This is a genomic window from Streptomyces sp. NPDC048057, assembly GCF_040653095.1.
Lineage (GTDB): Bacteria > Actinomycetota > Actinomycetes > Streptomycetales > Streptomycetaceae > Streptomyces.
This window is the reverse complement of the sequence record NZ_JBEZNF010000001.1, coordinates 55,370-169,390: the sequence shown is the minus strand read 5'-3', so window position 1 is coordinate 169,390 and position 114,021 is coordinate 55,370. Positions and strand designations below refer to the sequence as shown.

The following is a 114,021-nucleotide window of genomic DNA, read 5'->3' as shown; positions in this document are numbered from 1 at the left end:
CAGGATGTAGCCCGCCTGCGCGACGGACGACCAGGCCAGGAGGCGGACGGCGCTCCACGCGCGCGTGGCGGACTGGCGCAGGGCGGCGACGTTGCCGGCGGTCATGGTGACGGCGGCGAGGACGGCGAGGGCCGGGCCCCAGACGTTGGCGTACCCCGGGAAGCCGATGACGGTGATGACCACGAGGCCGGAGAAGCCCACCGCCTTGCCGACGACGGAGAGGTAGCCGGCGACGGGCAGCGGCGCCCCGACGTAGGTCTCGGGCACCCAGAAGTGGAAGGGGACGGCCGCCGTCTTGAAGGCGAAGCCGATGAGGGTGAGGGCGACCCCGGCCTTGGCGAGGGTGGCCAGTTGGCCCGGGACGTCCGCGACGGCGATCTGGGTGAGGTGGAGGCTGCCGGTGGACGCGTACACGAAGCTGACACCGAGCAGCGTCACGGCCGTCGCGGTGACCGAGGACAGGAAGAACTTCAGGGCCGCCTCGCTGGAGAGGCGGTCGCCGCGGCGCAGTCCGACGAGGGCGAACGCGGGCAGGGAGGCGACTTCGAGAGCGACGACCAGGGTGGCGAGGTCCCGGGAGGCGGGCAGCAGGGCGGCGCCCGCGGCAGACGCCAGCAGCAGGAACCAGAACTCCCCCGCGGGCAGCCTCCGGCGGGTCTCCTGGAGCGAGAGCAGCGCGGTCAGCAGGGCGCCGCCGAGGACCAGGAGTTGGATCGCGAGGGTGAAGCGGTCGGCGGTGTAGCTGCAGGTGGCGGTATCAGTGGTGAGGCAGAACGTGCTGCGGTCGCCGGCGCGCAGCGGTACGAGGGAGACGAGGGCGAGGCCCAGGCCGGTGACGGCGCCGACGCCGAGGAGGCCCTTGCGCCGCTCGGGGACGAAGAGGTCGGCGACGAGCAGGAGCAGCGCGACGGCCGCCGTGATCGTCGGCGGTGCGATCGTGACCCAGTCGACGTTCTGGACGAGGCTGGCGACCCCGCCGGTGCCGCCGTCGGACGCCGCCAGGTGGGCCGCCGCGGGGGCCGTGCCGGTAGCGATGGTCACGAGGTGCCTCCCGAGAGGAGCTTCTGCACGGCCGGGTCGGTGAGGCCGAGGAGGACCGCGGGCCACAGCCCGGCGATGACGGTGAGGGCGACGAGCGGGGTCCACGCGGCGAACTCGTACGCCTGCACGTCGGGGATGGGCTTGGCCTCGGTGTCCCCTTCGGCCGGCACGGGCACGCCCATGCACACGCGGCGGACGACGATCAGGAGGTACGCGGCGGTGAGCAGGGTGCCGAATCCGCCGATCGCCATGAAGGTGAGGAAGGCGGGGCGGCTGAGGCCGGGGGCGGGGTCGAAGGCGCCGAAGAGCGCCAGCATCTCGCCCCAGAAGCCGGCGAGGCCGGGCAGGCCGAGGGAGGCGACGGCGGCGAAGGCGAGGAGTGCGCCGAGGCGGGGTGCGCGGCCGTAGAGCGCGGCGCCGGTGGCGCCGGCGAGGGTGTCGAGGTCGGCCGTGCCGTAGCGGTCCTTGACGGCGCCGACGAGGAAGAACAGCAGGCCGGTGATGAGTCCGTGGGCGATGTTGGCGAACAGCGCGCCGTTGACGCCGGTGGGGGTCATGGTGGCGATGCCGAGGAGCACGAAGCCCATGTGGCCGACGGACGAGTACGCGATCAGGCGCTTCAGGTCGCCGGAGGCGCCGTTCCTGACGAGGGCGAGGCAGGCGAGCGACCCGTAGATGATGCCGACGACGGCGAAGGCGGCGAGGTAGGGCGCGAAGGTCTGCATGCCGTCGGGCGCCACCGGCAGGAGGATCCGGACGAATCCGTACGTGCCCATCTTCAGCAGGACGCCGGCGAGCAGGACCGAGCCGACGGTCGGCGCGGCGGTGTGGGCGTCGGGCAGCCAGCTGTGCAGCGGCCACATCGGGGTCTTGACCGCGAGTCCGAGCCCGATCGCCAAAACGGCGATGACCTGCGTGGACGTGGTCAGGCCACGGCCGTTGTCAGTGGCGAGTGCCACCATGTCGAACGTGCCCGACTTCAGGCCGATCAGCAGGAAGCCGAGCAGCATGACGACCGAACCGAGCAGCGTGTAGAGGATGAACTTCCAGGCGGCGGCCCGCCGGCCCTCGCCGCCCCAGCGGGCGATGAGGAAGTACATCGGGATGAGCACCATCTCGAAGGCCAGGAAGAACAGCAGCAGGTCGAGGACCGCGAAGGTCGCGAGGGTCCCCGATGCGAGGACGAGCAGCAGCGCGACGAACGCCTTCGGGGAGGGCCCCGTCGGCATCTTGAAGTAGCTGTACAGCGCGCACAGGAAGGCCAGCAGCGCGGTCAGGACCAGGAGGGGGAGGGAAATGCCGTCGATGCCGAGGTGGATGCGCACGTCGAGTGCGGGGATCCAGCTGATGTCCGTGCTGGCCTGCATCTTCGACGGCTGGTCGTGGTCGAAGCCGATGACGAGCAGGATCGCGGCGGCCAGCACCGCGCCGGTCACGGTCACGCCGTGGCGCAGCACCGCCTGGTCCGGGTCCTTGCCCCGCAGGCCGGGCGGGGCGGGCAGCAGGGCGGCCACGGCCCCGATGAGCGGCCCCACGACGACGAACGCGAGGAGGAACTGCATCACGGACTCGCTGATATCGATCACGGCTCACGACCCCGCGTTGACGTTGGACAGGACGACCGCGGCGATGACCAGGACGACGGTGCCCGCGAGCAGTGCGCTGACGTAGGTCTGCACGTTGCCGGTCTGGGCGCGGCGGACGAGCCAGCCGAGCCCGTTGGTGCCGGTGGCCGCGGCGCGCACGTAGGTGTCGATCACCTCGCGGTCGAGGAAGCGGACCAGGCGCGCGCCGGCGAGTACGGGGCGGACGAAGAGCGCGTGGTACACGGCGTCGAGGTGGAAGCCGCTGGCCGCGTGGCGGTGGAGCGGGCCGAGCAGCATGCGGCCCGGGTCCGCGGGGTCGGGGGCCGAGGCGGGCGATCCGTAGGCCGGGGTGTGGGCCGCGATGGCCTCCGCTTCGACGGCGTAGGGCGCGGCGTCCGGGTGGGCGACGACGGCCCCTTCGGGGGTACGGGTCTGGAGCGCGGCGGCGCGGGGCCGCAGGGAGTGCCAGGCCGCGTAGGTCACCGCGGCGCCGACGACGGCGGTGCCGGTGCCGAGGACGGCGGTGGTCACGGTGGGTGCGAGGCTCTGCCCGTCGAACCAGCCGTCGAAGTAGCCGAAGGCCACGCCGAATCCGAGGGAGGGGATCGCGAGCAGCCACAGGACGGCGGTGATGGCGAGGGGCTCGCGGCCGTGGTCGGGCGCTTCGGCGCCCCGGCCGCGGAAGGCCAGCAGCCACAGCCGGGTCGCGTACGCGGCGGTGAGCAGCGCGGCGACCAGACCGGCGATCAGTACGGTCCAGCCCGCCGCGCCGGGTGCGGTGTTGGACTCGCCGAGCGCGGTGTGTTCGGCGGCGACGAGGACGGCTTCCTTGGTGAAGAAGCCGGCGAAGGGGGGTACGGCGGCGAGCGCGAGGAGGGCGATCGTCATCGTCCAGAAGGCGTCGGGGGTGCGGCGGGCCAGTCCGCTGGTCCTGGACATGACGGCCAGGGAGTTGGTGCCGGCGGCGTGGATGACCGCGCCGGCGGCGAGGAACAGCAGCGCCTTGAAGGCGCCGTGGGAGAGGAGGTGGAAGACGGCGGCACCCCGGTCGCCGACGGCGAGCGCACCCGCCATGTAGCCGAGCTGGCCGATGGTCGAGTAGGCGAGGACCCGTTTGATGTCGTCCTGGGCGAGGGCGGCGAGACCTGAGCCGACCATGGTGACGGCGGCCATCACGGCGAGGACGGTGAGTGCGGCGGCGGAGGCGGCGAAGACGGGCAGCAGCCGGGCGACGAAGTAGATGCCGGCGGCGACCATCGTCGCGGCGTGGATCAGCGCGGAGACGGGCGTGGGGCCCGCCATCGCGTCGGGCAGCCAGGTGTGCAGCGGGAACTGCGCCGACTTGCCCGCCACGCCGGCGAGCAGCAGCAGCGCCACCAGGGTGGGGTGGTCGAGCCCGCCGTCGGCGACGGTGTCGAGGATCCCGGTGATCCGGAAGGTGCCGGCGTCGGTCGCGAGGGCGAACAGCCCGATCAGGAAGGGGACGTCGCCGAGCTTGGTGACGAGGAACGCCTTCAGGGAGGCGGCGCGCGCCTCCGGCGTCTCCCAGTAGTGCCCCACCAGGAAGTACGAGCAGATGCCCATGATCTCCCAGCCGACCAGGAGCACCATCAGGTCGCCGGAGTAGACGACGAGCAGCATCGCGGAGGTGAAGAGGGAGACGAGGGCCGCGTAGGAGGGGTAGCGGGGGTCGTCGCGCAGATAGGCGGTCGAGTAGATCTGCACGCACGAGGCGACGACGCCGACGAGGACCGCGACGAGGACGGCGAAGCCGTCGAGGTAGAGGGCGAGGTCGATGGGGACGGACCCGGTCGGGGTGAGCCGGGTGGCGGCCGAGATCGGCCCTTCGCCGCCCTGCCGGACGGCGACGACGGCCGCGAGGACCGCGGAGGCCAGGATCGGCAGGACGGCCAGGGGGCGGACGAAGCCCGGGGCGGTGCGGCCGAGCAGCAGCCCGGCGACGGCGCCGAGGAAGGGGAGGAGGGGGACGAGGACGGCGAGGGTGGTGGTGGTCACGCGGTGGCCTCGGCCTTCTGCGTCGCCGGGGCGGCGGAGTCCGGGGTGGTCGGGGCGGCGGGGGCGCCGGGCTCGTCGGGGCCGTCGCCGGGGCCCTCCGCGGTGTCGCGGAGCCGGTCGACGTCCGAGGAGCCGCGGTTGCGGTAGACCATCAGCACGATCGCCAGCCCGATGCCGATCTCGGCGGCGGCGATGGCGATGGTGAAGAGGGTGAGGGCCTGGCCGGAGTGCAGGGCGTCCCGGAGCCAGACGTCGAAGGCGACGAGGTTGAGGTTGACGGCGTTGAGCATCAGCTCGACGGACATCAGGACGAGGATCGCGTTGCGGCGGGCGAGCACGCCGTAGACGCCGATGCAGAAGAGGAGGACGGAGAGCACGGCGGGGTAGGCGAGGTGCATCAGTCGTCCTCCTCGGTGTCGGAGGCGGCGGCGCTCGGGGCGGTGGCGGGGCCCGCGGGACCGGCGGGGTCCTCGGGACCGGCGGGGCCCGCGGGACCGGCGGGGTCCTCGGCGTCGGTTGCCGCGGCGCGCTTGCGGGACAGCACGATGGCGCCCACGAGGGCCGCGAGCAGCAGTACGGACAGCGCCTCGAACGGCAGCACCCAGTGCCGGAAGAGGATCTCACCGGCCGTCTTGGTGGACCCCTGAGCCGGCCCGTCGAGGTCGATCCAGGTGGTGCGGAAGGCGTCCACGACCACCCAGACCAGGGCGACGGCGGCGGTGGCCGCGACCGCGAGGGCGACCGGGCGGTTGCCGGAGTCGGCGTCCGGGGAGCGGCCGATGGGCGCCCTGGTGAGCATCAACCCGAAGAGGAGGAGGACGACCACGGAACCGACGTAGATCAGGACCTGCACCCAGGCGATGAACTCCGCCGTGAGCAGCAGGTACTCGACGGCGAGGCCGCCGAGGGCGACCACCAGCCACAGGGCGGCGTGCACGAGTTGGCGGGTGGTGACGGTCATGACGGCCGCGCCGAGGGTGACGAGGCCGACGAGGAGGAAGGCGATCTCCACGCCCGTGGGCGAGAGGAAGCCCTGGGGTGCGGTGGCGGCGAGGAGGTTCACGCGGCGCCTCCCCCACCGGGCGCGCGCCCGTCCGACGTCCCGTCGCTCCGAGCGCCCTCGGCCGGGGCTTCCGCCTCCTGGGCACGGGCGGCGGCAAGCTTGTCGGCGGCCTTGCGGGCGGCGGCGACCTCCTTGGGCTCCTCCGCCGCCGCGTCGAGCGCGGGCGGCGCGGGCACCGTCCACATCCACTCGCGGAGCTTGTCGCGCTCGTGCGTGAGGTCGCGGATGTCCGTCTCCGCGTACTCGAACTCCGGCGACCAGAACAGCGCGTCGAAGGGGCAGACCTCGATGCAGATGCCGCAGTACATGCAGAGGGCGAAGTCGATGGCGAAGCGGTCGAGGACGTTGCGGCTGCGCTCGCGCCCACCGGGGGTGGCCGCCGGGATCGTCTCCTTGTGGGAGTCGATGTAGATGCACCAGTCGGGGCACTCGCGGGCGCACAGCATGCAGACCGTGCAGTTCTCCTCGAAGAGCCCGATCACTCCGCGGGTGCGGGGTGGCAGTTCGGGCTGCACGTCCGGGTACTGCGCGGTGACGGACCTCCTCGTCATCGTGCGCAGGGTGACGGCGAGCCCCTTGGCCAGGCCGGAGCCGGGGATCGGGGACATGGTCAGATCACCACCTTCACGATGCCCGTGAGGGCGATCTGGGCGAGAGCGAGCGGGACGAGGGTGGTCCAGGCGAGGCGCTGGAGCTGGTCCTCGCGCATCCGCGGGTACGACACCCGGAGCCAGATCACGACGAACGCGAGCACGGCGGTCTTGAGCAGCGTCCAGACCCAGCCGAGCCCGTCGGCGCCGAACGGGCCGTGCCAGCCGCCGAGGAAGAGGACGGTGGTCAGCCCGCACAGGACGACGATGCCGGCGTACTCGGCGAGCAGGAACAGCGCGAACCGCAGCCCGGTGTACTCGGTGTACGCACCGAAGATGATCTCCGAGTCGGCGACCGGCATGTCGAAGGGCGGGCGCTGGAGTTCGGCGAGGCCGGCGACGAAGAAGACGACGGCGCCCACGATCTGCCAGGGCAGCCACCACCACTCGAAGGCGTCGAGGATCCCCGGCAGCGAGACCGTGCCCGCGGCCATCGCGACCGAGGCCGCGGCGAGCAGCATCGGCAGCTCGTACGCCAGGAGCTGGGCGGCCGTGCGCAACCCGCCGAGCAGGGAGAACTTGTTGGCCGACGCCCAACCGGCCATCAGCGAGCCGAGCACGCTGACGCCCATGACCGCGAGGACGAAGAAGATGCCGGCGTCGACGACCTCACCGACCGCGCCCTCGCCGGGGCCGATCGGGATCACCAGGAGCACGAGGAGGTACGGCAGCAGGGCGACGGCGGGCGCGAGTTGGAAGACGCGCCGGTCGGCGCCGGCCGGGACGACGTCCTCCTTCTGCGCGAACTTCACGCCGTCCGCGACGAGCTGGGCCCAGCCGTGGAAGCCGCCGGCGTACATCGGGCCGAGCCGGCCCTGCATGTGGGCCATGACCTTGTGCTCGGTCTGGCCGATGAGCAGGGGGAAGACCAGGAAGACGGCGAAGACGACGAGGAGCCGGACGAGGACGTCGAGAGCGTCGTTCACGTGGGGTCGCCTCCGGCGGTGTCGTCCGTGCCGCGGTCCGGGGCCCTTCCGGTGTCGGGGTCCTTGCTCGGGCCCTCGCCCTCGGCCTTCTCCTCGGCCTCGTCGGCGGTGGCGGCGGCTTCGTCGTCGCTGCCGGTGTCCGGGCCCTTCGGGCCGGCCTGGGCGTCGTCGAAGGCGGGGCGCGCGTGGTGCCAGGGCGCGTCCGAGCTGTGGGTGCGCGGCGACGACGCCCCGGGCTGGGCTTCGGGTCCGGATTCGGGTACGGGTTCGGGTTCGGCCTCCGGCGTACGCGGTGCCGCGGCGCGCTGGCTCGCGGACCCCTCGCCCGCGCTGCGGCTGCGCCGTGGCCCCGCACCGCCGGGCGTCTGGCTCGCCGAGCCGTCCGCGGCGCTGCGGTTGCGGCGCGGACCTGCGCCGCCGGCCGCCGCACCGGACTCCTGGCTCGCCGAGCCGTCCGCCGCGCTGCGCATGCGGCGGGGGGCCTTCGGAGCCTCGCCCGTACCGCCTGAACCGCCCGTACCGGCAGATTCCACCGGAGCCGTCGGTTCCGTCGGGGCCGTCGCGGACTGGCTCGCCGAGCCCTCCCCCGCGGTACGGGTACGACGGACGGGACGCTCCGCGGCGCCCGCGCCGGCGCCCGCTGCGCGGGCCGCCCTCGCCGGGCGCGCCGGCGCGGGCGGGAGCTGACCCTTGAGCGGGCCCCATTCGTTCGGGTCGGGCACGCCGGGCGGCAGCATCTGGCGGCGCTTGGGGCCGTGCGCCCCCGCCGCGGACTCGCCCGGCTCCTTCGCCCCCGGCCACGCCTTCGCGACCCGCGCCGCCAGGACGAAGTCCTTGCGCAGCGGATGCCCCTCGAAGCCCTCGGGCAGGAGCAGCGGCGCCGGGTGCGGGTGCCCGGTGAAGGTCACGCCGAACATCTCGTGCGTCTCGCGTTCGTGCCACTCCGCGCCCGCGTACACGTGCACGGCGGTGGGGAGGGCGGGGGCGTCGTGCGGGACGGTGGTCCGCAGCAGCAGCCGGCGGACCCGGCCCGTACCGCCCGCAGAACCAGAACCAGAACCGGGGCCGGAACCGGAACCAGGAACGGCGGCGACGTGCGCGCAGACGCGGAAGCCGGTGCCCGGTTCGTCGACCGCGCTCAGCCAGTCGAAGTAGGTGCAGCCCAGCTCGTCGCGCGCGGTTTCGAGGGCCGCGATCCAGGACCCGGCCGGCACGTCCACGGTGAGCAGGTCGTACGCGGACTCCGCCGTGGCGTCCGGCCCGAAGACCTCGGTGACGGCGTCGGGCAGCCGGTCGTACGCGGTCATGCGTCGCCTCCCGCACCCGGCGCGGGCGGCGGGGTGACCAGGCCGCTGCGGAGTTCGGTGACGGAGGAGCGCGCTCCGCCCGATCCGTACCGCTCGCCGAGCGATTCGCGGGCGATCTTCTCCTGGAGCTTGAGGATGCCCTGGAGCAGCGCCTCCGGCCGCGGCGGGCAGCCCGGCACGTACACGTCCACGGGGATGATCTGGTCGACGCCCTTGGTCACGGAGTACGAGTCCCAGTACGGCCCGCCGCAGTTGGAGCAGGCGCCGAAGGAGATCACGTACTTGGGCTCGGGCATCTGCTCGTACAGCCGCTTGATCGCGGGGGCCATCTTGTCCGTCACCGTGCCGGAGACGACCATCAGGTCCGCCTGGCGCGGGCCGGGCGCGAACGGGATCACCCCGAGCCGGATGAAGTCGTGGCGGGACATCGAGGCGGCGATGAACTCGATGGCGCAGCAGGCGAGCCCGAAGTTGAAGACCCAGAGGCTGTAGCGCCGGCCCCAGTTCAGGACCACCTTCATCGGCTCCGGCGCCAGCCGGGAGAGGACCCCCAGTCGCTTCGGCTCGGGCAGCAGCTCCGGCGCGTCGGGCGGGGGCGGGGTCACGTCCATGTGAGGACGCCCTTCTTCCATGCGTACAGCAGTCCCACGGCCAGGAAGCCGAGGAAGATGAACATCTCGACGAGCGTCGTCGCTCCGTATCCCGCCGCCGCGAAGACCGTGGCCCAGGGGAAGAGGAAGATCGAGTCGACGGCGAAGATCACGTACAGGAAGGCGTAGACGTAGTAGCGGACCTGGGTGTGGGCCCAGCCCTCGCCGACCGGGTCGACGCCGCACTCGTAGGTGAGCAGCTTCTCCGGGGTCGGCACCACGGGCCGCAGCAGTCGTCCCGCGCCGAAGGCGACGGCGACGAAGACCACCCCGATCAGCGCGAGCAGTCCGACGACGGAGTAGCTGGCGAAGTAGTCGGACTGCTCCGCCGCGCGCACGGTCACGGTCACGGTCGGTTCCGGCACCTCAGCCCCTCGCTCCCTGACTCGTCAACCTCGTCGACCTCGTCGACCTCATCGCCGCTGTCAGCGCTGTCAGCGCTGTCAGTCTTGCCAACTTCGTGGACCTTGGAAAGAACTCGTGGACCCGTGGCCGCACGCGTGCGGAATCTGGGAAGGCTCTCAGAATCCCTGGTCCCGTGCGTGCGCGGGCCCTGGTCCCGTACGCACGGGAGTCTAGGCCCTGCTAAAGGGAACGTAAGCAGTCGCACTGGTGCGGGGTGGGGTTAACCCCACCCCGGGGCACCCCCCATCCCCATGGCGCCGCGCGGTCCGGGCAGGCACGCTGGCCGGTATGACCGCCAGTGACTTCGCTTCCGATCCCGCGCCGGGCACGGCGCCGGGCGCCGTGCCGACCGCCGCTCCCTCCGGATCCCGGGGCACGTCCGGCGCCGGAGCACCGCCGCCGGTGGGCTTCGCCTACAGCGGCCACACCTGGCGCGAGATCGCGCACCTCCTGGCGAACTTCCCGCTGGCGCTGTTCGGCTTTCTTTACGTGGTGTTCATGATCGTCGTGGGGGCGGCGCTCTCGCTGACGGTCGTCGGGCTGCCGATGCTGGCGCTGGGGCTGGCCGGGGCCCGGACGCTGGCGGGGGCGGAGCGCACCCGGGCCCGGGCGCTGCTGGGCGTACGGGTGGAGGAGCCGAGTCCGCTGCGGGGCGCCCAGCCGGACGCGGGGTTCTTCGCGTGGTTGTGGACGAGCTTGAAGGACCCGGTGGGTTGGCGCTCGGTGCTGTACTTCGCGATCCGGCTGCCGTGGGGCGTCGTGACGTTCGCCGTGATGCTGCTCTCGCTGGTGGCCCTGTGGCCGGTGGTCGGGTTCCTGGCGCGGGGGCTGTCGAACGCGGACCGGGTGATGGTGCGCGGTCTGCTGTCGCCGTCCGACGAGCTGGAGCGCCGGATCGCCGAGTTGGAGTCGGACCGGGGGGTCGTGGTGGACACCGCGGCGGCCGATCTGCGGCGCATCGAACGGGACCTGCACGACGGCGCACAGGCCCGACTGGTGGCCCTCGCCATGGGACTCGGGCTCGCGAAGGAGAAGCTGCTGGAGGATCCCGACGCCGCGGCGGCCATGGTCGACGAAGCCCACGGCGAAGTGAAACTCGCCCTGCAAGAGCTGCGCGACCTGGCCCGCGGCATCCACCCCGCCGTCCTCACCGACCGCGGGCTCGACGCCGCCCTGTCCTCCGTCGCGAGCAGGTGCACGGCTCCGGTGACGGTCTCGGTCGACCTGACGGAGCGGCCGGCGGAGGCGATCGAGGGGATCGCGTACTTCACGGTCTCCGAGCTGCTCCAGAACATCAGCAAGCACGCCCGGGCCCGTCAGGCGTCCGTCGAGGTGTGGCGCAGCGAGAACCGGCTGATGATCCAGGTCACGGACGACGGGAAGGGCGGCGCGCGGCTGGACGGCGGGACGGGCATGGCGGGGCTCGCCGAGCGGCTGGGGGCGGTCGACGGGCTGTTCGTGCTGGAGTCACCGGCGGGCGGGGGGACGACGGTGACGGTGGAGGTGCCGTGGCGCGACCGGTCGCCGGGGCGGGCGGACGGTCCGGCGCGGGCCGGGAGCCCTCCGAGGTAGGGAAAACCCCCCGGTGAAGACGGCACCGGCCCTCATGGTGCGGACCGGTCCGGACCGCGCATCCTGATTGTCATGACAGCAGCAGCCCGCCCTGGAGAACGGACGACGCAGATGGCCACGAACGACCGAGCGGATCGGTACGACCTGCGCGCCGAGCGCCGTCACGTGGTGCCCGCCGTGCTGCGTGCGCCCTTCGAGGGGCGGACGTGGCGCGAGTTCTGGTACTTGATGCTGAACCTGCCGATCAGCATCAGCCTCTTCGTCTTCGCGGTCGTGGGGCTGGCGACGGGCACGGGGCTGCTGATCACCTTCATCGGCGTCCCGATCCTGGCGGCGACGCTCGCGGGGTGCCGGGCCTTCGGCGCGCTGGAGCGGAGCCGGGCGCGCTTCCTGCTGCGGCTGGACGTGGAGGAGCCGGAGCCGCTGCGGCCGAAGGCGCGGGGGCTGATGTCATGGCTGGGCGCGATCTTGAAGAGCGGGACGTCCTGGCGGCACGTGCTGTACGCGGTGCTGCACTTCCCCTGGGCGGTGACGGCGTTCACGGCCGTGCTCACCGCGTGGACGGTGGGGTGGTCCCTGCTGCTGTACCCGCTGTGGCAGTGGGTCTTCCCCCGGTACGCGGACGTGCCGGGGATCCAGCTCTACGGGGACGGGAAGGGGAACGACTTCTACCTGGACACCCTGTTCGAGATCGCCGCGACGTCCGGCGGCGGGCTCGTCCTGGTGCTGGTGACGGCGTGGACGATCCGGGGGTTCGCGTACGTGGACCGGGTGATGGTCGCCGGACTCCTGGGGCCCTCGCGGCTGGCCGCGCGGGTGGTGGAGCTGGAGTCGGACCGGGGGGTCGTGGTGGACACCGCGGCGGCCGATCTGCGGCGCATCGAGCGGGACCTGCACGACGGCGCACAGGCCCGGCTCGTGGCCCTCGCCATGGATCTGGGGCTCGCGAAGGAGAAGCTGCTGGAGGACCCCGACACCGCGGCGGCCATGGTCGACGAAGCCCACGGCGAAGTGAAACTCGCCCTGCAAGAGCTCCGTGACCTGGCCCGCGGCATCCACCCCGCCGTCCTCACCGACCGCGGACTCGACGCCGCCCTGTCCTCCGTCGCCACCCGGTGCAGCGTGCCGGTGACGGTGGAGGTGGACCTTCCGTACCGGCCGGCCCCGGCCATCGAGGGGATCGCGTACTTCACCGTCTCCGAGCTGCTCCAGAACATCAGCAAGCACGCCCGGGCCCGCAAGGCGTCCGTCGAGGTGTGGCGCAGCGAGAACCGGCTGATGATCCAGGTCACGGACGACGGGAAGGGCGGCGCCGACGTCACCGCGGGCAGCGGTCTCGCGGGGCTGGCGGAGCGGCTGGACGCGGTCGACGGCGTCCTCGCCCTCGACTCGCCGGTGGGCGGCCCGACGACGGTGACGGCCGAGCTGCCCTGGCGCGGCTGAGGCCCGGTCTGTCGGGGTCCGGTCCTGCCGGGCCCCGCCCGAGTTATCCACAGGCTTGCCCGGCGCGATCCGAATCCTGGGATGCTGTTGGTCACGAGGCCAGCAGGCCCGTACGGATCGACAGGGGGAACGGGGCTGTGGTGGACGAGCGGGTGCGGGTGGTCATCGCCGAGGATTCAGTGCTCTTGCGGGAGGGCCTGACCCGGCTGCTGACCGACCGTGGACATGAGGTGGTCGCCGGGGTCGGCGACGGGGATGCGCTGGTCAAGACGGTCGGCGAATTGGCCGCCGCGCAGCTGCTGCCCGATGTGGTCGTGGCCGACGTGCGGATGCCCCCGACGCACACGGACGAAGGCGTGCGCGCCGCGGTGCAGCTGCGCAAGGAGCACCCGGGGATAGGCGTCCTGGTCCTCTCCCAGTACGTGGAGGAGCGGTACGCGACGGAGCTGTTGGCGGGCAGCAGCCGGGGCGTGGGGTATCTGCTGAAGGACCGCGTGGCCGAGGTGCGGGAGTTCGTGGACGCGGTGGTGCGGGTGGCCAAGGGCGGCACCGCGCTGGACCCCGAGGTGGTGGCCCAGTTGCTGGGGCGCAGCCGCAAGCAGGACGTCCTGGCGAAGCTGACGCCGCGCGAGCGCGAGGTGCTGGGGTTGATGGCGGAGGGGCGGACGAATTCCGCGATCGCGAAGCAGCTGGTGGTGAGCGACGGAGCGGTCGAGAAGCACGTGAGCAACATCTTCCAGAAGCTCGGGCTGTCCCCGAGTGACGGGGATCACCGCCGCGTCCTGGCCGTGCTCACGTATCTCAATTCCTGACCGGCCGACTGTCTGTCAGAAATCCTTCAGGCCCACCGAGCCGATAAAGCGGGACCAGTCCTACGTCTAAAGGATGAGCGGAAAGAGGCCGGATCACACTCTTCGAATAACGGGGCGAATGGTGATGAATCGGTACACCGTAGTGTCTCATTTCCCGGTCCAGCATATGAGCGATCCAGGGAAGGCCACCCTAACCAACGTAGGGTGGCACGTGGAACGGCCGGTGGGACGGCCGGTCCGAGCAGCCGCCTCAAGGGAGGTCCAGTTCAGTGACCAGCCAGGTCAGTAGCCCAGCCGAGCACGCCGACGAGGCCGACGGCGTCAGTGCGACCGGCGACGCCCACGAGGCGCTCGTCGGTGGACAGCGTCACTCAGGTACCGACGAGCCCGGCACCGCAGCGGCTGCCGTGGCCAAGGAAGTCCGCAAGGTCGACCGGGTCATCATCCGGTTCGCCGGCGACTCCGGCGACGGCATGCAGCTCACCGGCGACCGCTTCACGTCGGAGACGGCGTCATTCGGAAACGATCTGTCCACGCTGCCGAACTTCCCCGCTGAGATCCGCGCCCCCGCCGGCACCCTGCCCGGCGTCTCCAGTTTCCAGCTGCACTTCGCGGACCACGACATCCTCACCCCGGGCGACGCCCCGAACGTGCTGGTGGCGATGAACCCGGCCGCCCTCAAGGCGAACATCGGCGACGTGCCGCGCGGCGGCGAGATCATCGTCAACACCGACGAGTTCGCCAAGCGGGCCATGGCCAAGGTCGGCTACGACGCCTCTCCGTTGGAAGACGGCTCCCTGGACGCCTACCAGGTCCACCCGGTGCCGCTGACGACGCTCACCATCGAGGCGCTGAAGGACTTCGGCCTGTCCCGCAAGGAGGCCGAGCGTTCGAAGAACATGTTCGCGCTCGGCCTGCTGAGCTGGATGTACCACCGGCCCACCGAGGGCACCGAGGCGTTCCTGCGCTCCAAGTTCGCCAAGAAGCCGCAGATCGCCGAGGCGAACATCGCCGCCTTCCGCGCCGGGTGGAACTTCGGCGAGACGACGGAGGACTTCGCCGTCTCCTACGAGGTCGCGCCGGCCAGTTCGGCCTTCCCCACCGGCACCTACCGCAACATCTCCGGGAACCTCGCCCTGTCCTACGGCCTGGTCGCCGCCGGGCAGCAGGCGGACCTCCCGCTGTACCTGGGCTCGTACCCGATCACCCCGGCCTCGGACATCCTGCACGAGCTGTCCAAGCACAAGAACTTCAACGTGCGGACCTTCCAGGCCGAGGACGAGATCGCCGGCATCGGCGCGGCGCTCGGCGCCGCCTTCGGCGGGGCGCTCGCGGTGACGACGACCTCCGGCCCGGGCGTGGCCCTGAAGTCGGAGACCATCGGACTCGCCGTCTCGCTGGAGCTGCCGCTGCTGATCGTGGACATCCAGCGCGGCGGCCCGTCCACGGGACTGCCGACCAAGACGGAGCAGGCCGACCTCCTCCAGGCGATGTACGGGCGCAACGGCGAGGCGCCGGTGCCGGTGGTCGCCCCGCGCACCCCGGCGGACTGCTTCGACGCCGCCCTGGACGCCGCCCGGATCGCCCTGGAGTACCGCACCCCGGTGTTCCTGCTCTCCGACGGCTACCTGGCCAACGGCTCCGAGCCGTGGCGGGTGCCGGAGGTCGACGAACTCCCCGACCTGCGCGTCCAGTTCGCGACCGGGCCGAACCACCAGCTGGCCGACGGCACCGAGGTGTTCTGGCCCTACAAGCGCGACCCGCAGACGCTGGCGCGCCCCTGGGCCGTGCCCGGCACCCCCGGCCTCGAACACCGCATCGGCGGCATCGAGAAGCAGGACGGCACGGGGAACATCTCCTACGACCCGGCGAACCACGACTTCATGGTCCGCACCCGCCAGGCCAAGGTGGACGGCATCGTCGTCCCGGACCTGGAGGTCGACGACCCGGACGGCGCCACGACGCTGGTGCTGGGGTGGGGCTCCACCTACGGGCCGATCACGGCCGCGGTGCGCCGGCTGCGCGCCGAGGGCGTGCCGATCGCCCAGGCGCACCTGCGCCACCTCAACCCCTTCCCGGCGAACCTCGGGGACGTCCTCGGTCGGTACGCCAAGGTCGTGGTCCCGGAGATGAACCTCGGCCAGCTCGCCACCCTGATCCGGGCGAAGTACCTGGTCGACGCCATCAGCTACAACCAGGTCAACGGCATGCCGTTCAAGGCCGAGCAGCTGGCCACGGCCCTCAAGGAGGCCATCGATGACTGAGACCGTGCACAGTGCGCCCAGCCTGCTCTCCCTGGTGCCCAAGGCCGAGGCGAAGCAGTCCATGAAGGACTTCAAGTCCGACCAGGAAGTGCGCTGGTGCCCGGGCTGCGGTGACTACGCGATCCTCGCCGCCGTCCAGGGCTTCATGCCGGAGCTGGGCCTGGCGAAGGAGAACATCGTCTTCGTCTCGGGCATCGGTTGCTCGTCCCGCTTCCCGTACTACATGAACACCTACGGGATGCACTCCATCCACGGCCGCGCCCCGGCCATCGCCACCGGGCTGGCGTCCTCGCGGCGCGATCTGAGCGTGTGGGTGGTCACCGGTGACGGCGACGCGCTCTCCATCGGCGGCAACCACCTCATCCACGCCCTGCGGCGCAATGTGAACTTGAAGATCCTGCTGTTCAACAACCGGATCTACGGTCTGACGAAGGGCCAGTACAGCCCCACCTCCGAGGTCGGCAAGATCACCAAGTCGACGCCGATGGGCTCCCTGGACGCCCCGTTCAACCCGGTGTCGCTGGCGCTGGGCGCCGAGGCGTCCTTCGTGGCCCGTACGGTCGACTCGGACCGCAAGCACCTCACCTCGGTGCTGCGCGCCGCCGCCGACCACGAGGGCACCGCCCTGGTGGAGATCTACCAGAACTGCAACATCTTCAACGACGGCGCCTTCGAGGCCCTCAAGGACAAGGAGCAGGCGCAGGAGGCCGTGATCCGGTTGGAGCACGGCGAGCCGATCCGCTTCGGCACCGACGGCGCCAAGGGAGTCGTCCGCGACCCGGCGACCGGCGACCTCCAAGTCGTCACGGTCACCCCGGAGAACGAGTCGCGGATCCTGGTCCACGACGCGCACAGCGCCTCGCCGACCACCGCGTTCGCGCTCTCCCGGCTCGCCGACCCGGACACCCTGCACCACACGCCGATCGGTGTCCTGCGCTCCGTCGAGCGCCCCGTGTACGACACGTTGATGGCCGACCAGCTCGACCAGGCCGTCGAGCGCAACGGGAAGGGTGACCTCGGCGCGCTGCTCGCGGGCAACGACACCTGGACCGTCGTCGGCTGATCCCGAGACCCGTCGGCACCGGTCGCGACACCGGCTCCGTTTCCGATTCCGCCCCTCGCTCCGCTCGGAGCGAGGGGCGGAATCGTCTCCCTGGCGGGGGGGACAGCATCAGCAGGCACCGCAGCGGGGGGGGCTCACATCCCCTTCGTCACCTTCTTGTACGGGCCGAGAAAGCGGAGCCGACCGCGGTCGATGCGGTAGGTGAAGAAGCCGTCGGCCGGTTCCACCTTGTTCCCCCCCGAGGGGAACGCGATGGTCTTGGCCACGCCCTCGTACCGCACGCCGGCGAGCCGTCGGGCCAGCGCGCCCCGGTCCGCTCCGCCGGCGCCCAGCCGGCGCAGGCCCTCGGCGACGAAGTGGAGCGCGTCGTACGCCTCGACGGCGTGCGGCCCGGCGTCCCGCACGCGCCAGCGCTCCCGGAAGGCCGTGCGGAACTCCTTCGCGCGGGGGCCCGGCATCTGGGCCGTGTCGACGTAGCCGGTGCCGATGACCCATCCGTCGGCGGCGGCGCCGGCCGCGGTGCGGAAGGCGGGGCCGGCGACGGGTTCGATGGCGCCCCGCAGCCCGGTGTACCCGGCGGCGCGCAGCGCGAGGGCGCAACGGGCGGCGCGGGCCGGGGAGTCGCCCGCGTACACGACCCCGTCGGGCCCGGAGGCCACGGCGGCGCGCACGGCGGCGGTGAAGTCGTCGCTGTCGGCGTCGACCGGGAAGGCGGTGACCCGGGCCTTGTTCGGCGGGGCGTCGGTCAGCTTCTTGCGGATGTTCCAGGCGACGTCGCCCGCCTTCCGGTCCTCGACGACGGCGACCCGCCGCACGCCGTGGACCTCCAGGTACCGCTTGGCCGGGAAGATCAGTTGGCTGTTGTCGGGCCGCAGTTCGAAGTAGGTCCGGCCGACGTCCACGTCGAACAACTTGGAGCCGAAGGCGACGGTCAGCAGGGGCAGCGCGGCGGAGCCGTACGCCTGACCGACGGCGCTGACGATCTCGACCGTCGTGGGGCCGAGCACGGCGACCACGGCCGGGTCCTCGATGAGCCGGGTGGCCACGGCACGCGCCGTGGCGGCCTCCCCCCGGTCGTCCAGGACGGTCAGCTCCAGGTCGAAGGGGCGTTCGCGGCGGGAGTTGAACGTTTCGACGGCGAGCCGGGCGCCGCGTTCCTGGGCGCGGCCGTGGGCCTGCCCCGGGCCGCTGAGGTCGGTGGCGACACCGATGCGGTGCCGGGGCAGGGGGCGCGCGGGGCCGTCGTCGGCGCGGTCGTCCGGGCGGTTCGCGAGCCAGGCGACGGTGCCGGCGGTGGCCACCGCCGCCGCGGACCCGAGGGCCAGCAGGCGCCGTCGTGACGGGCCGCGCGGCGGCCGGGGTGCGCGGCCCGGTGCGATCCCGGTGTCGAGCACGGCGAGTGCGGCGGCGTCGGGCGCCGGGGTGCTGACCGCCGTCGGCGTGGGGACGGGCAGGTCCAGCACCCGGGCGGAGCGCTGCGCGATCAGCGCCGGCAGCCCGTCGGGGAGCCAGTCGGCCGGCCCGTCGGGCGCGCGTCCGGCGGACGGATCCAGTGCCGTGCGCACCTCGTGGGCCGTCGGCCGGGCGGACGGGTCCTTGGCGAGGCAGGAGCGCACCAGTTCCAGCAGCCCGTCCGGTACGCCGTCGAGGTCCGCCTCCTCGTGGACGGTGCGATAGACGACCGCGGCGACGGCGCCCGTGCCGAAGGGGCGCCGACCGGTGGCCGCGTACGCCAGGACGCAGCCGAGCGCGAAGACGTCGCTCGGCGGGCCGACCTCGCCGGCCCCCGCCAACCTCGCCTGTTCGGGGGCGAGGTAGCCGGGCGAGCCGACCATGACGCCGCTCGCGGTCAGCTCGGTGGCGCCGACGGACCGGGCGATGCCGAAGTCGATGAGGCGGGGGCCGTCGAGGGCCAGCAGGACGTTGCCCGGTTTGACGTCCCGGTGCACCAGGCCGCCTCGGTGGGCGGCGGCGAGCACCGCGGCGAGGCGGGCGCCGAGGACCCGTACCGTGCGCTCGGGCAGCGGGCCGCACGCGGCGACGGCCTCGCCCAGTGCGGGCCCGGGCACGAACTCGGTGGCCAGCCAGGGCTCGTCGGCCGCCGGGTCGGCGTCCACGAGGCGTACGACCCAGGGGCCGTCGACCCGGCGGGCCACCGCGACCTCGCGGCGGAAGCGGGCCCGGAAGCCGGGGTCGGCGGCGTGCTCGGCCCGGATCACCTTCAGCGCGACGAGTCCCCCGGTGCCGGAGCGGGCGAGGTACACGACGCCCATGCCGCCGGCCCCGAGCCGGCCGAGCAGCCGGTACCCGGCGAGGGACGACGGGTCGGCGGGCTTCAACGGGTCCACGGCGACCACCTGCGTACGCCGTACGTCACGGTCACGGTCACGGTCGCGGTCGCGCGAACCGGCCGGCACCGGGCCGTGCCGACGACCGCGGGCGCGGTACGTACACCTGCGAGCCCGCCGGCCGCGGCGCCGGGCCGCAGCGAGGTCACCGCCGCCGCCCGCACCCCGTACGCCACGGCCCCGGCGCCGGGAGCCCGGCGTGCGGCCTCCCTCCGGCCCGTACCCGCCCCGCCCCGTCCGCTCGTCACGGCGTCGGCGTCGATGCCGGCGGGACGCGGCTGGGCGCGGGGCCCAGATAGCGGCGCCGGCCGTTCTTGATCTGGAAGAGATGCGTGCCGAGGAGGGCGAAGTCCCCCGTCTTCGCCTCGAACGCGTAGGCGCCCATGACGCCGACGTGCTCCGCCTTGCGCAGCGCCACGGCCAGGTCGGCCCGGCGCGGGGCGCGGCTGCCGCCGGTGCGCACCGCGTCCTCCAACGTCTTGATCATCAGGTTGACGCAGTCGAAGGACTCCCCCGCGTACGGGCCGGGCGGGCGGCCGTACCTCTTGGCGTACGCCGTGCGGAAGGGCGCCGCCTTCGGCCGGGCGGCCGGGTCGGACGCGGGGGCGCCGATCACCCACCCCTCGGCGTCGGCGCCGGCCAGCCGTAGGAACTCCGAGTCCAGCGCCGTCGACGTGGCGATCTTCGCTCCCACGAAGCCGGCGGCCCGGAGCGCACGGGCCGCGCGCGCCGCTCCGACGGCCGAGCCGCAGTGGGCGTACGCGTCGACGCCGGCCGCCATCATCTGCTCGACGACCGGGCGGTAGTCCTCGACGGACATGGGGACCACCCGCGGCACGACGCGCCCGCCCATCTTGGGCATCCACCGGCGCAGGGTCGTGACGTACTCCCAGGAGTACTCGTCGTCGAAACGGTCCTGCACCGCGCCCAGGACCTCGGCGCCCGCCTTCTGCCCGGCGTACAGGGCCAGTTGGACGCCCATGGTGCCGTGGGCGGGGGCGGCCCGCAGGAAGACGCGGTTCTCCTCGTCGGTCGGGGAGACGGCGCCGACGGAGTTCGCCACCAGGGTGAGCGACGCCTCGTCGTACACGGGCAGGGACGCCACCGTCGTGTAGTCGCCGGTGGAGCCGAGGACGGCGAACACCGACGGCTCGTCGGCCAGCCGTCGGGCCGCCGCCGCGGCCCTGGCCGGGTCCCCGGCGTCGTCCGCGGTCCTGACGGCGAGGGCGAAGGGCTTGTCCTCGCGGGCGTCGAACTGCTCCACCGCCAGCCGGGCCCCGCGCTCCTGCTCGACGCCGATCTCCTTCCGCGGCCCCGACAGGTCGGCCTGCACGCCGATCGTCCAGCTCGCGCCGCGGGAGCCGGCGCCCGCTCCGGCCGGCCGCCGCGCTCCGTCGTCCCGCAGCGCCGCCCACAGCCCGACGCCCCCGGCCGCCACGGCGAGCGCCCCTCCCACGCCCGCGTACAGGAACGTCCGCCTGCGCCCCGCCGAAACGGCCGGACCGTCCCGCGGACCGTCCGCCTGCGTCGGGTCGATGCCCGGCAGCGCGAGCAGCGCGGCCGAACGCTCCGCGATGGTGCGCACGACGTCGGGCGGCAGCCAGTCCGCGTCAATGGAAAGGTCGACGGACGGAGCTACGGGCGGGGCTGTAGACGGGTGCGCGGACCGGATGACGGACGGGGCCTCGAGGCCGGTCGTCAGCCGCTCGGCGACCTCCGCCGCGCCCGGCCGCCGCCCCGGCTCCTTCTCCAGGCACGCCGTGAGCAGCCCCACCAACCCGGCACCGTCGCCACGGTCGCCGATGCCACCGAGGTCCGGTTCGTCGTGCACGGTCCGATAGAGCAGCGCGTCCACCGCGCCGTGTCCGAACGGCGGCCGTCCGGTGAGCGCGTACGCCAACAGGCAGCCCAGCCCGAAGACGTCGCTCGCCGGACCGATCCCGGCGCCGCGCGCCTCCGCCTGCTCGGGCGCGAGGAACCCCGGCGTGCCGACCACCACGGACGTGCTGGTGATCGCCGTGCCGTCCTCCGCCCCGTCCGCGGCCCGCGCGATCCCGAAGTCGATCAGGCGCGGCCCGTCCACCGCCAGCAGCACGTTCGCCGGCTTGACGTCCCGGTGCACCAGGCCGGCCGCGTGGACCTCGGCCAGCGCCCGCGCGACCGCCGCGCCCAGGATCCGTGCGCTCCGCTCCGGCAGCGGACCGTGCCGCGCCACCGCGTCGGCGAGCGGGGGACCCGGCACGAAGGCGGTGGCCAGCCACGGCAGCGGCGCGTCCGGATCCGCGTGGGTGACGGCCGCCGCCCAGGGGCTGGCCACCCGGCGCGCCGCGGCCACCTCGCGTCGGAAGCGGGCCCGGAAGTCGGGCCGGTCGGCGAGGTCCGCGAGCGTCACCTTGACCGCGGCCAGCTCGCCCGCGTCCGTACGCCCCAGGTAGACGACGCCCATGCCGCCCGCGCCCAGCCGGCCCAGCAGGCGGTATCCGCCGACGGTCGACGGATCCGACGGCAGCAGCCGGCCGACGGCCCCTGCCGGGAGCCCGTCCCCCGGGCTCATCGATCGACCTCCGCACCCAGCTGGGTCTCGACCCGTCCGAGCATCGCGATGAACGCCTCCAAGCGCGCCTTGTCGATGTCGTCGTCCTTGTGGCCCTTGGCGCCCTTGGACGTGACGGTGATGGTGACCGGGCCGTAGCGGGCCTGGTACCAGTTGTAGGTGTAGGCGCGGTCGAACTGGGCGTTCTCGTAGTCGCCGGTCTCGAAGACGGAGTCGTCCGCGAGGTCGTTGCCCCGGCCGTACCACCGGCCCTGCGACCACAGGTTCTTGACGCGCTCGCCCTCGCGCAGGGTCTGGTCCGGGCAGCGCAGGGTCTCCTCCAGGGTCTCGGCCATGTCCCAGTCGGCGCCCTTCGCGTCGCGGTGGACGTTCACCGTGGCGGCGACGCGGACCGGCCCCCTGCCCGGGCCCGCGGGCAGCTCGCTGTGGGCGGTGAGGCTGTGGAGGACGCCGGCCGGGCGGGGCGCTCGCTGCCAGACGCACCCCTCGTCCAGGACGAGCCAGTGGCCGGGCGGGGTCAGATACGGGGTGCGCTGCACATAGCCCGGGCCCCAGGTGTCCGGGCCGGCGACGACCTTCTCCGCCAGGGCGCGGGCCTGCGCTTCGGTACGCGGCACCCGGGCCGGATCGGGGGTGATGGCCCGGTCGCCCGGGCGCTTCGACGGCTGCCCGACCGGACGGGACGACGCGTTCGCCGAGGACCCCGAGGATTCCGATGGTTCCGAGGATCCCGAAGAGGACGGCCCCGAACGCTCGCCCTCCCCGTCGGCATCGGCGCCGGAGCACCCCACCAGCAGCAGCGCCCCGACCACGGCGCCGCAGCCGGCCCGCGCCATCACCCTTCCGTACGCCATGCAGTCCTGCCCCCTGCGTCGGCACGGTCCTCGACCCGGCGGTCCCGCGCCGCCCCCGCACGCCCCCGCGCCGCCGATGGTACGACTCGCCATCGACAACACGCCCGGTCCACTTCGGAGTTGGACGCGCGAACCGGTTCATCCGGTTCCGGTGGCCGTACGCCCCCGCGCCCCTCGCACCCCGCACGGTCGTCATGACCGTATTGCGGAACGGGCATGACAGCGCGGTTCCGGGGCGCGTACCTTCGTCGGGGTGAGACACACGGCACGGGAGGTCCAGTGACATCGAACGGCAACCAGCGGGCCGGACTCCTGTACGCGATCGGGGCCTACGGGATGTGGGGCCTGGTCCCCCTCTTCTGGCCGCTGCTGAAGCCGGCCGGGGCGACCGAGATCCTGGCGCACCGGATGACCTGGTCCCTGGTGGTCGTCGCCCTCGCGCTGCTGGTGCTGAAGCGCTGGGCGTGGCTGCGCGAACTGCTGCGCGACCCGCGCAAGCTGGGGCTCGTCGCCCTCGCGGCCGTGGTGATATCCGTCAACTGGGGCGTGTACATCTGGTCCGTGAACACGGGCCGCGTGATCGAGGCGTCCCTCGGCTACTTCATCAATCCGCTGGTCACCATCGCCATCGGCGTCCTGCTGCTGAAGGAGCGGCTGCGCCCCGCGCAGTGGGCGGCGGTCGGCGTCGGTCTCTCGGCGGTGCTGGTGCTGGCGATCGGCCACGGGCAGCCGCCGTGGATCTCGCTGGTCCTGGCGTTCTCGTTCGCCACGTACGGACTGGCGAAGAAGAAGGCGAACATCGACGGCCTGGAGTCCCTGGCCGCGGAGACCGCGATCCTCTTCCCGCCCGCGTTGGGCTATCTGGTGTGGCTGACGGTGCAGGGGGACGCCGCCTTCGGGACCGAGGGCGTCGGGCACATGGCGCTGCTCGCGGCGAGCGGCCTGGTCACCGCGGTCCCGCTGGTCTGCTTCGGCGCGGCGGCGATACGCGTGCCGCTGTCGACGCTGGGCCTGTTGCAGTACTTGGGGCCGATCCTCCAGTTCCTCCTGGGCGTCCTGTACTTCCGCGAGGACATGCCGGCCGAGCGGTGGGCCGGGTTCGGGCTGGTGTGGCTGGCGCTGATGGTGCTGACGTGGGACGCGTTGCGCACGGCACGGCGTACGAGCAAGGCGGCGGAGGCACTGCGGGCGGCGGCGGCAACTTCGGCGCCGACTCCGGCTACGGCTACGACTCCGGCTACGGCTTCAGCGCTGGTCGAGGTGGAGCCCGTGACGCAGGCGCGGTCCGAGACCCCCGCCCAGGCCGAGCCCACGACCTGAGCCATCCCCCCAAGCAGGCCGGAGGAACGTCGTACGGGCGGCGTACGACGACGGGCCCGCAGCCCACCGGGGCGGCGCAATCCACCACTCGATCGGCCCCCGCCCGCATCCCGGCGCAGGCCCCGTGCCCCCACCGGTGTTACGACCGAAGTCCGGGTCCCGGGACCACCGGGGCCGTCAGCGGACGGAGTGAGTGCGCCATGCCCCTGCCCCAGCACCTGGACCCCCTGGACCAGCCCCGGTCCGACCCCCTGGCCCTCTCCGTCGACTTCGGCGCGGGCTTCTCGCAGGCGTGGAACTCGGTGGCCCAGTTCATACCGAAGCTCATCGGCTTCCTCGTCGTCCTGCTCATAGGTTGGTTCATCGCCAAGCTGATAGCCAAGGTGGTCGACAAGCTGCTGCGCAAGGTGGGCTCGGAGAAGCTGGCCGAGCGCAGCGGGGCCGCCCACGCCCTGCGGAACTCCTCGTACGACGCCACCGGCATCATCACCAAGGTCATCTACTACGGCCTGCTGCTGATCGTGCTGCAACTGGCCTTCGGGGTCTTCGGCCCCAACCCCATCAGCGTGATGATCCAGGCCGTGGTCGCCTGGCTGCCGAAGGCGATCGTCGCCCTGGTGATCGTCGTGGTGGCGATGGCCATCGCGCGCGCCGTCCGCGAGATCATCGAGGACTCCCTGAGCGGCACCTCGTACGGGAAGGTCCTGGCCACCGTGGCCTGGGCGTTCATCGTGGCGCTCGGTGCGATCGCCGCGCTGGGGCAGGCGGGCATCGCGACGGCCGTCACCGGCCCGCTGCTCCTCGCCGTCCTCGGCACGGTCGCGGGCGTCCTGATCGTCGGCGTCGGCGGCGGGCTCATCGGGCCGATGCGCTCGCGGTGGGAGCGCTGGCTGTCGAAGGCGGAGGAGGAGTCGTCGGGGGCGCGGGACAAGATCAGCGCGTACCAGCGCGGCCGGGCGGACGCGGCGGCCGGCCAGCCGGCACCCGGCACGCGCACGACGGCCAGCGGTCGAGGCGACAGGGGTGGTGCGGGAGGTACGGGAGGTGGCCGCACCGGCCGCCCGAACGACGAGGGCCCCTACGACCCCATGTAGCCCGCGGCCCGTCCTTCCCGTACGGCCGCGGCGTGGCTCACCGCGACAACAGGTCGTGCTCGCGCACCAGCCAGCAGACCGCGGTGAGCCTCAGCGTGGCGAAGTCGTGCCCCACCGGCTCGGTCCACTCCGTCTCCGCGAGCCAGTCCGTGAAGCCGAGGACGTAGTCCGCCAGGTCCTCACGGCGTACGGAACCGGCGTCCGACCAGCCCCGGCCCCGGCCCGCGCTCCGGCGCGGCCGGGGCACCAGCGCGTCGCGGAGGCTCGCGGCGTGCTGGTCGACCGCGGCGACGAGCCCCGGGTCGAAGGCGAACTCCGAGAGCCGGGGCAGGTACGCGGCGACGACGCCCACCAGGGGGCAGTCGGCGACCGGGCCGTCGCCGTCGCCGTGTCCACGGCCGTGTTCGGAGGGATCGTGCATCGTCCCACCCTCGTCCGCGAGTCCAGTCCCGGACAAGTGCCCACAGCCGTGACATTCATCGCAGAACCGCCTACGCCGGTCTGGGCAAGATCGGCAAAGCAGGCCCCTGAGCCATGGGACGTAGCCGCCGCAGCCCAGGGGGCGCGTTGGTCCCTACCGGCCGGTGCGGGTTGTTCGCGCAGTTCCCCGCGCCCCGCAACACCTCCGCCTCCAGCTCTCAGATGACCGACGGGTCGAGCGAATCAGGGGCGCCCGCGGAAGCGTTGCGGGCGCGGTGGGCCCGCACCTTGTGGCGGTTTCCGCAGCGCTCCATGGAGCACCAGCGCCGGCGCCCGGGGCGCGAGGTGTCGACGAAGAGCAGATAGCAGTTGTCGGTGGCGCATTCGCGGATCCGGTGGGCGTACGGCCCGGTGAACAGCTCCACCGCGTCCCGGGCCACCGCCGACAGCAGTTGCGCCCCGGTCGCCCCGGGCACCCAACCCCGCGCGCCGTCCGCGCCGAAGCGCGGCACGGGCGGCGGTTCGGCCGCGGCGCGGTTGACCACGGCGAGGTCGCCCGCGGGCAGTTCCCGACCGTGCGCCCGCGCGGCCGTCACGCCGTGCAGCGCGTCCCGCAGCACCCGCGCCGACCGCACCTCGTCCGGGGTGACCACCGGCGCCAGCCCGTCCGGCAACCGGCTCCACTCTGCCCAACGCACCAGGTCGGCGGGCTCGTACAACATCTCCCAGCGGGCCAGCCGGCCCGGGCCGCCGGTGATGAGCAGATCGAGGCTGAGGGCGCCGGTGTCGAAGTGGAACGGGCGCCCCTTCGGTGGATGGAGGACGAATCCCCTTGCGAGCTCGCTCATGTAACCACTATAAACGGTTTCATGGCACTGCACTGGAAAGTCACCATCGACGCCAACGACCCGCACGCCCAGGCCGACTTCTGGGCCGCCGCCCTCGGGTACGAGGTCGAGGACCACAGCACCCTGATCGGCTGGCTGCGCGGGGCCGGCCATCTGCCGGAGGACTCGACGCTCCACCGGGCCGACCGCGACGTCTGGCGGGATTTCGCCGCAGTCCGGCATCCGGACGACCCGTACGACGAACAGAAGGGCGTCGGGCTCGGCCGTCGGCTGCTGTTCCAGCGCGTCCCCGAGGCCAAGTCCGGCAAGAACCGCCTCCACCTGGACGTCCACGTGGGCACGGAGCGGGTCGAGGAGGAGGTCTCCCGACTCCGGGGACTCGGCGCGGCGGTGCTGTACCGGCGGGAGCAGCACGGCGGATCGTGGACGACCATGGCGGACCCGGAGGGGAACGAGTTCTGCGTGGAGTGACCGCCGCACCGCGACGACGACTCCGCACGGTCCGCAACGCCGCGCAATCCGTTCGGAGTTGTCCGTTACGGGGACGCAAAGTGTCCGCTGGGCGAACACGACTGACCGGTTTCCGCCCTTGACGGTCCTGCCAACTCTCGCTGAACTCTGAGCACGTACCACGCGCCACTCCGTGCCACCCGCCCCACCCCGGTCCGTCACCGGGTGCACCACGGCTCACGCACCACCAGCTCCAGCGCCCTGGACCCCGCCGTTCCAGGGCGTCTCGCACGTTCCGTCCTGTCCCCGTACGGAATCCACGGAGCCCCCACATGAAGCTCTCTGTCCCCCTGCCGCGCGATCCGCGGCGTCCCCACCGCCCCAGACGCGTGCTCTCGACCGCGGCGACGGCCCTGGCCGGGCTGCTCGCGGCGGCTTTCCCCGCGGCCACGGCGGCAGCGGCGCCGACCGCCCCTGCGTCGGCGACCTCGGCAACCACGGCCGCCGCACCGGACATACCGCTCGCCAACGTCAAGGCGCACCTGAGTCAGTTCCAGTCGATAGCCCAGGCCAACGGCGGCAACCGCGCCCACGGCCGGCCCGGTTACCGCGCCTCGCTGGACTACGTGAAGGGGAAGCTGGACGCCGCCGGGTACACCACCTCCATCCAGCAGTTCACCTCGGGCGGCACCACCGGCTACAACCTGATAGCCGACTGGCCGGGCGGCGACCCGAACCAGGTCCTGATGGCCGGCGCCCACCTGGACTCCGTCTCCTCCGGCGCCGGCATCAACGACAACGGCTCCGGCTCGGCCGCCGTCCTGGAGACCGCCCTCGCCGTCTCCCGCGCCCAGCTCAACCCCACCAAGCACCTGCGCTTCGGCTGGTGGGGCGCGGAGGAACTGGGCCTGATCGGCTCGCGGTACTACGTCAACAACCTCCCGTCGGCGGAGCGGTCGAAGATCTCCTCGTACCTCAACTTCGACATGATCGGCTCGCCGAACCCCGGCTACTTCGTCTACGACGACGACGTGGAGCTGGAGAAGGTCTTCAAGGACCACTTCGCCGGGCTCGGCGTCGCGACCGAGATCGAGACCGAGGGCGACGGCCGCTCGGACCACGCCTCCTTCAAGAACGTCGGCATACGCGTCGGCGGCCTGTTCACCGGAGCGGGCCGGACGAAGACGGCGGCGCAGGCGCAGAAGTGGGGCGGCACGGCGGGCCAGGCGTTCGACCGCTGCTACCACTCGTCGTGCGACACCACGTCGAACATCAACGACACCGCGCTGGACCGCAACAGCGACGCGATCGCCCACGCGGTGTGGACGCTCGGCAGCGGGACGTCCGTCCCGCCCGGCGACAGCTACGAGAACGCCGTGGACGTCGCCATTCCGGACAACGGTGCGGCCGTGACCTCCACCGTCACCGTCTCCGGACGCACCGGGAACGCCCCGCCCGCCCTCTCCGTCGGGGTGGACATCCGGCACACCTGGCGCGGTGACCTCGTGGTGGACCTGCTGGCGCCCGACGGCACCGCGTACCGACTGAAGAACTCCAGCGGCAACGACTCGGCCGACAACGTCATCGCCACCTACACCGTCAACGCGTCCAGCGAGCCCGCCAACGGCGACTGGAAGCTACGCGTCCAGGACGTCGGCCCGCAGGACACCGGCTACGTCAACAGCTGGAAGCTCACCTTCTAGCCCCCCCACCCCCCACCCGTCCCCGACCCTCACCAGGCTTCCCCGGAGCCGCCACCCCCCACAGGCTGCATGCGTGTGCACCCACCGCACACGCATGCAGCCATGCCCGGTCCCGTGACACCGCCCCGCAGCCTCGACCCAGCCGCGCCCGCGGCCCCGCGGGGCTCGTCAGGCCGTGATGTCCTTCGTGGTGAACCGCGCCCACGCCGCCGAGCCGAACACCGCCACGTACACCGCCTGGAGTCCGAGGTTCTTCTGCACCTCGTCCCAGAACACCGGCTCCCGCAGCAGGTCCGAGAACGACAGCCAGTAGTGCGAGAACAGATAGGGGTGGATCTCGTCCAACTGCGGGATGGTGTCCAGGATCTGCACGGTGATCAACAGTCCGACCGTGGCCGCCATCGCCGCGATGCCGCTGCCCGTGAGCGTCGAGACGAACAGTCCGAGCGCCGCGAACCCCGCGAGCGAGGCCGCCACGACACCGGCGATCAACCCGGCCCGCACCAGTCCTTCGGTGAAGGAGATCTCCGTCCCGGAGATGGTGGTGACGTCCCCGAGAGGGAACAGCAGCGCCCCGACGGCGAGCGCCGACGCCGCCACGACCAAAGTCGCCACCAGGCAGAAGACCAGGGCCGTGACGTACTTCGCGAGCAGCAGCCGGGTCCGTCCCGCGGGGGCCACCAGCAGATACCGCAGGGTGCCGGCGGACGCCTCCCCCGCAATCGCGTCGCCCGCGACGACACCGACCGACATCGGCAAGAAGACCGGCAGCGTCGCGGCGAGCGCGGCGAAGACCAGGAACAGGCCGTTGTTCGTGACCTGGGAGATGAAGGCGGGTCCTTCTCCGTCGCCGGGAGGACCGCCGCCCTCGCCACCGGTCTCGATCTTCACGGCGATGCCGATGAGGACGGGCACCGCCGCGAGCACCCCGAGCAGCGCGAGGGTCCGCCAGCGGCGCAGGGTGGTGAACAGCTCGGAGCGGAAGATCCCGAGGGTGCGCAGCGGGCGACCCCGCTCCGCCGCCGTCGGCTCCGGCTCGACCTGAGCCGCGGCCCCGCCCTGCACCTCAGCCCGCGACATCGAAGCCCTCCCCCGTCAGCTCCACGAACGCGTCCTCCAAGGACGCCCGCTCCACCCCGAAGCCGCGCACCCGCACGCCCGCTTCCACCAGCGCCGCGCTCAGCTCCGCCAGCTCGGCCTCGGGGTCGGGCGGATCACCGCTGACCCGGCCTTCTTCGGCTGCGACCGCCACTCCCGTCACTCCCCGCTCCTTGAGGACCCGGGCGGCGTCGTCCGTGTCCGGGGTGAGGACCGTCAGCCGGCCGCGGGCCCGGGCCGCCAGGTCGGCGACCGGCCCCTGCACCAGCAGCCGCCCCTGCGCCATCACGGCCGCATGGGTGCAGACCTGCTCGATCTCGTCCAGCAGATGGGAGGAGAGGAAGACGGTCGTGCCGTCGGCGGCGAGCTCCCGGACCAGGGAGCGGATCTCCCGCATGCCCTGGGGGTCCAGGCCGTTCGTCGGCTCGTCCAGGACGAGGAGTCGGCGCGGGCGCAACAGCGCGGCGGCCAGCCCCAGCCGCTGCTTCATCCCCAGGGAGTACGCCCTGGCCTTCTTCCCCGCGGCCGAGGTCAGCCCCACCCGGTTCAGGGCGGTGGCGACGCGGGCGCTGCGGGTGCGCGGGTCGGCGGTGGGGTCGGCGGAGTCGTACCGCAGGAGATTGTCCCGCCCGTTCAGGAACCCGTAGAGCGCTGGCCCCTCGATCAATGCGCCGACCTGCGGCAGCACGGTGCGGGCGGCCTTCGGCATCGCCGCGCCGAGCACTGTCGCGCTGCCGGTCGTCGGCTCGATGAGGCCCATCAGCATCCGGATGGTCGTCGTCTTCCCGGAGCCGTTGGGGCCGAGGAAGCCGAAGACGCTGCCCGCCGGCACGGTGAGGTCGAGCCGGTCGACGGCCAACTGGCCGCCTCGATAGCGCTTGGTGAGCCCGCGCGTCTCGATCACCGCTGTCATTACGCTCCCCCGTTCCTTCGGGCGCCCCGGGCGCCCGACCACGGCGCCGTCCGCCCCACCGTACGACCTGCACGGCGGGACGAACGGCAACCGCTGCGTCTGCCTGTCGGGCCCGCCGCGGTGGCGCGGGCCTCCGGCATCGGCTACTTGTCGGCGTTCGCCGCCTTCACCAGCGCGTCCTTGGTGACGGCGCCCACGTAGACCGTGCCGTCGTCCGTCATCAGGGCGTTGACCAGGCGGGTCTTGAAGACCGTGCCCGAGCCGAACTTCCCGCTGACGGGGTCACCGAAGGAGCTCAGGAAGCCCTCGGCCGCGGGCGGCAGCTCGCCCTTCTTCGGCGGGGTGAAGCCCTCGCCCGCGGGGGACTCGATCTTCCCGATCGTGGTCCAGCCCTCGCCGATGACCTGCGGGCCGCCGAAGTCCTCAAGGCCCTTCAGGTCCTTCAGGTCCTCGCCGCCCTTGAGGCCGTCCTTCAGCTCCTTCTCCAACTCCTTCGGCAGCTCGCCCTTCAGCTCCGGTGCCCCGAAGTCCTGGGACGACTGCTCCGCCAGCTCGTCCGCCTCCGTCACCTTCGCGCCCTTGGGCGGGGCGAAGTCGAAGGTGGACGCGGCGGGCCGGGAGAAGTCGACCTTGGTGAAGCCGACGTCGACGGCCGCCTTGCCGCCGCTGGACGGCACCAGCGTGAACTTCAGCGGCGTCCCCGTCTTGGAGTCCACCGCGACCTTGATCGAGCCGATCGTCGAGCCGCTCTGCTTGGGCTTGATGACCAGCTGGTACGCGGAGCGGCCGGCCACCTTCGCGGTGCCGTCGACCGTCACTGACGTGTTCTTGTCGGCGGCCTCCAGCGCCTTGGCGGCGAGCTCCTTGGGCGTGGTCGGCAGGTCCTCGGGGCCGGTGAAGCCCTCGTCGCCCTTCTTCCCGCCCTTGCCCGGGGCCTCGCCCTTGTGGTGCACGACCTCGTTCGACTTGCTGTCGTACGCCCACACTTCGGCGCCGTTGCGGATCAGGCTGTACTCGGCGGAGTCCTCCAGGATGGAGAGCTTCTGCCGCTCGGGACCGTCGACGGCGACGCGGAGCGTGTGCGACCCGGACGCCAGCTCCATCAGCTTGGCGTCAGGGGATGCCGACGGGCCGTCCCCGCCCTCGCCGCCGGCCTCGCCCATGCCGGAGAGGACGGAGTCCGCAAGGCCGCCGAAGTCCGGCAGGCCCAGGTCCGTGCTGACCTTGATCGTGCCGGAGAGCTGCTGGGTGTCGGACGCGGCGATCTTCTCGATCAGCTCCTGGGCGCTGATCTTCGGCAGCTCGGGGTCGCCGGAGGCCGCGAGTGCGGGGACCAGACCGATGGTCGCCGCCGCCACCCCCGCCACCGCGACCGGGAGGGCGTAACGAGCCGCCTTTCGCCGGCGCACCCGGCCGGCGGCTCCCGCCTCTTCGGTGGTCTGTGCGCTGTCGTTCGGTGCCATGGTGTGCCCTATCCTCCGTGAACGGTCACGAGCAGTGGTGCGGACTGGAGCAGTGGTTCGACTGATGCGACTGGTTCGAGCAGTGGTTCCATCTGACCAAATCGACGCCGCTCGGGCGTCAACCCCCGGGAGCAAGTTGGCGTACTGCTCAGGGATGAGGGATCCATCGGTGGCCTCCCCCAACCGATAGGGAACAGCCCTAGGGGGCATCAACCTTCGTCGTACGTATCGACGATCCACTGCACCTGCGGTCGTAGGAACGCCAGCGTGAGCTGCGCCCTGCGGTACAACCACTCCTGCGAAGCGGGCACGGGCTCAGCCACCGCGCCGGCCCCGGGCGCTGTCCCGTACCGCCGTTTCCTGATGTCCGCCACGACCTCGGCGGGCGCTCCGAGCCTGGCCAGGACGCCGAAGGCCTCGGCCTTGGTGATGAGCGTGCCGTCCCGCAGCGTCACCAGGGCCCGCGCCAGCGACAGCATCCCGTAGTCCACCCACGGGTCCTGCTGGAACATCTCCTCCTGGTCCAGACAGGGCAGCAGGTACTCGCGCGCGTTCCGCACGATGTACTCCTTCAGTTGACCCTCGGTCACCTCGGGGAGCAGCCCGGCGACCGGCCGCCCGTACAGCACCCGTCCGAAGCGGTGCAGCTCGGCGCGGGTCACCAGGTCCACGGGGCGCCGGAACTGCTCCCGCATGGCCCACGTGAGGTGGTCCCGCTCCGGCTCGGCCACCTCCTGGAGGGGGACGTAGCTGCAGTGCAGCTTCTCCGCGAGCGGCAGGGCCCGCTCCAGCCCCTCGTGGAACGAGGCGAGTTCCTTCTCCTCGGCGTCCGTGCAGGGCCGTTCCACGACCGCGATCAGGTCGAGGTCGCTGCGGCCCGGCTGATAGTCCGTCCCGGCGGCGATGGAGCCGTGGACCCAGACCGAGACCAGCGGCACCAGCGGCCGGACCCCGTCGATGAAACGTTCGAGCAGCTCGTTGGTGGCAGCATCATCCGTCGTCGCGAGAACCATGGTGACAGTCTGACCACCCGTGCCCGTTCGCGGCAGACCGCATCGGCCCGTCCCGCAGGGACCACCGGCCCCGAAGCCCGTCTGGACGCCCCGTACGGCCCTCCCCGGATCCGGCGAAACGACACGGCACGACGTCGAGCGGCGCGGCGGAACGCTTCCGCGAACCGCCCCTACGACGTCGCCCCCGTCCCGCGCTCAGCCCGCGCGGTGCACCACCGCGTCGCACAACTCCTCCAGCGCCGCCCGCGCGTAGCACTCCGGCAGCGGGGCGAGCATCGCCCGCGCCTCCTCCGCGTAGCGCACGGTGTCCCGGCGGGCCTGCTCCAGCGCGGGGTGGGCGCGCAGCCGCAGCAGCACCTCAGCGTGCCGGGCGTCGTCGGCGAGGTCGCCCGCGAGGAGTTCGACCAGCTCCAGGTCCTCCGGCAGGCCCTGCGCCTCGGCGCGGGCGCGCAGGTGCAGCACCGGCAGCGTCGGGATGCCCTCGCGCAGGTCCGTGCCCGGCGTCTTGCCGGACTCGTGGGAGTCGCTGGCGATGTCGAGGACGTCGTCCGCGAGCTGGAAGGCGACCCCGAGCCGCTCCCCGTACTGGGTGAGGATGTCGATGACGCCCTCGTCGGCGCCGGACATCATCGCGCCGAAGCGGCCGGAGACCGCGATCAGCGAGCCGGTCTTGCCGCCGATGACGTCCAGGTAGTGCGCCACGGGGTCGCGCCCGCCCCGCGGCCCGGCGGTCTCCAGGATCTGCCCGGTGACCAGCCGCTCGAACGCCTCGGCCTGGATGCGGACCGCCTCCGGGCCCAGGTCGGCCAGTATGTGCGAGGCGCGGGCGAAGAGGAAGTCGCCGGTCAGGACGGCGACGGAGTTGCCCCAGCGGGCGTTGGCGCTGGCCACCCCGCGGCGCACGTCCGCCTCGTCCATCACGTCGTCGTGGTACAGGGTTGCCAGGTGCGTGAGTTCGACGACGACGGCGGAGGGCACCACGCCCGGAGCGTGCGGGTCGCCGAACTGCGCCGCCAGCATCACCAGCAGCGGCCGGAAGCGCTTGCCGCCGGCGCGCACGAGGTGCTGGGCGGCCTCCGTGATGAAGGGCACCTCGCTCTTGGTGGCTTCGAGCAGACCCGCCTCGACGGCGGACAGTCCGTTCTGGACATCGGCCTCAAGAGCCTGGTCCCGCACGCTCAGCCCGAACGGCCCGACGACGGTCACGAGGGAGTCTCCTGTCTGCTGATAATCACACGGATTGTCGATCTGTCGCTGCATTCACTCAAGTCAGCGTATCCGGTCGTCTTTCGATCACCGTGAGCGCCTTCCCGCCTCCGCCGGTATGTTCGTGATCAGCACATACGCCCAGGGGTGAGCCTTTTCACCGGGATCCGGAAACCTCCCCGAATCACGGCCGCGACCGAGGCCGGGGCAGGCCCTCGGTCGGGGCCGGACCGGGCCGGCACCGGAGCCGTTTGAGGGACCACCCCGCACCCCGTGCACCGAGGCACGCCATGAGCCACGCCCGTCCACCCACCGCACCATCCGTACCGTCTGCACCACCTCCACCGCCACCCCCGGGGGCTACGGTTCGCCACGACGACGTACGCATCCCCCTGCACGACGGCACCCTCCTCCACGCGCGCATCTGGCGCCCGCTCGCCGACGCCCCTGCCCCGGTCCTGCTGGAGTACGCCCCGGACCGGCTCACCGACGCCACTGCGGCCCGCGACGCCCAGCGCCACCCCTGGTACGCGGCGCACGGATACGCCTCGGTGCGCGTCGACGCCCGCGGCCACGGCAACAGCACCGGCTCCCCCGCCGACGACCCGACCGCGACCGCCGCCGACGCGGCCGAGGCCGTCGAGTGGCTGGCCGCCCAGCCCTGGAGCACCGGCCGGATCGGCGCCTTCGGCCTGGGCGCGGGAGCCGACGTCGCCCTGCGCCTCGCCGCGCTCGCGCCCGACCCCCTGGCGGCCGTGGTCACGGTCGGCGCCACCGACGCCCCGTACGACAACGGCGGCGCCTACCTGGGCGGCTCGGTCGCGGCCGACCCCCTGCACTCCGGTGCGACGGCCCTGCTGTCCGAGCTGTGCCGACCGCCCGACCCCTCCTACGCGGGCGGCGCCTGGCGCGAGCTGTGGGCGGCCCGCCTGGAGACCGTGACGCCGCCCCTGCACACCCTCCTGGCACACCAGCTCCGCGACGACTTCTGGGACGGCCGGGCCGTGGGAGGCGGCGCCGGCCTCGCCTCCGTACGGGTGCCCGTCCTCGCCGTGGGCGGATGGCGCGACCCGTACCGCGACACCGTCTTCCGGCTGCTGGCGGCGCTGCCGGCGGACCGGGTGCGCGGTCTGGTCGGCCCCTGGGCCCACCAGTACCCGGACCACGGGCACCCCGGCCCGGCGATCGGCTTCCTGCACGAGACGCTGCGGTGGTGGGAACGGCACCTGCGGGACGCGGACGACCGGGGCTCCGCCGCGCCGACCGCCGACGAACCCCTGCTGAGGGTCTGGCTGACCACGCCCGACGGTCCCGGCGGCCCCGGGCACTGGATCGCCGAGGACGCCTGGCCGTCCCCGCGCGTGCGCACCGTTCCGTACCCGTTGACGGGCGCTCCCCGGCCGGTCGCCGCACCGCAGCACACCGGCGTGGACGCGGGGCGCTGGCTGTCGACCACCGGTCGTACGTCCGACCGCGCCCCCGATCAGCGCAGCGAGGACGCGCGCTCCGCGTGCTTCGAATTCCCCGTCGCGGGTGACGGGGAAGAGAGAGGAGAGGGCCCGGCAAGGGGCGGCGTCACCGTCCTCGGCAACCCCCGGGTGACGCTCCGGCTGCGGATGGCCGTACCGCACGGCCAGGTCGTCGTACGACTGTGCGACGTGGCACCCGACGGCTCGCCCGCGCTGGTCACCCGGGGCGTACTGAACCTGGCGGCGCGCCACGGCCGGGAGCGCGCGCACGCCTGGACACCGGGCAGCACGGAGGACGTGGCCCTCGAACTCCACTCCATCGGGTACGTCTTCCCGCCCGGACACCGCATCCGGCTGGCGGTTTCGTCGGCGTACTGGCCGTGGGTGTGGCCGCAGACGGGCTCGACCGGTTTCGTCCTCGTCCCCACGGGCTCCCGGCTCGACCTGCCGGTCCGGCACGGCGCGAACCGGTCCGCCGACCGGCCGCCCCACGCCGAACCGGAACGCTCGCAACCGCTCGGGATCAGCTCCACCGTTCCCCTCGCCACGCCCGACGAAGAGCCGGGGGAGCGCCGGGTGATCAGGGACGTCGACACCGGCGAGTGGCGGGTGGAGACCGACCCGCGGCCCCGGGACGCCCAGCGCGCCCGCCGCCATCCGGACGGGCTCGAACTGTTCGAGGACGCCGTCGAGGTCCGGACGATCCGGGCGGACGACCCGCTCAGCGCCCGCGCCGAGACGACGTGGACGGCCCGCTTCCACCGCCCGGAGGAACCCGGTGACCCCCGGACCAAGCCCTGGACCGCCACGGTGGAAGTCCGCTCCTGCTTGGCCTGCGACGCGGCGGACTTCGTCGCCGAGGACGAGGTGGTCTGCCGGGACGGCCGGGAGGTGGTGTTCCACCGCACCTGGAAGAAACGATTCCCCCGAATCGCCGGGTGACCGCCGGACGAACGCCGGGTGATCGCGCCCTGCCGAACCCATGCGCCTCCCACGTAACGTGGACCCCACAGCGTGGATCCACCGCGGAAAGCGAGGCAGGCACCGATGTCCGAGCAGAGCCCGCTCGACCTGGCCGAGGGCGACCCCTTCGGGCCGCACAACCTCCCGTACGGCGTCTTCACCACCGCCGCCGAACCCGACCGGCGCAGGCTCGGCGTCCGCATCGGCCGTTACGTCCTCGACGCGGGGGCAGCGGCGCGCGCCCTCGGCTCCCCCTACACCGCGCTCCTCGACCAGCCGTCGCTCAACCGCCTGCTGGCCGCCGGCCGCACCTGCTGGCACGACGTGCGCCGCGCGCTCACCGCCTGGGTCACCGTCCCCGCGCACCGCGCCGACGTCGAGCCCCTGCTGCACCCGCTCGACACCGTCACCATGCATCTGCCGTACGAGGTCGCCGACTACGTCGACTTCTACGCGAGCGAGCACCACGCCGCCAACGTCGGCCAGATGTTCCGCCCCGGCGGCGACCCGCTGACCCCGAACTGGAAGCACCTCCCGATCGGTTACCACGGCCGCTCCGGCACCATCGTCGTCTCGGGCACGGACGTGGTGCGCCCGCAGGGGCAGCGCAAGGCCCCCACGGACCCGGCGCCCGTCTTCGGCCCCTCCGTCAAGCTCGACGTCGAGGCGGAGGTCGGCTTCCTCATCGGCACCCCCTCGACCGCCGGCCGCCCGGTCCCCCTCGCGGACTTCCGCGACCACGTCTTCGGCCTCTTCCTCCTCAACGACTGGTCCGCCCGCGACATCCAGGCGTGGGAGTACGTTCCCCTCGGCCCCTTCCTCGGCAAGTCGTTCGCCACGTCCGTCTCGGCCTGGGTGACCCCGCTGGAGGCCCTGGACGCGGCCCGCACCGACCCGCCCGCGCGGGACGTCCCCGTCCTGCCGTACCTGGACGACTCGGCGGACGAGGAGAAGGGCGGCTTCGACCTGCGGATCACCGTCGCGGTCAACGGCCATGTGATCGCCGAACCGCCCTTCGCCACCATGTACTGGACGGCCGCCCAGCAACTCGCCCACCTCACGGTGAACGGCGCCTCCCTCCGTACGGGCGACGTCTTCGCCTCCGGCACGGTCAGCGGCCCCGAGGTCCACCAGCGCGGCTCCCTGCTGGAACTCACCTGGAACGGCCGGGACCCCCTCGAACTCCCCGAGGGCAAGCGGACCTTCCTGGAGGACGGCGACGTGGTGACGATGACGGCCTGGTCCCCGGGGGCGGACGGCGTCCGCGTCGGCCTCGGCGAGGTCACCGGCCGCGTCGTCCCGACGCCCTGACGGGTGCGAGGTTGCGTCAACACCACGCACTCGTTCACCCGTCCTATGGACTGGTCGGCATTCCCGCCCGATAACCTGACCGCACCGGCGAGACTCCTCCGCATGGGAGCACTGATGAGCGTCGAACCCGAGCCCCCTCGGCCCGAGCGGGCGTGGCCGATGCCGCCCGCAGGCGGCTGGACCGCTGACGACCTGGACACGCTTCCGAACCTGCCTCCGCACACGGAGCTGATCGACGGGAGCCTCGTCTTCGTGAGTCCGCAGACTCTTTTCCACGCACGAGCAGTCAGTTTCTTCGAGTGGCAACTGCACTCCCTCACCCCCGAGGACTACGAGGTCGTCAGGGAGTTCACCATTGACATCGACCGGCAGAACCGGCCGGAGCCCGATGTCGTGGTGGTGCGGGCGGACGTGGTCGAGGACGCGGACCAGACCCGTTTCCCCGCCGAGGCCGTCGTCCTCGCGGTCGAAGTCGTCTCGCCGGAATCCGTGGGGCGGGACCGCGAGACCAAACCCCTCAAGTACGCGCGGGCCGGCATCGCCCACTACTGGCGCGTGGAGAACAACCAGGGTCGGGCGGTGGTGTACGTCTTCGAACTGGAGCCCGCCACGGGCCAGTACGTTGCCACCGGGATCTTCCACGACCGGATGAAGGTCTCGGCCCCCTTCACCGTGGACCTGGATCTCACCGAGATCACTCCCAAGAGGTCGCGCAACACCTGACGTCCGCGGACCATGTGCAAGGGCCCGGCCCCCTCCCGGATTTCGGGAGGGGGCCGGGCCCTTGCACATGGTCCGCCGGTCAGCGCACGAACACGCCCGCCTGGCTCGCCAGGTCCAGGAAGTACTGCGGGGCGACGCCCAGCACCAGGGTGACCACCACGCCCAGGCCGATCGCCGTCATCGTCATCGCCGACGGGACCGCGACCGTCGGGCCGTCCGCCTTCGGCTCGCTGAAGAACATCAGGACGATGACCCGGATGTAGAAGAACGCCGCGATCGCGGAGGAGATCACGCCGACCACCACCAGCGCGCCCGCGCCGCCCTCCGCCGCCGCCTTGAAGACGGCGAACTTGCCGGAGAAGCCGGACGTCAGCGGGATGCCGGCGAAGGCCAGCAGGAAGACCGCGAAGACCGCGGCCACCAGCGGCGAACGCCGGCCGAGCCCCGCCCACTTGGACAGGTGCGTCGCCTCGCCGCCCGCGTCGCGCACCAGGGTGACGACCGCGAAGGCGCCGATCGTCACGAACGAGTACGCCCCCAGGTAGAAGAGGACGGAGGAGATGCCCTCCGGCGTCACCGCGATCACACCGGCCAGGATGAACCCGGCGTGCGCGATCGAGGAGTACGCCAGCAGGCGCTTGATGTCGGTCTGGGTGATCGCGATGATCGCGCCCGCCAGCATCGTGACGATCGCGACGCCCCACATCACCGGCCGCCAGTCCCACCGCAGCCCGGGCAGCACCACGTACAGCAGCCGCAGCAGCGCGCCGAAGGCGGCCACCTTGGTCGCCGCCGCCATGAAGCCGGTGACGGGGGTGGGCGCGCCCTGGTAGACGTCCGGGGTCCACATGTGGAACGGGACCGCGCCGACCTTGAAGAGCAGGCCCATCAGGACCATCGCCGAGCCGACGAGCAGCAGGGCGTCATTGCCCATGGTGTCGGCGAGGGCCGGGTCCACGGTGCGGACGGTGCCGTCGACGACGTCGGCGATCCGGGCGTACGAGACGGAGCCCGCGTACCCGTACAGCAGGGCGATGCCGAAGAGCAGGAACGCCGACGAGAAGGCGCCCAGCAGGAAGTACTTCACCGCGGCTTCCTGCGACATCAGCCGCTTGCGGCGGGCCAGCGCGCAGAGCAGGTACAGCGGGAGGGAGAAGACCTCCAGCGCGATGAAGAGCGTCAACAGGTCGTTCGCCGCGGGGAAGACCAGCATGCCGGCGATGGCGAACAGCGCCAGCGGATACACCTCGGTGGTGGTGAAGCCTGCCTTGACGGCGGCCTTCTCGCTGTCGCTGCCGGGCACCGCCGCGGCCTGCGCCACGAAGGAGTCCACGCTCTGGCCGTGCGCCTCCGGATCCAGCTTGCGCTCGGCGAAGGTGAAGACCGCGACCAACGACACCAGCAGGATGGTGCCCTGGAGGAAGAGCGTCGGCCCGTCGATGGCGATCGCGCCCATCGCGGCAATGTTCACCTTCGACGTGCCGTACCCCGCCTCGGCGAGGCCGATGATCGCGGCGAACGCGGCGATCAGCGCGAACGAGGTGAGCACGATCTGCGCGTGGTACCGCATCCTGCGCGGCAGGAACGCCTCCAGGAGCAGGCCGACGACCGCCGCGCCCACCACGATCAGGACCGGCGCCAACTGGCCGTACTCGATGTCGGGCGCATTGATCTTGTCGACCGGATCGGCCGCCGTCGTCCACAGGTTGTGGACAGCTGTCGGGCTCACTTGGCCTCCACCTCCGGCCGGGGGTCCTTCTTCTGTACGTCGGACAGCGTGTGCTCCACCGCCGGATTGACGATCTCCGTCACCGGCTTCGGGTACACGCCGAGGAAGAGCAGCAGCGCGATCAGCGGCGCCACCACGGCGAGCTCACGCGGCCGGAGGTCCGGCATGCTCCGCACTTCCTCCTTGACCGGGCCCGTCATCGTCCGCTGGTAGAGGACGAGGGTGTAGAGCGCGGCCAACACGATGCCGGACGTCGCGATGATGCCGGCGACCGGATAGCGGGAGAAGGTGCCCACCAGGACCAGGAACTCGCTGACGAACGGCGCGAGCCCGGGCAGCGACAGCGTCGCCAGACCGCCGATGAGGAAGGTGCCCGCGAGGACGGGCGCCACCTTCTGCACCCCGCCGTAGTCCGCGATGAGCCGCGAGCCGCGCCGGGAGATCAGGAACCCGGCCACCAGCATCAGCGCCGCGGTCGAGATCCCGTGGTTGACCATGTAGAGCGTCGCGCCCGACTGCCCCTGGGAGGTCATCGCGAAGATGCCCAGGACGATGAAGCCGAAGTGCGAGATGGAGGCGTACGCCACCAGGCGTTTGATGTCGCGCTGGCCGACCGCCACCAGCGCCCCGTACACGATGCTGACCAGCGCCAGCACCACGATGACCGGGGTCGCCCACTCCGAGGCGTTCGGGAAGAGCTGGAGGCAGAACCGGAGCATCGCGAAGGTGCCGACCTTGTCGACGACCGCGGTGATCAGGACGGCGACCGGAGCGGTGGCCTCCCCCATCGCGTTCGGCAGCCAGGTGTGCAGCGGCCACAGCGGCGCCTTGATCGCGAAGGCGAAGAAGAAGCCGAGGAAGAGCAGCCGTTCGGTGTTGGTCGCCATGTCCAGCGAGCCGCTGGCGCGGGCGTCGGCGATCTCGGAGAGCGAGAAGCTGCCCGCGACCACGTACAGCCCGATCACCGCGGCGAGCATGATCAGCCCGCCGACCAGGTTGTAGAGGAGGAACTTCACGGCCGCGTAGGAGCGCTGCGCCGCCGCGTTGGCGTCCGTGCCCTGGTGGGCCCGGTCCCCGAAGCCGCCGATGAGGAAGTACATCGGGATGAGCATGGCTTCGAAGAGGATGTAGAAGAGGAAGACGTCGGTGGCCTCGAAGGAGAGCACCACCATGGCCTCGACCATCAGGATCAGGGCGAAGAAGCCCTGGGTGGGGCGCCAACGGGAGTTGCCGGTCTCCTGGGGGTCGGCGTCGTTCCAGCCGGCCAGGATGACGAACGGGACCAGCAGCGCGGTCAGCGCGACCATCACGGCCCCGATGCCGTCCACGCCCAGTTCGTAGCGCACGCCGAACTCGGCGATCCAGGAGTGGGACTCGGTGAGTTGGTAGCGCGCGCCGTCCGGGTCGAACCGGACCAGGACGACCACCGCCAGCACCAGCGTGACCAGCGAGAACAGCAGGGCCAGCCATTTGGCCGCCGTCCTGCGCGCGGCGGGCACCGCAGCGGTGACGATCGCCCCGACTGCCGGGACCACCGCCGTCGCGGTAAGGAGCGGGAAGGACATCTCAGTTACACCGCCCTCATCAGCAGGGTCGCGGCGATCAGCACCGCCGTACCTCCGAACATCGAGACGGCGTACGAGCGGACGTAGCCGTTCTGCAGCTTGCGCATCCGGCCGGAGAGTCCGCCGACGGACGCGGCCGTGCCGTTGACCACGCCGTCCACCAGCTTGTGGTCGACGTAGACCAGGGAGCGGGTCAGGTGCTCGCCGCCGCGGACCAGGACCACGTGGTTGAAGTCGTCCTGGAGCAGGTCGCGGCGGGCGGCCCGGGTGAGCGCCGAACCGCGCGGCGCGGTGACCGGCACCGGCCGCCGGCCGTACATCCCGTACGCGATGCCGACGCCGATCAGCAGCACCACGACCGTGGCGGTGGTCACCGCGCCGGCGCTGATCGGGGGATTGCCGTGGGACTCGCCGGTGACGGGCGCCAGCCAGTGCAGGAAGCGGTCGCCGATGGCGAAGAAGCCGCCCGCGAAGACCGAACCGAAGGCCAGGATGATCATGGGGATCGTCATGGACTTCGGGGACTCGTGGGGATGCGGCAACTCGCCCTTGTCGTCGGGTTGCCAGCGCTTCTCTCCGAAGAAGGTCAACAGCATCACGCGCGTCATGTAGAACGCGGTGATCGCGGCGCCGAGCAGGGTCACACCGCCGAGGATCCAGCCCTCGGTGCCGCCCTTGGCGAACGCCGCCTCGATGATCAGGTCCTTGGAGAAGAAGCCGGACAGGCCCGGGAAGCCGATGATGGCGAGGTAGCCGAGGCCGAAGGTGACGAAGGTGACCGGCATGTACGTGCGCAGGCCGCCGTACTTGCGCATGTCGACCTCGTCGTTCATCCCGTGCATCACGGAGCCCGCGCCGAGGAACAGCCCGGCCTTGAAGAAGCCGTGCGTCACCAGGTGCATGATGGCGAAGACGTAGCCGATCGGGCCGAGGCCGGCCGCCAGGATCATGTACCCGATCTGGGACATCGTGGATCCGGCGAGCGCCTTCTTGATGTCGTCCTTGGCACAACCGACGATCGCACCGAAGAGCAGCGTGACCGCGCCGACGATGACGACGACCAGCTGGGCGTCCGGCGCCGCGTTGAAGATCGCGCCGGAGCGGACGATCAGATAGACGCCGGCGGTCACCATCGTGGCCGCGTGGATCAGGGCCGAGACCGGGGTCGGGCCCTCCATCGCGTCCCCGAGCCAGGACTGCAGCGGCACCTGCGCCGACTTGCCGCACGCCGCGAGGAGCAGCATCAGGCCGATGGCGGTCAGTGTGCCCTCGCTGGTCTCCCCGGTGGAGGAGAGGACCGGGCCGAAGGCGAACGTCCCGAACGTGGTGAACATCAGCATGATCGCGATCGACAGGCCGATGTCGCCGACCCGGTTGACCAGGAACGCCTTCTTCGCGGCCGTGGCCGCGCTGGGCTTGTGCTGCCAGAAGCCGATGAGGAGGTACGAGGCGAGGCCGACGCCCTCCCAGCCGAAGTACAGCAGCAGGTAGTTGTCGGCGATGACGAGCAGCAGCATCGCCGCGAGGAACAGGTTCAGATAGCCGAAGAAGCGGCGGCGGCGCTCGTCGTGCTCCATGTAACCGATGGAGTACACGTGGATCAGGGTGCCGACGCCGGTGATCAGCAGCACGAACGTCATCGAGAGCTGGTCGAGCTGGAAGGCGACGTCGGCCTGGAAGCCCTCCACGGGGATCCAGGTGAACAGCTCCTGGTGCATGGCGCGGTCGTCGACGGGCGTGCCGAGCATGTCCACGAAGAGGACCGCACCGATGACGAACGACGCGGCGGCGAGCGCGGTGCCGAGCCAGTGGCCCGTGCGGTCGAGGCGCCGCCCACCGCACAGCAGCACCGCCGCTCCGAGCAGGGGCGCCGCGATGAGCAGCGCAATCAGGTTTTCCACGGGTCAGCCCCTCACAGCTTCATCAGGCTGGCGTCGTCGACCGAGGCCGAATGGCGCGAACGGAACAGCGACACGATGATCGCCAGGCCGACGACGACTTCGGCGGCGGCGACGACCATCGTGAAGAAGGCGATGATCTGGCCGTCGAGGTTGCCGTGCATCCGGGAGAAGGCGACCAGGGCGAGGTTGCAGGCGTTGAGCATCAGCTCGATGCACATGAACACCACGATGGCGTTCCGTCGGATCAGGACCCCTGCCGCGCCGATGGTGAACAACAGGGCGGCGAGATAGAGGTAGTTGACCGGATTCACCGTGTGGCCTCCTCTTCGTCCCGGTCACGGTCGCCGTCGCGGTCGGCCTCGCCCTCGCCCCGCCCCAACCGCTCCTCGGAGCGCTGCTCCAGGGCCTTGAGGTCCTCCAGCGCTTCGCTGGAGACGTCGCGGATCTGACCGCGCTCGCGCAGGGTGCGGCTGACGGACAGCTCCGCCGGGGTGCCGTCCGGCAACAGGGCGGGGACGTCCACGGCGTTGTGCCGGGCGTAGACGCCGGGGGCCGGCAGCGGCGGGAGCTGCTTGCCCTCGCGCACCCGCTCCTCCGCCAGCTCGCGCTGGGTCTTGGCGCGCTCGGTGCGCTCGCGGTGGGTCAGCACCATCGCGCCGACCGCCGCCGTGATCAGCAGGGCGCCGGTGATCTCGAAGGCGAAGACGTACTTGGTGAAGATCAGGGCGGCCAGGCCCTCGACGTTGCCCCCGTGGGCGCTGTTGGCCGCGCCGAGGCCGTTGAACGTGTCCAGGGACGCGTTCCCGATGCCGGCGATCAGCAGGATGCCGAAGCCGAGCCCGCAGGCCGCGGCCCACCAGCGCTGCCCCTTCAGCGTCTCCTTGAGCGAGTCGGCGGCGGTGACGCCGACCAGCATGACGACGAAGAGGAACAGCATCATGATCGCGCCGGTGTAGACGACGATCTGGACGACGCCGAGGAAGTAGGCGCCGTTGGCGAGGTAGAAGACCGCCAGGATGATCATGGTCCCGGCGAGGCAGAGCGCGCTGTGCACCGCCCGCTTCATCAGGATCGTGCACAGGGCGCCGATCACCGCGACCGTGCCGAGCACCCAGAACTGGAACGCCTCGCCCGTGGACGTGGTGCTCGCGGCCAGGGTGTGCCAGGGGACGGCGGTGCCGCTCATGCGTCCACCTCCTCGCCCTTCTCCCCCTTGGACGTGGCGACCTGCTGGACCGTGCCGGGCGCGGCTTCGGTGACCAGCCCCCGGTAGTAGTCCTGTTCGTCCATGCCGGGGTAGATCACGTGCGGGCTGTCGACCATGCCCTCGTCGAGGCCGGCGAGGAGCTGCTCCTTGGTGAAGATCAGGTTCGCCCGGGAGGTGTCGGCCAGCTCGAACTCGTTCGTCATCGTCAGCGCGCGGGTGGGGCACGCCTCGATGCACAGGCCGCAGAAGATGCAGCGGGCGTAGTTGATCTGGTACACCCGGCCGTAGCGCTCGCCCGGGGAGTACCGCTCCTCCTCGGTGTTGTCGGCGCCCTCGACGTAGATCGCGTCGGCCGGACAGGCCCAGGCGCACAGCTCGCAGCCGACGCACTTCTCCAGGCCGTCCGGATGGCGGTTCAGCTGGTGGCGGCCGTGGAAGCGCGGCGCCGTGACCTTCTGCTGCTCCGGATACTGCTCGGTCAGCCGCTTCTTGAACATGGCCTTGAAGGTCACGCCGAAGCCGGCGACCGGATTCAGGAACTTCTCCCCCGACGTCGGGGAACCCTGCTCGGCCCGGGGATCTTGGGACCCCTGCGGCCCCTCTGCTCGCTCAGACACCGTCAGCCTCCTTTCCGTCACGAGAACGTCCGTCTCCGGGACCGTCACTCACAGTATTGACTCCGCCACTGACAATGAGTTCCCGCTCGTGGCGCGGACGCCTGCGCGGCACGGGCGGCAGGGTCTGCCCGGGCAGCGGCGGCACCGGGTATCCACCCGCCATCGGGTCGAACACCGGCGGCGGTTCCTGCGCGGCCGCGGCCTCCGCGTGCTTGTCCCGACTGCCGCGGAACAGGTCGGCGACGAAGGTGAGCAACAGGACGGCGATGATCGCGCCGGCCACGTAGAGCAGGATCTGCTGGAAGTCGTAGCCCTCGTTGCGCAGCGCGCGGACGGTGGCGACCAGCATCAGCCAGACCACCGACACCGGGATGAGGACCTTCCAACCGAGCTTCATCAGCTGGTCGTAGCGGACGCGCGGCAGCGTGCCGCGCAGCCAGATGAAGAAGAACAACAGCAGTTGGACCTTGAGGACGAACCAGAGCATCGGCCACCAGCCCTGGTTCGCGCCCTCCCAGAAGGTGGAGACCGGGTACGGGGCGCGCCAGCCGCCGAGGAAGAGGGTGACCGAGACCGCGGAGACGGTGACCATGTTGACGTACTCCGCCAGCATGAACATCGCGAACTTGATCGAGCTGTACTCGGTGTTGAAGCCGCCGACCAGGTCGCCCTCGGACTCCGGCATGTCGAAGGGGGCGCGGTTCACCTCGCCGACCATCGTGACGACGTAGATGATGAACGACACCGGTAGCAGGATCACGAACCACCGGTCCGCCTGCGCCTCCACGATCGCGGAGGTCGACATCGACCCCGAGTAGAGGAAGACCGAGGCGAAGGCCGCGCCCATCGCGATCTCGTACGAGATCATCTGCGCGCAGGAGCGGAGCCCGCCGAGCAGCGGGTACGTCGAGCCGGAGGACCAGCCCGCGAGCACGATGCCGTAGATCCCGACCGAGGCGATCGCGAGCACGTACAGCATCGCGATCGGCAGGTCGGTGAGCTGCATCGTGGTGCGCTGGCCGAAGATGGAGACCTGGTTGTCGGCGGGGCCGAAGGGGATCACCGCGATCGCCATGAACGCGGGGATCGCCGCGACGATCGGCGCGAGGACGTAGACCACCTTGTCCGCGCGCTTGACGATCACGTCCTCCTTCAGCATCAGCTTGATGCCGTCGGCGAGCGACTGGAGCAGGCCCCAGGGACCGTGCCGGTTGGGCCCGATGCGCAGCTGCATCCAGGCGACGACCTTGCGCTCCCACACGATGGAGAACAACACCGTCACCATCAGGAACGCGAAGCAGAACACGGCCTTGATGAGGACGAGCCACCAGGGGTCGCGTCCGAACATCGACAGGTCCTCGGCGGCGAGGACGTTCAGCGGGGCCTGCGCGGCCCCGGTGGCCACCGTCTGGCCGATCATGAGCGCACCTCCGGCGCTTCCGTCGCCGCCCCGGACCGCGCGGGGGCGATGCGAACCAGTCGTCCGGGCAGCGCTCCCGTGTCCGAAGCGACGCCGCCGCCGGTGGAGTTCAGCGGCAGCCACACCACCCGGTCGGGCATCTCGGTCACCGCCAGGGGCAGCGTCACCGAACCGGTCGGCCCCGTGACGGTCAGGTCGTCGCCGTCCTTGACGCCGGTCTCGGCGGCGGTGGCGGCGGAGAGCCGGGCGAGCGCCGCGTGGCGGGTGCCGGCCAGGGCGCTGTCGCCCTCCTGGAGCCGGCCCTGGTCGAGCAGCAGCCGGTGGCCCGCGAGTACGGCCTCGCCCTCGCCCGCGCGGGGCAGCGGCTGCCCGGACTCCATCGGCTCGGTCGCCCGCGGCCCGCTCCACACGCCGAGCCGGTCCAGTTCGGCGCGGGCGGCCCGTACGTCCGGCAGGGACAGGGGTACGTCCATCTCGTCGGCGAGCATGTGCAGCACCCGCCCGTCGGTCGGCGGCAGCGGGCGGGTCATCTGGTCCGGCTTGAGCGCCGCCTCGAACATCCGGGCCCGGCCTTCCCAGTTGAGGAAGGTGCCGGACTTCTCGGCGACGGCGGCGACCGGGAGGACCACGTCCGCCCGCTCGGTGACCTCGCCGGGCCGCAGCTCCAGGCTGACCACGAAGCCGACCGCGTCCAGCGCCGCGCGGGCCCGGGCCGGGTCCGGCAGGTCCGCCAGCTCCACGCCGGCGACCAGCAGCGCCCCCAGCTCGCCGTTCGCGGCGGCCTCCACGATCTGACCGGTGTCCCGGCCGTAGCGGTGCGGCAGTTCGCGCACGCGCCAGACCTCGGCGGTCTCCTCGCGGGCCCGCGGATCGGTCGCCGGCCGGCCGCCGGGCAGCAGGGAGGGGACGGCGCCCGCCTCCACCGCGCCCCGCTCGCCGGCGCGCCGCGGGATCCACACGAGCTGTGCGCCGGTCGCGGTGGCGGTGCGCACGGCCGCGGTCAGTCCGCCCGGTACGCCCGCGAGCCGTTCGCCGACCACGATGACCGCGCCGTCCTTGCGCAGGTCCTCGGCGGCCCGCGCGCCGACTGCGTCGTCCGCCAGACCGACGCTGCCGCTGAGTGCGTCCAGCCACTCGGTCTCGGTGCCGGGCGCGGCCGGCAGCAGGGTGCCGCCCGCCTTCGTCAGGCCGCGGGTGGCGTGCGTGGCGAGCGCGTACGTGCGCTGGCCGTGCTTGCGGTTCGCCTTGCGCAGCCGCAGGAAGACGCCGGGCGCCTCCTCCTCGGACTCGAACCCGACGAGCAGTACGGCCGGCGCCTTCTCCAACTGGCTGTACGTCAGCCCGCCGCGGTCCAGGTCACGGCCGCGCCCCGCCACGCGTGCGGCGAGGAAGTCGGCCTCCTCCGCGGAGTGCACCCGGGCCCGGAAGTCGACGTCGTTGGTGTCGAGGGCGACCCGGGCGAACTTGGCGTACGCATAGGCGTCCTCGACCGTGAGCCGGCCGCCGGCGAGGACCGCGGCGCGACCGCGGGCGGCGAAGAGCCCGGCCGCCGCGGCGGCCAGCGCCTCGGGCCAGCTCGCCGGCTGGAGCACGCCGTGCGCGTCCCGTACCAGCGGGGTGGTCAGCCGGTCGGGGCGCTGGGCGTAGCGGAACGCGAAGCGCCCCTTGTCGCACACCCACTCCTCGTTGACCTCGGGGTCGTCGGCGGCGAGCCGGCGCATCACCTTGCCGCGGCGGTGGTCGGTGCGGGTGGCGCAGCCGCCGGCGCAGTGCTCGCACACGCTCGGCGACGACACCAGGTCGAAGGGGCGGGAGCGGAAGCGGTACGCGGCCGAGGTGAGCGCGCCGACCGGGCAGATCTGGATGGTGTTCCCGGAGAAGTACGACTCGAAGGGGTCGCCCTCGCCGGTGCCGACCTGCTGGAGGGCGCCCCGCTCGATCAGCTCGATCATCGGGTCGCCGGCGACCTGGTTGGAGAAGCGGGTGCAGCGGGCGCACAGGACGCACCGCTCGCGGTCCAGCAGCACCTGCGAGGAGATCGCCACCGGCTTCTCGTACGTCCGCTTCCTGCCGTCGAAGCGGGAGTCGGGGTCGCCGTGGGACACGGCCTGGTTCTGCAGCGGGCACTCGCCGCCCTTGTCGCAGACCGGGCAGTCCAGCGGGTGGTTGATCAGCAGCAGCTCCATCACGCCCTTCTGCGCCTTCTCGGCGACGGGCGAGGTGAGCTGCGTCTTGACGACCATGCCGTCGGTGCAGGTGATGGTGCAGGACGCCATGGGCTTGCGCTGGCCCTCGACCTCGACGATGCACTGGCGGCAGGCGCCGGCGGGGTCGAGGAGGGGGTGGTCGCAGAACCGGGGGATCTCGATGCCGAGGAGTTCGGCGGCGCGGATGACGAGCGTGCCCTTGGGGACGCTGATCTCCGCTCCGTCAATCGTCAACGACACCAGGTCCTCGGGCGGGACCGGGGCCTGACCGCCCCCGGAGGGAGCGCTGGTGGTCACTGTCATGCGGTCACCTCCGTGGTGGTGTTCCGGTCGGCCCAGAGGGTGGACTTGCGGGGGTCGAACGGGCAGCCGTGGCCGGTCAGGTGCTGCTCGTACTCCTCCCGGAAGTACTGGAGCGAGGAGAAGATGGGGGCAGCCGCGCCGTCGCCGAGGGCGCAGAACGACTTGCCGTTGATGTTGTCCGCGATGTCGTTGAGCTTGTCGAGGTCGGAGGGGACGCCCCGGCCGTCCTCGATGTCGCGGAGCAACTGGACGAGCCAGTAGGTGCCCTCGCGGCAGGGGGTGCACTTGCCGCAGGACTCGTGTGCGTAGAACTCGGTCCAGCGGGTGACGGCCCGCACGACGCAGGTCGTCTCGTCGAAGCACTGGAGCGCCTTGGTGCCGAGCATGGAGCCGGCGGCGCCGACGCCCTCGTAGTCCAGGGGGACGTCGAGGTGGGCGTCGGTGAGCATCGGGGTGGACGAACCGCCGGGGGTCCAGAACTTCAGCCGGTGGCCGGGGCGCATGCCGCCGCTCATGTCGAGCAGTTGGCGCAGCGTGATCCCGAGCGGGGCCTCGTACTGGCCGGGGTTGGCGACGTGGCCCGAGAGCGAGTAGAGCGTGAAGCCCGCGGACTTCTCGGTGCCCATCGAACGGAACCAGTCCTTGCCCCGGTTCAGGATCGCGGGAACCGATGCGATCGATTCGACGTTGTTCACCACAGTGGGGCACGCGTACAGACCGGCGACCGCGGGGAAGGGGGGTCGCAGCCGGGGCTGGCCGCGCCGTCCCTCCAAGGAGTCCAGCAGCGCGGTCTCTTCACCGCAGATGTACGCGCCGGCACCCGCGTGCACCGTGATGTCGAGGTCGAGCCCGCTGCCCAGGACGTCCTTGCCGAGGTATCCCGCCGCGTACGCCTCCCGTACCGCCTCGTGGAGACGGCGCAGGACGGGCACGACCTCGCCCCGGAGATAGATGAAGGCGTGGTTCGAACGGATCGCGTAGCAAGCGATGATCATCCCCTCGATGAGGGAATGCGGGTTCGCGAAGAGGAGCGGGATGTCCTTGCAGGTCCCGGGCTCCGACTCGTCGGCGTTGACAACGAGATAGTGGGGCTTTCCGTCTCCCTGCGGGATGAACTGCCACTTCATCCCGGTGGGGAATCCCGCGCCGCCACGGCCGCGCAGGCCCGAGTCCTTGACGTAGGCGATGAGGTCGTCGGGCGACATCGCCAGCGCCTTGCGCAGCCCTTCGTAGCCGTCGTGGCGACGATAGGTGTCCAGCGTCCAGGAGTCGGGGGCGTCCCAGAAGGTGGAGAGGACGGGGGCGAGCAGCTTCTCGGGGTTCACGTCCGCCCCGGGTCCGCCGGCTCCCGACCCGGTCGTGGCCCCGTGTTCGGTGGGTCCGGTGGATTCAGTGGACAAGGTCATCACTCCCCCTCCTCGGTGGCCGGTCGGGACGGACGCGGGGAGACCACCTTCGGGGGCAGGGCCTCGCCCTTGGCGAGCCGCAGCCCGACCAGGGACGCGGGGCCGGCGCCGCCGGTCGCCTCGACCGCGCCGGGGCGTTCGTCGGGGAAGCCGGCGAGGATCCGCGCGGTCTCCTTGAAGGTGCACAGGGAGGCGCCGCGGGTGGGTTGGACCTCGCGGCCGGCGCGCAGGTCATCGACGAGTCGCTTGGCGGACTCGGGCGTCTGGTTGTCGAAGAACTCCCAGTTCACCATCACGACGGGGGCGAAGTCGCAGGCCGCGTTGCACTCGATGTGCTCCAGCGTGATGGCGCCGTCGTCCGTGGTCTCGTCGTTGCCGACGTCGAGGTGTTCCTTGAGCTCCTCGAAGATGGCGTCGCCGCCCATGACCGCGCAGAGCGTGTTGGTGCAGACCCCGACCTGGTAGTCGCCGGAGGGCTTGCGGCGGTACATGGTGTAGAAGGTGGCGACGGCGGTGACCTCGGCGGTGGTGAGGCCGAGCACGTCCGCGCAGAACTGCATGCCGGTACGGGTGACGTGACCCTCTTCGGACTGCACCAGGTGGAGCAGGGGCAGCAGTGCGGAGCGGGACTCGGGGTAGCGGGCGATGACCTCCTTGGCGTCCCTCTCCAGCCGGGCGCGGACCTCGGCCGGGTAGTCGGGCGCGGGGAGCTGGGGCATCCCGAGCTGCACTCCCGGGTTCGACGACTGGGCCGTCATCGGTCGACGCCTCCCATCACGGGGTCGATGGACGCGACGGCGACGATGACGTCGGCGACCTGGCCGCCCTCGCACATCGCCGCCATGGCCTGAAGGTTGGTGAAGGACGGGTCGCGGAAGTGGACCCGGTAGGGGCGGGTGCCGCCGTCGGAGACGACGTGGGCGCCGAGTTCCCCCTTGGGGGACTCCACGGCCGCGTAGGTCTGGCCGGCCGGTACTCGGAATCCCTCGGTCACCAGCTTGAAGTGGTGGATCAGGGCCTCCATGGAGGTGCCCATGATCTTCTTGATGTGGTCGAGGGAGTTCCCGAGGCCGTCCGGGCCGAGCGCGAGCTGGGCGGGCCAGGCGATCTTCTTGTCAGCGACCATGACCGGGCCCGGCGCGAGGCGGTCGATGCACTGCTCGACGATCCGCAGCGACTGGCGCATCTCCTCCAGCCGGATGAGGAAGCGGCCGTAGGAGTCGCAGCTCTCCGCCGTCGGCACGTCGAACTCGTACTGTTCGTAACCGCAGTACGGGTCGGTCTTGCGCAGGTCGTGCGGGAGGCCGGCGGAGCGCAGGATCGGGCCGGTGGCGCCGAGGGCCATGCAGCCGGCGAGGTCGAGGTAGCCGACGTCCTGCATGCGGGCCTTGAAGATGGGGTTGCCGGTGGCGAGCGCGTCGTACTGCGGCAGGTTCTTCTTCATGGTCTTCACGAACTCGCGCAGTCGGTCCACCGTGCCCGGCGGCAGGTCCTGGGCGAGGCCGCCGGGGCGGACGTACGCGTGGTTCATCCGCAGACCGGTGATCAGCTCGAAGAGGTCGAGGACGAGTTCGCGGTCCCGGAAGCCGTAGATCATGATCGTGGTGGCGCCGAGTTCCATGCCGCCGGTGGCGATGCACACCAGGTGGGAGGAGATCCGGTTCAGCTCCATCAGGAGCACCCGGATCACGTTGGCCCGGTCCGGGATCTGGTCCTCGATGCCGAGCAGCTTCTCCACGCCCAGGCAGTACGCCGTCTCGTTGAAGAACGGCGTCAGGTAGTCCATGCGCGTGACGAAGGTGGTGCCCTGGGTCCAGGTGCGGAACTCCAGGTTCTTCTCGATGCCGGTGTGGAGGTAGCCGATGCCGCAGCGGGCTTCGGTGACGGTCTCGCCGTCGATCTCCAGGATCAGCCGGAGCACTCCGTGGGTGGAGGGGTGCTGCGGCCCCATGTTGACCACGATGCGCTCGTCGTCCGCCTTGGCCGCGGTCTGGACGACCTCGTCCCAGTCGCCGCCGGTGACGGTGTAGACGGGACCTTCGGTGGTCTCGCGTGCCGATGCTGGGGATGTGCTCACGAGTACGACCTCCGCTGGTCGGGAGCCGGGATCTGCGCGCCCTTGTACTCGACGGCGATGCCGCCGAGGGGGTAGTCCTTGCGCTGCGGGTACCCCTGCCAGTCGTCCGGCATCATGATCCGGGCGAGCGCCGGGTGGTCGTCGAAGACCAGCCCGAAGAAGTCGTAGGTCTCGCGCTCGTGCCAGTCGTTCGTCGGGTAGACGGCGACCAAGGACGGGACGTGCGGATCGGCGTCGGGGGCGGTGACCTCCAGCCGGATCAGCCGGCCGTGGGTGAGCGAGCGCAGGTGGTAGACGGCGTGCAGCTCGCGCCCCTTGTCCTCCGGGTAGTGCACCCCGCTGACGCCGGTGCACAGTTCGAAGCGGAGGGCCGGGTCGTCCCGCAGGGTGCGGGCGACCTGGAGCAGGTGCTCGCGGGCGATGTGGAAGGTCAGCTCGCCGCGGTCGACGACGGTCTTCTCGATCGCGTTCTCCGGGACGAGGCCCAGCTCTTCGAGCGCGCCTTCGAGTTCGTCGGCGACCTCGTCGAAGTAGCCACCGTAGGGGCGGCTGGCGGCGCCGGGGAGCCTCACGGACCGGACGAGTCCGCCGTAGCCGGAGGTGTCGCCGCCGTTGTTGGCGCCGAACATGCCGCGCTGGACGCGGATCTCCTCGCCGTGCTCACCGCGCTGGCCGGGAAGGTTCTGCTCGCTGAGCTCCTTCTCCGGGTTCGGTTCGTCTGTCACCGTGCTGCCCCTTTGTGAGCGTGTGCACCTGCGCTTGCCGCGGCCTGCCGGGGGTGGCGGTGCGCGCCCCCGACGGAGCCGCGGGATCGGTCGGTCATCGCAGCAGGCCCTTCATCTCGATCGTCGGAAGCGCCTTCAGCGCTGCTTCCTCCGCCTCGCGGGCCGCTTCCGCCGCGTTCACGCCGAGCTTGGAGCTCTGGATCTTCTCGTGCAGCTTGAGGATCGCGTCCAGCAGCATCTCGGGGCGCGGCGGGCAGCCGGGCAGGTAGATGTCGACCGGGACGACGTGGTCGACGCCCTGCACGATGGCGTAGTTGTTGAACATGCCGCCCGACGAGGCGCACACGCCCATGGAGATGACCCACTTGGGGTTGGGCATCTGGTCGTAGACCTGCCGCAGCACGGGCGCCATCTTCTGACTGACCCGGCCCGCGACGATCATCAGGTCGGCCTGCCGCGGCGAGCCGCGGAAGACCTCCATGCCGAAGCGGGCGAGGTCGTAGCGGCCGGCGCCGGTGGTCATCATCTCGATGGCGCAGCAGGCCAGTCCGAACGTGGCCGGGAAGACGGATGCCTTGCGCACCCAGCCCGCGGCCTGCTCGACCGTGGTCAGCAGGAAACCGCTCGGAAGCTTCTCTTCGAGTCCCATGGGTGCTCCTCAGCCCCTAGTCCCATTCCAGGCCGCCGCGCCGCCACACGTACGCGTAGGCGACGAAGACGGTGAGCACGAAGAGCAGCATCTCCACGAGCCCGAAAAGCCCCAGGGCGTCGAAGCTGACCGCCCAGGGGTAGAGGAAGACGATCTCGATGTCGAAGATGATGAAGAGCATCGCCGTCAGGTAGTACTTGATGGGGAATCGACCACCGCCGGCCGGTGTCGGCGTCGGTTCGATGCCGCACTCGTACGCTTCGAGCTTCGCCCTGTTGTAGCGCTTTGGGCCGATCAGCGTGGCCATGACCACGGAGAAGATCGCAAACCCTGCCCCGAGGGCGCCGAGTACAAGGATGGGCGCGTAGGCATTCACCCTCCTCGCTCCTTCCAGTCGTCGCTGACCGTGGACCGCACACCGGGCCCTTCGGCTCGCCGCCTCGAAGATCGCTAACATGTGAGGCAGTTCACAAGCCCGATTGCCCCGCATCCTATGCCCGTCGGTCTGTGATCTGCGACACGGGGTCGACCATCGCCTTTGTGATCTCCACCACCCGCAGGACGATCATGCGCTCAAAAGAGGAGTGATCTTCGTACGCGAAGCGTTCGTGGCGTCACATCGCGTCACATTCGCGGGAGTTACCGCTGGTCGGAGGCATGATCCACTATCAGGGGCCAGCCCATTCGGGCAAATTGGCGATCGACCGCTTCGGGTGATAAAAGGCGCCACCCCGACATCGCCTCACTCACACGGAGGTTCGGGCGGACGAGGGTGGACGAGGGGCGAACCGGAAGATGCGCCGAGAGCGGACGGCGGGGCTCCGGCGTGCGCCGCCACCCCTCACCGCGACGGAGGGATCACTCGCGGTACTCGTGGGGTCGATGCGTGCACGCGTTCACGAACTCCTGTCGGCAAGACGCACCAAAGGCACAGGACTTCGTGACACCCCTGTGACACTGTGACCTGCGCCACACACCCAGGAGGCGACGGGAAAGCGGGCTTGGCCAACGGGCCGTCGAGGTGCTAAGCGAAGGGCAATTCGGACCTTTTATTGAAACCACATGCTCACGGGCGTGATCATGAATGTCCGTATTGCCCGTTACGGCGTCAATAAAGCTCGAACGGAAGCGGATTGAGTAATTCCGGTCGCAACTGTGGCGCACCCCACGTTTCTTGATGGCATCTATGTACGGCTGATAACGGTGTACTCATGTCCCACACCGCTCACATACCCAGCCACCGGAAGCCCCGCCAGCGCAGCGCCTCTGCACTCGCGCTGCGCGCCGGAGTTGCCGGTGGCGTCCTCAGCACCATCGCCGTGGCCGGTGCGGCGGCGCCGGCAAGCGCCGACCCCGTGACCGAGACCGTCGAGATGCCCGCGTTCGACGTGGCGTCCTCCATCTCCCACGTCGTCCAGCAGTCCGCGGCGAACTCGCAGCAGACCGCGCTGGAGCAGGAGTTGCAGCTCGCCGAGGACACCGCGGCGAGCAAGGCGGCCGAGACCGCCAAGAAGACCAAGGCCGAGGCCGTCCGCAAGGCGGAGGCCGAGAAGGCCGAGGCGAAGAAGCGCGCCGCGGAGCAGGAGCGGGCCTCCCGCGCCGCCGAGCGCACCTCGCTCTCCAGCGCCACCACCACCGCCGGCGCCTCCTCCTCCAGCAGCAACTCCACGCCCGCCTCCGGCTCCGTGGGGAAGGTCATCTCCTTCCTCAAGGCCCAGGTCGGCGACGCGTACGTGCTCGGCGCGACCGGCCCCAACTCCTGGGACTGCTCCAGCCTGGTGCAGGCCGCCTTCCGCCAGGCCAACATCGACCTGCCGCGCGTCTCCCAGGACCAGTCCACGGCCGGCCGCCAGGTCGGCACGAGCAACCTCAAGGTCGGCGACATCCTCTACTGGGGTGCCGCGGGCAACGCCTGGCACACCGGCGTCTACATCGGCGACGGCAAGTACCTCGACGCCGCCAACCCCCGCAAGGGCGTGGTCATCCAGGACCTGTCGGGCTACCCGGCGACCGGCGCGGTCCGGGTGCTCTGACCCCTACCGCCACTCGACGCACACACAGGGCCGCGGCTCCCCCGCCCGGGGGCGGAGCCGCGGCCCTGTCGCGTCCGGCGCCGGCGGATCCCCTTCGACGGTCGTTAAAGGAACGAGCGGTTCCGCAAAAGCTGGGTTAGTGTCCGGCTTGTGATCACCATACGAAGAGCCGTGATGACCATTGCCGCGACCGGCACCGTACTCGCCGGCACGGTGTTGCCCGCCACCGCCCAGCCCGCTGCCGTGGAGACCCTGGCGGCGCCCCAGGTGAAGGTGTTGTCGGCCACCGCCGACCCGAACACCTTCCACGTCGCCTACCGTTGCGCCCCCGACTCCGGCGTACGCGCGATCGAGCTGCACGCCGCGCAGTCCGGCGAGGGCCACCAGCACTACGTGCGCACCACCATCGACAAGTGGGACGCCCCCATCCCCGACCCCGGCAGCCCGGCACCCGCCGTCCCGCTGTGCGACGGCACCTGGCAGATCGCGAACGAAGTGGTCACCGGATTCCTCCCGGGAACCACGCCCTTCCACGTCGGCGACCAGGCCACCGTGGAGTGGACGATGTACAACGAGTCCAAGAACGTCGTCCTGGCCGAGGGCCAACAGCCGGGCGTCGTCTTCGAGTAGCAGGCTCCGTCCCGGTTCCGCCAGGTTCCGCCCGTTTCCGTACGTGCCGCTGCTCCCCCGCCTCCGGGCAGGGGAGCAGTCGCGCGTCCGCCGTGCTCAGTGCGCGGACAATCCGCCGTCCACGAAGATCGCCTGACCGGTGACGTACGCGGACGCCGCGGAGGCGAGGAAGACGGCCGCGCCCGCGAAGTCCCCCACCAGGCCGTTGCGCCCGATCATCGTGCGGGCCGCGAGGGCGGCGACCTTCGCCGGGTCGCTGGAGAGCCGCGCGTTCAGCGGGGTCATCACGAAGCCGGGCACCAGGGTGTTGACGGTGACGCCGTGCGGGGACCACGCCTCCGCCTGCGAGCGGGCAAGCGATTCGAGCCCGCCCTTGGAGACGCCGTACGCCCCGCTGTCGGCGAAGGCGCGGTGCGCCTGCTGGGACGTGACGTGGACGATGCGGCCGTGGCCGCGGGCCGCCATGGCCGGGCCGAAGCGCTGCCCGAGGAGGTGCGGTGCGGTCAGGTTCACCGCCATCGTGGTGTCCCACTCCTCCTCGCTGAGCTCGCCCATCGGCGGGCGGAGGTTGACGCCGGCGGCGTTCACCAGGACGTCCGGCTCGCCGAAGGCGGCCACGGCCTCCTCGGCGGCGGTGCGCACCGCGCCGCGGTCGGCGAGGTCCGCACTGACCCAGGCGGCGCGGGCACCGGCCGCGGTGAGTTCGTCGACGGTGGCGACGAGTTCGGCCTCGCGGCGGGCGAGGACGACGACGGAGGCGCCCGCGCGGGCGAGCGCGCCGGCGATGGCCCGGCCGATGCCCGAACTGCCCCCGGTCACCAGGGCCGTACGCCCCTGGAGGGAGAACAGTTCGGCGAGGTACGTCTGCGGCGCGGGCTGCGGCGCGGCGTTCGTCGGGGGCGTCGAAGGCGTCGAGTTCATCAGGTGACCCTATCGACGCCCCGCTGCCTCACTTCCCGCGCAGGATTTCGGTCAGGGCGGCGATGCTCTGCTCCGCACGGCCCTCCGCGACCGCGCGCCGGATCAGCTCGTGGAGCGGCTCCAGCCAGCTCGTGTCCAGGCCGGCCAGTTCGGCCGCGCGGGTCTCGCTGGCCATTCCGTCGTGGAAGACGTTGACGGACGCGAAGGGCCGCGAGTAGTCGCCGGAGTCGATCTCCTCGGCGAGCGCCGGGAGGATCGAGGCGATCATCTGCACCCACTTGGTGCTCATCGGCACCATCGAGCTGGCCGGCAGTCCGCGGCTGGTGACGAGCGCGGCGCCGTGGAAGAAGCCGACGAGCGCGGGCAGCAGCGTGGCGCCGACGGCCGACTCGTAGAAGACGGCGAGGTCGGGTTCGGCGCCGAGGTGGACGGTGTCGCCGCCGAGCACCCGCAGGACCGGCTCGTACGCGTCGAAGACGGCCCGGTCGCCGGCGAAGAGGAGTTGGGTGTCGGGCAGGCCGACCGCCTGGGGGACGTTCTTGACCACGCCGCCGAGGAAGCGCGCGCCGTTCGCCGCCGCCCACTCGGCCGTCTCCAGTGCGCCCTGCGACGAGCCGCTGTTCAGGGTGACCAGGGTGCGGTCGCGCAGGGCGGCGGCGGCCGGGGCGAGGGCGCCGAGGGTGGCGTCGTACGTGGAGAAGCAGGTGATCACCAACGGGCTGGCGGCGACCGCGGCCTCCACGGACGGCGCGTGGACCGCCCCGCGGGCGGCCAGCGCCTGCGCCTTGGCGGGGGTCCGGTTCCAGACCGTGGTGGGGTGGCCGGCGGCGAGGAAGGCGGCGGCGAGGGCGCTGCCCATGGAGCCGAGCCCCAAGACGGTAACGGGGGTGGCGGCGGGCGTGGACACGGGGACATCACTCCTGTTCGAAGGCGCGCCGAAAAGCGCAAAGCCGTGAAGACATGGCGGAAGTGGGGAAACGACGGGAAGAAGAAGCGCGAACGGCGCCTTCCACCATGCTGGGACGCCATCGAAAAATGATCAAGTACCTACAATTCTGTTGGGTACTCACACTTTTGTCAGGGCGGAGCTGGGCGAGAGCGATGAAACAGCGGAAATACACCTGCGGACTGGACGCCGCCGTCACCGTCATGGGCGGCAAGTGGAAAGGGCTGATCCTCTTCTACCTGGCAGACGGGCCCCTGCGCTTCGGCCAACTGCGGCGCGCGGTCGACGGCATCAGCGAGCGGATGCTGATCCTGCAACTGAAGGAGATGGAGCACAGCGGGCTGATCCACCGCGAGGAATTCCCCCAGGTGCCGCCGAGGGTGGAGTACTCCCTCACCGAGTTCGGGCGTTCCCTCAATGCCGCCCTCGCGCCCCTCGGCGCTTGGGGCGAGGAGCACATGGAGCGCATCACGGCAATTCCGTGAGCCGGTACGCACGGCGCAACTCCTTCGCCCCCTCGGCGCCCCGCGGGCATTCCGCACGCTCCCCACTTCGGGTGGTTCGGGGGGTACGTCCGGTGTGTCGTCGACGGCGCGGGTAGACCAGCGGTCCGAGCACCGGCCGCCACCGGCGGTCGGGACGGGGAACCGTGAGAAGTGTCGACAGCCGAGAGGTGACCGCCGTGTCCGACCAACCCAGCTTTCTGAAGATCAACGAGGATCTGGCCGCCGCCTGGTGCCACACCCCGTGGTCGGCCACCGACATGAGTTACGACGGCGCCGCCTACCACGGGGTGTTCGACGTGGACCTCACGGCGGACATCAGCGAGAGCGCGCCGTACAGACCCGTACTGCACGGCTCGATCCTGGCGCAGATCGTGTCGTACCACACGCTGGCGTCGATGCTGTACGCGTACACCAACGACCACATCTCGGCCTTCGCCACGCTTCCCAAGGTGGCCCTGCCCGAGGCGCGCAAGCGCATCCTCGTCACCTCGCTGAAGCTGTCGCTGCACCGCCAGGTCGCCGAGACGCGGGTGCCGGTGCGGCTGACGATCGACCGGGTCACGGACAAGTGGGACAGCCACCGGATGGCGTTCGCCGCGGTCTCCGTGGACGTCGCGGGCGGCCGGCACACCGCCGAGCTGGAGGGCTGCATCAACTTCCGCGACCGCATCGAGCCGTGAGCGGGCGGTGGGCGAGCCGATGACCAGGTCGTACGGGCAGGGGCGCACCCGGTGTCCCGGGTGCGGTGGCCCGCGCGGGCCGAAGCGTCCGCGCGCGCCACCATCCCGCACCGCCGTTACGGGCGGTCAGTCCAGGGCCGCCGCCAGCGTCCGCCGCAGCGTCTCGTACCCCGGCGCCAGCCGTGCGAGGCCGCCCCGCAGGCCGTCGTCGTCCTCGGTGACCAGCGGTTCCTGGAGCGAGCCCAGAGTCCGGGCCTGGCCCGCCGCCACCCGGGCCGCGTCGGTGAGGCCGAGGTGCGCGAGGCAGTCCGCGGCGTCGGAGAGGCGACGGGTGCCGACCCGGATCACGAAGTCCGCCATCAGCTGGCGCAGCTCCGGGTCGAGCCCCCGCGCGACCATCTCGGCGAGGCCCTCGACCGCGGCGGCGCCGCCGAGGGTGCCTTCCGGCATGGGCAGGTCGTCCCGTCCGGCCAGCCACGCCACCGCGCCCGGCAGCGAAGCGCGCAGCGCCTCCTCGACCGTGACCTCCCGCTCCCGCACGAACTCGGTCCGCATGACGAACGGCTCGTCGATGTACGTGACCTTCTCTCCCCGCCACGCCTCGACGAACGCGGCGCCGGACGTCGTCGCGTACGGGTGTCCCTGCGGGTCGTGCAGCAGCACCGTCGCCGACCCGTCGGCGGGTCCGTCGACGGAGAGCACCACCACGTAGTGGTCGCCGAAGCCGGGGTCCGGGGTGCCCGGGCGGTACAGCAGCAGCCCCATGTCCAACGGCCCCACCAGCACCGGGCCGCGGGCCGCGGCCTCCCGCAGCCGGGCCAGCGCCTCCTCCGGGCTGCCGCCGGAGGTGCGCAGGCAGGACAGCCCGAGGTGGTCGACCGCCTGGTTCAGACCGAGCTCCGGGTCCCAGCCGTAGGGGTCGAACATCGGCAGCGTGCCGCCGATCAGCTGGACCCCGAAGGGGGATCCGGTCAGGGTCTCCAGGACGGTGGGCGAGGGCATCCGCTCCGCGCCCACGGTCATGGCGAGCGAGTGGTTGTAGCAGTACGGTCCGGAGCCGGCGTACGACCTGATCATGCGAGGGGCCTCCTTGTGCTTCCCCGTGCCCACGAGCGGCACGGGCTCGGGCCCCACTGCACGCCTTCACACGGTGACAAGGTCAAGCCGCGGCCTGCGCTCCGGTCACGCCTTGGGCGCCACCTTGGACAGGCCGTTGATGATCCGGTCCATCGCGTCGCCGCCCGTCGGGTCGGTGAGGTTGGCCAGCATCTTCAGCGTGAAGCGCATCAGCATCGGGTGGGTGAGCCCGCGCTGCGTCGCGATCTGCATCACCTTGGGATTGCCGATCAGCTTCACGAAGGCGCGGCCCAGCGAGTAGTACCCGCCGTAGGTGTCCTTGAGGACCTTCGGGTAGCGCTGGAGGGCGAGTTCGCGCTGTGCCGGGGTGGCGCGGGCGCTGGCCTGCACGATGACGTCGGCCGCGAGCTGGCCGGACTCCATGGCGTACGCGATGCCCTCGCCGTTGAAGGGGTTGACCAGGCCGCCCGCGTCGCCGACGAGCAACAGCCCGCGGGTGTAGTGCGGCTGTCGGTTGAAGGCCATCGGCAGGGCGGCGCCCCGGATCTGGCCCTGCATGTTCTCCTCGACGTAGCCCCACTCCTCGGGCATCGAGGCGCACCACGTCTTCAGCACCTCGCGCCAGTCCAACTCCTTGAAGGAGGCGGAGGTGTTGAGGACGCCGAGGCCGACGTTCGAGGTGCCGTCGCCCATGCCGAACACCCAGCCGTAGCCGGGCAGCAGCCGGTCCGGGCCCGGGCCGCGCTTGTCCCACAGCTCCAGCCACGACTCCAGGTAGTCGTCGTCGTGGCGCGGGGAGGTGAAGTACGTGCGGACGGCGACGCCCATCGGGCGGTCCTCGCGCCGGTGCAGGCCCATCGCCAGCGAGAGCCGGGTCGAGTTGCCGTCGGCGGCGACGACGATCGGGGCGTGGAAGGTGACCGGCTTCTTGTCCTCGCCGAGCTTGGCGCTGACGCCCGTGATGCGGCGGGTGCGGTCGTCGACGATCGGGGCGGTGACGTTGCACCGCTCGTACAGCCGGGCGCCGGCCTTCTGCGCCTGCCGGGCGAGCTGCTCGTCGAAGTCGTCGCGCTTGCGCACCAGTCCGTAGTTCGGGTACGAGGCGAGTTCCGGCCAGTCGAGCTGGAGGCGCATGCCGCCGCCGATGATCCGCAGGCCCTTGTTGCGCAGCCAGCCGGCCTCTTCGGAGATGTCGATGCCCATGGCGACGAGTTGCTTGGTGGCGCGCGGGGTGAGTCCGTCGCCGCAGACCTTCTCGCGCGGGAACGCGGTCTTCTCCAGCAGCAGGACGTCGAGTCCGGCCTTCGCGAGGTGGTACGCGGTCGTGGCACCCGCCGGGCCCGCGCCGACGACGATCACATCCGCGGTGTGTTCCGTTGGTGGCTCGGTCACGGCTGAATCTCCCGAAAACTCGGAATTGGGCGTGCTGAACGGCACGGGACATGGGCAGTCTATGTGGACCTACCGATCAACCGACTGAAGGGCTCCCCTCATGAGCAGGCCCCTCCCCGCCGTACGACTGCGCGTGCCCACCGACGAGGACGCCGTGGTGTGGCACCGGATCTTCGACGACCCCGAGGTCATGAGGTTCCACGGCGGCCGGAGCGCGGAGCTCTTCGAGTACGAGGAGCTGACGGCGCGGCAGCGGCGGCACGACGCCGAGTTGGGCTTCTGCCTGTGGACGGTCCTCGACGAGGGGGGCGCGGCGATCGGCTTCACGGGCGCGCAGCCGTGGCCGCGAGAGGACTTCGGCCCGTCCGGCGAGATAGAGATCGGGTGGCGGCTGACCAGGAGCGCGTGGGGGCGGGGGCTGGCGACCGCGGCGGCGCTGACGACGCTGGAGCGGGTGCGGGCCGCGGGCGTGGAGCGCGTGGTGGCGATGGTCGACGGGCGCAACGAGCGGTCGATCGCGGTGACGCGGCGGCTCGGGATGCACAAGGCGGAGGAGTACGAGGTGCCGGGCAGCGATCCGGTGCGGCGGGGGTACTGCTTCCGGCTGGAGCTGGCGCAGGGGGCCGGGGTGGCGGCGTGATCTGACGGCGCGGGCCCGGGCCCGGGGGTGTTCACCAGGTGATCGACCCCCGGGCGCTGTGCGTTTCGGCTCGGTGCGCTGACGCTCGGTGCGTTGGCGCTCGGTGCGTTGGCGCTCGGTGCGTTGGCGTTGGGTGGGTTACGGCTTGGTGCCGCGGTGCAGGGCCACGATGCCGCCGCTGAGGTTGCGCCAGGCCACCTTGGACCAGCCGGCCTTCTGGAGCATGGCCGCCAGCTCGTCCTGCTCCGGCCAGGACTCGATGGACTCGGCGAGGTACTCGTACGCCTCCGGGTTCGAGCACACCTGGCGCGCCAGCGGCGGCAGCGCGCGCATCAGGTACTCCTCGTACACCGTGCGGAACGGGCCCCAGGTGGGGTGCGAGAACTCGCAGATCAGCACCCGGCCGCCCGGCTTGGTGACCCGGTTCAGCTCGCGCAGGGCACGGTCGGTGTCCTGGACGTTGCGCAGCCCGAAGGAGATCGTCACCGCGTCGAAGGCGTCGTCGCGGAACGGCAGCTTCGTGGCGTCGCCGGCGGTCAGCGGCAGCCAGGGGTGGCGCTTCTTGCCCTCCTGGAGCATGCCGAGCGAGAAGTCGCACGGCACGACGAAGGCGCCGGCCTGCGCGAACGGCAGGGAGGACGTGCCGGTGCCGGCGGCGAGGTCGAGCACCTTCTCGCCGGGGCGGGCGTCGAGGGCGCGGGCGACCTGCTTGCGCCATCTGCGGTCCTGGCCGAGCGAGATCACGTCGTTGGTGAGGTCGTAGTTCTTCGCGACCTTGTCGAACATGGAGGCGACGTCGTGGGGCTGCTTGTCCAGTGAGGCTCGGTTCACCCTCCCCATTCTGCGCGTCCGCCTCCCGCGGGGTGAACCGGGGTGCGCGCGCCCCGCCCCCATCGAGCAGGCTCGACACACCAGGCACCTCGCGCGGCCCGGCCCCTGCCGGCTGGTGGTCGCCAGGATTGCGCGACTTGCCACAGCGCCGATGCGCACCCGGACAGACCCGCCGTGCCCCTGCGGGAGCGTTGGTCTCCACCGGCCGGTGGAGACCAACGAGCTCCAGGCGAACGCCATCCTGGAGATGCAGCTGCGCCGGCTGGCCGCGCGTCTCCACCGGCCGGTGGAGACCAACGCTCCTGAGGGAAGACGGCGGGGATGTCAGGGGCGCACCAGCACCGTTGCCGTTTACGTAGTGTCAGCGACTACAGGCCGTCTGTGGCTGTTCGCGCAGTTCCCCGCGCCCCTGAAAACCCGCACCCCGCACTCCTGCGGACACAGCGCGGGCCCGGCACACTCACGCGCGGCGGAAGACCAGGCGGCCCGCGAGTGACGTGGCCAGGCAGGTCGTCGGGGTGGCGACGGTGAAGTCCGCGGGGGTGCCGGGGGCCAGGGTGAGCGCGAAGGCGTCCTGGGGCGGGTGCAGGGACGGGGGCACGGGGGGCGACGGGCGCGGGCCCGGGTGGAGCGTGAGGCCCGCGCGGGCGACCGCGGCTGCGGAGTGGGGGCGGGACAGCGGGCCGACCAGCGCCGTCACCCCGTGCGCCAGCAGCCGCTGCACCCCGCGCCGCGCACTCGCGCCCCAGCGGGCGTCGTCCATGTCCAGCGCCGCCAGTGCCGCGCCGGTCAGGGGCTCGGTGCCGAGTTCGTCGGCCTCGCGCGGGTCCGGGTGGTACGCGTGCTCCAGCAGCCATGCGCCGTGCGGGTGGACCAGGCCGGGCGTGAGAGTGCCCGACCAGCGGCGCACCCGGGCCTGCGGGTGGGCCGCCGAGACCTCCTCGTACGGCCCGATCGCGGCGATCTCGTGGCCCGAGACCGCGAGCGCCCCGCCCGGGACGGCGGGCCCGGTCCCGGGCAGGAGCAGGTCCGCCGCGTGGACGGTCAGCACGCCGGGGCCGTCAGGTGGCGTTGAGGAGCTTCAGCTCCGGGTGGGCCGTGCCGCCGGCGATCGCGGTGGAGGAGATGTGGGAGACCACGCGGTCGTCGACGGGGTCGTTCGCCGGGTCGTCGTGCACGACGAGGTGCTCGTACGTCGTCGCCCGCTGCGCCGGCACCCGACCCGCCTTGCGGATCAGGTCGATGATCTCCTGCCGGTTGGAGCGGTGCTTGGCGCCGGCCGACGAGACGACGTTCTCCTCCAGCATGATCGAGCCGAGGTCGTCCGCGCCGTAGTGCAGGGAGAGCTGGCCGACCTCCTTGCCGGTGGTCAGCCAGGAGCCCTGGATGTGGGCGATGTTGTCCATGAAGAGCCGGGCGATCGCGATCATCCGCAGGTACTCGAAGAGCGTCGCCTGGGTGCGGCCCTTGAGGCGGTTGTTCTCGGGCTGGTACGTGTACGGGATGAAGGCCCGGAAGCCGCCCGTCCGGTCCTGCACGTCGCGGATCATCCGCAGGTGCTCGATGCGCTCGGCGTTCGTCTCGCCGGTGCCCATGAGCATGGTCGAGGTGGACTCCACGCCCAGCCGGTGCGCGGTCTCCATGATCTCCAGCCAGCGCTCGCCGGACTCCTTGAGCGGGGCGATCGCCTTGCGGGGGCGCTCGGGCAGCAGCTCGGCGCCGGCGCCGGCGAAGGAGTCGAGGCCGGCGGCGTGGATGCGGCGGACGGCGTCCTCGACGGAGACGCCCGAGATCCGGGCCATGTGCTCGACCTCGGACGCGCCGAGGGAGTGGATCACCAGCTCGGGGTGGGCGGCCTTGATGGCGGAGAAGTGCTCTTCGTAGTACTCGACGCCGAAGTCCGGGTGGTGGCCGCCCTGGAACATGATCTGGGTGCCGCCGAGTTCGACGGTCTCGGCGCAGCGGCGCAGGATGTCGTCGAGGTCGCGGGTCCAGCCCTTGGCGGTGTCCTTGGGGGCCGCGTAGAAGGCGCAGAACTTGCAGGCCGTGACGCAGACGTTGGTGTAGTTGATGTTCCGCTCGATGATGTACGTCGCGATGTGCTCCGTACCGGCGTAGCGGCGACGGCGGACGGCGTCGGCGGCGCGCCCCAGGGCGTGCAACGGGGCGTGGCGGTAGAGGTCGAGCGCTTCCTCGGGAGTGATGCGCCCGCCGTCGGCGGCACGGTCCAGCACGGACTGGAGGTCGGCCTTCTCGGTCACCGGCTGTCACCTTTCGGTGGTTTTCCTGGGGTTCCTGGGACTCGTACGGATCGCGTACGGGCCTCTTGCGGGCCGCTCCAGCCTACGACAGCCGTGCCGGCGCGCCCCGGGGCGGTCCGGGCAGGTCGGGGCGCGGGCCCGGGCCCGGGCGGGGAGCCAGGGCCGGTCGGGGGTCAGCGGGGCGTCAGCAGGTCGACGGTCACGTCGGCGGGGAACCCGGTCGTCGGGCCGGTGCGACGGGCGAACTCCCGTACGCCCGCGAGCTGCTCGGCGCCGAAGCGGAAGTCCAGCGTCCGGAAGTACCGCTCCAGCAGCTCCGCGTCGAACGCCTCCCAGCGCGCGACCTGCTCGGAGACCTTGGTGACCTCTTCCAGCGAGAGGTCACGGGAGGCGAGGAACGCCTGGTGCACCTCGTGGACGACCTCCGGCTCGCGGGCCAGGTAGTCCTTGCGCGCCGCCCAGACCGCGAAGACGAAGGGGAGCCCGGTCCACTGCTTCCACATCTGCCCCAGGTCGTGGACCTGGAGGCCGAGCCGGGGCGCCTCGTGCAGGGAGGCCCGCAGCGCGGCGTCGCCGATGAGGACGCCGGCGTCCGCCTCCTGCATCATCAGGCCGAGGTCGGGCGGGCACGTGTAGTAGTCGGGGGTGACGCCGTACCGCTCGGACAGCAGCAGCTGGGCCAGGCGCACGGAGGTGCGCGAGGTGGAGCCCAGCGCCACGCGCGCGCCGTCCAACTGCTCCAGGTCCACCTGGGAGACGATCACGCAGGACATGACCGGGCCGTCGCAGCCGACCGCGATGTCAGGGAAGGCGACGAGCTGGTCGGAGTGGCGCAGGAACTCCACGAGGGAGATGGGCGCGATGTCGAGTTCGCCGCGCACGAGCCGCTCGCTGAGCTTCTCGGGGGTGTCCTTCGTCAGCTCGAAGTCGACGAGGGTGCCGGTGCGGGCCAGCCCCCAGTACAGGGGCACGCAGTTCAGGAACTGGATGTGACCGACGCGGGGCCGGGCGGGGCGGCGGTCGCGGTCGGCGGCCGGGGCCGGAACCCCGGGGGCGGTGTCGGCGGTGCCTTCGCGGTCTTTTCGAGGACTGTCCACATCGTGAGGCTAGCCCCGGGACCTGCGGTCCAGGGCGTCGGGGCGCGTGCGGGTCGCCCGTCGCAGGAGCGCGCCGGACCGACTCGCGCCCCGTCTGACCAGGGAATCGTCAGCAAAAGGGCGATTGCCTCAAGCGTCCGAGTGAAGTGATCTTTCCCTCTACCGCTGGGAAGACCCTGCGTGCTACGCTCGTCGCAAGTTGCAGTTTGGTTTCCCTTGCAGTACAGAGCCTGCGGAGCATGTGACCCGCAGGCTTTTGTAGTTTTCAGACTTGTTTGCAGGTTCTGGAGCAGGGCAACCCTTTGGCCCAAGGAGGGCTTATGGCTACCGGAACCGTCAAGTGGTTCAACGCTGAAAAGGGCTTCGGCTTCATCGCCCAGGACGGCGGCGGCCCGGATGTCTTCGTCCACTACTCCGCGATCAACGCGTCTGGTTTCCGCTCCCTGGAGGAGAACCAGCTCGTGAACTTCGACGTCACGCAGGGCCCGAAGGGCCCGCAGGCGGAGAACGTCACCCCGGCCTAAGTGGTCAGGGTCGACGATCGCGTCGGCTGAGCAGTACCCAAGGAGCCCCGTCCGCGAGGAACGGGGCTCCTGCCTTTCCCGGCCCGTCCACATCGGGGGTCGCATCACACCGCGAGCCGCGCCGGGACGCACAGCACATGTCGCGTTCATGTCGATCAGCGGGAACTCCGCGACACGGGACGAGCCCCCTTCCCCTCCTCCGGAGGAATTAATCCCCTCTCAAGAATTCCTGGCGAATTCCTTGCTCGTTCAAATAAATGGAGGCGGACGTTCCGGAAGGCCCGGGAGTTCCGGTAGTGCCGTCTCGTACAACCACGCCCCGAAGAGTCCGTCCAGGGACCGGGACGCGTGGTGCGCGGCGAGGGCCGTGAAGCCCTCCGTGGTGACCACCCCGTGGCGGTGACGCTGCGCCCACTCCCGCAGCAGCGCCGTGAAGGCGATCGTCCCCAGCTCGCAGCGGAGCGCGTGCAGCGTCAGCGCGCCCCGCTCGTAGACCCGGTCGTCGAACATCCGCTCGACTCCGGGGTCCGCGATCCGCAGGTCCTGCGGCAGCAGCGCGAGCCGGGACCGGGACCGGGCGGCCAGGGCCGCGGCCGAGGGGCCGCCGCGCTCCTGGGACCACAGCCACTCGGCGTACTTGGCGAAGCCCTCGTTCAGCCAGATGTGCCGCCAGTCGGCCACGGTCAGGCTGTTCCCGAACCACTGGTGGGCCAGTTCGTGCGCCACCAGGCGCTCGCTGCCGCGCCGCCCGTCGACGTGGTTGGCGCCGAAGACGGCCAGCCCCTGCGCCTCCACCGGGACGTCGAGGTCCTCGTCCACGACCACCACTCCGTACCGGTCGAAGGGGTAGGGGCCGAAGAGGTCCGTGAACAGGGCCATCATCAGCGGCTGGCGTGCGAAGTCGTGGGCGAAGCGGCCGAGCAGCGCCGGCGGCACGGCGGCGGTCTGCGGCACCGGTCCCGCGTGCGCCAACTCCACCCGCTCGTACGGCCCGATCTGCACCGTCGCCAGATACGTGGCCATCGGCGCGGCCTCCTCGTACACCCAGGTCGTGGTGGACGCGCCCGGGGTGCGGGAGGTCAGGGTGCCGTTCGCGACGACGGCGTACGGGGTGGGCGCGGTCACCGCGATCCGGTAGACCGCCTTGTCGTCCGGCCGGTCGTTGCACGGGAACCAGGAGGGGGCGCCGTGCGGCTGGGAGGCCACCAGGGCGCCCTCCGTGAGCTGTTCCCAGCCCAACTCGCCCCACTCGCGGGTGCGTACGGGGTGCGGCACGCCCTGGTAGCGCACCTCCACGGCGAAGACGGTGCCGACGGGCACGGTGCCGGGCGGCGTGATGTGGAGCTTGTCGCCGCGGTGGCTCCAGCGGGCCGGGCGCCGGCCGTCGACGAGCACCTTGGTCAGCCGGAACCGGCCGAGGTCGAGCCGCAGGGAGACCAGGTCGCGGCGGGCGACGGCGTGGACGGTGGCGCGGCCGGCGAGGCGGCCGGTGTGCGGGACGTAGGCCAGCTCCAGGTCGTAGGCGGTGACGGCGTAGCCGTCGTCGCCGTGGAGCGGGAAGTACGAGTCGCTCACCGAGGTCCCTTCCGTCGGTCGGTCGTCCGCTCGTCCCCGGGCCGTTCACGGCCAGGCCGCGATCGGGTTGCCCAGCCAACGGGTGTCCGCCGGTACCCGCTCCCCGCGCATCACCAGCGACGCGGGGCCCACCACGACCCGGTCGCCGAGCACCGTGCCGGGCAGGGCGATGCCGTGCGGGCCCAGCGTCGCACCGGCCCCGACGGCGACGCGGTCCAGACGCATGATCCGGTCGTGGAAGAGGTGCGTCTGGAGGACGCAGCCGCGGTTGACGCTCGCGCCCGCCCCGACGCTCACCAGGTCGGCCTCCGGCAGCCAGTGCGTCTCGCACCACGCGCCGCGGCCGACGCGGGCGCCGACGGCCCGCAGCCACAGACCCGTCAGCGGGGTGCCGGTGGTCGGGCCGACCAGCCAGGGCACGGCCAGCACCTCCACGAAGGTGTCCGCGAGTTCGCCGCGCCACACGAAGGCCGACCACAGCGGGTGCTGCGCCCCGCCGATCCGCCCGGCGACGGCCCACTTCGCCACGGCGGCCACCAGACAGGCGACCAGGCCGGCGGCGAGCAGCAGCACTCCGCCGAGCCCGGCCGCCACCGCCGTCCCGTACCGCTCGGCGAGCGCGGCGAAGGCCAGGACGCCGAGGACGGCGAGGCCGACGGCGACGACCACCGGGACGAGCCGGCACAGCTCGACCGCGGCGCGCGCCCAGGCGAGGCTGCGCGGCGGTGCGTACGTGCGGCTGGCGTCGCCCTCCTCCACCGCCCGGGGCAGCCTGATCGGCGGCATGCCGAGCCATGAGCTGCCCGCCTTCGCCCGCTTGGGGGCCGCGGACAGCACGCCGACGAGGCCGCGCTTGGGCACCCGGCGGCCGGCCGCCGCCATGCCCGAGTTGCCGAGGAAGGCGCGCTTGCCGACCCGGGCGGCGGCGAGCCGCAGCCGCCCGCCGCCCAGTTCGTACGGCGCGACCATGGTGTCGTCGGCCAGGAACGCGCCGTCCCCGACCGTCGTCATCGCCGGCAGCGCCAGCACGGTGGACGCCTCCACGCCCCGCCCCACCTTCATGCCGAGCGCCCGCAGCCAGCAGGGCGTGGCGAGGCTCGCGTACAGCGGGAAGAGGTGCACCCGCGCCATGTCCATCAGCCGCTCCACGCCCCACGCGCGCCAGGCGACCGCGCCGTGCACCGGGTGGCTGCCCGCGCGCAGCCCGGCGCCCAGGGCGCGGACGCCGGCCAGCACCAGCAGGGCGTACGTCACGAGCCCGGTGACGGCGGCGAGCGGTACGGCGGCCAGCGGGCCGGGGCCCAGCCGCAGCACCAGCAGCGCCGGCAGCGCGGCGAGCGCCGGCAGCAGGCCCAGCAGCAGGGACGTCACGGCGTACGCGAAGGTCCAGCGGGCCCGGCGCGGCGGGCGGTCGGCGCGGCGGACCGTCTTGCCCGCCCGGCCGACCCGGGTGGCCGGGACGCCCGCCCAGCGCTCCCCCGCCGGCACCGTCCCGCGTACGCCGGACCCGGGCGCGACCTCGGCCCGCTTGCCGATCCGGGCGCCGGGGAAGAGGGTGCTGCGGGCGCCGACGACGGCGTCCGCGCCGATCCGCAGGGACCCCACGTGCAGCCGGTCGCCCTCCAGCCAGTGCCCGGCGAGGTCCACCTCCGGCTCCACGGCCGCGCCCCGGCCGAGCCGCAGCAGGCCGGTGACGGGCGGCAGTGCGTGCAGGTCGACGCCGTCGCCGATGCGGACGCCGAGGGCGCGGGCGTAGTACGTCAGCCAGGCGCCGGCGAGGTTGGTCGCCCCGCTGGCGTCGGCGAGCCGTTCCGCGGTCCACAGCCGCAGGTGGACGGCGCCGCCGCGGGGGTACGTGCCCGGGCGCACCCCGCGCAGCAGCAGCCGGGCGCCGCCGGCGGCGAGCACGATCCGGCCCGGCGGGCTGGCCACCAGCAGCCAGCCGAGGGCGATGCCCCACCAGGAGAAGCCGGGGCCGACGCCGATGACGTTGGCCGCGGCGGCGGCCGGCACGCTCCACCGCAGCCCGGCGACGGTGAACAGCGGCAGCAGCAGGGCGAGTTGCACGGCCTGGGCGGCGCGGGGCACCGGTCGGACCGTCGCCCGGGGCCGGGCGGGGCCGGTGTCGCGGGCGTCCAGGGCGGCGGCGAGCGCGCGCAGGGTCGGGTGTTGGTAGACGTCGCCGACGGATCCGGTGCCGCGGTGCTCGCGGATGCGCGAGACGAGTTGTGCGGCGGCGAGGCTGCCGCCGCCGTGGGCGAAGAAGTCCGCGTCGGGTTCGGTGACGGCGACTCCGAGGAGGTCGTGCCACTGGCGGGCGAGCCACGCCTCGGTGGGGGTGAGGGCGAGGCCGGGGGCGTCCTGCTGCGGCGGCGGCCAGGGCAGGGCGTCCCGGTCGACCTTGCCGGAGGTACGGGTCGGCAGCGCGTCGACCACGACGAGCAGCGGCACGAGGGCGGCGGGCAGCCGCTCACGGAGCGCGGCGACGGCCCGCTCCCGGTCGAACGCCACCACGTCGCCGGCCGGCGGTGCGCAGGTCGGGCGGGCGGCTCCCGCTTCTGCCCGGCCTTCGGCCGGCCCGTCCTCATCTGGCGCGTCAGCGCGAACCTGCGCCCCGGCGCGGGAAGCGGGCCCGGCCGACACGGGCGTGCCCGGGGCGGCCGGGGTCCCGGCCCCCTCGCCGGCCGCGGGGCCGGGAGGCACGGACTCCCTCGGGGCGGTCATCCCGTCCGCCGTGGTCGCGTCGGACGCGGCCCCGGGCTCCGCCCCGGCCGACACGGGCGTGCCCCCGACCGCTCCCGCTCCGGCCGACGTGACCGGCGTACGGGAGCCGGCCGCGGCAGCAGCAGCGCCGCGGGAGACCGGGCCGCTCGGCGCGGGCGCTTCGGGGAGGACGTAGCCCACCAGCACCCGGGTGCCCGCCGGGGTCGTGCGGATGGCCGACGCGCCCGCCGCGACGCCCGGGAGCGCCCTCAGCGCCGCGTCCACCTCGCCCAGCTCCACCCGGCGTCCACCCAGCTTGACCTGGTCGTCGGCGCGGCCCAGGAAGACGAGGCCCGCCTCGTCCGCGCGCACCAGGTCACCGGTGCGGTACGCGCGGGGCCAGCCGGTCGCGGGCAGCGGGGCGTACCGCTCCGCGTCCTTGGCCCGGTCCAGGTAGCGCGCCAGGCCCACGCCCCCGATCACCAGCTCGCCCGTGGACCCCGTCGGGACCACCTCGCCCCGGCCGTCCACGACCGCCAGCTCCCAGCCGTCCAGCGGCAGCCCGATGCGTACGGGCCCGTCGGCGGTCAGCGGGGCGGCGCACGCGACCACGGTGGCCTCGGTCGGGCCGTAGGTGTTCCACACCTCCCGCCCGGGGACGGCCACCCGCGCGGCGAGTTCCGGCGGGCACGCCTCGCCGCCGAAGACCAGCAGGCGTACGTCGTCCAGCGCCCGCGCGGGCCACAGCGCGGCGAGCGTGGGCACGGTCGACACCACCGTCACGCGCCGCCCCGCCAGCCACGGACCCAGCTCCGGGCCCGAGCGCACCAGTGCCCGCGGGGCCGGCACCAGACAGGCGCCGTGCCGCCAGGCCAGCCACATCTCCTCGCAGGACGCGTCGAAGGCGACGGAGAGGCCGGCCAACACCCGGTCGCCGGGCCCGAGCGGCGCGCCCCGGAGGAAGAGCCGGGCCTCCGCGTCGACGAACGCCGCGGCGCTGCGGTGGGTGACGGCCACGCCCTTGGGCCGTCCGGTGGAGCCGGAGGTGAAGATCACCCAGGCGTCGTCGTCGGGGGTGGGCGAGCTCCGGGCGACGGGGGCGTCGGCCGGTGCGGGCGGGGGCGTGCCGCGGGGCGCGTACGCCCGGCCCGCGCCGAGCACGCCCGCCACCTCGGCCTCGGCGAACACCTCGGCGGCCCGGGCGTCGGGGTCGTCGGCGTCGACGGGGACGTACGCGGCGCCGGCGGCGAGCACCGCGAGGACGCAGACGTACAGGTCGGCCGTGCCGGAGGGGACGCGGACGCCGACCCGGCTGCCGCGGGCGACGCCCCGTCCCGCGAGGAGCGCGCGCAGCGCTTCGACTTCCTGGAGGAGCGCGCCGTACGTGAGCGGGCGTGTGCCGTCGTCGACGGCGAGGGCGTCCGGATGGCGCTCGGCCGTGCGGGTGAGGACGTCGACGAGCGTGCGGGCGGGGGCGGCGGGGCCGGCCGCGTAGCGCGCGGGGGCGTCGGAAGGCGTCGGCCCGTCGACGAGCAGGGCCGGCTGCGGGGCGAGGGTCACGGTGCGCACCCCTCGTCGCGGGCCCGCAGGCGGTCGTCGTCCATGTCTCGCTCCCCGTCCCTCGGTGTCATCGAGCGCCGTGCACACGGCAAACGAGGAGTTTATTGGGGTTAGTTACCCATCGCCTGTTATGTCCATCAGCTATGACCGCGGTGCGTCCGGGCCCGGGCCGTACGATGAGCGCGATCACCATGACGAGAAGCGGGGCGCGGGGCGCAGGGGGACACGATGAGTTGGCAGCGCACGGCGCCCTCCCCCGCCCGTCGGACGGTGCTCTCCCTGCTCGTCTGGTGGGCGGGGTTCACCGCGGCCCTGTGGCTGCTGGGGCTGCTCCTCGACGGCCCGTCCAGCCTCGTGGCCTGCGCCGCGTCCGCCGCGCTGCTGCTGGCGCTGGGGGAGGTCGCGCACCTGCTGAACCGCCGCTTCGCGCGCGGCCGGGGCCGCTCGACCCCGCGCTGACATCCGCGTAACCTTACGACCTCACCCACAATTGGCAGCGGCGTCCCGGCGCCTGGAACCTCCGCCTCCGGCGTTGTCGTCAGTCGCGATGGCTCCGCCATCACTCCCTCCTCCGCCTTGGATTCGAAGGCCCCAGGCGCCGCTCCTTCTCCCGCTGCCAATTGTGGGTGAGGTCGTTACCGGCCAGTCAGCGAGCCCCCACCCTCCGGGAGTCCGGCCCATGGCCCTCGCACGCACCTTGGTACGCGGCGCACTGAGCTCTCCCTTCAAGCGCCCCGGACGCCCCGGACGGCCGGCCGTCGCACTCCCCGAACACCGCGCCACGGCGAGCGCGGTGCGCGTGGACCCCGCGCGCCTGGCCGCGTACGCCCGGCTCTGCGGCTTCCCCGCCTCACCGACCGGCGCCCTGCCGCTGCCCTATCCACACGTCCTGAGCTTTCCGCTGGTCATGCGGATCCTGGCCGCGCGCGACTTCCCGCTGCCGCTGCTGGGGCTGGTCCACACCTGGATCGACGTCCGCGCCCGGCGGGCCCTGCACCGTACGGATTCACCCGAACTGATGGCGTACGCCACCGCATTGACCCCCCATCGGCGTGGCACGGAGGTCACGGTGGTGACGGAGGCACGGCTGGACGGCGCGCTCGCCTGGGTCGCCCGCAACAGGTACCTGTGCCGGCACCGGACCGCTCCGGAGCGCAGCGGCGCGCCCGCGGACCACGCCGTCGGCGCCCCCGGCTACCTGCCGGAGCGCGCCGAGTGGCAGCTGCCGGCCGGGCTCGGCCGGCGGTACGGCGCGGTGTCCGGCGACCGGAACCCGATCCACCTCCACCCGCTGGCCGCGCGCGCCTTCGGCTTCCGCACCGCGATCGCGCACGGGATGTGGAGCTTCGCGCGCTGCCTCGCGGAGGCGGTGCCCGACCCGTACGCGCTGACGTACGCCCGCGCCGAGTTCCGCGCGCCGGTTCCGCTGCCGGGGACGGTGACGTACGCGGCGGCGCCGGCGGATCCGCACGGCACGGCGTTCCAGCTGCGCCGCGGGGCACGGATCCACCTCGTGGGCGCGACGGAGTCGGTGACCGCGGCGGACACCGGCGTCAGCGAGGGGACCAGCGCTCCCCCGCCATGAGGTGGCCGAGGCCGACCCAGGCGAAGTTCATCAGCGTCGCGGCGGCCTCCTTCGCGGAGACGGGGCCGGACGCGGCGTCGTTCATCCACCCCGCCAGCGACTCCGCCGCACCCACCAGCGCCTGCGCCAGCGCGACCGCGTCCCGCTCGCCGGGCTCGCCCGGCCCCGGCCGATCGACGTCGGCCTCGCGGGCCGCGGCGGCGAGCAGGACGGCCACGTAGTCGACGATCGTGTCCCGCATGGCGGCGACTTCGAGGGCGAACGGCTCTCCGTGCGTACGGGCCTGCCGGTGCAGCACGGCCCAGCCGTCCGGGTTCTCCGCGGCGTGCGCGAAGAACGCGGCGAGCCCCGCCCACAGCTGGCGGTCGGCGGGCAGGTCGGGGGCGACGGCCTGCGCGACGGCGGCGAGCAGGGCGTCGGCCTCGCGGCGGATGCAGGCGGTGAAGAGGTCTTCCTTGGAGTGCAGGTAGAGGTACACCAACGGCTTGGACACGCCCGCGAGTTCGGCGATCTCGTCCATGGACGCGGCGCGGTAGCCGCGCTGCCCGAAGGTGCGGACGGCGGCGTCCATCATGTCGCGCTCACGCTCGGCCCTGGGAAGGCGCTTGGCTCTGGGCGGGGTTGCGTTCGCCGTGCCCGTGCCCGTGTCCGTGCCTGTCTCCACCGCACTCATGCCAGCCGTCCCTCCACTGCGCCGAAACCCACCACTCCGCGTGCAGCCCCCTACTGCCGGGTAAGCCTACGACTCACGGCACCGCCGTCCACCCGCCGTGACCCAGCGAGCGCGTTGCCGAGTGCGGGCTGGTGGAGGGCTGGCCGCAGGGACCGACGCACCCCGCGGGGAAACAGCGCACCCGTCACCCCGCCCAAAAGCAACCGCGGCGCACCGCCCCCGCGAGGGGAGCAGTGCGCCGCGGCGCGGCCGAGCCATGGCCGGGAAGCTACGCCGTCGCGGGGGACGGGATCTTCGCCGGGGTCTCCACCGACGAGGGCTGCTCGTCGATCGGGGAGCCGCTCGCCGAGTTGTACTGGTCGTGGTCGAGGATGTTCTCGCGCGCCGCGACGATCACCGGGATCAGCGCCTGGCCCGCCACGTTCGTCGCCGTGCGGATCATGTCGAGGATCGGGTCGATCGCCAGCAGCAGGCCCACGCCCTCCAGCGGGAGGCCCAGCGTGGACAGGGTCAGCGTGAGCATCACCGTCGCGCCGGTCAGACCCGCCGTCGCCGCGGAGCCGACCACCGACACGAACGCGATCAGCAGGTAGTCCTGCACCCCGAGCTGCACGTCGAAGATCTGCGCGATGAAGATCGCGGCCAGCGCCGGGTAGATCGCGGCGCAGCCGTCCATCTTGGTCGTCGCACCGAACGGCACCGCGAAGGACGCGTACTCCTTCGGCACGCCCAGCCGCTCCGTGACCTTCTGGGTGACCGGCATGGTGCCGACGGAGGAGCGGGAGACGAAGCCCAGCTGGATCGCGGGCCAGGCGCCCTTGAAGAACTGGATCGGGTTGACCTTGGCGACGGTGGCCAGCAGCAGCGGGTAGACGCCGAACAGCACCAGGGCGCAGCCGATGTAGACGTCCGCGGTGAAGGTCGCGTACTTGCTGATCAGGTCCCAGCCGTAGTCGGCGATGGCGTAGCCGATGAGGCCGACGGTGCCCAGCGGCGCGAGGCGGATGACCCACCACAGGGCCTTCTGGAGCAGCTCCAGCACGGACTCGCTGAGGCTGAGGATCGGCTTGGCCTTCTCGCCGAGGGCCAGCGCGGCGATGCCGGCGACCGCGGCGAGGAAGACGATCTGGAGGACCTTCAGCTCGGCGAACGGCGTGATGACGTTCGTCGGGATGATGCCGGTGAGGAAGTCGATCCAGGAGCCGGTGTTCTCCGGAGCCTTGCCGTCCTTCGGGGTGAGGCCGGTGCCCGAGCCCGGGTCGGTCAGCAGGCCGATCGTGATGCCGATGGCGACCGCGATCAGCGAGGTGATCATGAACCAGAGCAGGGTGCGGGAGGCCAGCCTGGCGGCGTTGTTGACCTTCCGCAGATTGGTGATGGAGACCAGGATCGCGAAGAACACGAGCGGCGCGACGGCCAGCTTCAGCAGCCGGACGAAGATGCTGCCGACCTGTTCGAGGGTGTCCTTCAGCCACCCGATGTCCTGGCCTCTGGCGAGCCAGCCGAGGAGCACGCCGAGCACCAGACCGGCGACGATCTGGGCCCAGAACGGGACCTTCGGCAGACGGAGACCGGAGCCGGACGGCTTCTGGTCTACGGGGGACGTCGTGTTCGCGGACACGGACACACTCCAGTGGTGGCTGAGGGCGGGGAAGGAAGCGGAAGGCGGCGCCCGTGCGCGAGGAGGTTCAGGGATCGGGGGGCCGCTGTGGTGCCGGGGTCAGGCCGAGCGGGGACAGACCGCGGACATGCAGCGACAGAGGTCGACGTGCAGGCGCGCCACGAGCGGGGGGCTCGCGGCATCGTGGAGGCGCACTGCTGTCTGCATGCCGAATACGTTAACACTGCACCTTTGATGTCCTCAAAGGTCACCTTGGGGTCACGGGCCACTTTCACTGAGGAATCCTCGGCGAAAGCCATACAAAACCCCATGAAAGACAGAAATCCCGGGTGGGGCACCAAGGCCCCCACCCGGGGTGTGTGACTTATCCGATATTTACGTGCAGGTGCCCGCGGGAGCGTCTGCTCACCAGGGCGCGGCCTTCGCGTGGTACGTCATGCCCGGCCACGCCTGGACCGGCTTGGCCGAGAACACGACCCGGCCCGCGCACATCCCGCGCTCCTTGAGCCCCTCGACGATCTTCGGGATCGCGGCGATGGTCGCCGGCGGCCCCTCGTGGAGCAGCACGATGCCGCCCGCACGCACTCGGAGCGCGTTCGCCACGATCGTGTCGGTGGGGATGCCCCGCCAGTCGAGCGAGTCCACCGTCCACAGCACTTCGAGCATCCCGAGCCGGGCCGCGTCCATCCGTATCCGCGGGTTCGTGCTGCCGTACGGCGGTCGGAAGAGCGTCGGCGCCCGGCCCGTCTCGGCCTTGATGGCCCGGCTGGCGTCCCGCAGTTCCTTGAAGGCGGCGGCCGGGTCGAGCGTGTTGAGGTCGGGGTGGCTGTACGAGTGGTTGGCGATCTCGTGCCCGTCGGCGGCGATGCTCCGGGTGTGCTCGGGGTGCGCGTGGACCATGCCGCCGGCCAGGAAGAACGTCGCCCGGACCGATCCGGCGTCGCGTAGCGCCTTCAGCACCTGGGGCGTCGCTTCCGTGGGGCCGTCGTCGAAGGTGAGCGCCACGTACCCCCCGGGACACCGCTCGCCGGAGTCGGCCTGGGCCGCTCCCGGTGCCAGCACCAAGGACATCGCGGTCGCCACCAGGGCGCCGAGCCACGCCCGCGTCCTGCTTCGCCTCGTCATTCGGACTTCTCCTCTCGATCGACGCGTGGTCGTGGTCGGGGAGGCCGCCGAGCGGCTCGGAGCGTCGGTGTGTGCGCGGTGGTGTCTTCGGGGGCAGCGCCCGCCCCCGGTGCCACTCCACGCCCGCCCGTCCCACAGGTGGCCGCGCGCGTGCACCCGGGTGCGCACGTCGGCCGCTCCTCATTGAAACGAGCGGAGCCGGACGGGTCAGTGGTGTTGCCACATTTCGGCTGATCGACAACGGGCCGACGGCGCGATAGCGCGCCCCGAACCGCACGAAGCGCCGGAAAGCGCCCGTACGCGAGGAGGGCCGCACCCGTGACGGGTGCGGCCCTCCTCGTACTGCGCTCTTCGTGCCGCCCGGCTCATGCACCGGGCGCGGCGTTACGCCGAAGCCTGCGGCGCCGCGGTGGACCGGGCCGCGGCAGCGGCGGCCGCGTCCACCGCCTCGTCCTCCTGCGAGCGGTTCGCCGCCAGCCGTTCCTTCGCCTCGTCGACCTTGCCGACGATCTGGTCGGACATCGCGTCCCGCTGCTTGCGCAGCAGGACGAAGCTGAGCGGCGCGGAGATCACCAGCGCCAGCAGCACGACCCAGATGGAGTTGGACTCGCCGAGGCCCTTGGGCAGGACGCCGAAGTGGACGAGGACCGCCACGACGGCGAAGGAGCCCGCGAAGACCGCGAGACGCATGCCGGTGTACTTGAGCGCGGCGTTCGACTTGGCTGACACGGGTGCCCCTTCTCTCGTCTTTCGTCTGTCGTCGTCCGAAGACGTCACTCCAGTGAAGCACGCACCGAATTCGATCAGTGCAGCGGTAGCAGCATGAAGACGTCGTCGCGGTCGTCTCCGGGCGCGACCCGGATCGCTCCGGGCACCCGCCCCACTTCCTTGTAGCCGCAGGAAGCGTAGAAGTCCTCCAGGCCCAGACCGCCCCGGCAGGTCAGCCGGATCGCCTCGATGCCGTCGAAACCGCGGGCCGCGTCGGCCGCCGCCGCCATCAGTTCCCGGCCGTGGCCGCCGCCCTGGAGCCGGGGGTGGACCATGACGGTGTAGAGCCAGACCCAGTGGGTCATCAGCCGGTGCTGGTTGAAGGTGAAGAACGCGGTGGCCGCGACCTCCCCTTCGGCGTCGTGGCCGACGACCAGTCGGGTGCGGCCGTCCACCATCGCGGCGAAGTGCCGCCGCAGCTCCGGGCGGATCTGCTCGGGGGTGGCGGGCGGCACGAAGCCGACCGCGCCGCCCGCGTTGGTGACGTCCGTCCACAGCTTGAGGACGCCGTCGCGCAGCGCGGGGTCGACGGACGGGTCGAGGGTGTACGTGAGGCTCATCGGCTGCGCCCTCAGACCCGCATCGGCTGCGGCGACTCGCGCCGGTCCGCGTCCGGGCCCGGGTACTCCCGGATGACCTCGTACCGGGTGTTGCGCTCGACCGGACGGAAGCCGGCGTCCCGGATCAGCTCCAGCAGGTCGTCCCGGGTGAGCTTGTTCGGGGTGCCGTAGTTGTCCGCGTCGTGGGTGATCTTGTACTCGACGACCGAGCCGTCCATGTCGTCCGCGCCGTGCTGGAGCGCGAGCTGCGCGGTCTGGACGCCGTGCATCACCCAGAAGACCTTGACGTGCGGGACGTTGTCGAAGAGGAGCCGGGAGACCGCGAAGGTCTTCAGCGCCTCCGCGCCGGTGGCCATGGTGGTGCGCGCCTGGAGGCGGTTGCGGACCTTGCCGTCCTGCATGTCGACGAAGTCGTGCTGGTAGCGCAGCGGGATGAAGACCTGGAAGCCGCCGGTCTCGTCCTGGAGCTCGCGCAGCCGCAGCACGTGGTCGACGCGGTGCCGGGGCTCCTCGATGTGCCCGTACAGCATCGTGCAGGGGGTCTTCAGCCCCTTGCTGTGCGCCAGGCGGTGGATGCGCGACCAGTCCTCCCAGTGGGTCTTGTGGTCGACGATGTGCTGGCGGACCTCCCAGTCGAAGATCTCCGCGCCGCCGCCGGTCAGCGATTCGAGGCCGGCCTCGATCAGCTCGTCGAGGATGTCGGAGGCGGACATGCCGGAGATCGTCTCGAAGTGGTGGATCTCGGTGGCGGTGAACGCCTTCAGGGAGACGTTCGGCAGGGCTTCCTTGAGGGCGGAGAGGGAGCGCGGGTAGTAGCGCCAGGGGAGGTTGGGGTGGAGGCCGTTGACGATGTGCAGCTCGGTGAGGTTCTCGTTCTCCATCGCCTTGGCGAGGCGGACGGCCTCCTCGATGCGCATCGTGTACGCGTCCTTCTCGCCCGGCTTGCGCTGGAAGGAGCAGTAGGCGCACGACGCGGTGCACACGTTCGTCATGTTGAGGTGACGGTTGACGTTGAAGTGGACGACGTCGCCGTTCTTGCGGGTGCGGACCTCGTGCGCGAGGCCGCCGAGCCAGGCCAGGTCGTCCGAGTCGTAGAGGGCGATGCCGTCCTCGCGGGTCAGCCGTTCGCCGGCCCTGACCTTCTCCTCCAGCTCGCGCTTGAGCCCAGCGTCCATGTGCCCGCCTCCCATTGTTCTCCGTCCATCGGGCCTGGGGCGCTTCTGATGGATCTTGCTGGGCTCGCGTGCCCTGGCACCGCTCACTGATCCAGCCTGATCCATCAGAAGCGCCCTGACCCACGGTACTTTGCCCGGCCGCGGCGGCCGGGGGTGCCCCCGCCCGCCGCACCGGGCGGGGCGGCCGGTCAGTCCTGCCCGGGCAGTTCGCCGACCCGGTTCTCCCACTTGGTGGAGAGCACGATCGTGGTGCGGGTGCGGGAGACCCCGCGGGTGCCGCTGAGCCGGCGGATGGTCTTCTCCAGGCCGTCGACGTCGCTGGCGCGGACCTTGAGCATGTACGAGTCGTCGCCCGCGATGAACCAGGCGTCCTCGATCTCCGCGAGGTCGCGCAGCCGGCGCGCCACGTCCTCGTGGTCGGCGGCGTCGGAGAGGGAGATGCCGATCAGGGCGGTGACGCCGAGGCCGAGGGAGGCCGCGTCGACGGTGGCGCGGTAGCCGGTGATGACGCCCGCGGCCTCCAGTCGGTTGATCCGGTCGGTGACGCTGGGGCCGGAGAGTCCCACCAGCCGTCCCAGCTCGGCGTAGGAGGCCCTGCCGTTCTCCCGGAGGGCCTGGATGAGCTGCCTGTCCACCACGTCCATAAGCCTGGAGCCTTCCATTGTTCAGCAATCCAGCGAAGTATCAGAAAGAAACTAAGGCACGCAGGGCGAAACCCCTACGATTCTCCGAAAAGTTCTGGTGATCTGGAGCCGCACGGCGGCACGGGGGCGGGGTCTGGGGCACTACGCCGTGCCCCGGTCGGCGCGGTACGCCGCCCCCAACTCCCCCTCCCAGCGGCGGTAGAGGGTGTGCGCCACCCCCACCGCGTCCAGCGCCCGCCCGGCGACGAAGTCGACCAGGTCCTGGATGTGCGTGGCCCCGGCGTAGAAGGCGGGCGACGCGGGCAGCACGACGGCTCCGGCGTCGTCCAGGGCCACCAGGTGCCGCAGCGTCTGCCCGTGCAGCGGCGTCTCGCGCACCGCGACGACCAGGGGCCGCCGCTCCTTGAGCGTCACGCTCGCCACCCGCTGGAGCAGGTCCTTCGAAAGACCGAGCGCGACGCCGGCGACGGCCGCGGTCGACGCGGGCACGATCAGCATCCCCTTCGCCGGGTACGACCCGGACGACGGCCCGGCCGCGAGGTCCCCCGCGCTCCAGTGCCGCACCCCCGAGACGTCCACGTCGAAGGTCCGCGGCTTGCCGTCGGCACCGCGGGACAGCCACTCCCGCAGGTCGTCGCGCCAGTGCGCGTCCCGGAAGGAGATCCCCGTCTCGTCGAGCAGGGTCAGCCGCGACGCCCGCGAGACGACGAGGTCGACGTCCTCACCGGCGTCGACGAGCCCCCGCAGCACGGCGGCGGCGTACGGCGTCCCGGACGCCCCCGACACCCCCACGACCCAGGGCCGCCGGACGCGCTCGTGCGCCTGTCCGCGAGCTTCCCCGCGCGCATCTCCTCGTGCTGACTCCACACCGCGAGCCTATCCGGGCCCGATGAGGGCGTCCCCACCGTCCCGGTCCGTCCCGCGTCCGCCCTCACTCGCCCGGGTCGACCGGCAGCTTCGAGGTGTCGAGGACCACCTTGCCCAGTGACGTCTCCACCGTGACGTCGTCCCCGTAGGGGAAGGCGTCGCGCCCCCGGTACCCCTCGGGTCCGGGGTGCCAGCGGACCCCCACCTCGCCCTTGATCGGGTCGAAGATCAGGTAGTTGGCGATGCCCCGGGCCGCGTACTCGCGGTCCTTGACCACGTAGTCGTTGCGGACGCTGCTCGGGGAGACGACCTCGACGGCCAACTCGATCGGGTCGGCCGGGTACGCGGAGAGGTTCCGGTTCTTCTCTACGGCCGGCATGACAGCGAGGTCGGGGCAGAACTCGTTCGTCTCGCTGAAGACCATCGCCACATCGCTGACCAGGCCCCACTCCGCGTCCAGCTGGGACTCCAACAGCATCCACAGGCGCATGATCGTTTCGTTGTGAACCGGACGCAGCGGACTCGCCACGATGTTGCCCTCGACGATCTCCGTCCGATGGCCGGGGAACACGTCCTCGAACCGGCTGAGCTGCGAGTGCAGGCGATCGGTCTGCGACGTCACCAGGGCAACCTCCCGTGTCCTGCCTTCGATGGTGCAGGCCGGAGGCTAGCTACACCGTCAGACCACGCACCACCAGGTCCGCGAGGGCACACACGAAGAGGGTGATTCCGATGAACCCATTGACCGTGAAGAACGCCCGGTTCAGCCGGGACAGGTCGTGCGGGCGCACGATGGTGTGTTCGTAGCCGAAGGCCGCCGCCACGATCACCAGGCCCACCCAGAAGAAGACCCCTGCGTCCGTCGCAAGGCCGAACCAGACCAGCAGGGCCGTGGTCACGACGTGGCAGGCGCGGGCGCCGTGCAGGGCCGCCGGGACGCCGAAGCGGGCGGGGACCGACTTCACGCCCTCCACCCGGTCCGCCTCCACGTCCTGCGCGGCGAAGATCAGGTCGAAGCCGCCGATCCAGACGCCGACCGCGAGACCGAGGATCACCGCGTCCCACGACCACGCGCCGGTGACCGCGAGCCACGCCCCGATCGGCCCGATCGCCTGGGCCAGGCCCAGGATCGCGTGCGGGTAGTCGGTGAACCGCTTGCCGTACGGATAGACCACCATCGGGACGACGGCGACCGGCGCCAGCGCCAGGCAGAGCGGGTTCAGCGCGGCGGCGGCGCCCAGGAAGACCGCGAGGGCGACCAGCGCGCCGGTCCAGGCGGTGCGCACGCTCACCGCGCCCGTGACCAGCTCCCGGCCCGCGGTGCGCGGATTGCGGGCGTCGATCTCCCGGTCGATGATCCGGTTGCACGCCATCGCGAAGGTGCGCATCCCCACCATCGCGACCGTGACCAGCCCCAGCTCCGCCCAGTGGACGCTCTCGTCGGTCTGGAACATCGCGGTCAGGGCGGCGATGTACGCGAACGGCAGCGCGAAGACCGAGTGCTCGATCATCACCAGCCGCAGGAACGCCTTGACCTTGCTGCTGCCGGCCTTGCTGCCGCCGCTGCCGTCGTCGTCGGCCGGGCGGGCCGGCCCGGCGTCCGCCGCGTCGGCCGCCGCCGCCATCACAGCCCGTATTCCTTCCAGCGGCGGTCCACCAGCGCCGCCGTCGACGGGTCGGACTCGACCATGTTCGGCCAGCCGCGGGTGTAGCCCTCCTCGGGCCACTTCGTGGTGGCGTCGATGCCGGCCTTGCCGCCCCAGAACTGCTGGTACGAGGCGTGGTCGAGGTGGTCGACCGGGCCCTCGACGACGGAGAGGTCCCGGGCGTAGTCGGTGTTCCCGAGCGCCCGCCAGGCGACCTCGTGCAGGTCGTGCACGTCGCAGTCCGAGTCCACGACGATGATCAGCTTCGTCAGGGACATCATGTGCGCGCCCCAGATCGCGGACATCACCTTCTGCGCGTGCTTGGGGTACTTCTTGTCGATCGAGACGATCGCGCAGTTGTGGAAGCCGCCCGCCTCGGGCAGGTGGTAGTCCACGATGTCCGGGACGATGATCTTCAGCAGCGGCAGGAAGAAGCGCTCCGTGGCCCGCCCCAGCGGCCCGTCCTCGGTCGGCGGCCGACCGACGACGATCGACTGGAGCAGCGGGCGCTTGCGCATCGTCACGCAGTCGATCTTCAGCGCGGGGAACGGCTCCTGCGGGGTGTAGAAGCCGGTGTGGTCGCCGAACGGCCCCTCCGGCAGCATCTCCCCCGGCTCCAGCCAGCCCTCGATCACGACCTCCGCCTGCGCCGGCACCTGGAGCGGCACCGTCTTGCAGTCGACCATCTCGATCCGCTTGCCCTGGACGAACCCGGCGAACAGGTACTCGTCGATGTCGCCCGGCAGCGGGGCGGTGGAGGAGTACGTCACCGCCGGCGGGCACCCGAAGGCGATCGCGACCGGCAGCCGCTCGCCGCGCCGGGCCGCGACCTGGTAGTGGTTCGCGCTGTCCTTGTGGATCTGCCAGTGCATCCCGATGGTGCGCTTGTCGTGGCGCTGGAGCCGGTACAGACCGAGGTTGCGGATCCCGGTCTCCGGGTGCTTGGTGTGGGTCAGCCCCAGGTTGAAGAAGGAGCCGCCGTCCTCGGGCCAGGTGAAGAGCGCCGGGAGCTGGTCGAGGTCGACGTCGTCGCCCTGGAGGACCACCTCCTGCACGGGCGCGTCCTTCACCTTCTTCGGCGGCACGTGCACCATCGAGCCCAGCTTGCCGAACGCCTCCCGCACGCCCACGAAGCCGTGCGGCAGCTCCGGCTTCAGCAACCCGCCGATCTTGTCGCTGATCTCGGAGTAGGAGGTCAGTCCGAGCGCCTTCAGCAGCCGGCGATCGGTGCCGAAGACGTTCATCGCGAGCGGCATCGACGCCCCGCGCACGTTCTCGAAGAGCAGCGCCGGGCCGCCTGCCTTGTTCACCCGGTCGACGATCTCCCCGACCTCCAGGTGCGGATCGACTTCCACCTTGACGCGCTTGAGGTCTCCCTCGCGCTCCAGAGCCCTGAGCAGGGAGCGAAGATCGTCGTAAGCCATGGGCCCAGTATCCGGTACCGGATACCCTGGGGGAGTCACCGGGGCCCTCGCCGGCTCCGCCGCCTCACAGCTGGGGGACCGTACCGCCATGCTCAGGACTCTTCTGCCCCTCCTGGTCCTGGGGATGTGGATCTACGCCTTCATCGACGTGCTGAACACGCCGGAGAAGGAGGTCCGCAACCTCCCCAAGGTGGCCTGGGTGATCATCGTCCTCCTCTTCATGCCGCTGGGCCCGATCGCCTGGTTCATCGCCGGCCGCCCGCGCAGGACGGCCGCGAGCGGCGGCCTCGCCGCGGCGTTCGGCGGCGCGGGGCGCGGCGGCCGGGGCGGCGGCTGGGTGGCCCCCGACGACAACCCGGACTTCCTTAAGTCCCTGGGCGACGAGCGCCGCAAGAAGAAGGACGAGGGCGAGCCGGACGAGGCGAAGGGCGACGAGAAGTAGGGGTCAGTGGAAGGGGGTCCAAGGCATCTTGTACGGACCCGCGACCACCCGGAAGCTGACCTTGTCGCCTTCCCGCAAGGGGAGGTTGCAGACCTTTGTCCCGACGCTCGGCGCCGTGCACTTCCCTCGTTGGCTGCCGGGCCTGATGCGGTACTCGGCGGATACGCTCAGACCGTCGGCCCTGGAGTCCTTGACCTGGAGGATTCCATACGAGTAGCAGGCGCGTCCGAGTTCGTAGCCATCCACCCTCAGATACATGCACCTGCTGTGAGCAGCGAGCGGCTTGACCGCCGCTTCCCCTGCGGCGGCCATTCTTCCGCCGTCCGCCTGCGCCGGCAGCGCCGACGCCCCCACCGCGGCCAGCGCCGCCAGGGACACGGCCGCAGACCTCGTCTTCATCATGGTTCCCCCGCTCATCGAGTGGTCTTGCTGGGCGTTCCGGCCGAGGGGCCCGTCGGCCGCACCGACGGGCCCGCGGCAGAGGGGTGGTGCTGTGGCTCGGGTCAGCCGATGTTGGCCCAGGGGGACCAGGCGCTCGTGTGCGAGCCCGCAACGAGGCGGATCCTGATCTTCCCGTTCTCACGGAAGTTCTCGTTGCAGTACTTGGACGTCCCCGCGCCACCGGGCGCCTTGCACTGTCCGTCGGGAGCCCCGGCGTTGTAGTTGAGGTCGTACTGGAGGCGGACGCCGCGGCCGTCGGCCCTGGAGTCCTTGACCCAGAGCTTGTCGCCCTGGTGGTAGAAGGCGCCACGGGCGACTTCGTGACCACCGATCTTGAAGACGATGCCGATGTTCTGGCCGGCGAGCGGCTGAACCACCGTCTCCTTGGTGGCCGGCTTGGTGGTCCCGTCGTTGGCCTGCGCCGGCAGCGCCGTCGCGCCGACCGCCGCGAGTGCCGCGACCGACACGGCCGCATACTTCAGCTTCATTGCGATTCCCCCATTGAGTGGTTGGGTCCTGGTCGGGCCCACCGAACTCCGCAGTCACGGAGCGGAGTTCGGCTGCCCCGGACACGCATCACTCTCCCAAGCCCCCCACGGCCCCCTCCAGAGCGCTGAGTGCCGGATGCCTATGCGATCCGTGCCATAACAGGCGTGTCGAAACCGAAAAGCCTGGTATGGGCGTGAATCCCGTTCGTACGGTGATTCATGGCTCCGTGGCGCGAGTCCGCGTCGGACCAGCGGTGCCACAGACGTCATCCGCCAAGAGACCGAGGGGGAACGGTCATGAGGACGGTGTTCAGTACCGAGGAACTCGACCCCGGAGAGCAGTTCGACAGCTGGTGTACGAGGATGTCCACGAGCTACGCGCCCGCCGAGACGTGGACCGAGGACCCGGACGACTTCCTGGCCACGCACCGGTTGCTCGACCTGGGGGTGCTGCGGATCTCCGCGATCGGCAGCCCGCCCGTGCGGATGCGGCGCACCGAGCGCCACGTCCGCCAGTCCGCGCCCGAACTCTTCCTCCTCGCCCGTGCAAGGGCGGGAGGAGCCGCGATCGACCAGAACAGGTGCCAGGGGGTCCTGGAACCGGGGAACCTGCTGCTCTACAGCTACGCACGGGCGCACGACGCGCACCTCGCGCCCGACGGGCGGACGGAGATGGTGGAGCTGACCGTCCCCAGATCCCTCGTGCCGCTCGCCACCCCGCAGCTCGACCGGCTCCTCGCCACCCCGTTGCCCGTCGCGGACGGCCTGGGAGCGCTGCTGGTGAACGTCATGGAGCGGCTCACCGACGAGTCGGTACCTGTCACCTCCGCGACCGCGCCCCTGCTGGCGCAGGCCGCGCTGGCCCTGACGACCGCGTTCCTCACCCACGTCAGCGATCCGGAAACGCCGTCGGAGGCCCATCCGCACGCGCTCGCCCTGGAGATGCGCGCGTTCGTCGACGACCACCTGCGCGATCCCGAGCTCACGCCGGCCCTGATCGCCGCCGCGCACCACGTCTCCGTACGGACCGTGCACCGCTGCTTCGAGCCGTGCGGGACCACCCCCGCGGCGTACGTCCGCGAACGCCGGCTCGACCAGGCGCGACGCGATCTCGTCGACCCGCGGCTGCGGTCCACGCCGATCCACGCCATCGCCGCGGCGTGGGGGTTCCCGCGCGCGTCGGACTTCTCCCGGGCGTTCCGCACCCGCTACGGGCGACCGCCGAGCGAGTACCGGGCCATGACGGACCGGGACCGTGCGGCATTAGAGTGAGGCGGTGACGCCCTTACCCCAAGACCGGCCATCGGAAGACCCGTTGCGGCGGATCGGCGACGCCGATCGCGACAGCGCCGTGGAGCGCCTGAAGAAGGCGTACGCCGAAGGTTTCGTCTCCCACGAGGAGATGGACGTCCGGCTGCACCAGGCCCTCACCGCCGAGAACCACGGCGACCTCGCGTCGGCCCTGGCCTCGTTGCCCGTGGAGGAGTCGGCGCCGGCGTCCACGTCCACCATCGCCGCCGCCGGCGGGCGGATCAAGCGGCGCGGGGTCTGGCGGGTGCCGCGGACGCTGAAGGTCGAGTCGGCGTACGGGCGGGTGCACCTGGACCTGTCGAAGGCGGTCTTCGAGCACCCGGTGGTCGACATCGAGCTGGCCCTCGGCACGGGGCGGGCGAAGATCACGGTGCCCCGGGACGCGACCGTCGACCTCGACGGGCTCCGGACCGGGTGGAAGGACTCGCGCTACGTGCCCCGCAGCAGTCGGGACGGCCGCGACGGCCCCACGATCCGGATCACCGGCGCGATGGGCTTCGGCCGGCTGAAGGTGCGCCACGCACGGCGCTGACGGCGCCGCGCACCCCGTACGGAAGGCGAACGCCCCGCCGGTCATCGCGACCGAGCGGGGCGTTCGCCGTCGTACGACGAGCGGGCGGGGCGTCACGCGTACGAGTGCAGGCCCTGCACGAACATGTTCACGCCGTAGTAGTTCCACAGCCAGCACACGAAGGCGATCAGGCCCAGCACCGCCGCCTTGCGGCCCTTCCAGCCGGCCGTGGCGCGGGCGTGGAGGTAGCCGGCGTAGGCGACCCAGGTGATGAAGGACCAGACCTCCTTGGGGTCCCAGCCCCAGTAGCGGCCCCAGGCGGACTCCGCCCAGATCGCGCCGGCGATGATCGTGAACGTCCACAGCGGGAAGACGGCCGCGTTCACCCGGTACGCGAACTTGTCGAGGGTCGCGGCGGACGGCAGGCGCCCCAGCACGGAGACGGCGAAGTCGCTCGGCTTCTCACCGCGGGCGAGCTTGGCCTCGTGGTAGTCGCGGAAGAGGTAGAGCATCGAGCCGACCGCGCCGATGTAGAAGACCGCGCCGCAGATGATGGCCGTGGAGACGTGGATGACCATCCAGTACGAGTCGAGCGCCGGGACGAGCTGGTCGCTCTCGGTGTAGAAGACGGCGACGGCCAGACACAGGTCGGCGAGGATCGTCAGGATCAGCGGCAGGCCGAGCCAGCGGACGTTCTTCTTCGCGACGAGGAGGGCGAGGTACGCGCCGACCGCCACCGCGCCGAAGGTGATGGAGAACTCGTACATGTTCCCCCACGGCACCCGCCGCACGGAGATCGCGCGGGTGATGACGCCGCCCGTCTGGAGGATCCAGGCGAGGGCGGTGAGGGAGATGGCGATGCGGCCGTACAGGTCGCCCTTGAACGTGCCGCCGGCGGCGCCCGGGCCGTCGGGGACGTCGCGGGTGCCGGCCGCGGAGCGGGTGACCACCTTCGGCTTGTCGAGGACGGCGGTGGAACCCTGCTGGCCCTGCCTGCCGCGCACCTGGACGGAGACGGTCCGGTCCTGGGCGGCCTCCGGGGTCAGCGCGGCTGCGGTACGGCCGACCTTGCTGCGGCTGCCGAAGATCCACTCGGCGATGTGCGCGAGGAAGGCGAGGGTGTAGACGGCCATCGCCGAGTAGATCAGGACGTTGCTGATCTCGGCGAAGGTCTCGTTGGTAGCGGCGGCGAGAGTCACTTCTCAGCCCCTTCGGCGGAAACTTCGGTGTGGTGAGGGTCGGCCTTGCCAGCCTCGTTGGCGGGTTCGGCGGATGGTGCGGTGCCTGCTGGTGCTTGCGGTGGTGAGTCGGCGTCGGACGGCTCGGACGGTGCCGATGACGCATCCGGCGCGGAGTCCGACTCTACGTCCGCACCGCCCGCCGGCTTCGACCCGCCCTCGCCCTCGGGCTCGGCGTCGGGCCCGGCGCCCTGCTCGGACTCCGGCTCGGGGTCCGCCGCCGGCGGCGCCTGCTCGTACAGCCGCAGGGCCAGTTGGCCCAGCTCCTCCGGCAGCTTCGGGGACTCGCTGCGGCCCAGGCCGGCCATCTCGAGGACGGTGACGCCGTCCTTGCCGGTGGTGACCCGCACCCACACCCGACGCCGCTGGACGAAGAGGGAGGCCGCGAGGCCGACGATGGCGGCGACCGCGCCCGTGAGCGCCCAGCCGTTGCCCGGCTGCTCGGAGATCTGGAAGCTGGCCCACTCCTTGATGTCCTTCTCGAAGGTGATGGAGCCGGCGCCGTTCGGCAGCGTCATCGTCTCGCCGGGCAGCAGCAGCTGCTTGAAGATCTCGCCCTTCTCGTCCTTGAACTGCTCCAGCTTGGCGGTGTCGAGCTGGTAGACGTTCTGCGGGATGCCGGAACCGCTGCTGATGGTGCCGCGGTAGGCGTTCAGCGCCAGGACGGGGAAGTCCAACCCGGGGTACTGCGAGAACATCGAGCTGACCTCGTGTCCGCCGAAGGTCGGGACGAACCACGCCTTGAAGCCGAGCTGGTCCTTCTTGCCGTCCTTGTCGCGGTAGCCGTCGAGCACCTTGATCGCGCCGGACGAGGTGATCATGCCGTCGACCGGCAGCAGCGGGACCGGGCGCTTGTCGACGACGACCTTGCCCCGGCCGTCCCGGACGGTGACGACCGGCGCGTAGCCGTGGGCGAGCAGATGGACCTTGGTGCCGCCGACGTTGAGGGGGTCGTTGACCTTGATGACGGCGTCCTGCTCCTTGCCGCCGGGCTTGGCCCAGCGCACGGACGCCTCGAAGGTGCGGGCGGTGCCCTTCTGCGGGCCGGAGCGCTCGTACGTGGCGTCGAAGCTCTTGAGGTCGAACCAGAACGGGTCCAGGCCGTCCCGGTCGTACAGGGCGCCGGAGCGGAAGTCGTCGTACTGCGTGAGCGTGTTGGAGAAGCCGTCGCCCTCGACGACGAGCTTGCCGCCCTCGGACTTGAAGAGCTGGCCGGCGGCGAAGGCCAGCAGCATCACGATCAGCGAGATGTGGAAGATCAGGTTTCCGGCTTCGCGGAGGTAGCCCTTCTCCGCGGCGACCGCGTTGCCGACGACGTGCGCGCGGAAGCGGCGCTGCTTGAGGACGCCGAGCGCGGCCTCGCGGACCTCGTCGGGGTCGGCGTCGGTGCGCCAGGTCGTGTACGCGGGCATCCGGGTCAGCCGGCCGGGGGCGCCCGGCGGGCGGCTGCGGAGCTGGCCGACGAACTGCCAGGTGCGCGGCACGATGCAGCCGATGAGGGAGACGAAGAGCAGGATGTAGATCGCGGAGAACCACACCGAGCTGTAGACGTCGAAGAGCTGGAGCTTCTCGAAGACCGGCGCCCAGAACTCGTTGTTCTCCTTCCAGGTCTCGACCTTGAGGTCGTCGACCATGCGCTGGGGGATCAGCGAGCCCGGGATGGAGGCGAGGGAGAGCAGGAAGAGCAGGATCAGGGCGACCCGCATGGAGGTCAGCTGCCGCCAGAACCAGCGGATCCAGCCGATGACGCCGAGGGTGGGGCCGCCGGTGAGCTCCTCGCGGGGGGCGGTGGACAGCTGGGCGCCGGCCGCCTCCTCCTGCCGTGCCTCGGCCCGTTGCGCCTCGACCTGCGCGTCGGTCTGCCGCGCGTCCGTCTGCTGCGCGGTGTCGTTCTTCGCGTCGTCGTTCTTCGCCGTCCCGGACTGCGCCGGCGTTGTCGTCTTGCTCATCGGGTCAGATCCCTACCGTGAAGCCCGTGGACCAGACCTGCATCTGCTGCATCATGACGTCCCAGACGCCGGTCAGCATGAGGAGTCCGGTCGCGATCATCATGATGCCGCCGGCGCGCATCACCCACACGTAGTGCTTCTTCACCCAGGCGAACGCGCCGAGCGCCTTGCGGAAGGCGATCGCGGTCAGCACGAACGGCAGGCCCATGCCGATGCAGTACGCGACCGTGAGCGTCGCCCCGCGGCCCGCGCTGCCCTGGTCGGCCGCGAGCGTCAGCACCGCGGCGAGCGTGGGGCCGATGCACGGGGTCCAGCCGACGCCGAAGAGCGCGCCGAGCACGGGCGCCCCCAGCAGGCCGGTGGTCGGCTTGGTGTGGAAGCGGAACTCGCGGCGGGTCATCCAGGGCATCGCGCCCATGAAGAAGGCCCCCATGAGCACCATCAGCACCCCGAGGATCTTCGTGAGGGTCCCCCTCTCCTCCTGGAGGGTGGCGCCGAAGAAGCCGAAGAGCGCACCGCCCGAGACGAAGACGACCGTGAAGCCGAGGACGAAGAGGGAGGCGCCGAGGGCCATCCGACCGCGCTTGGCCTCCGCCAGGTCGGTGCCGCCGATCCCGGTGACGTACGAGAGGTAACCGGGGACGAGCGGCAGGACGCACGGGGAGAAGAAGGAGACCAGTCCGCCGAGGACCGCGATCGGTATGGCGACGACGAGGGCGCCACCGAGCACGGTGGAGTTGATGTCTGTCGAGGCGAGCACCATCGCTGAGCCTGCGGACTCCACGTACGTCACGGGATCACTTCTCCGCGATCACGGGGTCGACCATCTTGCGCAGGTCCTTCTCGGAGATCGCCTTGAGCGAGCGCGCCGCGACCTTGCCGTCCCGGTCGAGCACGACCGTGGAGGGGATGGCCTGCGGGTGCAGCGTCCCCTTGGGGAAGCCGCTGATGATCAGCTTGCCCGCGGGGTCGTACAGGCTCGGGTACGCAACGCCGTACTCCTCCTCGAACTTGATCGCGTCGCCCTTGGTGGAGTCACGGGTGTTGAGCCCCACGAACTCCACGCCCTGCGCCTTGGTGTCCTTGGCGACCTTGGCGAAGGCGGGGGCCTCGGCGCGGCAGGGCTCGCACCACGAGCCCCAGACGTTCAGCACGACGACCTTGCCCTTGAGGCCGGCGACGTCGAGGGACTCGCCTTCGAGGGTCTCGCCCGCAACCTTCCCGATCGCCTTGCGGTCTTCCTTGGCGACGGTGGAGATGCCGCCGGTGTCGGTGACGAAGTTCGTCTGACCGCCGCCACCGGACGTTCCTCCGTCGGTGCAGGCGGACAGGGTGAGCGCCCCGGTCACCACGAGGGCGGCCGTGAGGGCAGCGCGATGCGCACGGCTGAGGCTCATGTGAAAAGTTTCGCATGGCTGATTCAGCGATCTTTGGGACCCCCCTCGATGCCCGCAAGGCCCCCATTCGACGGCCGGCGCCCCTTGTCAGGAAGTCCTAAGAAAAGTGTTCCAACCGCCTTCCGGCGCCCGGCCCACATCGAGGGTGCGGAGCTTGGTGAGGACGGCCGGGTCCTGGACGTCGAGCCAGTCGCAGAGCTGTCGGAAGGAGACGAGCCGTACGTCCTTCTTCCCCGCCATGCCGCGGATCGCCTCCTCCACGGCGTCCATGTATATGCCGCCGTTCCACTGTTCGAAGTGGTTGCCTATGAACAGCGGGGCGCGATTGGACTCGTACGCCCGGCGGAAGCCGGCCAGGTACGCGCCGGCGGCCTGCTTGCGCCAGCCGGCGCGTTTGGCGACCGCGCCCTGGGTGGCGTTCCCGGACTGGTTGACCATGAAGTTGTAGTCCATCGACAGCACTTCGAAGGAACGGCCGGGGAAGGGCACCTGCTGGAGCGGGAAGTCCCACAGGCCGCCCCGCCTCCCGGGCCAGACCTGGCGACCGCCGGGCGAGCTGGCGTCGTAGCGCCAGCCCAGCTTCTTCGCGGTGGGCAGCAGCCGGTCCTGGCCGAGCAGACAGGGGGTGCGGCTGCCGACGAGTTCCTTCGCGTAGTCGAAGGGCAGCGGGTCGACGTCGGAGAATCCGGTGTGCGTGCGCCACTTCGTGACGAAGGACACGGCCTGGTCTATCTCGTTCTCCCAGTCGGCCGGGGTCCAACGGGCCACGGAGCGCGCGCTTTCGCCGCAGAAATGGCCGTTGAAATGGGTACCGACCTCATGGCCGGAAAGCCAGGCGCGGCGCACTTCGCCGAGCGTCTTCCTTATGTTGGCGTCGGTGAGGTATCCGATGTCGGACGCGCCGGTGCGGTTGTTCGGCGGGCGGTAGAGGTCCTTCTTGGACTCCGGGAGGAGATAGAGGCCGGAGAGGAAGAAGGTCATTCCGGCATTGCACTCGTCGGCGACCTTGAGGAAGCGGGAGAAGAGCCCGCTGCCGGTCTCGCCCGCGCCGTCCCAGGAGAAGACCACGAATTGCGGCGGGGCCTGACCGGGGGCGAGCGGAGTGGGCGCCGGGGGTTGCTTCGGCTGCTTTCCGGTGTCGGCCGTGGAGCCGTCGCCGATGGGTTTCGCCGGGGCGGTGGGCGACGGAGTGCGGCCGACGCCGCCGTCGCCCTTCGCTTCGCCGTTCCCCCGGCCGCCGCCACTGCCGCCGAGGGCGCCGCAGCCGACGAGTCCGGTGGCAGCCGCGGCTGCCAGTCCCGTGCCGATCGCTTTGCGTCGGGTGATTCGCCCGTTGTCGTTGCGCATTGCCGTTCCCGTCCCCGTCCCCGTGGATTTCTCCGTACATGGGGGTGAGAGGTCACAGCAGAGCCATGGGTTCCGCAAATACGACGCGTGTTGCCCAATGGTGACATGTGGGGCCTGCCCGGCATGCCGTGGATCGCGCTCCCTTGTGCCTCTGGACAGAGCCGCCGTAACCCTGCGGGAGCGTTTGGTGTCCGCGGCCCGGTGGTGGGCTTGTCGCGCGTTCCCCGCGCCCCTGTTTCGCTGCCCTTGTCGGTCATCCGCAGGCAAACGGCGGCTCTGTCCAGGTGCGCACCCGCGGATGCGGCTACGCGCCGAACGCCTTCGACTTGCCCTTCACCGGCTTCGCGCCCGCCCGCAGGTGCTCCGGGACAAGGTCGATCGCCGGCTCCGTGTACCCCACCGAGACGATCTTGTCGCCTTCGTAGGTGAACGAGGTCAGCGAGGCGAGGGTGCACTGCCGGCGGCGCGGGTCGTGCCACAGCCGACGCCGCTCGACGTAGCTGCGGACGATCCAGATCGGCAGCTGGTGGCTGACGCAGACCGCCTCGTGGCCGCGGGCCGCGTCCCGGGCCGCGTCCAGCGCGCCCATCATCCGTACGACCTGGTCGACGTACGGCTCGCCCCAGGACGGGCGGAACGGGTTGGTCAGGTGCCGCCAGTTCCCCGGCTTGCGCAGGGCACCGTCGCCGACGCCGAAGGTCTTGCCCTCGAAGACGTTCGCCGCCTCGATCAGCCGGTCGTCGGTGGCCACGACCAGGCCGTGGTTCTTGGCGACCGGGTCGGCGGTCTCCTGGGCACGCTCCAGCGGGGAGGCCACGACGTGCGTGACGTCCCGGCCCGCCAGCGCCTCGGCGACCTTGTCGGCCATCTGCCGGCCCAGCTCGGACAGGTGGTACCCGGCGCGGCGGCCGTAGAGCACGCCGTCCGGGTTGTGCACCTCGCCGTGGCGCATCAGATGGACGACGGTCCGCTCGCCGCCCCCGCCCGCGCCCGGGCTCTGCTGCGCGCTCATGCGGTGGCCTCCGCTGCGGCGCGGGCGGCGGCGGGCAGCGCGGCGGCGACCTTCTCGATCGCGCGCTCGTCGTGGGCCGCGGAGACGAACCAGGACTCGAAGGCGGACGGCGGCAGGTAGACGCCGTCGGCCAGCAGGGAGTGGAAGAAGGCGTTGAAGCGGAAAGCCTCCTGCCGCTTGGCGTCCTCGTACGAGCGCACCTCGGCGTCCGTGAAGAAGACGGAGAACATGTTGCTCGCGCTCTGGAGCCGGTGGGCCACGCCCTCCTTGGTCAGCGCGTCCGTCACCAGGGCCTGGATCTGCGCGGAGACCGCGTCCACCCGCGCGTACGCCGCGTCGTCCAGCAGCCGCAGCTGCGCGAGGCCGGCGGCGGTGGCGATCGGGTTCCCGGAGAGGGTGCCGGCCTGGTAGACGGGGCCGGCGGGGGCGAGGTGGCCCATCACGTCCGCCCGACCGCCGAAGGCCGCCGCGGGGAAGCCGCCGCCCATCACCTTGCCGAAGGTCATCAGGTCCGGCGCGACGCCCTCGACGCCGTACCAGCCGGCCTTGCTGGTGCGGAAGCCGGTCATGACCTCGTCGGAGACGAAGAGCGCGCCGTGCTCGCGGCACAGGTCCTTCAGCCCCTGGTTGAAGCCGGGCAGCGGCGGGACCACGCCCATGTTGCCGGGGGACGCCTCCGTGATCACACAGGCGATCTCCCCGGGGTGCGCGGCGAACGCGGCGCGCACGGCCTCCAGGTCGTTGTACGGGAGCACGACGGTCTCCCCCGCCTGCGCGCCGGTGACGCCCGGGGTGTCCGGCAGCCCGAACGTGGCCACGCCCGACCCGGCGGCGGCCAGCAGCGCGTCCACGTGTCCGTGGTAGCAACCCGCGAACTTGATCACCTTCGCCCGGCCGGTGAAGCCGCGCGCCAGCCGGATCGCCGACATGGTGGCCTCGGTGCCGCTGGAGACGAGTCGCACCTGCTCGACGGGGGCGACCCGGGCCACGATCTCCTCGGCGAGCGCGACCTCGCCCTCGCCCGGCGTGCCGAAGGACGTCCCGCGGGCCACCGCGGCCAGCACGGCCGCCTGCACCTCGGGGTGGGAGTGGCCGAGGATCATCGGTCCCCACGAGCAGACGAGGTCGACGTACTCGCGTCCGTCGGCGTCGGTGAGGTAGGGGCCGCTGCCGGAGACCATGAACCGGGGCGTGCCGCCCACGGCCCGGAAGGCGCGCACGGGAGAGTTGACGCCGCCGGGCGTCACGACGGAGGCGCGGTCGAACAGCGCCTGCGAAACTGGGGCTTCGTATGGATACGACACTTTGGCCACTCTGTCCTGATCTGCGATTCGAGGGTGGGGCGGCCGGGGCCCGTCGGACGGTGGATCTCGGCCACTGGTGAGGGAGGAGCGGGAGCTGCTCCGTATTACGGAACGGCGTCAGCCTCCTCGCATCTGCGAAACTGGGGCCATACAGGGAAGACTCATGCAATCCATGGTGTCAGAGGCCCGGAGCGTTCCTCACGGACAGGTGTTTCACCCGTCGCTCGTGGGGGAGGTCACTGTCACGATGATCGGGTTGCGCGGCGGGGGCTGCGAGTGGTCGGGTGGAGATATGTATCGCGGTGGCGGACTGGGCGAAGGGACCGACGACCTGGGTCCTGAGCCCACCAGGCGGGGCAGGCACCGGCGGGGCGACGCGGACGCGGACGCACGTGCACACGCGCATGCGGACGCGGAAGCGAACGCGAGCGCCTCGGCAGGCAGGAGCGCCCGCGTGGGAGTGACCTACAAGTACTTCGGCGCACCGGACGGCGCCACCGCGGCGAGAGTGCCGATCTCGATGCGCCCGGAGGAGCTGGGCGGCGACGAGCTGGGCATGGGCGGGCTCTTCACCAAGATCAAGCCCGAGACCATAGCCGCGATGGTCCTCACGGGCATAGAAGGCATGCCCCTGCACAAGGTCCCCCCGCTGGAGCTGGTCGTCCTCCACCCCGACTACGCCGTCGTCAAGCTCCCCACGACCGTCGTCGACCCGCTGCGCGGCGTGGGCGAGGAGTCCGTCGGCGCCGCGGCCTTCATCTGGTCGACGGTCCCGGACCGCGGGGGCCCGCGCGATGCGTTCAACGTCTACCAACTGCTCCACGAGTGGCAGGATTTCAGCCATCGTCTGCACGAGGCGGGGCACCAGCCGTACTGCCTGGTGTGGCCGTGAGGCCCGGCGGCGCGGTGTGAACACCCCGACGAAGCCCGGGTCCTGAGCGACAGCGCCCCGGGTACGGCGCCGCCGTCCCCCACCGCCGGGTCCAGCAGGTCCACCCGAGCGCCCGACGCGTCCTCCCCCTGAACCGCCTCGTCCCGCGGCCCGACGCGCTGCACGGTCCGCCCGGCGCGGCCGAGGGCGGGGCGGGGGCCGATGGTTCGTCCGGGGCGCAACCGGTAAAGCTCCGGGGTGCACGGAGCTTTACGTGCTTCGGATGCGCCCCGTTCGTACGCTACGCGGGTGGATGTGTCCGGGGCTGCCCTACGGCGGGGGAAGGGACGTGGTGGCAGTGGACGAGGGGGAACGGGCGGGGAGGGTGCGCGTTCTGACGGCGGGTGGTGGCGTGTTGGGCGCCGGCATCCTGCTGGCGTCGGGGACGGTGCTGACCTGTGCGCACGTGGTGTCCGCTGACGGGGGTCGCGGCGCGGAGGCGGGGCGGTCCGTACGCCTCGACGCTCCGGGCGGTCCGCGGGGCCCGGGCGGGACGGCGGACGTGGTGCCGGGCGGATGGTTCCCCGGGCCGTTGGCCGGTGGCACGGGCGGCGACCTGGCCGTGTTGCGGACCGACTGGGTGCCGCCCGACGGTCTGGCGCCCGCGCGCCTGGGGCCGTGCGGCGAGCCGGACCGGCGCGAGGTCCAGGTGTACGGACATCCGGCCGGCGCGGTCGACGGCCTGTGGGCGACGGTGCGGCTGGCGGGGCGCGGCGGGCCGCACCGGGAGTGGGTCCAGTTGGAGGGGAGCCAGCCGCAGGGCGCCCGGATCGAGCACGGGTTCAGCGGCGCGGGGGTGTGGGACCCGGTGGCACGGCGGGTGATCGGGATGGTCACCGCGGCGTACACGGACCGGCAGGCGAAGGTGGCGTGGATGCTGCCGACGGAGGCCGCGGCGCGGCTGTGGCCGGCCCTGGCGCCGCTGGTGGCGCCGCCCGACCGGTTCGCCGGACCGGCGCTCCCGGCGCAACGCACGGCGCACCGGGTGCGATTACCGTCCGACCGGGACCAGTTCGCGCTGGCCGACGCCCTGTTGCGCGTGGACCAGGTCGAGGAGGACGGCGCGGCTGCGCTGCGCCGGTTGCTGCCGCCGGGCATCCGCGGCGCGATCCGCACCAGCTCCCGCCCCCGGCTCCAGGTCTTCTACGTGGTCCAGGGCTGCGTCGACCACCGGGACGGCAGACGGGCCCTGGTGGACGCCCTGCGGCTGCTGGACGACGAGTCGGCGCCGGCGCGGCGCGCCCTGGAGCTCTTCGACGAGTTGTGGCCGGCGGCTGCGGGAGGCGAGGCCCCGTGACGTCCGCCCAGAGTTCCTGGGGGCCGCCGAAGATCCTCATCGACGCGCTGGAGGCCCTGCCGTGTCTGGAGGAGCCCGCGCTGCTCCACGAGTGCGCGCGTCAGGTCGGCCGGGCGCTGGGCGTCACGATCGCGGTGCCCGAGAGCAGCCGCCGCCGGGTCGCGCTGCTGTTCCTGCTCAGGGAAGTGATGCCGTACCCGGACGGGTTCCAGGTGCTGGGGAGCGTGGTGTCGGCGCTGGAGGGCGAAACGCGCCACATGGCGCGGGTGCGCACCGCCATCGCGCTCGCCGAGGTGCCGGTCTTCCCGCCCGACAGTTGGGAGCGGCTGATGGAGCTGCTCGGCGGGCTGGAGGTGCTCGACATCGTCGGGGCGTTCCGGGCGGCGCTGGGCCGGCTCCCCGAGGACCTGCCGCAGCACTGCACGGAGCCGTGGTCGGCGGTGCTGTACGCGGCCACGCTCAACGCCCGGCCCGGCGAGCCCCTGCCGTGCGTGCTGCTGGTGGAGCTGTTCGCCCGGCACGCCGCGGGCCAACAGCAGAAGGACCTGCTCAACTGGGCGACGGAGCACCGGTTGCAGCCGGACGGCACGGGGCGGACCGTGCTGGCGGTCGGCGGCGACGGCCCGGCCGACGCGCTGGTCCCGGTGCCCGGCGACGACGGCACCCGGGTCGACGGAACGCCGGACGGCGGCGCCCGCCACGGCGACCACGGCAGCGTCCGTACGGCCGTCGCCCCGCCCCGGGCCGTGGCGCCCGCCGTGTGGGCCCCCGGCGCCTGTCTGCTGATCCGGCTCCGCCCGCTGCCGGACCCGGACCACGAGGGGGAACTGCTGCTGTCGTACTGGCGGCAGACGGGCGGCCCGGCCCCGTACCCGGTGCGCGGAGGTGATCTGCGCGTGGACGTGGCGGAGCTGCCCGAGCACGTGAAGGCCCTGGTGGAGCAGGCCGAGACGGGCTGGGCGTACTTCTGGAAGGAGGACCTGACGCTGGAGTTCCTCTTCCCGCGCGATCTGCTGGACCTCCCGGTGGAGCAGTGGGAGAAGCGCGGCTTCCTCGACGCCAGCGGCACCCTCGGGGAGGACCACCCGGTGGTGCTGCGCAGCCTCGAACGGATGGAGCGCGCCGACACGCACGGGCGCTGGGCCAAGCGTTGGGACGCACTGGTGGCCGACCGCGGGGGGCCGGTCCACTGGTTTCCGGCCGACGGCCGTGCCCGGTTGCTGACGGATCCGCCGCCGGTGGTGGTCGTCCTCAGCGAACCTCCCGGCCGCCCGAAGGGCCGCCGCTCCGGCGTCGATGAGCTGGGGGAGTCGCTGCGGGCCGGGGTCCCGATCGTGATCTGGGACCGGCGCGGCGGCGTCGATCCCGCCTTCCGCGACGAGTTGCTGAAACTCACCGCTCGGCAAGGGATTCGACAACTACCCGACGCAGTCAGGTCGTTGCGCATTGAGGCGGGGGGCGAGGATCCTGAGGGCGGCTCCTCTATGCTCGGCCGGCACGCAGCACTGCTCTGGGACGACCCGTACCGCCTACCGGGCGAGCGGGGAGACGCGGCGGACACGTCCGCCCAGGGGGGAGGGTAGGACCAGATGCCTCCAGACGGCGGCGCACCCAGGGAGACGCGTCCGATGGGCGACTCACACGCGGCGGGACCGCCACCGCACCCGCGGCCGGGCGACGACGACGGCGGCAACGGATTCGGGGCGCCCCCGGCCGACCGCGGCACCGGCGAGCAGCGCTGGTGGATCTACCGGGGCACGGGAGCGCCCCTGTACGACACCAGCCTGCGCGAACTCCTCCCGCCGCCGCCCCCGTGGCGCCGCTTCGCCGGCGGACCGGTGGTGCCACCGCCGCCGCCCGACGACGAGGAGGTCGAGCGCCGGCTCGGTCGGGTCCACACCGCCTCCTCCGGCTCCGAACACCTGCGGCGCGAGGCCGACATGGTGAACGCGGCGCTGCTGCTGCGCCGCCCCCTGCTCGTCACCGGTCGGCCCGGCACCGGCAAGTCCTCCCTGGCGTACCGGATCAGCCGGGAGCTGCGGCTGGGGCGGGTGCTGCGCTGGCACATCACCAGCCGCACCACCTTGCGCTCGGGCCTGTACGACTACGACGCCATCGGCCGGGTCCAGGACGCGGCGGCGTTACGCACCCTCGCCCCGTCACCTGCCCAGCTCGCCCCGCCCGCGCCCGGTGCCGCGTCCGACGCCGCTCCGCACGAGGACGAACTGCCCGGCATCGGCGACTACCTGCAACTCGGGCCGCTGGGAACGGCGTTGCTGCCGTACGAACTGCCGCGCGTCCTTCTCGTCGACGAACTGGACAAGTGCGACCAGGACCTGGCGAACGACCTGCTCAGCGTCTTCGAGGAGGGGCAGTTCCCGGTGCCGGAGCTGGTGCGCGCCCGGCGTCTGCACCCCCGGGTGACCGTACTGACGGACGATCCTCAGCGCACCGCCGAGATCGTCGACGGGCAGGTCGCGTGCCGGGCGTTCCCCGTCGTGGTGATCACCTCCAACGGCGAGCGGGAGTTCCCCCCGGCCTTCCTGCGCCGCTGTCTGCGGCTGCGGATGCCGGACCCGAGCCGCCCCCAGCTCGTCGACATGGTCATGGCCCATCTGCGGGAGGCCGTGCACGGGGCGCCGGATCCGGCGCGGGCCGACGAGCTGGTGGACCGGTTCCTGCGCAACAGCAGGGAGCGCGGCGGCCTGGCCGTCGACCAACTGCTCAACGCCGTCTTCCTGGCGACCTCGGGACGCTTCCCCGGCGACGACGAGGACGGCAGGGAAGCCCTGGAGGACCTGGTGGACGCGCTGTGGCACCGGCTCGACGGAGCGGGGGCGGAAACGAGGCCAGGATGACGGCGCCGGCGTCGCCCGCGGACCCCCCGCCCCCCGTCCGCGACGCGGGGCCGGAGGCGGGGCACGGGTCGGCCCCGGAGCGGGAGTTGCCGACCTGGACGGAGCTGGCGGACGCGCTGTACCTGGCGGCCTGGCAGGACGCGGCCGTACCGCTGTTCGACGTGCCGGGGCGGGCGGCGCTCGTGCGCGGCGAACGGCCCCGGAAGGACGGCCGCCCGGACCCGGTGCCCCCGGAGGTACGCCCCCTGCGCCCGCCCGTCGCACCCCGGACGGACACGACGGCTCCCCCGCTCGTCGAGCAGGCCGAAGGCCCCGAGGGCTCCGAGGGCTCCGAGGGCTCCCTTCCCGACGAGCAGCAGCCCCCGGAGGCGAGCGCCCCACCACGGGACACGCCCACGCAGCCCGCCCCGCCCTCCGAACTCTCCTGGGCGCGCGCGGCCCTGAGACGACCGCGCCTCCCCCGCCGCCCCGCCGACGACGCCCGCCGCCCCGCCCAGCCCCGGCTCGCAGACTCCCTCGCGCTCGGCAGGGCGCTGCGCCCGCTGCGGCTGGTCGACACCTCGCCCCACGCCCGGGAACTGGACGAGGAGGCGACCGCGGAGCAGGCCGCGCTGACCGGCGTGTGGGCGCCGGTGTGCCGGACCCTGCCCGAGCGCCGGCTGGACCTGCTCCTGCTGGTGGACGCCAGCGCGTCGATGGCCCTGTGGTCGCACACCGCGCACCAGATCGCCGAGCTGATGGAGCAGTTGGCGGCGTTCCGCACCGTACGGACGGTCCGCTGGGACCTCGACGACGACGCGGCGGGCGCCACAGCCGCCCCCGAGGTCCACGGACGCGCGGGGCAGTTGCTGCTCGCCGTCACGGACGGCGGACACCGCGCCTGGCGCACCGGCCGGGCCGCCTCGCTGCTGCACCGGCTCGGCCGCTCCTCCCCCGTCGCCGTGCTCAGCCTGCTGCCCCAGCACCTGTGGGACCTGACGCTGCCCACGGCCACCCGCACCCGGCTGCGCGCTCCGTCGTCCGCCGTGCCCAACCGTGCGTACGAAGCGGACTGGAAGCACCCGCAGGCGGACGCGCTGGGCACGGACCCCGCGCCCCCGGCGGAACTCCCGGGCGACGGCGCCGCCCCCGTCCCCGTGCCCGTCGTCGAACTGCGGCCGGCGTCCCTGGGGCGGTGGGCCCGACTGGTGGCGGCGGACGGCGGCGAGTGGCACGCGCTGGCCTCCCTGTGGACGGCCGAGGACGAGGACCTGCGCTCGGCCGCCGTCGGCCCGGTGCCCGCCTCGCTCCCCGACGTCGTGACCGCCCCGCAGGGCGAAGGGGGCACCGGCGGACGGGCCGAGCCGTCGGCCGTCCAGCGGGCCAGACGGGCCGCGGCCACGGTGCGCCGCTTCCGTGCCGTCGCGTCCCCGACCGCGTACGCCCTGGCGCAGCGCCTCGCCGCGGCACCGCTCAACCTCCCCGTGATGCGCCTGCTCCAACAGGCCCTGCCCGGCGCCCAGTTCTGGAACCTCGCGGAGATCGTGCTGCTCGGTCTGGTGCACCGCAGCGACGAGTCGGCCGACGCCGAGGACGCCCACCGCGTCTCCTTCGACTTCCGGGCGGGCGTACGGGAGGAACTGCTCTCCCGCGGCAGCCGGGTGGAGACGGTGCGCGCCCTGCGCCAGATCGAGCAGGACCTCGGACCGTGGCTCGACGCGGTGTGGGGGGCGGGCGGCAGCGCGCTGGTGGCGCCGGAGGGCGACCATCCCGACCCTCCGATGGCAGAGCACACCCGCCCGTTCGTGGCGCACCTGTACACCGCCCTGTGCGCGGTGTCCGGTCCGTATCTCGCCCGCGCCAACCATCTGGGACGTATGCTCCAGAGCACCGCTCCCGGACGGCCCGCAGCACTCCGGGGAGCCGCCGGGGCCGAAGGCAAGCGGCCATCGGGGTATTCCTCCGGTGAAATGTCGTCAAAGCCGAAGAAACCCCCCGCGGACGCGCTAGATTACGGGCCCTGGACGCCTCTTGATCCACATCAGGCGAACACCCCGCGCTCCGCGGCGACTTCACCCCTGACGCCGTCGACCGCGGCCCTGCCCCCCGCCCCGCCGACGCAGCTGTCTGCCACCGAACCGACGCCCCCGCCCGCGCAGCCGGAGCCGGCGTCCCCCCAGTCCACCCCGCCCGACCAGTCCTCCCGGTCCGCCGGGTCCCCCCAGCCGACGCCGACCCCGTCAGCCCCGCCCAGCACCGCACCCGCACGTCCACGACAAGGAGGCATCGCCGTGTCTGCCGGTCAGCCCGTTGCCCAGGGGCCGCGAAGCCCGCACGATCCGCCCCGCATCTGGGGGAACGTACCGCAGCGGAACCGGAACTTCACGGGACGGGAAGTGCTGCTGGACAGCCTCCGAGAACGGTTGACCGGCGGCGTCGCCGCGGTCCTCCCCGAGGCGCTGCACGGCATGGGCGGCGTCGGCAAGTCGCAGATCGCCATCGAGTACGTGTACCGCAACAGCCGCGACTACCGACTCATCTGGTGGATCCCCGCCGAGCAGGAGAACCAGATCGTCCAGTCGGTGATCGAACTGGGCGAGGAGATGGGCCTCCAGGTGGGCTCCGAACGGAGCGCGGTCCCCGCGGTGCTGGACGCCCTGCGCCGCGGCGAACCGTACCGGGACTGGCTCCTGGTCTTCGACAACGCCGAGAACCCCAAAGTGGTCAGAAAATACTTCCCCAGCGACGGACCCGGACGGATCATCGTCACGTCCCGCAACTTCCAGTGGTCCACCGACGCCAGCTCGCTGGAGGTCGACGTCTTCACCCGCGAGGAGAGCGTCGCCCTGCTGCGCAGGCGCAGCCCCCAACTCCCCGACGAATCCGTCGACCACCTCGCCGCCGCGCTCGGCGACCTCCCCCTGGCGGTCGAACAGGCCGCCGTCTGGCTGGCCGAGACCGGCATGCCGGTCCAGCAGTACCTGGAGGTGTACGAGCGCAACTTCACCGAACTCATGCAGTCGGAGCCGCCCGGGGACTACCCGCTGTCGGTGGCCGCGGCGTGGAACGTGTCGCTGGGCCGGCTGCGCGAGACCCGACCGGACGCCCTGCACCTCCTCCAGGTCTGCGCCTTCTTCGCGCCCGAACCCATCGAGTGGGACCTGTTCTCCGCGGTCCGCGGGATCTCCGTGCCGCCCGAGCTCCAGTCCGCGCTCGACGACCCGGTGAAGCTGGGCCGGGCGATCCGCGAGATCGGCCGGTACGCCCTGGCCCGCATCGACCACCGGCAGAACACGGTCCAGATGCACCGACTGGTGCAGCGCGTGCTGATCGAGCAGATGAACGCGCAGGAGCGCGCCACGATGCGGCACGCGGCGCACCAACTGCTCGCCCACGCCGACCCGAGGAACCCCCAGCGCGTCACCTACTGGCCGCGCTACTCCTCCCTCCTCTCCCACGTCCGGGCCTCCAACGCGGTCGAGTGCGAGGAGCCCTGGACCCGTCGGCTGGTCCTGAACGAGGTGTGGTTCCTGCGCGCCCGCGGCGACCACGCGGGCGCACTGGAACTCGGCGAGCGCGCCGCGGAGATCTGGCGCGGGCACCTGGGCGACGAGGACGAGGAGGTCATGGCGATCGACCACCAGATCGCCCAGGCCCTGCGCGAGCAGGGCGCCGACCTCCCGCGCTCGTACGAGATGCAGTCCGTGCTCGTGGAGCGGTTCCGCCGGGTGTACGGCGAGGCCCACGAGGACACGCTCCAGGCCCAGAGCTTCATGGCCATCCACCACCGCAACCGCGGCGCCTTCGACGAGGCCAGGGAGATGGACCGGCAGGTCTACGAGGCCAGCCAGCGCGAGTTCGGCGCGGACGACCCTGCGACCCTCCTCGCCGGACACAACTACGCGGTGAGCCTGCGGCTGGCCGGCGACGCCGAGAAGGCGCTGGAGCTGGACTACGACACCTGGCAGCGCCGCATCGAGACCCTGGGCGAGGACCACCTCTACACGCTCACCACCCGGGACGCGTACCTGCTCGACCTCCAGGAACTCGGCCGGTACGAGGACGCGCTCGAAGGCTACGAGGTGCTGGCCGAGGAGGTCGCCGAGAAGCTGGGCGAGACGCACCCCTTCACCTCGCTGGTCAACCGCAACCGGGGCGTGACGCGCCGCAAGCAGGGCGACCACGAGGGCGCGTACACGCTCTCCCGCCGGTACGTCGAGCTGACCAGCGAACTCTTCGGCACCAACAGCCGCAACCACCTGTTGTTGTCGGTCAGCCACGCCAACGACCTGCGCCAGATCGGCAAGCTCCAGGAGTCGCGCTGGCTGTGCGAGCAGACGCTGGAGACCCACCGCCTGCGGTACGGCAGGGAGCACCCGCACAGCTACGCCTGCGCGATGAACCTCGCGGTGACCCTCAGGCTGCTCCAGCAGCCGGAGGCCGCGCTGGAACTCGACCGGGAAGCGGTGGAGGGCCTCAGCCGCTCCCTCGGCGCCACGCACCCGCGGACCCTGCTCGCCCGGATGAACCTCGCCAGCGACCACTTCGCCCTCGGCCGCCCCGAGGAGGCCCACGCCATCGACGCGGCCGTGGCGGAGGAGTCGGCCCGACTGCGGGAGAACCACCCGGCGAACCTCGCGGTCCAGCTCAACCTGAGCCACGACCTGAAGGCGCTGCGCCGGACGGAGGAGAGCGAGCAGATGTACGCCGGGGCGGTGAAGCGCTACCGCAGCGCGCTGGGTCCGTCGCACCCGGCGACGACGGACGCGGAGAACGGCCTCCGCGCGAACGCGGACATCGACCTGATCCTCCTGTAGCCCGCGCCCTTGGGGGTGCGGATGCGGATGCCCCACGGCCCGCGCTTCCCTGCGGGCGCGTGGGGCTCTGCGGCCCGTCCGTGGTTGCTCGCAGAGGCCGACGCACCCGCGGAACAACGGCGGGGACGCCGAGACCCGGCGCGGAAGGGGCCGCACCCGGGCGAGGCGCAGCGCAAGCGCCGGGCTACGTCGTGAGCCAGGTCGCGAGTTGGAAGGGGGTCGGGGTGGGGGCGTCCCGTGCCGTCACCGCTCGGCGTACCGCTGCCACCAGCTCCGGGCGGGCCAGGAGCGTTTCCGCCGCCGCCCCGCGCACCGGCAGTGCCAGCGCCGCGCCGATCCACGCCTCCGCGTCCTCCGGGTCCCGCGCCGCCCACGCCGCGTGGTGCAGCGCGGCGCGCTCGGCGTCCCCGGCGACCGTCGCGTACTCGGCCAGGCGCGCGGGGTCCCCGGCCGTCTCCGCCTGCCGGTACCCCCTGAAGAAACGTTTCGGCGAAGACAGCAGATACCGGGCCGACGGGCCGAAGGTGTCGAGCCGGATCAGGTCGGGACGCGGGCGCAGCGTCACGGGCGGCAGGGGCGACGCCGCGCGCCCCGCCGTCCAGGCCGCGGCGAACCCGTCCGCGACCGACCGTTCGACCTCCAGATGGCGCACCCGCCACACCGAGCGCCGCAGTGCGCAGTAGTGCCGGGCCAGCCGACCCGCCTCCGCGTGCACGTCGTCGCCGAGCCATCCCCGCACGTCCTCGACGACCGCCGCCACGAACAGCCGCCCCGCCTCGGTCAGGTCGTCGTCCGTCGCGAGCGACCCGACGCCCTCCAGCACCTGCTCCCTGAGCAGCGCGAACTCGAAGTCCGCGCGCAGCGCCTCCGTCCCGGTCACCCGGGTGCGGTGCCGCCGCCAGAACCGCGCGACGCCGGCGAAGGCGAACACCCCGTGCAGCAGGCCGAGCACCGGCCGCGGATCGCTGCGCCACGGCGCGTAGTGCAGGCGTGGCACGGCCGTGCCGGGCCGGTCGTCCGCCGCCCGCACCAGCGGCACCAGGCCGAGCAGCGCGTTCAGTTGTTGGTGCCGGGCCTCGTGGACCAGGACGGCCGCGGTCTGCGTCGCGTCGTACGGCAGGGAGAGGGTGACCGCGCCGAAGGCGTCCGCGGAGGAGGCGCTGGCGACCAGCCCGCCCCGCGCGGTCCGGAACGGTCGGGGCACGAGCACCCTGACCACCGTCGCGACCGCGCGGGCTTCGTCGGGGGACTCCCGCTCCAGCACGTCGTACGCGCCGGCGATCCGGTCCTGCCACACCCGCAGCCGGCGCTCCCCCATCCGGCCGGGGGACCTCGGGTACCGGGTGAAGTCGCGGTGCGGGGTCACGGTGTCCAGCCGCACCACCGGCGCCGCACCGCTCGACGGGGCCGGCGCGGATCCCGGCGACGGGCGCACCGGAAGCAGCGGGCGCCACCCCGGGGCCGTCGCCGTGGCGGTGCGCGGGAGCCGTACGAACGCGGTCTCCCCCCGGACGACGGCGCCGCGCCGCCCCACCCGCACCTCCGCCTCGCTCCAGCGCCGCCGGGCGACCGGACCCGCCACACCGGCCCCGGGCATCCAGACCATGCCGCGGTGGGCGGGCACCCGCACCACCGCGGGGACCCCGGCGTGCAGGGCAGCCGCGGCGGCCAGCGCCTGGAACTGTCCGAGGTCCGCCCAGAGCGGGGCGGTGGTCTTCGTCAGTGGTGCAGATCCGGCCATCCTGCGCAGCAGGCGCAAGGACCAGGCCATGACGGCCGGATCGCTCAGCACGACCTCGACGGCGTCGGGCGCTTCGCGCTCGACCCGGCACAGCAGGCGCCACGCCCGCTGTTCACTGCCGTCGACGCGGTCGAGCAACGCTCGGATGACCAAAAGAAGTTGGCTGCGCCGACCGGCACGCAGCAGTCGGAGGTCGTCGGCGTCCGCCCGTCCGGTGGCTATCGCGCCCAGCGACCGGCGCGAGATCCGGTGCACGTCCAGCGACGGGGCCCTGACGGTCACCGTCGACCCGGTCCCCGTCCGCGCAGGAACTTCATCTCCTCGCTGTTGGATTCGCCCTGCTGCGCGCCCCAGGCCAGGAGAGCCAGGTGGTCGGCCGTGTTCAACGCGCGTCGCAGCACGGGATCGTCGCTGGAGCGCAGCTCCGTCAAAGAGATTCCGGACAGATCGACGAGGTCGGAACAGAAGTCCTTCGCAGACTCTGCCATACCGTGGTTCCCCCTGAAGTGGTGGTCTGACGGCTCGGGGTGCGCTTCCATGGTGGCTGCATCGGCCCGGTAGCGGAAGACGGCCGCAGGTCATACAGCGAGGTGTCGACACACGCACGGCGAACGGCTCTACGAAGGGGTGGGGATGACGCGTCTGTTGCGGTTCCAGACGGGTGAGGGCGACGGTTCCGTGGTCGTGGAGGTGGCGGAGGACGAGCCCGGGGTGGTCGAGGTGTCCCGGCTCGGGACGGCCGTCGCGGACGCCGCGACGTCGTTCGAGGAGGGCGTCGATCGCATCCGGAACGCGGCGGCCAGCGCCCTGGGAAGGCTCCGGTCCATGCCCAGCAGTCCTGATGAGATCAGCCTGGAGTTCGGCGTGCGGTTCAACGCGGAGCTGGGTGCGGTGATCGCCAGGACGCAGGGGGAAGCGCACGTGACGGTGACGATGACGTGGCGCGCGGAGACGGCCGGCGACTGAACGGCCCCGCGCCCGGCCGCCGTCGGCGGACCGCGGCTGCGCCCTGCCCGTGGCGATCGTCGGGAGCGCCCCGGACCGGGCGCTCCCGGGTACCAGTTCCGGACACGGGCCGTCAGCGGGGTCCGGCGGGGGCGGCCGGACAGGTGCGGGGGAAGGCCCGGCGGTAGTCGCCCGGAGTGACGCCGACGTGGCGCAGGAAGTGGTGGCGCAGATTGTTCGCCGTGCCGAGGCCGCTGAGTTCACCGACCTTCTCGACCGGCAGGTCCGTGGTCTCCAACAGCACCCGCGCCCGGCCCAGGCGCTGGGTGAGCAGCCATTGGAGGGGCGTGGTGCCGGTGGCGGACTGGAGGCGGCGGTAGAAGGTGCGGGGGCTCATGGCGGCGCGGCGGGCCAGGTCGTGGACCGTCAGGGGGCGGTCCAGGTGGGTGCGGGCCCAGTCGAGGACGGGGGTGAGGCCCTCGTCGTCCTTCTCGGGTACGGACAGGTCGATGAACTGCGCCTGGCCGCCCGGTCGGTGGGCGGGGACGACCATCCGGCGGGCGAGCTGGTTGGCGACGCGGGCGCCGAGGTCGCGGCGGACCAGGTGGAGGCAGAGGTCGAGTCCGGCGGTGAGGCCCGCGCTGGTCAGGACGGAGCCGTCGTCGACGTACAGCACGGAGTCGTCGACCTCGACCTTCGGGTAGCGCCGGGCGAGTTGGGCGGTGTGCATCCAGTGGGCGGTGGCGCGGCGGCCGTCGAGCAGGCCGGCCTCGGCGAGGGCGAAGGCGCCGGTGCAGAGGGAGACCATGCGGGCGCCGGCGTCGTACGCGCGGCGCAGGGCGGTGATCAGTTCGGGCGGCAGCGGGCGGCCCTCCTCGACGCAGGGGTCGGGCACCGAGGGGACGATGACCGTGTCCGCGCCCTCCAGGCCGTCGAGTCCGTAGGGGGTGCGCAGGGACAGGCTGACGGCGCTGGTGTCCGCGACGTCGGGTTGGCCCACGCCGTCCCGGGTGCCGCACAGCCGCATCTCGTACCAGGGGTCGGCGAGGTCGGGCTGGGGCTTCCCGAAGACCGTGCAGGGGATGCTCAGCTCGTACAGGTCCCAGGAGGGGAGTCCGATCTCCTCGGTGGCGACGACGGCGACCGTTCCAGCGCTCATGGCCGAAGGCTATGGCCTGACCGCGCCGGGGTGGCAGGAATTTGGTGAGGGGCGGCACCGGCGTCACTGTCGGCGCGCGTTCCGCGCTGCGATCTTGGTGCGCAGGTGGTGAACCACCCCGGACCAGCCGCCCGATGGAGGAGCAGAGCCATGAGTGCCGAGACGACGAGTTCCGAGACGACGACCGCGGACACGACCGCGCGCCCGGCGGTGACCGTGCTGGGCCTGGGCTCGATGGGGACGGCGCTGGCGGCGGCGCTGCTGGCGGCGGGCCACCCGACCACCGTGTGGAACCGCTCCCCCGAGAAGGCCGCGCCGCTGGTCGCCCGGGGCGCGGTGCTCGCCGGGAGCGCACGGGAGGCGATCGAGGCGAGCCCGTTGGTGATCTCCGTGGTGCTGGACTACCCGGCGCTGTACTCGGTGGTCGATTCCGCGCTCGACGCGCTGAAGGGCAGGTCGCTGATCAACCTCACCTCCGGGTCGCCGGAGCAGGCGCTGGAGGCCGTGGAGTGGGCGCGGCGGTACGGCGTGGAGTACCTGGACGGCGCGATCATGACGACGCCGCCCGGTGTCGGCAGCCCTGACGTCATGTTCCTGTTCAGCGGCGACCGCACGGTCTTCGACGCGCACCGGTCGGCGCTGGAGGCCCTGGGCGACCCCCGGTACCTGGGCGCCGAGCCGGGGCTCGCCTCCCTCTACGACACGGCCCTGCTCGGGCTGATGTGGGCGACGATGACGGGCTGGCTGCACGGCACGGCGGTCGTCACGGCGGAGGGGACGAAGGCAACGGACTTCACCGCGGTCGCGACGCGGTGGCTGGGCACGGTGAACACCTTCATCACCCGGTACGCCGGGCAGGTCGACCGGGGCGGCTACCCCGGCGACGACGCCACCGTGGACGTCCAGGTCGCGGTGATCGACCACCTGCTGCACGCGGCGGAGGCACGGGGCGTCGACAACGCGTTGCCGCGGTTGCTGAAGTCGCTGATGGAGCGCGCGTCGGCGGCGGGCCACGGTGCGGACAGCTACGGCAGCCTGATCGAGGTCCTCCGGACGAAGTGACGCGGCCGGCGTGCGCCGGACCGGCTTCTTGCGCGGCCTGGACGCTCCCGCAGGGCGCGGCGAGACGCGTCACGTCGCTGTGAACCGGGCCGCGGCCGGGAAGGGCTACCGCGGCGGCACCAGGCGCGCAGCGCCCGCGTCCACGCGGAGCGTCGTGCAGATGTCGTACAGGCTCGACCCGCTCACGCCCTCGGGGACGTCGAACGTGCCCACCTCCGTGCCGTCCTCCGTCGCCACGGGGACGGGGTGGTCGTCGCGGCCCGTGGCCTCCACGGCCGCGAGGATCTTGCCGTCTGCGTCGTACAGTGCGGTCAGTTTCATGCGCCACTCACCCAGATCGTGCTGAAACGGAAGGTGCTGTTCGCTGACACCTCGACGTTCAAGTAGTCCGTGCTCACGCGGTTGCCGTCGATTCCCGTGCTGTGCTGGACGATCTGCGCGATCGTGGTGTTCGCCAGGAACGGGCGGACGGAGAAGCCCCAGTAGTGCTCGTGTTCGCCGATCCCCCAGGTCCAGAGCTCCGTTCCGGCTGCCTGGAAGACGTCGAACCAGCGGTGGTTGGTGGTTGGTGCCATGTCCTCACCCGACCTTCGTCGAGCCGTTCGCGCCGTGCGTCCGGCGGCGCCGGGCGCGGCGCGCGGCGATGGATGCGGCCCCTCGTCCATCGTCACCCCGCCGCGGTCGTGATCGCGAATCGGGCGGCCGGTGCGTCCGGCGGGGCACGCGCTGTCAGACCCCGGCCGTAGCCTGCGGAGGTATGGAGAGCAGAGCGACGGCGGTGCTGATCGAGCCCTGGTCCGAGGGGGACCTCGGTCTGCTGCGGGCGACCAACGCGCCCGAGATGATGGGGCACTTGGGCGGGCCGGAGACGGAGGAGAAGCTGCTGGACCGACACCGGCGGTACGTCGCGATGAGCGCGGCCGACACCGGCGCGGGACAGATGTACCGGATCGTGGTGGCGGCCACCGGCGAAGCCGCGGGCACGATCGGCTTCTGGGAGCAGATCTCGACGTCCGAGGGCCTGCCGGTGTACGAGACGGGGTGGGCGGTCCTCGCCGAGTTCCAGGGCCGCGGTGTGGCGTCCCGGGCGACGGCCCTGGTGACCGAGGCAGCGCGCACCGCCGGTCGGCACCGGTACCTCTTCGCCTACCCGAAGCTGTCGAACGCCGCGTCCAACGCCGTCTGTCGCAAGGCGGGCTTCGAGCTGCTCGGACAGGTCGCCATGGAGTACCCGCCGGGACATCCGATCACGTCGAACGAGTGGCGGCTGGACCTGCGGCAGTAGGGCCGTCGCCCGGGGCTCCGCGGCGGACAATCCGGATGCCGCGCGCGCCCCGGCGGTGACATGCTGACGGCGTGAACGGACCGCAGATCCACGTCAGCGTCGCCCCCGAGCTGCGCCTTTTCGTCCCGTCGGAGCGGCGCCGGGGCCGTACGGCGCTGGTGACCGACGGCTCGTCCTCGCTCGGGCACGTCATCGAGTCCCTGGGCGTGCCGCTCACCGAGGCCGGGCGGCTGGTGGTCGACGGGCGGCAGGTCGCGGTCTCGCACGTGCCGAGCGCGGGCGAGAGCGTCGAGGTGTACGGGGTGGAGCGCCCGCAGCTCGTGCCGGGGGCGCCGCTGCGGTTCCTGCTCGACGTGCACCTCGGGACGTTGGCGCGGCGGCTGCGGCTGCTCGGCGTGGACGCGGCGTACGAGAGCGAGGACATCGGCGATCCGGCGCTGGCCGCGCTCTCCGCGCGGGAGCGGCGGGTGCTGCTCTCCCGGGACCGCGGGCTGCTGCGGCGGCGGGAGATCTGGGCGGGGGCGTACGTCTACAGCGACCGCCCGGACGACCAGCTCCGCGACGTCCTCGGGCGCTTCGCCCCGCGGCTCGCGCCGTGGACCCGCTGCACCGCGTGCAACGGGGCGCTGCGGGACGCGGACAAGGACTCGGTGCGCGGTCGGCTGGAGCACGGCACCGAGCGGACGTAC

Annotated in this window: 101 protein-coding genes (2 of these 101 only partly in view); 32 read left to right on the top strand and 69 right to left on the bottom strand. The window is 72.1% G+C overall.

The features are described from left to right. The 10 genes in view from AB0E05_RS00775 to AB0E05_RS00730 are tightly spaced (at most 35 nt apart) and all read right to left on the bottom strand, a layout consistent with a single transcriptional unit that may run on beyond the window. Positions 1-1,002, bottom strand: the 5' portion of a protein-coding gene (locus tag AB0E05_RS00775) for an NADH-quinone oxidoreductase subunit N (RefSeq protein WP_361957241.1). 546 nt of this gene lie to the left of the window's left edge; the window shows 1,002 of its 1,548 coding nt (coding positions 1-1,002); its start codon is at positions 1,000-1,002; the stop codon falls past the left edge of the window. Between the two features lie 35 nt (positions 1,003-1,037). After that, complete coding sequence (locus tag AB0E05_RS00770) at positions 1,038-2,627, bottom strand: NADH-quinone oxidoreductase subunit M (protein WP_361956525.1); 1,590 nt, start codon at positions 2,625-2,627, stop codon at positions 1,038-1,040. 3 nt (positions 2,628-2,630) lie between these two features. Beyond that, a complete protein-coding gene (locus tag AB0E05_RS00765; protein WP_361956522.1) occupies positions 2,631-4,643 on the bottom strand; it encodes an NADH-quinone oxidoreductase subunit L in 2,013 nt (670 codons plus the stop codon). Beyond that, positions 4,640-5,041, bottom strand: coding sequence for an NADH-quinone oxidoreductase subunit NuoK (nuoK, locus tag AB0E05_RS00760; RefSeq protein WP_361956519.1), 402 nt, complete (start codon positions 5,039-5,041; stop codon positions 4,640-4,642). Before nuoK (AB0E05_RS00760) ends, AB0E05_RS00765 begins: the two co-directional genes overlap by 4 nt. Next, complete coding sequence (locus tag AB0E05_RS00755; RefSeq protein WP_361956516.1) at positions 5,041-5,706, bottom strand: NADH-quinone oxidoreductase subunit J; 666 nt, start codon at positions 5,704-5,706, stop codon at positions 5,041-5,043. Before AB0E05_RS00755 ends, nuoK (AB0E05_RS00760) begins: the two co-directional genes overlap by 1 nt. Then, positions 5,703-6,314 carry an NADH-quinone oxidoreductase subunit I gene (locus tag AB0E05_RS00750; RefSeq protein WP_361956511.1) on the bottom strand — a complete coding sequence of 204 codons (612 nt, stop codon included), beginning with the start codon at positions 6,312-6,314 and terminating at the stop codon, positions 5,703-5,705. The genes AB0E05_RS00755 and AB0E05_RS00750 overlap by 4 nt, the downstream gene beginning before the upstream one ends. 2 nt (positions 6,315-6,316) lie before the next feature. After that, the gene (locus AB0E05_RS00745; protein ID WP_361956508.1) at positions 6,317-7,282 is read right to left on the bottom strand and encodes a complex I subunit 1 family protein; all 966 of its coding nucleotides are present in this window, start codon (positions 7,280-7,282) and stop codon (positions 6,317-6,319) included. Further along, the gene (locus tag AB0E05_RS00740) at positions 7,279-8,589 is read right to left on the bottom strand and encodes an NADH-quinone oxidoreductase subunit C (RefSeq protein WP_361956505.1); all 1,311 of its coding nucleotides are present in this window, start codon (positions 8,587-8,589) and stop codon (positions 7,279-7,281) included. The genes AB0E05_RS00745 and AB0E05_RS00740 overlap by 4 nt, the downstream gene beginning before the upstream one ends. Then, the gene (locus tag AB0E05_RS00735; protein ID WP_361956502.1) at positions 8,586-9,200 is read right to left on the bottom strand and encodes an NADH-quinone oxidoreductase subunit B family protein; all 615 of its coding nucleotides are present in this window, start codon (positions 9,198-9,200) and stop codon (positions 8,586-8,588) included. The genes AB0E05_RS00740 and AB0E05_RS00735 overlap by 4 nt, the downstream gene beginning before the upstream one ends. Next, positions 9,191-9,589 (bottom strand): NADH-quinone oxidoreductase subunit A, encoded by a 399-nt coding sequence (locus AB0E05_RS00730; protein ID WP_361956499.1) that lies wholly within the window; start codon positions 9,587-9,589, stop codon positions 9,191-9,193. The genes AB0E05_RS00735 and AB0E05_RS00730 overlap by 10 nt, the downstream gene beginning before the upstream one ends. 343 nt (positions 9,590-9,932) lie before the next feature. Here AB0E05_RS00730 and AB0E05_RS00725 point away from each other — a divergent pair, with 343 nt between their 5' ends. The 5 genes from AB0E05_RS00725 to AB0E05_RS00705 all read left to right on the top strand — a co-directional run bounded on the left by AB0E05_RS00725 (position 9,933) and on the right by AB0E05_RS00705 (position 16,798). Then, positions 9,933-11,216 (top strand): sensor domain-containing protein, encoded by a 1,284-nt coding sequence (locus AB0E05_RS00725; RefSeq protein WP_361956496.1) that lies wholly within the window; start codon positions 9,933-9,935, stop codon positions 11,214-11,216. Positions 11,217-11,327: 111 nt separating this feature from the next. Further along, entirely contained in the window at positions 11,328-12,659 is a 1,332-nt protein-coding gene (locus AB0E05_RS00720) for a sensor domain-containing protein (protein WP_361957238.1), read from the top strand. Positions 12,660-12,811: 152 nt separating this feature from the next. Further along, complete coding sequence (locus AB0E05_RS00715) at positions 12,812-13,471, top strand: response regulator transcription factor (RefSeq protein ID WP_361957235.1); 660 nt, start codon at positions 12,812-12,814, stop codon at positions 13,469-13,471. A 269-nt stretch (positions 13,472-13,740) separates the two neighbouring features. Beyond that, on the top strand, positions 13,741-15,735 hold the full coding sequence (locus AB0E05_RS00710) for a 2-oxoacid:acceptor oxidoreductase subunit alpha (protein WP_361956493.1): 1,995 nt from the start codon (positions 13,741-13,743) through the stop codon (positions 15,733-15,735). Beyond that, positions 15,728-16,798: a 2-oxoacid:ferredoxin oxidoreductase subunit beta gene (locus AB0E05_RS00705; RefSeq protein ID WP_361956490.1), complete on the top strand. Its 1,071-nt coding sequence runs from the start codon at positions 15,728-15,730 to the stop codon at positions 16,796-16,798. Before AB0E05_RS00710 ends, AB0E05_RS00705 begins: the two co-directional genes overlap by 8 nt. A 134-nt stretch (positions 16,799-16,932) precedes the next feature. Here AB0E05_RS00705 and AB0E05_RS00700 read toward each other — a convergent pair whose 3' ends face one another. The 3 genes from AB0E05_RS00700 to AB0E05_RS00690 form a co-directional block, all read right to left on the bottom strand. Further along, the gene (locus tag AB0E05_RS00700) at positions 16,933-19,146 is read right to left on the bottom strand and encodes a bifunctional serine/threonine-protein kinase/ABC transporter substrate-binding protein (protein WP_361956487.1); all 2,214 of its coding nucleotides are present in this window, start codon (positions 19,144-19,146) and stop codon (positions 16,933-16,935) included. Positions 19,147-19,390: 244 nt separating this feature from the next. Continuing rightward, positions 19,391-21,700, bottom strand: coding sequence for a bifunctional serine/threonine-protein kinase/ABC transporter substrate-binding protein (locus AB0E05_RS00695; protein ID WP_361956484.1), 2,310 nt, complete (start codon positions 21,698-21,700; stop codon positions 19,391-19,393). Then, complete coding sequence (locus AB0E05_RS00690) at positions 21,697-22,554, bottom strand: hypothetical protein (protein WP_361956481.1); 858 nt, start codon at positions 22,552-22,554, stop codon at positions 21,697-21,699. The genes AB0E05_RS00695 and AB0E05_RS00690 overlap by 4 nt, the downstream gene beginning before the upstream one ends. A 336-nt stretch (positions 22,555-22,890) precedes the next feature. On the opposite strand from AB0E05_RS00690, the gene rarD reads away from it, so the two are divergent. Together rarD and AB0E05_RS00680 are read left to right on the top strand one after the other, a co-directional pair. Continuing rightward, complete coding sequence (gene rarD / locus AB0E05_RS00685) at positions 22,891-23,874, top strand: EamA family transporter RarD (RefSeq protein WP_361957233.1); 984 nt, start codon at positions 22,891-22,893, stop codon at positions 23,872-23,874. 200 nt (positions 23,875-24,074) lie between these two features. Further along, on the top strand, positions 24,075-24,968 hold the full coding sequence (locus AB0E05_RS00680; protein WP_361956478.1) for a hypothetical protein: 894 nt from the start codon (positions 24,075-24,077) through the stop codon (positions 24,966-24,968). A gap of 37 nt (positions 24,969-25,005) precedes the next feature. Here AB0E05_RS00680 and AB0E05_RS00675 read toward each other — a convergent pair whose 3' ends face one another. Together AB0E05_RS00675 and AB0E05_RS00670 are read right to left on the bottom strand one after the other, a co-directional pair. Beyond that, the gene (locus AB0E05_RS00675) at positions 25,006-25,389 is read right to left on the bottom strand and encodes a DUF6401 family natural product biosynthesis protein (protein ID WP_361956475.1); all 384 of its coding nucleotides are present in this window, start codon (positions 25,387-25,389) and stop codon (positions 25,006-25,008) included. Between the two features lie 217 nt (positions 25,390-25,606). Then, a complete protein-coding gene (locus AB0E05_RS00670) occupies positions 25,607-26,236 on the bottom strand; it encodes an ABATE domain-containing protein (protein WP_361956472.1) in 630 nt (209 codons plus the stop codon). A 21-nt stretch (positions 26,237-26,257) separates the two neighbouring features. Here AB0E05_RS00670 and AB0E05_RS00665 point away from each other — a divergent pair, with 21 nt between their 5' ends. Continuing rightward, entirely contained in the window at positions 26,258-26,707 is a 450-nt protein-coding gene (locus AB0E05_RS00665) for a VOC family protein (protein ID WP_361956470.1), read from the top strand. Between the two features lie 311 nt (positions 26,708-27,018). After that, the gene (locus AB0E05_RS00660) at positions 27,019-28,389 is read left to right on the top strand and encodes a M28 family metallopeptidase (RefSeq protein ID WP_361956467.1); all 1,371 of its coding nucleotides are present in this window, start codon (positions 27,019-27,021) and stop codon (positions 28,387-28,389) included. Positions 28,390-28,557: 168 nt separating this feature from the next. Here AB0E05_RS00660 and AB0E05_RS00655 read toward each other — a convergent pair whose 3' ends face one another. The 5 genes from AB0E05_RS00655 to AB0E05_RS00635 all read right to left on the bottom strand — a co-directional run bounded on the left by AB0E05_RS00655 (position 28,558) and on the right by AB0E05_RS00635 (position 34,082). Further along, positions 28,558-29,469, bottom strand: a complete 912-nt coding sequence (locus AB0E05_RS00655) for an ABC transporter permease (protein WP_361956464.1) — start codon at positions 29,467-29,469, stop codon at positions 28,558-28,560. Continuing rightward, on the bottom strand, positions 29,456-30,400 hold the full coding sequence (locus tag AB0E05_RS00650) for an ABC transporter ATP-binding protein (protein WP_361956461.1): 945 nt from the start codon (positions 30,398-30,400) through the stop codon (positions 29,456-29,458). The genes AB0E05_RS00655 and AB0E05_RS00650 overlap by 14 nt, the downstream gene beginning before the upstream one ends. 143 nt (positions 30,401-30,543) lie before the next feature. Continuing rightward, positions 30,544-31,863 carry a DUF2092 domain-containing protein gene (locus AB0E05_RS00645; RefSeq protein WP_361956458.1) on the bottom strand — a complete coding sequence of 440 codons (1,320 nt, stop codon included), beginning with the start codon at positions 31,861-31,863 and terminating at the stop codon, positions 30,544-30,546. Between the two features lie 209 nt (positions 31,864-32,072). Then, positions 32,073-32,876 (bottom strand): nucleotidyltransferase domain-containing protein, encoded by an 804-nt coding sequence (locus tag AB0E05_RS00640; RefSeq protein ID WP_361956455.1) that lies wholly within the window; start codon positions 32,874-32,876, stop codon positions 32,073-32,075. A gap of 195 nt (positions 32,877-33,071) precedes the next feature. After that, positions 33,072-34,082 (bottom strand): polyprenyl synthetase family protein, encoded by a 1,011-nt coding sequence (locus tag AB0E05_RS00635; protein WP_361956453.1) that lies wholly within the window; start codon positions 34,080-34,082, stop codon positions 33,072-33,074. Positions 34,083-34,372: 290 nt separating this feature from the next. Between AB0E05_RS00635 and AB0E05_RS00630 the strand changes: the two genes are divergently transcribed. The 3 genes from AB0E05_RS00630 (at position 34,373) to AB0E05_RS00620 (ending at position 38,548) form a co-directional block, all read left to right on the top strand. After that, positions 34,373-36,493 (top strand): CocE/NonD family hydrolase, encoded by a 2,121-nt coding sequence (locus tag AB0E05_RS00630; protein WP_361956450.1) that lies wholly within the window; start codon positions 34,373-34,375, stop codon positions 36,491-36,493. A 105-nt stretch (positions 36,494-36,598) separates the two neighbouring features. After that, a complete protein-coding gene (fahA, locus tag AB0E05_RS00625) occupies positions 36,599-37,825 on the top strand; it encodes a fumarylacetoacetase (RefSeq protein ID WP_361956447.1) in 1,227 nt (408 codons plus the stop codon). A gap of 114 nt (positions 37,826-37,939) precedes the next feature. Next, complete coding sequence (locus tag AB0E05_RS00620) at positions 37,940-38,548, top strand: Uma2 family endonuclease (protein WP_361956444.1); 609 nt, start codon at positions 37,940-37,942, stop codon at positions 38,546-38,548. 79 nt (positions 38,549-38,627) lie between these two features. Here the strand turns inward: AB0E05_RS00620 and nuoN are convergent, their stop codons facing one another. The 14 genes from nuoN to AB0E05_RS00550 all read right to left on the bottom strand — a co-directional run bounded on the left by nuoN (position 38,628) and on the right by AB0E05_RS00550 (position 54,730). Then, the gene (gene nuoN / locus AB0E05_RS00615) at positions 38,628-40,277 is read right to left on the bottom strand and encodes an NADH-quinone oxidoreductase subunit NuoN (RefSeq protein WP_361956441.1); all 1,650 of its coding nucleotides are present in this window, start codon (positions 40,275-40,277) and stop codon (positions 38,628-38,630) included. Continuing rightward, complete coding sequence (locus AB0E05_RS00610) at positions 40,274-41,842, bottom strand: NADH-quinone oxidoreductase subunit M (protein ID WP_361956438.1); 1,569 nt, start codon at positions 41,840-41,842, stop codon at positions 40,274-40,276. Before AB0E05_RS00610 ends, nuoN begins: the two co-directional genes overlap by 4 nt. A 5-nt stretch (positions 41,843-41,847) precedes the next feature. Further along, positions 41,848-43,743 carry an NADH-quinone oxidoreductase subunit L gene (nuoL, locus tag AB0E05_RS00605; protein ID WP_361956435.1) on the bottom strand — a complete coding sequence of 632 codons (1,896 nt, stop codon included), beginning with the start codon at positions 43,741-43,743 and terminating at the stop codon, positions 41,848-41,850. Between the two features lie 11 nt (positions 43,744-43,754). After that, the gene (gene nuoK, locus AB0E05_RS00600; protein ID WP_093661653.1) at positions 43,755-44,054 is read right to left on the bottom strand and encodes an NADH-quinone oxidoreductase subunit NuoK; all 300 of its coding nucleotides are present in this window, start codon (positions 44,052-44,054) and stop codon (positions 43,755-43,757) included. Beyond that, positions 44,051-44,929, bottom strand: a complete 879-nt coding sequence (locus AB0E05_RS00595; protein ID WP_361956432.1) for an NADH-quinone oxidoreductase subunit J — start codon at positions 44,927-44,929, stop codon at positions 44,051-44,053. Before AB0E05_RS00595 ends, nuoK (AB0E05_RS00600) begins: the two co-directional genes overlap by 4 nt. Continuing rightward, positions 44,926-45,567, bottom strand: coding sequence for an NADH-quinone oxidoreductase subunit NuoI (gene nuoI / locus AB0E05_RS00590; protein ID WP_361956429.1), 642 nt, complete (start codon positions 45,565-45,567; stop codon positions 44,926-44,928). Before nuoI ends, AB0E05_RS00595 begins: the two co-directional genes overlap by 4 nt. Beyond that, positions 45,560-46,987, bottom strand: a complete 1,428-nt coding sequence (gene nuoH, locus AB0E05_RS00585; protein WP_361956426.1) for an NADH-quinone oxidoreductase subunit NuoH — start codon at positions 46,985-46,987, stop codon at positions 45,560-45,562. Before nuoH ends, nuoI begins: the two co-directional genes overlap by 8 nt. Continuing rightward, on the bottom strand, positions 46,984-49,497 hold the full coding sequence (locus AB0E05_RS00580; RefSeq protein WP_361956423.1) for an NADH-quinone oxidoreductase subunit G: 2,514 nt from the start codon (positions 49,495-49,497) through the stop codon (positions 46,984-46,986). The genes nuoH and AB0E05_RS00580 overlap by 4 nt, the downstream gene beginning before the upstream one ends. Then, the gene (gene nuoF / locus AB0E05_RS00575) at positions 49,494-50,903 is read right to left on the bottom strand and encodes an NADH-quinone oxidoreductase subunit NuoF (protein ID WP_361956420.1); all 1,410 of its coding nucleotides are present in this window, start codon (positions 50,901-50,903) and stop codon (positions 49,494-49,496) included. Before nuoF ends, AB0E05_RS00580 begins: the two co-directional genes overlap by 4 nt. Beyond that, positions 50,903-51,661, bottom strand: coding sequence for an NADH-quinone oxidoreductase subunit NuoE (gene nuoE, locus AB0E05_RS00570; RefSeq protein ID WP_361956417.1), 759 nt, complete (start codon positions 51,659-51,661; stop codon positions 50,903-50,905). Before nuoE ends, nuoF begins: the two co-directional genes overlap by 1 nt. Continuing rightward, entirely contained in the window at positions 51,658-52,980 is a 1,323-nt protein-coding gene (locus tag AB0E05_RS00565) for an NADH-quinone oxidoreductase subunit D (protein WP_361956414.1), read from the bottom strand. Before AB0E05_RS00565 ends, nuoE begins: the two co-directional genes overlap by 4 nt. Beyond that, positions 52,977-53,705, bottom strand: coding sequence for an NADH-quinone oxidoreductase subunit C (locus AB0E05_RS00560; RefSeq protein ID WP_361956411.1), 729 nt, complete (start codon positions 53,703-53,705; stop codon positions 52,977-52,979). Before AB0E05_RS00560 ends, AB0E05_RS00565 begins: the two co-directional genes overlap by 4 nt. Before the next feature lie 94 nt (positions 53,706-53,799). Then, entirely contained in the window at positions 53,800-54,354 is a 555-nt protein-coding gene (locus tag AB0E05_RS00555; protein WP_361956408.1) for an NADH-quinone oxidoreductase subunit B family protein, read from the bottom strand. Positions 54,355-54,370: 16 nt separating this feature from the next. Then, the gene (locus AB0E05_RS00550; protein ID WP_073792966.1) at positions 54,371-54,730 is read right to left on the bottom strand and encodes an NADH-quinone oxidoreductase subunit A; all 360 of its coding nucleotides are present in this window, start codon (positions 54,728-54,730) and stop codon (positions 54,371-54,373) included. Positions 54,731-55,565: 835 nt separating this feature from the next. Here AB0E05_RS00550 and AB0E05_RS00545 point away from each other — a divergent pair. Both AB0E05_RS00545 and AB0E05_RS00540 read left to right on the top strand, forming a co-directional pair. Continuing rightward, complete coding sequence (locus AB0E05_RS00545; protein ID WP_361956405.1) at positions 55,566-56,387, top strand: NlpC/P60 family protein; 822 nt, start codon at positions 55,566-55,568, stop codon at positions 56,385-56,387. A gap of 174 nt (positions 56,388-56,561) precedes the next feature. Next, positions 56,562-57,017, top strand: a complete 456-nt coding sequence (locus AB0E05_RS00540; RefSeq protein ID WP_361956402.1) for a hypothetical protein — start codon at positions 56,562-56,564, stop codon at positions 57,015-57,017. Between the two features lie 96 nt (positions 57,018-57,113). Here AB0E05_RS00540 and AB0E05_RS00535 read toward each other — a convergent pair whose 3' ends face one another. Then, positions 57,114-57,938 carry an SDR family oxidoreductase gene (locus AB0E05_RS00535; protein ID WP_361956399.1) on the bottom strand — a complete coding sequence of 275 codons (825 nt, stop codon included), beginning with the start codon at positions 57,936-57,938 and terminating at the stop codon, positions 57,114-57,116. 28 nt (positions 57,939-57,966) lie between these two features. Then, on the bottom strand, positions 57,967-58,845 hold the full coding sequence (locus AB0E05_RS00530; RefSeq protein ID WP_361956396.1) for an NAD(P)-binding domain-containing protein: 879 nt from the start codon (positions 58,843-58,845) through the stop codon (positions 57,967-57,969). A 194-nt stretch (positions 58,846-59,039) separates the two neighbouring features. Here AB0E05_RS00530 and AB0E05_RS00525 point away from each other — a divergent pair, with 194 nt between their 5' ends. Continuing rightward, on the top strand, positions 59,040-59,369 hold the full coding sequence (locus tag AB0E05_RS00525) for a helix-turn-helix domain-containing protein (RefSeq protein ID WP_361956393.1): 330 nt from the start codon (positions 59,040-59,042) through the stop codon (positions 59,367-59,369). 197 nt (positions 59,370-59,566) lie between these two features. Further along, complete coding sequence (locus tag AB0E05_RS00520) at positions 59,567-60,070, top strand: hypothetical protein (protein ID WP_361956390.1); 504 nt, start codon at positions 59,567-59,569, stop codon at positions 60,068-60,070. Between the two features lie 126 nt (positions 60,071-60,196). Here the strand turns inward: AB0E05_RS00520 and AB0E05_RS00515 are convergent, their stop codons facing one another. Beyond that, positions 60,197-61,144 (bottom strand): hypothetical protein, encoded by a 948-nt coding sequence (locus tag AB0E05_RS00515; RefSeq protein WP_361957230.1) that lies wholly within the window; start codon positions 61,142-61,144, stop codon positions 60,197-60,199. A 108-nt stretch (positions 61,145-61,252) separates the two neighbouring features. Continuing rightward, positions 61,253-62,539: a geranylgeranyl reductase family protein gene (locus AB0E05_RS00510; protein ID WP_361956387.1), complete on the bottom strand. Its 1,287-nt coding sequence runs from the start codon at positions 62,537-62,539 to the stop codon at positions 61,253-61,255. A gap of 100 nt (positions 62,540-62,639) precedes the next feature. Here AB0E05_RS00510 and AB0E05_RS00505 point away from each other — a divergent pair, with 100 nt between their 5' ends. Beyond that, positions 62,640-63,179 carry a GNAT family N-acetyltransferase gene (locus AB0E05_RS00505; protein WP_361956384.1) on the top strand — a complete coding sequence of 180 codons (540 nt, stop codon included), beginning with the start codon at positions 62,640-62,642 and terminating at the stop codon, positions 63,177-63,179. Positions 63,180-63,317: 138 nt separating this feature from the next. On the opposite strand, the gene AB0E05_RS00500 is transcribed toward AB0E05_RS00505, so the two are convergent. From AB0E05_RS00500 to AB0E05_RS00485, 4 genes are all read right to left on the bottom strand, one after another. Then, positions 63,318-64,010 (bottom strand): demethylmenaquinone methyltransferase, encoded by a 693-nt coding sequence (locus AB0E05_RS00500; RefSeq protein WP_361956381.1) that lies wholly within the window; start codon positions 64,008-64,010, stop codon positions 63,318-63,320. Positions 64,011-64,470: 460 nt separating this feature from the next. Next, positions 64,471-65,061, bottom strand: a complete 591-nt coding sequence (locus AB0E05_RS00495) for a hypothetical protein (RefSeq protein ID WP_361956378.1) — start codon at positions 65,059-65,061, stop codon at positions 64,471-64,473. Positions 65,062-65,071: 10 nt separating this feature from the next. Beyond that, entirely contained in the window at positions 65,072-66,271 is a 1,200-nt protein-coding gene (mqnC, locus tag AB0E05_RS00490) for a cyclic dehypoxanthinyl futalosine synthase (protein WP_361956375.1), read from the bottom strand. Positions 66,272-66,444: 173 nt separating this feature from the next. Beyond that, a complete protein-coding gene (locus AB0E05_RS00485; protein WP_361957227.1) occupies positions 66,445-67,260 on the bottom strand; it encodes a menaquinone biosynthesis protein in 816 nt (271 codons plus the stop codon). Positions 67,261-67,688: 428 nt separating this feature from the next. On the opposite strand from AB0E05_RS00485, the gene AB0E05_RS00480 reads away from it, so the two are divergent. Next, positions 67,689-67,892 (top strand): cold-shock protein, encoded by a 204-nt coding sequence (locus tag AB0E05_RS00480; protein ID WP_008738468.1) that lies wholly within the window; start codon positions 67,689-67,691, stop codon positions 67,890-67,892. A 249-nt stretch (positions 67,893-68,141) separates the two neighbouring features. On the opposite strand, the gene AB0E05_RS00475 is transcribed toward AB0E05_RS00480, so the two are convergent. Next, the gene (locus AB0E05_RS00475; RefSeq protein ID WP_361956372.1) at positions 68,142-69,467 is read right to left on the bottom strand and encodes a M1 family metallopeptidase; all 1,326 of its coding nucleotides are present in this window, start codon (positions 69,465-69,467) and stop codon (positions 68,142-68,144) included. A 45-nt stretch (positions 69,468-69,512) separates the two neighbouring features. Further along, entirely contained in the window at positions 69,513-73,730 is a 4,218-nt protein-coding gene (locus AB0E05_RS00470) for a Pls/PosA family non-ribosomal peptide synthetase (protein WP_361956369.1), read from the bottom strand. A gap of 228 nt (positions 73,731-73,958) precedes the next feature. Here AB0E05_RS00470 and AB0E05_RS00465 point away from each other — a divergent pair, with 228 nt between their 5' ends. Beyond that, positions 73,959-74,189: a hypothetical protein gene (locus tag AB0E05_RS00465; RefSeq protein ID WP_361956366.1), complete on the top strand. Its 231-nt coding sequence runs from the start codon at positions 73,959-73,961 to the stop codon at positions 74,187-74,189. Positions 74,190-74,409: 220 nt separating this feature from the next. Then, positions 74,410-75,315: a MaoC/PaaZ C-terminal domain-containing protein gene (locus AB0E05_RS00460; protein WP_361956363.1), complete on the top strand. Its 906-nt coding sequence runs from the start codon at positions 74,410-74,412 to the stop codon at positions 75,313-75,315. Here the strand turns inward: AB0E05_RS00460 and AB0E05_RS00455 are convergent. From AB0E05_RS00455 to AB0E05_RS00405, 11 genes are all read right to left on the bottom strand, one after another. Beyond that, a complete protein-coding gene (locus AB0E05_RS00455; protein WP_361956360.1) occupies positions 75,284-75,988 on the bottom strand; it encodes a helix-turn-helix domain-containing protein in 705 nt (234 codons plus the stop codon). The genes AB0E05_RS00460 and AB0E05_RS00455 overlap by 32 nt on opposite strands. A gap of 268 nt (positions 75,989-76,256) precedes the next feature. Continuing rightward, positions 76,257-77,609, bottom strand: coding sequence for a dicarboxylate/amino acid:cation symporter (locus AB0E05_RS00450; protein ID WP_361956357.1), 1,353 nt, complete (start codon positions 77,607-77,609; stop codon positions 76,257-76,259). A 405-nt stretch (positions 77,610-78,014) separates the two neighbouring features. Next, positions 78,015-78,734 carry a polysaccharide deacetylase family protein gene (locus tag AB0E05_RS00445; RefSeq protein WP_361956354.1) on the bottom strand — a complete coding sequence of 240 codons (720 nt, stop codon included), beginning with the start codon at positions 78,732-78,734 and terminating at the stop codon, positions 78,015-78,017. A 384-nt stretch (positions 78,735-79,118) separates the two neighbouring features. Continuing rightward, the gene (locus AB0E05_RS00440; RefSeq protein ID WP_361956352.1) at positions 79,119-79,463 is read right to left on the bottom strand and encodes a DUF4229 domain-containing protein; all 345 of its coding nucleotides are present in this window, start codon (positions 79,461-79,463) and stop codon (positions 79,119-79,121) included. Between the two features lie 74 nt (positions 79,464-79,537). Then, entirely contained in the window at positions 79,538-80,062 is a 525-nt protein-coding gene (locus AB0E05_RS00435; protein ID WP_361956350.1) for a GNAT family N-acetyltransferase, read from the bottom strand. Between the two features lie 11 nt (positions 80,063-80,073). Then, a complete protein-coding gene (mqnE, locus tag AB0E05_RS00430; RefSeq protein WP_361956348.1) occupies positions 80,074-81,237 on the bottom strand; it encodes an aminofutalosine synthase MqnE in 1,164 nt (387 codons plus the stop codon). Between the two features lie 188 nt (positions 81,238-81,425). Continuing rightward, complete coding sequence (locus AB0E05_RS00425; protein ID WP_361956345.1) at positions 81,426-81,881, bottom strand: Lrp/AsnC family transcriptional regulator; 456 nt, start codon at positions 81,879-81,881, stop codon at positions 81,426-81,428. 141 nt (positions 81,882-82,022) lie between these two features. Next, positions 82,023-82,667, bottom strand: a complete 645-nt coding sequence (locus AB0E05_RS00420) for a UbiX family flavin prenyltransferase (protein WP_361957224.1) — start codon at positions 82,665-82,667, stop codon at positions 82,023-82,025. A 145-nt stretch (positions 82,668-82,812) separates the two neighbouring features. After that, positions 82,813-83,370, bottom strand: a complete 558-nt coding sequence (locus tag AB0E05_RS00415) for a Uma2 family endonuclease (protein ID WP_361956342.1) — start codon at positions 83,368-83,370, stop codon at positions 82,813-82,815. Between the two features lie 49 nt (positions 83,371-83,419). Then, positions 83,420-84,373, bottom strand: coding sequence for a menaquinone biosynthesis prenyltransferase MqnP (gene mqnP, locus AB0E05_RS00410; RefSeq protein ID WP_361956338.1), 954 nt, complete (start codon positions 84,371-84,373; stop codon positions 83,420-83,422). After that, entirely contained in the window at positions 84,373-85,818 is a 1,446-nt protein-coding gene (locus tag AB0E05_RS00405) for a menaquinone biosynthesis decarboxylase (protein WP_361956335.1), read from the bottom strand. Before AB0E05_RS00405 ends, mqnP begins: the two co-directional genes overlap by 1 nt. A gap of 88 nt (positions 85,819-85,906) precedes the next feature. On the opposite strand from AB0E05_RS00405, the gene AB0E05_RS00400 reads away from it, so the two are divergent. Beyond that, entirely contained in the window at positions 85,907-86,260 is a 354-nt protein-coding gene (locus tag AB0E05_RS00400) for a PLD nuclease N-terminal domain-containing protein (protein ID WP_361956332.1), read from the top strand. Between the two features lie 3 nt (positions 86,261-86,263). On the opposite strand, the gene AB0E05_RS00395 is transcribed toward AB0E05_RS00400, so the two are convergent. Continuing rightward, positions 86,264-86,659 carry a hypothetical protein gene (locus AB0E05_RS00395; RefSeq protein ID WP_361956329.1) on the bottom strand — a complete coding sequence of 132 codons (396 nt, stop codon included), beginning with the start codon at positions 86,657-86,659 and terminating at the stop codon, positions 86,264-86,266. Positions 86,660-86,763: 104 nt separating this feature from the next. Next, on the bottom strand, positions 86,764-87,189 hold the full coding sequence (locus AB0E05_RS00390; RefSeq protein WP_361956326.1) for a hypothetical protein: 426 nt from the start codon (positions 87,187-87,189) through the stop codon (positions 86,764-86,766). A gap of 297 nt (positions 87,190-87,486) precedes the next feature. Here AB0E05_RS00390 and AB0E05_RS00385 point away from each other — a divergent pair, with 297 nt between their 5' ends. Together AB0E05_RS00385 and AB0E05_RS00380 are read left to right on the top strand one after the other, a co-directional pair. Beyond that, the gene (locus tag AB0E05_RS00385; RefSeq protein ID WP_361956323.1) at positions 87,487-88,461 is read left to right on the top strand and encodes a helix-turn-helix domain-containing protein; all 975 of its coding nucleotides are present in this window, start codon (positions 87,487-87,489) and stop codon (positions 88,459-88,461) included. Positions 88,462-88,465: 4 nt separating this feature from the next. Continuing rightward, complete coding sequence (locus AB0E05_RS00380; RefSeq protein WP_361956320.1) at positions 88,466-89,032, top strand: DUF1707 domain-containing protein; 567 nt, start codon at positions 88,466-88,468, stop codon at positions 89,030-89,032. A gap of 92 nt (positions 89,033-89,124) precedes the next feature. Here the strand turns inward: AB0E05_RS00380 and ccsB are convergent, their stop codons facing one another. The 7 genes from ccsB to hemL all read right to left on the bottom strand — a co-directional run bounded on the left by ccsB (position 89,125) and on the right by hemL (position 97,267). Next, positions 89,125-90,210, bottom strand: coding sequence for a c-type cytochrome biogenesis protein CcsB (gene ccsB, locus AB0E05_RS00375; RefSeq protein ID WP_361956317.1), 1,086 nt, complete (start codon positions 90,208-90,210; stop codon positions 89,125-89,127). Continuing rightward, on the bottom strand, positions 90,207-92,198 hold the full coding sequence (locus AB0E05_RS00370; RefSeq protein WP_361956314.1) for a cytochrome c biogenesis protein ResB: 1,992 nt from the start codon (positions 92,196-92,198) through the stop codon (positions 90,207-90,209). The genes ccsB and AB0E05_RS00370 overlap by 4 nt, the downstream gene beginning before the upstream one ends. 4 nt (positions 92,199-92,202) lie before the next feature. Continuing rightward, positions 92,203-92,961: a cytochrome c biogenesis protein CcdA gene (locus tag AB0E05_RS00365; protein WP_361957221.1), complete on the bottom strand. Its 759-nt coding sequence runs from the start codon at positions 92,959-92,961 to the stop codon at positions 92,203-92,205. A gap of 34 nt (positions 92,962-92,995) precedes the next feature. Then, entirely contained in the window at positions 92,996-93,595 is a 600-nt protein-coding gene (locus AB0E05_RS00360; RefSeq protein WP_361956311.1) for a TlpA disulfide reductase family protein, read from the bottom strand. Positions 93,596-93,682: 87 nt separating this feature from the next. Beyond that, positions 93,683-94,942: a hypothetical protein gene (locus AB0E05_RS00355; protein WP_361956308.1), complete on the bottom strand. Its 1,260-nt coding sequence runs from the start codon at positions 94,940-94,942 to the stop codon at positions 93,683-93,685. A 304-nt stretch (positions 94,943-95,246) separates the two neighbouring features. Beyond that, positions 95,247-95,954: a histidine phosphatase family protein gene (locus tag AB0E05_RS00350; protein ID WP_361956305.1), complete on the bottom strand. Its 708-nt coding sequence runs from the start codon at positions 95,952-95,954 to the stop codon at positions 95,247-95,249. Continuing rightward, complete coding sequence (hemL, locus tag AB0E05_RS00345; RefSeq protein WP_361956302.1) at positions 95,951-97,267, bottom strand: glutamate-1-semialdehyde 2,1-aminomutase; 1,317 nt, start codon at positions 97,265-97,267, stop codon at positions 95,951-95,953. Before hemL ends, AB0E05_RS00350 begins: the two co-directional genes overlap by 4 nt. A 283-nt stretch (positions 97,268-97,550) precedes the next feature. Between hemL and AB0E05_RS00340 the strand changes: the two genes are divergently transcribed. The 5 genes from AB0E05_RS00340 (at position 97,551) to fxsT (ending at position 107,140) form a co-directional block, all read left to right on the top strand. Continuing rightward, on the top strand, positions 97,551-98,150 hold the full coding sequence (locus AB0E05_RS00340; protein WP_361956299.1) for a hypothetical protein: 600 nt from the start codon (positions 97,551-97,553) through the stop codon (positions 98,148-98,150). A 364-nt stretch (positions 98,151-98,514) separates the two neighbouring features. Continuing rightward, positions 98,515-99,486, top strand: a complete 972-nt coding sequence (locus tag AB0E05_RS00335) for a trypsin-like peptidase domain-containing protein (protein WP_361956296.1) — start codon at positions 98,515-98,517, stop codon at positions 99,484-99,486. Next, positions 99,483-101,069, top strand: coding sequence for a hypothetical protein (locus AB0E05_RS00330; protein ID WP_361956293.1), 1,587 nt, complete (start codon positions 99,483-99,485; stop codon positions 101,067-101,069). The genes AB0E05_RS00335 and AB0E05_RS00330 overlap by 4 nt, the downstream gene beginning before the upstream one ends. A 45-nt stretch (positions 101,070-101,114) precedes the next feature. Beyond that, positions 101,115-102,344 (top strand): AAA family ATPase, encoded by a 1,230-nt coding sequence (locus AB0E05_RS00325; RefSeq protein ID WP_361956290.1) that lies wholly within the window; start codon positions 101,115-101,117, stop codon positions 102,342-102,344. Then, positions 102,341-107,140 carry an FxSxx-COOH system tetratricopeptide repeat protein gene (gene fxsT, locus AB0E05_RS00320; RefSeq protein WP_361956287.1) on the top strand — a complete coding sequence of 1,600 codons (4,800 nt, stop codon included), beginning with the start codon at positions 102,341-102,343 and terminating at the stop codon, positions 107,138-107,140. Before AB0E05_RS00325 ends, fxsT begins: the two co-directional genes overlap by 4 nt. A gap of 184 nt (positions 107,141-107,324) precedes the next feature. On the opposite strand, the gene AB0E05_RS00315 is transcribed toward fxsT, so the two are convergent. After that, positions 107,325-109,163: an HEXXH motif-containing putative peptide modification protein gene (locus tag AB0E05_RS00315; protein WP_361956283.1), complete on the bottom strand. Its 1,839-nt coding sequence runs from the start codon at positions 109,161-109,163 to the stop codon at positions 107,325-107,327. Beyond that, on the bottom strand, positions 109,160-109,369 hold the full coding sequence (locus tag AB0E05_RS00310; RefSeq protein WP_361956280.1) for a hypothetical protein: 210 nt from the start codon (positions 109,367-109,369) through the stop codon (positions 109,160-109,162). The genes AB0E05_RS00315 and AB0E05_RS00310 overlap by 4 nt, the downstream gene beginning before the upstream one ends. 145 nt (positions 109,370-109,514) lie before the next feature. Between AB0E05_RS00310 and AB0E05_RS00305 the strand changes: the two genes are divergently transcribed. Beyond that, entirely contained in the window at positions 109,515-109,847 is a 333-nt protein-coding gene (locus AB0E05_RS00305; RefSeq protein ID WP_361956277.1) for a CU044_2847 family protein, read from the top strand. A 112-nt stretch (positions 109,848-109,959) separates the two neighbouring features. Here the strand turns inward: AB0E05_RS00305 and AB0E05_RS00300 are convergent, their stop codons facing one another. Further along, the gene (locus AB0E05_RS00300) at positions 109,960-110,985 is read right to left on the bottom strand and encodes a helix-turn-helix domain-containing protein (protein WP_361956274.1); all 1,026 of its coding nucleotides are present in this window, start codon (positions 110,983-110,985) and stop codon (positions 109,960-109,962) included. A 150-nt stretch (positions 110,986-111,135) separates the two neighbouring features. On the opposite strand from AB0E05_RS00300, the gene AB0E05_RS00295 reads away from it, so the two are divergent. Then, on the top strand, positions 111,136-112,047 hold the full coding sequence (locus AB0E05_RS00295) for an NAD(P)-binding domain-containing protein (RefSeq protein WP_361956271.1): 912 nt from the start codon (positions 111,136-111,138) through the stop codon (positions 112,045-112,047). A gap of 105 nt (positions 112,048-112,152) precedes the next feature. Here the strand turns inward: AB0E05_RS00295 and AB0E05_RS00290 are convergent, their stop codons facing one another. Together AB0E05_RS00290 and AB0E05_RS00285 are read right to left on the bottom strand one after the other, a co-directional pair. Next, positions 112,153-112,368, bottom strand: coding sequence for a hypothetical protein (locus tag AB0E05_RS00290; RefSeq protein WP_361956268.1), 216 nt, complete (start codon positions 112,366-112,368; stop codon positions 112,153-112,155). Continuing rightward, positions 112,365-112,622 (bottom strand): hypothetical protein, encoded by a 258-nt coding sequence (locus AB0E05_RS00285; protein WP_361956265.1) that lies wholly within the window; start codon positions 112,620-112,622, stop codon positions 112,365-112,367. Before AB0E05_RS00285 ends, AB0E05_RS00290 begins: the two co-directional genes overlap by 4 nt. A gap of 182 nt (positions 112,623-112,804) precedes the next feature. Between AB0E05_RS00285 and AB0E05_RS00280 the strand changes: the two genes are divergently transcribed. Continuing rightward, positions 112,805-113,332 (top strand): GNAT family N-acetyltransferase, encoded by a 528-nt coding sequence (locus tag AB0E05_RS00280; protein ID WP_361956262.1) that lies wholly within the window; start codon positions 112,805-112,807, stop codon positions 113,330-113,332. Between the two features lie 71 nt (positions 113,333-113,403). Beyond that, positions 113,404-114,021, top strand: partial view of a Mut7-C RNAse domain-containing protein gene (locus tag AB0E05_RS00275; protein ID WP_361956259.1) — the 5' portion only. Its footprint extends 117 nt past the window's final position; the window shows 618 of its 735 coding nt (coding positions 1-618); its start codon is at positions 113,404-113,406; its stop codon lies beyond the right edge, outside the window.

Excerpts from the sequence above, each read along its gene's own strand:
- AB0E05_RS00725 (WP_361956496.1), top strand. The coding sequence starts at position 9,933 with ATGACCGCCAGTGACTTCGCTTCCGATCCCGCGCCGGGCACGGCGCCG.
- AB0E05_RS00505 (WP_361956384.1), top strand. The coding sequence starts at position 62,640 with ATGAGCAGGCCCCTCCCCGCCGTACGACTGCGCGTGCCCACCGACGAG.
- AB0E05_RS00280 (WP_361956262.1), top strand. The coding sequence starts at position 112,805 with ATGGAGAGCAGAGCGACGGCGGTGCTGATCGAGCCCTGGTCCGAGGGG.
- AB0E05_RS00580 (WP_361956423.1), bottom strand. The coding sequence starts at position 49,497 with ATGACAGTGACCACCAGCGCTCCCTCCGGGGGCGGTCAGGCCCCGGTC.
- nuoE (WP_361956417.1), bottom strand. The coding sequence starts at position 51,661 with ATGACGGCCCAGTCGTCGAACCCGGGAGTGCAGCTCGGGATGCCCCAG.
- mqnE (WP_361956348.1), bottom strand. The coding sequence starts at position 81,237 with ATGGACGCTGGGCTCAAGCGCGAGCTGGAGGAGAAGGTCAGGGCCGGC.
- AB0E05_RS00340 (WP_361956299.1), top strand. The coding sequence starts at position 97,551 with ATGTATCGCGGTGGCGGACTGGGCGAAGGGACCGACGACCTGGGTCCT.
- AB0E05_RS00535 (WP_361956399.1), bottom strand. The coding sequence starts at position 57,938 with ATGAACTCGACGCCTTCGACGCCCCCGACGAACGCCGCGCCGCAGCCC.
- AB0E05_RS00610 (WP_361956438.1), bottom strand. The coding sequence starts at position 41,842 with ATGTCCTTCCCGCTCCTTACCGCGACGGCGGTGGTCCCGGCAGTCGGG.
- AB0E05_RS00595 (WP_361956432.1), bottom strand. The coding sequence starts at position 44,929 with ATGAGCGGCACCGCCGTCCCCTGGCACACCCTGGCCGCGAGCACCACG.
- AB0E05_RS00445 (WP_361956354.1), bottom strand. The coding sequence starts at position 78,734 with ATGACGAGGCGAAGCAGGACGCGGGCGTGGCTCGGCGCCCTGGTGGCG.
- AB0E05_RS00400 (WP_361956332.1), top strand. The coding sequence starts at position 85,907 with ATGCTCAGGACTCTTCTGCCCCTCCTGGTCCTGGGGATGTGGATCTAC.
- AB0E05_RS00435 (WP_361956350.1), bottom strand. The coding sequence starts at position 80,062 with ATGAGCCTCACGTACACCCTCGACCCGTCCGTCGACCCCGCGCTGCGC.
- AB0E05_RS00750 (WP_361956511.1), bottom strand. The coding sequence starts at position 6,314 with ATGTCCCCGATCCCCGGCTCCGGCCTGGCCAAGGGGCTCGCCGTCACC.
- AB0E05_RS00405 (WP_361956335.1), bottom strand. The coding sequence starts at position 85,818 with ATGGCTTACGACGATCTTCGCTCCCTGCTCAGGGCTCTGGAGCGCGAG.
- nuoH (WP_361956426.1), bottom strand. The coding sequence starts at position 46,987 with ATGATCGGCCAGACGGTGGCCACCGGGGCCGCGCAGGCCCCGCTGAAC.
- AB0E05_RS00720 (WP_361957238.1), top strand. The coding sequence starts at position 11,328 with ATGGCCACGAACGACCGAGCGGATCGGTACGACCTGCGCGCCGAGCGC.
- AB0E05_RS00735 (WP_361956502.1), bottom strand. The coding sequence starts at position 9,200 with ATGGACGTGACCCCGCCCCCGCCCGACGCGCCGGAGCTGCTGCCCGAG.
- AB0E05_RS00305 (WP_361956277.1), top strand. The coding sequence starts at position 109,515 with ATGACGCGTCTGTTGCGGTTCCAGACGGGTGAGGGCGACGGTTCCGTG.
- AB0E05_RS00645 (WP_361956458.1), bottom strand. The coding sequence starts at position 31,863 with ATGGCACCGAACGACAGCGCACAGACCACCGAAGAGGCGGGAGCCGCC.
- AB0E05_RS00665 (WP_361956470.1), top strand. The coding sequence starts at position 26,258 with ATGGCACTGCACTGGAAAGTCACCATCGACGCCAACGACCCGCACGCC.
- AB0E05_RS00705 (WP_361956490.1), top strand. The coding sequence starts at position 15,728 with ATGACTGAGACCGTGCACAGTGCGCCCAGCCTGCTCTCCCTGGTGCCC.
- AB0E05_RS00455 (WP_361956360.1), bottom strand. The coding sequence starts at position 75,988 with ATGAGTGCGGTGGAGACAGGCACGGACACGGGCACGGGCACGGCGAAC.
- fxsT (WP_361956287.1), top strand. The coding sequence starts at position 102,341 with ATGACGGCGCCGGCGTCGCCCGCGGACCCCCCGCCCCCCGTCCGCGAC.
- AB0E05_RS00425 (WP_361956345.1), bottom strand. The coding sequence starts at position 81,881 with ATGGACGTGGTGGACAGGCAGCTCATCCAGGCCCTCCGGGAGAACGGC.
- AB0E05_RS00655 (WP_361956464.1), bottom strand. The coding sequence starts at position 29,469 with ATGTCGCGGGCTGAGGTGCAGGGCGGGGCCGCGGCTCAGGTCGAGCCG.
- AB0E05_RS00295 (WP_361956271.1), top strand. The coding sequence starts at position 111,136 with ATGAGTGCCGAGACGACGAGTTCCGAGACGACGACCGCGGACACGACC.
- AB0E05_RS00365 (WP_361957221.1), bottom strand. The coding sequence starts at position 92,961 with ATGGTGCTCGCCTCGACAGACATCAACTCCACCGTGCTCGGTGGCGCC.
- AB0E05_RS00540 (WP_361956402.1), top strand. The coding sequence starts at position 56,562 with ATGACCATTGCCGCGACCGGCACCGTACTCGCCGGCACGGTGTTGCCC.
- AB0E05_RS00670 (WP_361956472.1), bottom strand. The coding sequence starts at position 26,236 with ATGAGCGAGCTCGCAAGGGGATTCGTCCTCCATCCACCGAAGGGGCGC.
- AB0E05_RS00395 (WP_361956329.1), bottom strand. The coding sequence starts at position 86,659 with ATGAAGACGAGGTCTGCGGCCGTGTCCCTGGCGGCGCTGGCCGCGGTG.
- AB0E05_RS00690 (WP_361956481.1), bottom strand. The coding sequence starts at position 22,554 with ATGGCGTACGGAAGGGTGATGGCGCGGGCCGGCTGCGGCGCCGTGGTC.
- AB0E05_RS00695 (WP_361956484.1), bottom strand. The coding sequence starts at position 21,700 with ATGAGCCCGGGGGACGGGCTCCCGGCAGGGGCCGTCGGCCGGCTGCTG.
- AB0E05_RS00660 (WP_361956467.1), top strand. The coding sequence starts at position 27,019 with ATGAAGCTCTCTGTCCCCCTGCCGCGCGATCCGCGGCGTCCCCACCGC.
- AB0E05_RS00675 (WP_361956475.1), bottom strand. The coding sequence starts at position 25,389 with ATGCACGATCCCTCCGAACACGGCCGTGGACACGGCGACGGCGACGGC.
- AB0E05_RS00290 (WP_361956268.1), bottom strand. The coding sequence starts at position 112,368 with ATGAAACTGACCGCACTGTACGACGCAGACGGCAAGATCCTCGCGGCC.
- AB0E05_RS00740 (WP_361956505.1), bottom strand. The coding sequence starts at position 8,589 with ATGACCGCGTACGACCGGCTGCCCGACGCCGTCACCGAGGTCTTCGGG.
- AB0E05_RS00460 (WP_361956363.1), top strand. The coding sequence starts at position 74,410 with ATGGCCCTCGCACGCACCTTGGTACGCGGCGCACTGAGCTCTCCCTTC.
- AB0E05_RS00680 (WP_361956478.1), top strand. The coding sequence starts at position 24,075 with ATGCCCCTGCCCCAGCACCTGGACCCCCTGGACCAGCCCCGGTCCGAC.
- AB0E05_RS00350 (WP_361956305.1), bottom strand. The coding sequence starts at position 95,954 with ATGAGCGCGCAGCAGAGCCCGGGCGCGGGCGGGGGCGGCGAGCGGACC.
- AB0E05_RS00640 (WP_361956455.1), bottom strand. The coding sequence starts at position 32,876 with ATGGTTCTCGCGACGACGGATGATGCTGCCACCAACGAGCTGCTCGAA.
- AB0E05_RS00620 (WP_361956444.1), top strand. The coding sequence starts at position 37,940 with ATGAGCGTCGAACCCGAGCCCCCTCGGCCCGAGCGGGCGTGGCCGATG.
- fahA (WP_361956447.1), top strand. The coding sequence starts at position 36,599 with ATGTCCGAGCAGAGCCCGCTCGACCTGGCCGAGGGCGACCCCTTCGGG.
- AB0E05_RS00465 (WP_361956366.1), top strand. The coding sequence starts at position 73,959 with ATGAGTTGGCAGCGCACGGCGCCCTCCCCCGCCCGTCGGACGGTGCTC.
- AB0E05_RS00370 (WP_361956314.1), bottom strand. The coding sequence starts at position 92,198 with ATGAGCAAGACGACAACGCCGGCGCAGTCCGGGACGGCGAAGAACGAC.
- AB0E05_RS00325 (WP_361956290.1), top strand. The coding sequence starts at position 101,115 with ATGGGCGACTCACACGCGGCGGGACCGCCACCGCACCCGCGGCCGGGC.
- nuoK (WP_361956519.1), bottom strand. The coding sequence starts at position 5,041 with ATGCACCTCGCCTACCCCGCCGTGCTCTCCGTCCTCCTCTTCTGCATC.
- AB0E05_RS00300 (WP_361956274.1), bottom strand. The coding sequence starts at position 110,985 with ATGAGCGCTGGAACGGTCGCCGTCGTCGCCACCGAGGAGATCGGACTC.
- AB0E05_RS00480 (WP_008738468.1), top strand. The coding sequence starts at position 67,689 with ATGGCTACCGGAACCGTCAAGTGGTTCAACGCTGAAAAGGGCTTCGGC.
- AB0E05_RS00630 (WP_361956450.1), top strand. The coding sequence starts at position 34,373 with ATGAGCCACGCCCGTCCACCCACCGCACCATCCGTACCGTCTGCACCA.
- nuoF (WP_361956420.1), bottom strand. The coding sequence starts at position 50,903 with ATGACCTTGTCCACTGAATCCACCGGACCCACCGAACACGGGGCCACG.
- AB0E05_RS00390 (WP_361956326.1), bottom strand. The coding sequence starts at position 87,189 with ATGAAGCTGAAGTATGCGGCCGTGTCGGTCGCGGCACTCGCGGCGGTC.
- AB0E05_RS00385 (WP_361956323.1), top strand. The coding sequence starts at position 87,487 with ATGAGGACGGTGTTCAGTACCGAGGAACTCGACCCCGGAGAGCAGTTC.
- mqnP (WP_361956338.1), bottom strand. The coding sequence starts at position 84,373 with ATGGCGGCGGCGGCCGACGCGGCGGACGCCGGGCCGGCCCGCCCGGCC.
- AB0E05_RS00310 (WP_361956280.1), bottom strand. The coding sequence starts at position 109,369 with ATGGCAGAGTCTGCGAAGGACTTCTGTTCCGACCTCGTCGATCTGTCC.
- rarD (WP_361957233.1), top strand. The coding sequence starts at position 22,891 with ATGTGGGGCCTGGTCCCCCTCTTCTGGCCGCTGCTGAAGCCGGCCGGG.
- AB0E05_RS00545 (WP_361956405.1), top strand. The coding sequence starts at position 55,566 with ATGTCCCACACCGCTCACATACCCAGCCACCGGAAGCCCCGCCAGCGC.
- AB0E05_RS00285 (WP_361956265.1), bottom strand. The coding sequence starts at position 112,622 with ATGGCACCAACCACCAACCACCGCTGGTTCGACGTCTTCCAGGCAGCC.
- AB0E05_RS00355 (WP_361956308.1), bottom strand. The coding sequence starts at position 94,942 with ATGCGCAACGACAACGGGCGAATCACCCGACGCAAAGCGATCGGCACG.
- AB0E05_RS00525 (WP_361956393.1), top strand. The coding sequence starts at position 59,040 with ATGAAACAGCGGAAATACACCTGCGGACTGGACGCCGCCGTCACCGTC.
- AB0E05_RS00360 (WP_361956311.1), bottom strand. The coding sequence starts at position 93,595 with ATGAGCCTCAGCCGTGCGCATCGCGCTGCCCTCACGGCCGCCCTCGTG.
- AB0E05_RS00555 (WP_361956408.1), bottom strand. The coding sequence starts at position 54,354 with ATGGGACTCGAAGAGAAGCTTCCGAGCGGTTTCCTGCTGACCACGGTC.
- AB0E05_RS00650 (WP_361956461.1), bottom strand. The coding sequence starts at position 30,400 with ATGACAGCGGTGATCGAGACGCGCGGGCTCACCAAGCGCTATCGAGGC.